Origin of the sequence: Pseudoalteromonas caenipelagi, from assembly GCF_013140855.1 — a bacterium.
Lineage (GTDB): Bacteria > Pseudomonadota > Gammaproteobacteria > Enterobacterales > Alteromonadaceae > Pseudoalteromonas > Pseudoalteromonas caenipelagi.
In genome coordinates this window covers 1-115,343 of sequence record NZ_JABBPG010000002.1, presented here as the reverse complement: position 1 = coordinate 115,343, position 115,343 = coordinate 1, and the positions used below count along the sequence as shown (strand labels likewise).

The following is a 115,343-nucleotide window of genomic DNA, read 5'->3' as shown; positions in this document are numbered from 1 at the left end:
TCAATGGTGATGGTTGTACTTAATACTGCCAGTATGAATCTTTCGCCACGTCTCGTACCTGGGCTGATATCAAAAAAATCACATCAGTTGGTGTTAGGGTTTTATTTGGGGAGTATCATTTATTCCACAATCATACTGATAAACATTGATGATGTATCAAGTAATAATACCATTTTAGACATTCCCGCTTTAGGTATTTTATTTTCACTTTTACAGGGGCTAGCATCCCTTGTATGTTTTGTGTATTTTATTCACTCTATTTCACAAACTATTCAAGTGGACAGTGTATTAAATAGTCTATTTTCTAAAACAAAGTGTGAAATGAATGCGTTAGCTGAACTGCACCAAAATCAAGATGAGGTGAGTTCAAGTACGCTTGAAAAGTGGCATGAACTACAAAGTAACACCAGCGGATACTATAAAGGGGTCAAGGCTAAGCAGCTATGTAGTATATTGGCGCGTGAAGAGTTATCTCTTTATGTTTGTGTAAAGCAGGGATACTTTACGGTTAAAGGTTACCCGTTTCTGCGCTGTAATAAGCCAATAAAAAATGACACACAACTAGTTGAAGAAATTTTATCTTGCTTCATTTTTTATGTAGAAGAATATATTAGTGATCATTATAGCTATGGCATGACGCAAATATCGGAAATTGCTGTTAAAGCAATGAGCCCAGGCATTAACGATCCGGGCTCTGCAGTTAAAGCCATTGACATGTTGAGCCTATTATTAATTAAACGTATGGAATTGAAAGACATTAGCATTTCTAGTATGCAAAAAAATGTAAACTGTAGATTGTTTTTTCATGAAATTTCAATAAATGAACTGCTGCATGATAATTTCACACCAATTAGGCATTATGCAAGAGGGGATGCTTTTGTGATGGAAAACATATTGGAAGCATTTAAAAACATGCTGTTTTTTACTAGTGGAAAAGGGTTAGTTAGCGAGGAAATATATCGCTATTTATACGCAATTATTAGCGATATAAATAGAAATATATATAATCACTACGATAGAGAAGTACTGCGCAATATGCTTGAGGCTATTTCCCGTGTAAATCCTGAGGAAGGAGATAAATTATTAACTTATTATGACAAACAATAATTGGGCCAAGTTATTGCTTGCACGACTGGTTGTGACTGATAAGGGGGTTGTTTCCTAAATCATAGAACTTCTAAGGATTAGTGCGATCTGATCATCAAACTCACATGCCCAACGGTTAAGATGAAAAAGAAAATCAGAAATTGGTCACAATACGATCGAGCTTTAATACAGCGTGGCAACATCAATCTTTGGCTATGTGATAGCACAACTTTAAAGTAGAAAAATACCGAAAAGCTCGGTGGGCGTGGTCGTTCCAACTACTTTTCAGACTTAGCAATCGAAACCTATTTAACCTTCAGAGCTGTTTTTAATTTACCGCTGCGCGCTTGGGAGGGGGTTGTTAACTCCTTACTCAATATCATAAATATGACGCTGCAATCATCAGGCTATTGCTATTTATGTAAGCGAGGTAAAACCTTGGCGGTGCTGTATCGACCGTCTGCAAGTAAGGGTTTACGGACATTGTTGTCGATAGTACCGGGCCTAAAAGTATACGGTAACTGCGAATGGCACACACGGAAACACCATGCAAGTAAGCGTCACACTTGACGAAAACTACACATTTAGCAGTTGATGCCTCAAACCACGATATCGTAACTGATGAGCTGTCATCGTACGGGTATCGGATGGCGAAGCACTTTGAGATTAACTGCGGCCGTAGAGATATAGATAGGGTCACGGGAGATGGCGCTGGTGACACGCGCAGTTGTTATAACGAAGTGGCTGCAAAGAAAGCGATTTTGCGTACTCTTCCAAGAGAAAAAGCACGATACTGGAGTAAAGGTCATCCAAGGGATCATGCTGTGTTTATGACAAAGCAGATAGGTTTAAAGCGATGGAAGGTGAATTCAGGCTACCATCTTCGCTCACTCGCAGAGACTGCTATGTATCGGTTTAAGCAGTTAATGGGCGATATACATCATGAGCAGGCTAGGTCTGCCTGAACATCAATCTCAAGGGTGAAATGCGAGTTTGAGATCCACCTCCCTATTTGATCCATAAGGCCGCTCTTGCCCTGAAAATAATACTTGAACATACTTTAAATTCAGATGATTACCTAGAAATTATTTTAATAAATTACAAAACTCCATCTGGTTTTTATGAAGCCAAAAGAGTGCTATCATAATATTTTCTATGGGAAAAATTATGAATGGATTCTTCGAAATGTCCTCCATAAAATAATCAAAAAGCCTAATGATGTTCATAGATATATCGCGCTATGTTCGACTTATATTGCGAAAATTTTGAGTTTATGGATAACCTTGGGCTAGGTTACGGACTTGGTTCAACTTGCCCTGATGATTTCAATGATAAAGTTGATAACTTTTATCCTCAGATTATTGATGAAGCTAAGAGAGCCATATTGTGGCTAGATACTAGAAAAATAGTAATAATGTGACATAGTGGTGAGTATCAGGGTATCAAATACGATGACAACCGGAGCCCCAAAGAAACAAGCAAACAGGTAATAAAATACAAAGATCAAAAAATGATGGCAGCTTTGGTTGTAAATACAACTAATAAACGCATGGACTAGTAAAGATTAGCTAAGTTTGACACTTATAAATCTAAATTAATGGAAGATCAATAAATGAAAAAATTGCACAAAGAGTATTTAACTGAGTGTAAAAATGCCCTTGATGTAGAACAGACTCACAGTTTATCAGCCACGGATAATTGGGCGCATGTTAATAGAGAGCTTGTCCATCAGGACTGGGATGTTTTATATAAAAAACTAGCTGAACATATTGATAAAACAGCGGTTGATAACGAAAATATTCAAGCATTAATGAAAGAGCACTTTGAAATCGCTTGTCGATTTTATACTCCGTCTAAAGAAGCATATATAGGTATGGGTATATTTTATAAAGAAAATGAAGATATGAAAAAGTTCCATAACTCCTACCACCCCAAAATGGTTGATTATTTAGGTGATGCAATAGTTTATTACGCACAGAGTAATTTATAAAATCACATAAAAAGCCATTTAAACGGAAAAATAACTGTGGCCATCGCTTCGCGATGATAGCGAATCATTATTTTTTGCTTATGAAGCGTTAGTTGTTTCTCTCTAATATCAGGCACTAGGCGGGATATCTACTGATTGATTTACAAGGTTTTTTTTTGCAATGATGCCGATAGTACTTTCTCCTGGTGCCAGCTTCACTCTAGCTATATCAAATACCTAAACGTCGGGGGCTAAAGGAGCTTTTAAAGTCATAGTAGGCACAGGGCTGGGTATACTAGTCCATGGATCGCTTGTGGGGGCTGGTGTCTCTAGTTTCATTGTAAAAAATGCTATGCTGCTAAATGCTATGAAGCTAGCGGGTGTTATATTTTTACTCTATCTTGGCGTGAAGCTATTAATTTTAGGTTTAAAATTTCGAAATGGCAGCTTCACTGAACTTAAAGAGACGAGTATTAAAGAAGCATTCCTATTAAACATTTTTAACGCTAAAGCCCTATTATTTTATTTGACGGTAGTGCCAATTTTCGCAGGTGTTGAGTTTGTTGCCTACCTATACCTTTGTGTATTGCATGTGCTCGTTATGTCGGTATGGACTGCAATATGTAGCTATATGTTTTTGTTAGCAAAAAAAAGGGCCTGTTTCTCTAAGGTGAATATGGTTGTAAACACTACAGGGGGGATGTGCTTGGTGTACTTTGCTTATCTATCCGCTGTGAATTTCAACAACTAAAACTAACGTGTACAGGCACTCGAATTTGGCACTTCAGTTCAGAATTCAGATAGCACACTTCATAGTGCAAAACCCTAACAACCTAGTAAGGGTAAGTGTTTTAGCTTTTTGTAGCGCAAACCCAGCTCAATGCAATGTTTAATCGCATGCTCAGATAACTCGCTACATAAGCTTAATTTAATTGCCCGACTACCTTCAAAATCTAGTTTATCCGCGTACAGTTGGCCAAATGTATCGACCAATTTAGTATTACAACTAAAAAACAAATAATAGCTATCTGGCGTCTTTCTTTTCCAATCTATTCTAATAGGGCTTCCATGTTTAGCTTGATAGCTCAGCTCTCCCCACTTCAACGACTCTTCAACCTGCCCTAAAGCTAACTCTTCGGCTACGTTATAAATTAATGATCTGAGCTCGATTAATCTGGTTTGAACCAATTCAGGGTATTGGCCAATATGCTGTTGTGCTAATAAACTCATCTGCACCTTAAGACCCCTTGTTTGCCAGCCAATACATTACGTTTAGTAAAAAACGCTCATTTTGCTCCGCTCCCGGTGATACTAGCCCCAATTTTTGACCTGTAGGTATATAAACTTGCGAGGTAAACATACTGGCTTCTGCAAAGACAGCAACTCGGCCTCTTTCAATCTCTAGCACTGCACCTTGGGACCAACCTTCGATTGAGATCTGTGGTGTCTTTTCATTTACTGCAAATGGTTTATCAGGCAACACGGCCTTCATCCCTTTGGGTATTTGCAGCAAGTTTATAGCTGCCTCAGGGGCCTTAAAAGCGTCGCCGCCTAAACTCTTCACCTGAGTAATTTGGCCCGTTCGTGCAGTGCTGTTTAATATAACGTGGTGACTAAGCGTCTTGTTTTGGGTGCTAAAGGTCACTTCTTGCACATGCCCATTGGCAAACTCAAATCCAAAGGCACTCGCTATTTGCTCAGCAGCTTTGGGGAATGGAATATGGTCAGCGATTAAAAGCAGTGCGCCGCCTTGACTAACCCACGCTTTAACGGCTTTCACTTCTTCAGGTGTAAATGCACTATAGAACGGTCCATCCCAGTTGCGGCTATTGTCTTTATGGAGGGCGTTAGCAATTACCAAAATATCAGCCTTAGCTAAGCTTTTAGAACTGAACTGCTGTTTATTTGCCTTAACGTTATAGCCATCACTTTGCAGCACTTGTGCAAATGGCCTATAACGCGTATTTATGGTGTGAAAGTTGTAATGTGCTTGGTCAATTAACACCACAGGCGCTTGCGCTATATCAAAGCGTGCATAGCTATTTTGGGGTTTAAAGTCTGGGTCTGGTTGCTGTGGTAAATTATCACCAACACACCCTGCTAGAGCAATTACAAACAAGCTAACCAACACGCACCGAAATAGCATCACCGACTCTTCCTTAAAGCCTTAATATATTGGTTTAACATACCAAAACTAGGTACTCAAAACACGCCCGCCAACAAATTCTTACATAATGTTTTAATTATTTGGCGCAGATTTACGGGAATTATAACGAATAAAGCCACGCCCTTATCAAAATCAGGATTTACGTGACAATAGTATTGGATCTCTTGTTTTGCACTTGCCCTAAGTGCAGCTAAATCTTGCTGACTATAGTTAGTGGTTCTAGAAACACTTACCAAACACCTCAGAGAATTAACTGTACTCACCAAACCACACGCATTGAAGTGCTCAAACAGATTAGTTGGTGCTTCGTTATCCTTGTGCGGCCAAATAATCCCCGTTTTTTTAGCAATGGCTCGATACATAGCGGGGCTCAACATGGTGTCTGCATAATAATGTTTTCGCCATGGTGATTTTAGCCACGACTTGATGCTTTCTAGCAAAGAAAACTTAAACGTATTACCGCCTTGACGATATTGAGGTAAAAACGCCGCTGAGGCTCGAATAACTGTAATATTCTTTTGCGCACTGAATGTCAGTAAACAATACCCAACAAGCTTGTTTTGATGATAGTAAAGCCGTAATTTTTTTTGATATGGGTCAGCATTATCGAAGTATTTAGCCAGATAATCCTGAGGGTTGATATTGGCAAAGCTCGCTTGGATAATCTCGCTTATCTCACGCCTTTGAGCCTCGCTTAACCACTGTTTTGTTTGCGTTAAGTCATGTGTTCTGAGTTGCATACAGCCACGTCCGTTAAAGTAAGCGTCAATTACAACGTTTTCTATTCGCTTTATCTCTTTTTTTCTCGTTCTATTTTGGGTTGGTTTAAAAAAGACCGCCTATTTGGCAGTCTTTTTAGTGATAACGCTCAAGCGTTTATATCATCTCTTATTTGATGTTACGAGCATCAGTTGGGTTTTCACAAGCAAACCAGCTGCCACATCCAAGTTGGCCTCTGCGGCTGTAGTAAATGCCGCCAGCGACTTGTGGTGTTAAGTCTTTTACCATAGTTTTAGAGTCTAGAGATAAGTTTTTTACTTTCTTTTTATTGAGTTTTATTTTCATTCTATAATCCTTTTAATTTTAGCCTGAATCAATTTCAGGTGAACAAATACTAAGCTGAATCAAGTGTTAAGTCACACGTAAAAGCACTGGCAAAACTGTCAGTTTACGAACATTAATATCTAATTGATGTTATGAGATTTGATATGTTAAGTTACTAAAAAATATAGAGTTAGGTATAGCGTAATGCGTGACATTCCATCCCCTGAACATGTTCAAAAAATTCTTATTGTTTGCATGGGCAATATCTGCCGTTCCCCAACTGGCGAAGCGGTATTAAAACATCAACTGGCCAAAGCTGGACTCAAACATATTGAGGTCGACTCGGCTGGCACCATTGCTTACCACCAGGGTAACGCTCCCGATAGACGCAGTATGGCTGCCGGTAGAAAACGAGGTTACAGTTTCGACACAATGCATGCGCGTCAAGTAACCCCCCAAGACTTTGAATATTTTGATTTGATCTTAGCCGCCGACAAAGCTAATTTGGCCGATTTGATGGCGCTGTGTCCACAGCAATACCAACATAAATTAAGACTGTTTTTAGAATTTAGCCATAGCCATTATGTTGAAATTCCTGACCCCTACTACGGAGAAGGCGATGGATTTGAATTGGTATTAGACCTAATTGAAGAAGCATCTACGAATCTAATCAAACAGCTACAAAAAAGATAAAAAATAGCGATAATTTTTCTCGCCAGATGGGGGCGCTTGTGGTAGAAATAGCGACCCATTTTCCAGAGCAACATACTTGAACACTTCCACTAATTTATTTGAGCAAATCGCACTAGATCTACAAGTGCATGGCGTTAGTATACAAAGCTTAGAAGCGAATGAACCGGTATTATTGGCACTGAGTAAGCGACTTGAACATTTATCACAAAAAGACTTTTACAGAGCAGGTATTGGTCGTCAAGAAGATCATATAAAAAATAAAAAAATACGCCGCGATAAGATTCATTGGTTGGATAATAGTGACCCCGACGAAGCGCTTTTTTTATCTTATATGCAAGATTTACAAAGCTACTTAAATCGCAGGTTATTTTTGGGCTTATTTAGCTACGAATGCCATTTTGCACAATACGAACCGGGCGCGTTTTATAAAAAGCATTTAGATGCATTTAAAGGAGAAACTAACCGTATTCTCTCAACCGTATTGTATCTAAACCCCAACTGGCAATGTACCGATGGCGGAGAACTTGCAATTTATGACCCACAAAACCATGAGCAACTTTTACAGGTTGTGACGCCTAATTATGGTACGCTGGTGACTTTTTTAAGTGACGAGTTTCCGCATGAAGTATTGCCAGCTAAAAAAACACGCTATTCAATAGCGGGCTGGTTTAGAGTGAATACGAGTGTAGGTGGTAATATTGACCCGCCACAGTAAAATGTGGCATTGGACTCATTACACTTTTTTACTTTAAGAGTTTGACAGCAAAGCCTACTATTGCACTTTAATAACAAAGCAAGGAGCAATAATGCACAAGGTTTTGCTGGTTAGCTCGTTCATTACACTACTATCTGGCTGCATATTCGTCCCCAAAGATGTTACTTACTTCAACGAACAATGCCAAACGTTCAACAAAAAATCAGTGCTCGATACATCAACATCCGTTGCTTTGCAAAGCTGTGACGATAGCACTTGCGCACTTATGTTAGCCTCTGCTGGCTTAGTCAGTGCAGCCAGTTTAGTGGTGTCGGGCAGCATTGTGGTGGTAAAGAATGTAGTTTATTGGAAGGAAAACAAAAGCGATTGCAAAGCGCAAGAACAAAACACTCAAGACAAGCAACCTGAAAACAATCATCAGCAAGGTAAGCATCCAGAATTAAGCGACATTGAACGCGGCTTGGTAAATAAAAAAGCTTAAAAATCGTCATGACACTAAGCATTTGTACTCTTTATTTATAATTCTCATCTCAAGGAATGAGCCATGAAAAATATTTTCCTATGCTGTTCAATCACCCTTTTTATCAACGGCTGTATGTTTGTAACCAAAGATGTCCGTTATTTTGATAAAGAGTGTCAAGTCTATGCAACTAAAACAGTATTAGATGTCGAAATGATCAAAGCCGCCAACCAACATAGCCGTAAATGTACCGAAACTTGCCCTGCCCTTACGGATAACAACGTATACTTCGGTGCTGCAAGTTTACTCGTTGCAAGTGCCGCCGCTGTCTCTAAAAACAATCAACACTGGCAGCAAAGAAAGCTAGATTGCCGATTACAAGAAGCGAGTAAGCAACAACTAATCGTGCAAGATAAAGCCAAAAGTGATATCAGCGACATTGAGCGGCAATACTGAGCTAACTGGCTATCACTCATAAAAACCCTATAAATACTTAACGAACAACATAATCCCTATGGCACTAATCGCTATAAACAAGCGCAAAACCTTGCTCTCTAAATAGAGTTAACTATCATCTTGTTCTAACTTTGTTAGGTGCAACTGATCTTAAACTCAGTTGCCTCGTAGTAACCTCTATTAATTTTATTTTTGCTCTACAGCAAAAGTGTTTCACAAGCTCTCAAGTTGTTGTTTGAAGAAGAACAATATAGTGTGCATACACTTCGTTATTGACAGCATTTAAACAAAGGTAATCATTATGAAAAAAGTACTTATTCCAGTGACTAATCATGCAACGTTAGGCAGTACAGAACAGGCAAATGGTACCTATGCGCCAGAGCTCACACACGTAGTTCATGAGCTAAACAGCAATGGCATTGCGTTTGATATTGTCTCTATCCAAGGGGGGAAGGCACCTCTTTATGGCACAGACATTGAGGGCGATGAAGTGAATATGCAAGTGTTGAGCGATACGTCATTCCAAACGCAAATCAACAATACCTTGGTAGCTGCACAAGTAAGTGTGGATGATTATGATGCCATTTTCTACCCAGGCGGCTTTGGTTTGCTAACTGACTTAGCCAACAATGAAGAAGTGGCTGCAATGGCGGCAAAACATTACGAAGCCGATGGAATAATTGCAGCGGTATGTCATGGCCCAGCAGCATTATTACCAATCACATTAAGTAATGGTGAGCCTTTACTTGCAAGCAAACGTGTGACCGCGTTTACTCGAGAAGAAGAAATCGATTTTGGTACTATTAATGATATTCCATTTTTGTTAGAAGAATCACTCACTCGCAAGGCTGCACAGTACAGCAAAGTACAACCTTGGGGCGAATTCGTGGTTGAAGACGGCCGCGTTATTACAGGTCAAAACCCAACAAGTGCGCATGCTGTGGGTAAAGCATTAGTTAAATTATTATCATAAGAGTGGAGTAAAATGATAAAAGTACATCACCTAAATCAATCACGTTCAACACGTGTTTTATGGCTATTGGAAGAGCTTGGCATGCCGTATGAAGTTGAGCAACACGAGCGTGATAGTACAACGCGTTTGGCTCCGGCTAGTTTGGCAAAAGTGCATCCGCTTAGCAAAGCGCCAATTATTGAGCATAATGGCGCGGTGCTTTGCGAGTCAGGTGCCATTATGGAGTATATTCTGGACCAAGCCCCACATGCGCATTTACGCCCAGAGAAAGGTACACAGGCTTACTACCAGTATTTAGAATGGCTGCATTTCGCTGAAGGGTCATTAGCATTACCTGTAATTACCAGCTTGTTGATGCAAATGGAGCAAAGAGATGGCACCAAACCGATGGATGGATATATCAGCAAAGAGTTGCAGCTAGATTTTTCGTACATCGATACTGTACTTTCTAAACAACGCTATTTTGCAGGCGAACAGTTTTCTGCCGCAGATATTATGATGACGATTACACTAGAAATCGCACATAGTTTAAGTTTACTTGCTGGGCGCGATAACATCGCTCGCTATCTTAGCGATATGCAAAGTAGAGAAGCGTATAAAAAAGCCCGCGCGTTTGGCTGATAAGCCACGTTTTAAAGGTTTAAGTTACAACGTTTATAATCGCGATGCTGTTGTGTGCAGAGCGCGAGTTTTACTTTTATGCTGGCGTTTTGTGCCACTGTGAACTTGTTTTATGTCATTCTGAACTTGTTTCAGAACCTCGCTACATGCATACAATGGGTATTAGCAAAACAGATCGGTATTTAGGAAGAAAATATGATCACAGCAATAACGCTGCAAGACTTTAAAGCCTTTTGGCCCACCTTCGAAGAGATCATACAAGCACAACAAACCTATGCATTTGACCCTAACATGTCATTTAAAGAGGCTTATCAACTTTGGTGTCAATCACCACTCAAAGCTTTTGTTTATAAAGTTGACGGTGAAGTCTTAGGCACGTATTACCTAAAAGCCAACGCAATGGGCCCAAGTAGCCATATTTGTAATTGTGGCTATATGGTCAGTACAGCCGCAAGAGGCCAAGGCATTGCCCAAAAACTTTGCAAACACTCGCAACAAATTGCCAAAGAAATAGGCTTTGAGGCAATGCAATTTAACAGTGTAGTGAGTACTAATGAAGGCGCAATTCGTTTGTGGCAAAGACTCGGTTACAGCATTATTGGCACTATTCCCAAAGCCTATAAACATCCTGAGCTTGGTTATGTCGATAGCCATATTATGCACAAGTTGCTGGTTTAGTGTTAAATAACTATCTAAACGAGAAGTATTACCTTTAAATGAGTTATTCGTATCGAAGTATGCATTCTTTGAAAAATAACATACGATTTGCAAAGTAACCCTACAATATTCTCACTTGTTCGTCACAATGTTTTGAAGTTCAGGTAGTCGCTCTGATACCAGTAATCCACTAGCGCCTATTTAGCGGCTGTTTTGTAAAATACTATAGTGCTCAATACCTTTTAGCCACCTAGCGAGAATTTAGTTCGCTATTTTAAATCGCCTATCGTGCTTTATATATTATTCATAATTTGGAAATATCTAAGTAATAATTAAAAGTGAAAATTTCAAATCTGAGCCTATTGGTTTCAAAAAAAGACCAATAATATAAAGACATGTTAGGTAGCGAAGCGCTCTTTGCTGGTTTAAGTAACGCGGTTTAAGTGTTTTAACAGCATTGGCAGTGAGCAATCCTTCATTCTAATAACGGCTGATATATTCTATGCTGTTATTGGTACTGAGTATGCTGCACCCCCTCGTGATGAAGCATAAAGCTTAGTTGTAAAACCTCAAGGACATCTAAAACAAGTCATGTAATCGGAATAAAAAGTTAGCCTTCGCATGCAATTATAGCCAAGCCTTTTTATCCGTTTAATACAGTGTCAGGTGGTATGAACTAATATAAAGGAGTAAACAATGGAAACAATCGGTAAAACTCGAATATATGCGTTAAGAGCCATGTATCTGTTTATTGTTGTTGGCTTAGGATTATCAAATACCCCTGAAGCGTTGTCTTCAGCAGGAGTATCGGCAGATTCAGATACAGTAATAAACGCAATACTTATTGGCTTTATGGTTTTATCATTTATAGGGGTTTTCTTTCCATTGAAGATGTTGCCGGTCTTAATGCTCGAGTTATTGTGGAAGGTGGTTTGGTTAGCCATGTTCGCACTACCAATGCATTTAAGCTCAGGCCTAGATGAATATTCTATGGGTGTTGCTTTTGCTTGTTTAATTGGTGTTGTATTAACGCCGATTGTCTTACCCTGGCGCTACATCTACAAAGACTATTTTCAATGAAAATAGTCTTTGTAAACAGTGTTATTTTTCAAAAAGTTCATAGCAAAGGATGAGCATCAAGTTACATCAACTTGCTCATATCTTGCCAAACGGAATAAACACTTTCACCAACAAGCCGGTTTTGTTGCTTTTTCCGTTGCCCGCATTTTGCAAGCTTAAATAGCCATGGTGCGCTTCAATAATTTCTCTACATAACGCAAGCCCCAAACCACTTCCAGTACTTTTAGTTGAATAAAACGGCACTAACGCATTCGCCATAACTTGCTCGCTCATTCCCACCCCCTCATCAGCAACACAAATCATCACACCTTGCCCATGCTGCTCAATACTCAGGCTGACTTTATCCGCATCAGAACCTGACTCATGAGCGTTTTTAAGTAGATTAATAAGGAGCTGTTGCAGCTGCATAATATCAGCAAAACAAGGGGTTGTAGGTAAGGTAAGTTGGCTGTTAAATTGCCACTGCTGCGCCAACTCACTAACTAGCTGAGGCCAATCAATTTCGGCCAGTTTTGGTCGTGGCAACTTAGCAAATTTTCCATAGCCTTGCACAAATTCACTTAGATGTTTAATACGCTCTTCAATGGTTGAAAACACCCGCTGTAACCTAGGCTCATCAAGCTGACTCGTTAAAATTTTGCCACTGTGTAGCATAGACGACATTGGGCCTAACGAGTTATTAAGTTCATGGCTAATAATGCGTATTACTTTTTTCCAAACAGCGACTTCTTGACGATTTAACTCGCGCGTCAGTTGTTTAAATATAAACAGCTTATGCTCTTGGTTATTGAGTAAAAATTGCCCTGTTGCTAGGTGCCAAGTTTGCACTTCATCTTGCTCACTGAGCATATTAAATAAACCATCTTGAGCTGAGTTAACCGCTTGTTTTAACTCCGGTGGCGCTTGTTCCAATGCTTGTGACAAGCTCATGCCTTCTAGATGATTGTTACAAAGCAGCAGGTTTCGTGCACTTAAATTGCTAAAAACCACAATATCGTTGTTATTTACTAACACCAAAGCTTGGGGTGAGCTTTCAAGTACTTTATCAAGCATAAGTTCTCGCTGATAAATCCACTGTTTTTCTTTTCTTAACTGCTCTGCGGTTTGATTATACAGCTGGCATAAACGTCCAAGTTGATCATCACTTTGATAGGCAAGGCTATTTGAAAACTCCCCATCTTTGAAGTTATGTAGGCCTAATTCAAGGGCTTCAAGGCCTTGTCTAATTGGTGCACAAATAAAGCTTGATACCAATAACGTTAGCGTTATAGCCAGTACAACTACAACACTGGCATGAACAAGCGGTAAATCGACAAACATCAGTATCAGTGTCACACATGTAGTTACCACCACCAACATGCTTAGCGTGATTTTATTCACCAAAGACAACTCAGGCTTTTTAAAAAGCATACTAATACTCAATCTCGAACTTTTGTAAGCGCCGATACAAGGCTTGACGAGTCATGCCAAAGTGGCGCGCCACTTTGGCAATAACGCCCTGATGCGCATGCATGGCCTCTTCTAGTTGCTGCTTTGTAGGCTCTTGTTTGGTTGATGTTATCGTGGTTGCTGAGGCCATCACATCAGTTTTTAATATAAAATCATGCTCATCAAGTTCCCCTTCGGGCTTGAGCACGCCCGCCCTTTTACAAGCATTTTCAAGCTCTCGGACATTGCCCGGCCAAGAGTATGCCTTTAGCGCCCTCTGCGCAGCATGACTTAATTCCCTGTTGGGTAAAAAATGGCTGATCAAGGGCACTATATCATCGGCGCGTTCACACAAGGGCGGCAACTGCAGCTCAATCACATTGAGCCGATAGTATAAATCTTCGCGAAATTGCCCATTTTTAATATCTTTCAGTAGGTTAGCATTGGTCGCAGAAATAACCCTCACATTGACTTTACGGGTTTGTACAGAGCCCAAACGTTCAAATTCACCACTTTGCAGCACGCGTAATAACTTCATTTGCCCAGACAAAGGTAAGTTACCTATTTCATCTAAAAATAAAGTGCCACCGTCTGCAGCTTCAAAGCGCCCTATTCGCTGCTTGTTCGCGCCCGTATAAGCGCCTGCTTCGGCACCAAATAACTCTGCTTCAATTAAGTCTTGAGGCAACGCCCCAGCATTTACCTTAATAAAAGGCTTATCTTTTAGGCCTGAGTTAGCTTGGATAATTTCTGCAATGCGCTCTTTCCCACTGCCATTAGGGCCGGTGATAAGCACCGACACATCCGACTTTGCCAATTGCAAAGCCATATCTACTATCCGCTCCATCGCCGTACTGGAATACACCAACCCCACCAGATTGGCGCCTGCTTTTGGTGCTTCTCGCTCTGCTTGTTGGCGCTTATAGTGGGCATTGCTCGCTTGGGCTTTGCCCAGTTCAACTAAATTAGCAATACTGGTCAGTAACTTTTGGTCATCCCAAGGTTTGCCAATGTAATCTGCCGCGCCAGCTTTAACCAGCTCTATTGCTGTTTCAAGCTCAGTCCAAGCGGTAATTAGAATAATAGGTAAATAAGGGTTTAATTCGCGTAGGCGATAAAATAGCGTTTTACCCTCTTCACCCGAGGTAGTGTCACTAGAAAAGTTCATATCCTGTAGCACAAGGGCAATATTTTGATATTGCACAACTTGCTGTGCTTCAAACGCATTTTGCGCGGTTACAACAGCGTAACCGTGTATTTCTAGCAGTAACGATAACGCCTCTAAAATGGAAGGGTTATCGTCAACAATGAGTATTTTTTCCATATTATTTTTGTACTTCAATGTGCTACACCTTGGCCAGTGTAGCACATTCATTATTAACAGGTTATATGGTTCTAGTAGCAATACTTGGCGATATATTGGCAGCACGTTTTGCCGGCCCAACTACAGCAAGTAAACTAATAAGTAAAACCCCCACAGCGGTGAACAACACGTAAAACAGTGGCATTTGCGAGAGTGAATAGTGTTTCATTAACTGTTGTGCCATCATTACGGCGGCCCCAGAGCCAACAATCAATCCAAGCATAGAAATCATTGCGTTTTCAATTACAAAGTAGCGAATAATGTCTGACTTTCTCGCACCTAATGCTCTGCGCGTGCCTATTTGTTTAGTTCGCTTGCTGATATTAAATAGCGTCAAACCAAAAATCCCTAGAGCTGTAATTAGGGTCAGTACCACTATCATCACAAGCAACATACGCATAGTAAGCCTATCAGGCGCAACATAATCAGCTTTTACATCATCAAGTCCTTTTAGGCCTTCAATCACTCTTTTGTTTTCCAAATTCAACATATACTGTTCAATCTGCTGCATAACCTGTGCTCTTTGCTCTGGCTCTGTTCTGACTGAAAATAGCGTCAGTTTTTGGGCAAATACGAAAGGCAATATTGCTGATCTATCCCGTCTTTCTGATTGCAACCAAGGGCCTTTCATCACATCGGTAATACCGATAATCTGCATGGGTAGGTCTCCGTGGTAAAGCGTCTTTCCTAACGCATCGCCATCAGGAAATAGCTCATCCGCCATAGCCTTAGTAATCAAACCAACACTGGGGTACTGACTATATTCCTCAACAACACTGACCTCAGCCTCGGTAAAATTTCTACCTTCAAGGATTTTAATTCCAAATGTATTAATAAAATGACTATCCGCTTCAAAAATACTGGCTTGTACTCCCTTTCCTTTTTGCCCCGCTGGCACCAGTCTAAAAGAGCTTGAGGATCCGCCGCCACTCAGTGGCACAGAATTAACCGTCACAGCATCAATAACACCCGGCATTTGTCTTATCGCCGTCTCGTCCAGTTCAGCTTGTCGCATGTAATCAATATTTTCGCCAAATGACATCACTTCAAACGTAAATATGTCCTGCTCTGGATACCCTGTATCTTGTTCAAGATAAGCAATTTTTTCACTAATTATGAATGCAGAATTACTCACAATTGCGGTGGTAATGGCAATTTGTAGCAACAATAAAATAGCCCCCACCTTAGAGCGGCATAAGGCATTGAAAATTGGTTTTAGTTCTGACATAGCAATAACCCCTTATTGGCTCTTCAAATAGATGGCAGGTGTTGTCCTACACACAACCCACGCAGGATACAACCCAGCAACAATACACGCTGTGATAGCAATAACAGGGGCTGCCATTAGCATAGTCACGTCCATATTTGCCAAAGCATCGTATGCGCCATGACTTACGCGCACGCCCCATAGTCCAATTTGCGCAAATACAATCCCCAAAACGCCACCGAACAGGCCCAATAAAGAAACTTCTACGAGATGTTGGTAGAACACCTGACGTTTCGATGCGCCTAACGCTCGCCTTACACCAATCTCAGGCGCACGGCGCAAGAATTTAGCTAATAACAAACTTAGAATGTTAGCAATACACACCGCTAAAAACATAAAGCTCAGCGTAACCATGATCTTATTGTCATGTTTAACTACGCCTCGGTAGTCCATAAATTCTGTGACATTAAACAGGTTGTAGTCGAGCTCTTCTCGATTAAAACGACCCAAAGATTGTTGTTGCTTCATATAGCTCATTATGTACTGACCAAACTCTTGTTTTTCTTGTTCATTATTAAGTTGCACCCAAAATTGTAGCCATAGATTCTCCGAAACTAATAAGTCTTTAAAGGTATCATCTTGCTCATTTTTCCAGCCATTGGTGTTACCCCAAGTATGAACTTCATTCGTGATACCAAGGCTCAGTGGAATAAATATCTTCTCTGGGTCATCAAATGAGCCATTGTTTGTGTCGTAGTATTTTACCGGCGTTATCCAATCTTCAATCACACCAACAACCTGCACGCGAATATCATCTAGGTAAAAACTTTTACCAATTGAGTTTTCCCCTTTAAATAGCTTGTCGTTAATACTTTTTGAAATCACCGCTACAGGGGCGATATCATCTTGCTGCTGTTGGGTCCATGTACCACCGTATATAAATTTCAAATCAAACATCGCAAAAATATCTCTAGAAGATAGGCGTACTTCTTCAACAAATGGTTTTTGTTCAGGTGAGTTTAGATGTACCGAAAACCCCGATTTGTACATGGCTGAACGCAAATAGGGTAAGTTGGCATTTTGTATGTTCATTGCGTCTTGATAAGTCACCTGAAATGGAAGGTCGTCTTTTGAAAAGTAACTTTGCCCTTCATCCATTGTCTGCAACTGCAAATGATGCAAAACAGCACTTTTTTGTGGAATCGGATCTTTAGACATCATGTGATGAATAGAAAGACTCGTCATGGTTACCCCAATACCGATGGCTATCGCCAACACCATCAGTAAACTAACCAGCGGTGTGCGCTTAAAACTACGCCAACTCAAATCTATATAGTGCAAAAACATGATTATACTCCCACCACTTTGGCTGGGTTGCCTTGATAGAGGGTAAAGTCGGCTAACTGACCATCAACAACCTGAATGTTTCTCGGTGCCCTACGAGCCAACTCTGGATCGTGCGTCACCATGACGATAGTGGCACCTTCTCGGTTAATTTGCTCCAAAAGTTCCATAACCTGACGCGCCATTAAACTGTCTAAGTTACCGGTTGGTTCATCGGCCAATAAAAATCTTGGCTCGCCAGCCAGCGCTCTGGCAATCGCTACCCTTTGCTGTTGACCACCAGATAGCTGCTGAGGCAAATGTTTGGCGCGACTTGCCAGCCCAACTTGCTCCAAACGCTGCTCTACACGGCGTTTGCGCTCTGCGGCTTTAATGCCTCGATAGCGCAAAGGCACTTCAATATTTTCAAACAAATTTAAGTCAGGGATTAAGTTGAACCCTTGAAATATAAAGCCGATTTTTTGATTGCGAAGATCAGCTCGCTGATTGTCATTCAAGCCGCCCACATCCACGCCATCTAAGATATATTGACCTGCTGTAAACGGCTCTAGCATGCCAGCTATATTTAAAAAGGTCGTTTTTCCTGAGCCAGAAGGGCCGGTTACCGCAATAAACTCTCCTTCATCTACTTGTAGATTAAAGTCCCGCAACGCATGCGTTTGCACCATATCAGTTTGATAAATTTTATTAATATTATTCATTGTAAGCATGTTCACTTCCTTAATTATGTGTTTAACCCGTTGTTACACTTCTACTCGCGCAACATAATTTCTTGTGCGTGTTCAAAAGGTGTATAATTTGAGATCACTATTTGATCGCCTGCTTTTAGGCCCGCTATCACTTCAACAGCGTTGATACTGACAGCGCCTATCTGAACGGCGGTTTTTTGCGCATGCCCATCTTTCACACGATAAACAAAATCTCCCCCCGCCTCCAAAAATGAGCCGCGTTTAACCTTTAATACATTTTGTTTGTTTTCCAATAAGATACGCGCTGATAAACGTTGATTTTGGCGGATCCCTGTTAGTCCTTGCTGAGAAAACCGTACTCGCGTGGTGACTTCGCGTTGATTCACCTCTGGTGAAATTGCGCTAAGCTCACCCATCACTTCATGTAGGCCAATTTTTAGTGCCACTTGCATACCCAAACCTAATTCATTTGCATAGCTTTCGGGCACTTGCAACTGCGCTTCAAATGCAGTTAGGTCTACCAATGTCATCAGCGCTTGATTTTGTGACACCAAAGCTTGAGGCTGCACCAATAGGTTACCGACAATGCCTGTCACCGAAGCTTTTATATCTAGGTTATTCACTTTACGCTCTAGCTCTTTAACCACTAACTGCTGGCGCTGTAGCGTGCTTTGCGCTGATTTGAGCTCAAACGCCAGCGTATCTTTGGCAAGTTCGACTTCATGCTGAGCATGTTTGAATGTCAGTTTGGCGCGAGATAAATCATCCACGGCTTTTTCTAAATCAATTTGACTGATAAGGCTTTTTTTAATTGATAATTGCGCTCGACGATTTTCGCGCTCAGCGGCACTGAGTTCAACCTGAGCCAGATCCAATAACTTATTGAGGTTTAAAGTTTCACGGCGGGCTTCTAGCTTTTGGCGCTCCAGTTCGCCCATTAAGCGCTGCACTTCTGAATGTTGTTGCTTAAGGGCATTTTGCAATTCGGGACTCACAACCTTTGCAATATTTTGCCCTTCAGTGACCTTATCACCTGCTTTCACCAACAGGGTGATAATTCCTTGTTCTGGGCTATAAACCTGCGGGGCATTTGCAGCGACTATTTTGCCTGTTGCCGCGATATCTCGCACTAAATCGCCCTGTTCAACCGTTGCTACTTTTACTTCATCTTTTGCTATCGAACGCTGCGCATTAGAGGCGTTCATCAAAGCGTGAGCCGATGCTGCTATAACCACTGCCGCAATCGACGTAATTACAAATCGCTTACCAATCTTACTTTTCGTGACAATCACTTTATCTTGAGCACTGGTGTCTTTAATCATAAACAATCTCGTTAAAACGTTGAGTGCTCAATCACGCCAATTGCACCTGCTGTAAACAGCACAATTAGTGGAGGCAGCAAAAATAGTGAACACAGCAACATATCTCATTCCAAATAAATCCTGATGTGCTATGTATTCCATTTGCATGCCAAAAATAAAACACAATATAAACAGCAAGTTAAAAATTAACGCCGTAGAAATAAGTGTCCGCGGACAGTAAATGTGTCCGCTGCGGACACCACCTCCAGTACTGTAAGCACGAATAACCATGACACATTTTAAAAACCCACAAAGGGAACAAATGTTAAAACTTGATTATTGCACAAAAAGCATCATTTAGCGCAAGTTACACCCCACCATCAATATGAATATATTAATAAAGAAACTTCTAATTAAAGCTTGATACAAAAAGAAAAACCTAAAAAACAGCCAAAAACAGCAAGAAGAAACAAAAAACACCTTTTAAAATACAACCTTACAAACCGTCAACTATTCGCAATAGAGTAAAAAAACTAATTAGCAAGGTTCCATGAAAATTATTTGATAAAAATAAAATATTCACAAAACATCTTTGACATAAATTTATGTTACCTGTAATAATCCACAAAAATTTAACTAGGTTTTCATTTTATTACACATTCTCTTCACATTTATAAAAGACAATGGAGATATGTAAAACGATAAGGATTAGATCACATGGGAAAGTCTACTCACTTGTTCCACAACAGGGACTTAATTCAATGCGAGGCAAACAGCTTAATTGACCTACTTGCTGTCGATGCATACAACAAGCCGGATCAAGAGGTTTTCCATTTCGTTGATGATAAAGGCGAATCGGTAGAAGTTTTTGATTACCAAACACTTAGTAATTCAATTTCACGTATTGCAAAAGCATTACAACAAATACAACAACGCAACGTCGAACACCAAGATCAAGCGCTTATCGTACTTCCTCAGGGAGTTGATTTCGTTACATCATTTTATGGTTGTATGGCTGCGGGTATTATTGCAGTGCCTTCGTTTCCACCAAAGAATCAACTACAAATTGAACGTTTGCAATATGCTATCGAAGACTTAGGTAAGCCAATTGTAATTACAAATAAAACTGTCTTACCTTTGCTGGAAGAGCAACTTGCTCATCTGCCTATCAGATGGCTATTGATTGAAGAGTCTGAGACTATCGCACCTCAACCTCTGTACAATTTTAAAACAAATGAACAAGACATTGCCTTGTTGCAGTACAGCTCAGGAACGACTGGCAAGCCCAAAGGCGTGATCATTACCAATCAGAATATCCTTGATAATTCAGAGTTGATCAGACAAAGCTTTGGCCACCAAGAAGATAAAACTCGTATGATGCTTTGGCTTCCGCCCCATCACGATATGGGTTTAGTTGGTGGCGTTATGCAGGGGGTTTATACCGGCTACCCGACTATGCTGATGCCAACCGATTTGTTCTTGCGCAGTCAATTTCGCTGGCTAAAAGCCGTTACCGACTTCAAAGCGACTACCACTGGTGCACCTAATTTTGCATTCGATCTAGCAGTAAAGAACATTCGCGATTCGCGTTTAGCAGAACTTGACTTGTCTTCATTGCAAAATTTGTTTTGCGGCGCAGAGCCTATCAATGCTCAAACCGTTAATCAGTTTTTTGATAAGTTTGCACAATGTGGCTTAAAGCCTGAGGCTTTTTTACCTTGCTATGGTATGGCCGAAGCTACACTGATGGTCAGCGGCAAGCCTCATTCACAACAATACAAACAATTATGTGTGGATGAACCACTACTCAAACGCGGCATGGTTAAAGCCGTTGATACACCTTCGACCCATAGTCAATGGTTAGTCAGTAGCGGTAAAGTACATGACTCAATTCAAGCAAAAATTGTCGACCCCAACACACACATCGCGCTAGCCGATGGTCAAGTTGGCGAGATTTGGTTACAAGGAAATAGTATCAGCCCTGGCTACTGGCAAGATAAAGAACGTACCGATGCCAACTTTGGTTTAACTTTGGCAGGACACAGCGAAACGTTCCATCGCACTGGTGATTTAGGTTTTTATCACAAAGGTGAGCTATACATCACGGGTAGATTAAAAGAAGTTATCATCATCCGTGGTGCCAACTTTTACCCGCAAGATTTAGAGTTCGAAGCATCACAGGCTTTTCCTGAGCTTAAAAATTGCCGCAGTGCTGCTTTTTCTGTCGCCGAGCGGGGCAAAGAATTATTAGTCATGGCGTTAGAAGTTCCGCGCAATGTTACCCAATTCGACAACTACATAAAAATACTCAATGGCCGCTTGATTGAGCGATTTGGCATTAAAGCCGACAAAATCTTATTTTTACCGCGTAAAACTATCAAAATCACTTCTTCAGGTAAGTTGCAACGTGTTGCTATCAAACAAGCCTATGAACAAGAGTCACTGCAAGCTTACTATCAGTTCAACCTAGATGTTCAAAACGATGACAATCAACAGAGTCGACAAGAAGACACACAAACAGAGCTAGATATCTCAGACGTTGCAAGTGTGGAGCACTGGCTGGTTTGCAAAGTACATGAGTTAACAGGTGTGGCAATGGCACAGATCTCCCCCAAAGATTCATTAGCCAATGTCGGGCTGGACTCCGTTCTAGCCATGGAAATTTTGTTTAAATTAGAGCAGCTAACTGGCATTTATCTAGCCCCTGATGTGCTTTATAGCTGTAACACCCCTCATTTATTAGCCAAACAAATTACAAACGTAGCAAGTAAAACATCTAAAACGGAGTTAGATCCAACATGTTAAATGAATCAGTTCAAAGTGTATCTGCAAAGCTCTGCCAATTTATCACACACAGCTACCTTGATGATGACGAATTGATCGCACCTGATACCCCCATTATTGAGCTCAATATTCTCGATTCTGCGTCCATTTTTGACGTAGTTGAATACATTCATCGCGAGTTCGCCCTGCGCTTACCCGTGATAGACATTCACCCAGACAATTTTGCATCCGTCGAAGTACTTAGCAAATTAGTTGAACATCACAGGAACAAGGAGAACACGTTATGATCCCTAATCAATGGTATGCCATAACTAGATCGCAAGATGTAAAGAAAAAACCTTTAGGCATTAAGCGACTAGATAAACTACTTGTGCTCTATCGCGATACACAAGGAAAACTCATTTGTATGGACGACAAATGTCCACACAAAGGCGTAAAACTCAGTTTAGGTGAGCAGCACGGCGACCTCATAGCGTGTCCATATCATGGCTTTCAATATGATCAGCAAGGTGACTGTGTTCATATGCCTGTATTGGGTAAAAACGGGGATGTCCCCAAAGGGATGTGTGTAAAAACCTATAAGGTAACTGAAGCATATGGCCTTGTCTGGTTCTGGTATGGCGAGGAAATGGCCGATGAAGATTACCCAGAAGTCCCTATGTTCAAACAATTTAAAGAGTACGATGGCTACTACTCTTACTATGGCTGGGATGCACCTATTAACTACACTCGATATGTTGAAAGTGTCTGCGAAATTTACCACATTCCTTTTGTACACAAAGGCTCAGCTATCAACATTTGGGACCCCAAAGGTGGCCGTGTTGACGATTTTGAATGCAAAGTTGATGGCACATTAATCACCAGTGACTTTATCTTACGCCCAGATGATGAGCGCACTGCAGCTGAAACACTGGTTGCCCGTAAGCCTTGGACTAGAGGCTGGCGCTTTGGCATCGATGTACAAATGCCAAACTTAATCCAGATCCGCAGTGAAGTATTTGACGTAATCTTTATCCCTACCCCAATCGATGAAGATACCTGCTGGGTATGTGTATGCTATCAAGAACCAAAACGCGACCTATTACTGCCGTTAATTAAACCCTTGCCGATTCCTTTCTGGCGCCCAGTCCGCCCTTGGTACATGTGTCGCATTGAACGTTTTGTACAACAAGCCAAAGATATGGCAGTGATTGCACACCAAGAGCCAAAAGTTTCTAGCCCTAAAGCTAACCGATTAATTCCTATCGATAAGGTGAATGCACACTACATTCGTTTTCGTGAAAAGCTGATCCGTGAAGCGAAAGAGCAACAAGCACACAACAAAATCAAAGAGCAGCCACACTTTGAAGCGCCAACGCTTGAGCAGATCATCGGTATTGAAGAAGTAAATTAAATGGAATTTGGTATGACAAAAAATAATGATTTAGCGGCTGCTGTTCAGTCGCTAGTTTTAGACATCGTAAAAGAACAAACTTGCTACTCGGAGTCTGATTTACTCCCTGATGTACCAATGGAAGAGGGACTGGGTATTGACTCAATCATCTTGGCATCAATTGTTGATGAACTGCAGCAGGTATTTGTATTTGAACATAAGCTAAACTCCGCAAGTTTTAACACCATAAGTGAGTTGTTTGCACGCTGTGAAGGCGCTCCACTAAGCGAAAAGGGCCAAGCCAAACTGGCTACATTGGGTATCAGCCATGATGTGCCTGTTAACGAGGCGAACATCAATGAGGACCTGTTAGCTCAAGAAGGTTCATCAAACACCACAATGCGTGACTTTGTTTCTGATGGCAACCCTGATTTGTTCAGCAAAGTGCGTAAGTTTAATGACTTTTACGAAACACAAGCGCAATCAGGTAACTTTTGGTATGGCATGCCATTGAGCTCTCGCTGCGAAAACCGCGCGACTATTTTTGACGCCTATCAAAATAAAGAGCGTGAGTTTTTGATGTTCGCATCAAACAATTACTTGGGGTTAGCTAATGAACCGCGCGTTATTGATGCTATCTGCAAAGCGGCTAAAGAATATGGCGCAACCAATACAGGATGTCGTTTGATTGGTGGTACAAACCGCTTGCACCTCGAACTTGAAGAACGCTTAGCACGCTTTAAGGGCCGTGAAGCCTGTATTGTTTTTCCATCTGGCTATTCTGCAAACTTGGGAACAATTTCAGCATTAACAGGACCAAAAGATACTGTTATTACAGATGTTTATAACCATATGAGTATCCAAGATGGCTGTAAATTATCTGGCGCTAAAAAACGTATTTACAAGCACAATGATATGGCTTCTTTAGAAGAAGTATTAAAAGGCTGTGCAGACTCTGAAGGCGGCAAGTTGATCGTTGCTGATGGCGTTTTCAGTATGCACGGCAATATCGTAAAGCTGCCTGAAATGGTGCGTTTAGCTCGCAAATACCAAGCACGCATTTTGATAGATGATGCTCACTCAACTGGGATTTTAGGTGCGACCGGTTCAGGTACTGCTGAGCACTTTAATCTTAAACATGAAGTTGACCTTGAACTTGGCACTATGAGTAAAACACTCGCAGGGATGGGTGGCTTTGTGTGTGGTGATAAAGACGTCATTGATTATCTACGTTTTTATGCAAACAGCTATGTTTTTGCCGCAACAATTCCTGCTCACATTGCCGCAGGCCTAATTCAGTGTATCGACATTATTGAACAAGAGCCTGAGCGTCTCGAGCGCTTGTGGAACAATGTTAATTACCTACATGGTGCCTTAAAAGAGCTTGGTTTTGATACCGGCGACAGTGAAAGCGCTATTATTCCTATTGTTATTGGTGATGAAACCCTAGCAATGAAAATGGGTCATGCGGTTCGACAACAAGGTATGTTCTGTCAAACCGTGGTGTTCCCGGGCGTTGCGGTAGGTGATGCAAGACTGCGCATAAGTGTATTGTCTCAGCATACTAAAGCAGACTTAGATGGCGCTATTGAAATTCTGATTAACGCAGCTAGAGACGTTAATCTACCGAATTTTAAAGGCTAAAGGAGTAGCTATGAAAGAAATGCTGCCAACGGCGCTACATCAAGCCTTGTTTTATTGGGCAAACAAGCAACCTCAGCACCCTTTTTTGCTCGCTGAGCCTGCTTTGTGCTATCGCCAATCCGCCAACTATGTAAGTGCATTGGCAACACAACTTTCAGGTAGCCAACGAGTTGCAATTTGGCTTGAAAAGAACAATCACTATGCGCTGTCAATTTTAGCAGCGCTTAGTGGTGGTGCTTGCTATATACCAATTGACAGCAAGCAGCCTATTAATCGAGTTGACTTAATTTTAACTGACGCCCATGCAGATACCTTAATTGTCGACGATAAACATCTGCAGTTAGTTGAACCGCTATTGACAAAGTACCCGCAACTTAAAGTCGTTTTAATTGGTGAAAAAAACACCCAACAAGCTGCAAATACTAGCTTTTTCGATTGGCGCCTACACCTAGAGACTGAACAACCATATACAAGTGAAGCTTGGTGTACAAACAACCTAGCTGCAGTGCTTTTTACTTCGGGTTCAACAGGTCGCCCCAAAGGGGTGCAGTTAACACATGGCAATATTCAGCATTTTGTTGGCTGGTGCCAAAACAATATGAGCTTAGGTAATTCCGATCGCTTTTTGAATCTAGCCAGCTTTAATTTTGATTTAAGCACCTTCGATTTATTTGTTTGTTTGGCTGTTGGTGGCAGTTTGTACATTGCCAATGATGATGCCCCGAAACAACCTATGACGTTAGCGAATGTGCTGAGTGAGCATCAGATCACTGTGATGTACTGCGTGCCATCGCTATTAAATCTGATGAACCGTATCGGTTTGTGGCAACAAGCTGAACCGCTAGCACTACAGCATCTTATTTTTGCTGGAGAAGTAATGCCAAAGCCTTGTTTAAAAGGCCTTGCTAGCGCGTTACCAAATACTCACTTTTACAATTTTTACGGACCAACAGAAACCAATGTTTGTCTTGCTTACAAGGTAACAGAAGAAGATATTCTCAACAATGAGCCAGTAGCCATTGGTCTGCCTATCGGAGATACCCAAGCTTGGCTTATTGATGAACAAGGAAACCCTGTCAGCAATGAGTCTGGTGCAATGGGTGAGTTAGTGATCCAAGGTAGCTGTGTGACACCCGGATACTGCTTAGAATCACAAAAGCAGGCAAACCATGCACTGCAGATCCATTCCACTGGAGATATCGCCCGTTATCACAACGGTCAGTATTACTACCATGGTCGCTGCGATCGTATGGTTAAAATTTCGGGTTTTCGCGTAGAGTTGGGTGAGATTGAAGCCTGTCTTTTGGCACATCCACAGATAAGTGAAGTTGCAGTAAGATACTGTGCCCACACCAGCAAACTCATAGCAAGTTATGCACTGACAGATGCACAAATCAAGATTGGTACTCTAGCACTTAAAACATATAGTGCTCAACACTTGCCTACCTACATGATCCCACACAAGTTTGAGTGTTTTGGTACGTTACCAAAAAATGCCAATGGCAAAATTGATTACCCAACCCTTGCGCAGGTGAATGATGAGTAAGCAACAACATGCCATTGCCCTGTTGGATTTGCAGTCAAACGTTGCTACACAAGACGGATATCTGGATTGCCTGAGCGACTTAAAGCACTATTCAAAGTTTGCAATACCACCGATTTATCGAAAAGCAATCAATCGCATGCAGCTACCGCTGTTGCAATTAAGTATGGCGCTGTGCGAGCGCCACAGTGAATTTGTTCACACTAAAAGAACCGATGTGATTGTTTGTTCTGAGCCTTGCGCTGATAGACAATTGGCAAATCACTACCGAGTGACAGCACAAGCACTGCTGTCTGATTTGATAGCAACAAGCCAAAGTGACACAGCAAAAAGTCAGTTACACGACCTTAAGCCAGCAGAGGTCGTCAGTAGTCATGATAAAGTGGGTGAAATGGCTACCACAATGGCGACACGTATCGCCCAAAGTGCGAAACTACAAGGCCGCGCGTTTGCAATCAATAGCGCTGATGAGTCTCTTGCTAAAGCTGTGGCTTTGGCGTATGACGCCCTACTAAACCATAAAACGGATGCAGTCATCATCGCATTGGCTAATGATTGGCAAACCCCATCAGATGCCCAACCTTTAGCTGCAAGTACTTTACTACTAGTAAGAACTGACCAAGCCATTGATAATGCAAAAGCCTATTTGCACTACTGCCCTCAACATAGCTTTCAAGCAACGAGTGATGATTTACCTCGCAATGCGGGTATAGTAAATAGTGCGTTGCAATTATCTTCGTGGCTAGCACAAAACACTCAAGATATATTGCCCATCTGTTCACAGTTTGGCTTCGCTGTTTCACCCTCTTGGTATAAATCCCCTGAGAGCGCCCCCATCACTGTTTGCGATAAACAAATATGGCTCGCAGATAGGTTTGGCACAACGGCCTATTGGCAAGGGTTGAATGATGAGTCTGGTGGTATCCGTGCACTTGACCACAACACCATGGTATCTGGCACGCTGTATAAACCTGAAGGCGAGACGCACGATAGTTACTACTGTGGTCAAGCTGCAAAGTTATCGACAGATCACCTCGATATGTTGGCACATGCTAGCTACCCAAATGTACTCGATGCAATGCTCAATCAGTGGCAAAGCATTGACTTGCCAAACGATAAAAATACCTTGGTGGTCACGGCGACAAACCTTGGGCCGTACAGCGAGCGTAGAAAGCTATTGAGTGCAAAGCTCACTGCTTTAGTTGACCAATGTAATGAGATATTAACCGCTTATGGTGAAGGTACCAGTCTTGTACAGCTACAAAAATGGCAAAACCAGTTTACGCAAGACGCACAAAGTAGTCACAACCAAGCACTTGGCCTAAGCCTGCAATTGGCGCAACATTTTCAGTTGAAAAACTACGACGCTTTAGCCCTTGAAGGCGCCTGTGCAGGCTCAATGGCCGCATTAGACTGTGCAATCAATGCGCTACAAAGCAAACGTGTAGACTATGCGATTGTTGCCGCGGCAGAACTGCCGGTAAATCTGCATGACCTATGTGTGTGCTCTAAACAGCAAATGTTATCACATTCAGTGATTGCCACATTTAGCGAAAGCGCCGACGGCTTTACCTCTGGAGAAGGCCTTGGTGTTGTCATTTTAACTCGTGATGACATTGCCCTTTCGAATGCTTATCCAAGGCTTGCGCGTATTGAGGCTATTGGTGCAAGTACCTATAGCAAGTCAATGATAGCACCCAATAGTGATGGTCAAGTTGAAGCGATGCAGCATGCATTTGCGCAAACCACACTAACACCGTCAGATATAGAGTGGGTAGAAACCCATGGCACAGGAACCCCCATTGGCGATTTAGTTGAGATACAAGCGCTAAGCTCAGTATATCAGCAGCGCAGCAGCAACCCACTTAAACTCGGTGCACTTAAAACACAGTTTGGACATACCTTCGCAATGGCGGGCCTAGCAAGTGTCATCAAGGTATTGTTGAGCTTTGAGCACAATCTCATTCCCCACAACTTGTTGCGTGGCCAACTTCGCGACGAGCTAAACCTAGACACGCTCAATTTTGACCCTATGGCTAGTGCAAAACCTTATACACAGCAACAAGGTAAACGTAGTGCGTCAATTAATGGATTTGGCACAGGTGGTGTGAACTACCACGTGATTATCAGCGATTGTACCTCTATGACAACGCAAGGAAAACATGATGAATTTTGATTTTACAGAACAACAACAACAAATTGCTCAGCAAGCGACAAGCCTTGCACAATCACTAGACCTTAACGATATAGCCCGCAGGGACTTGGCCGGTGAATTTTCCAAGCCTTTATTTAGACAATTGATCACCCAAGGTGTTGGTAATTGGTTAATGCCAAAAAACCTAGGCGGCGATGATTTAAACGCCAGTGAGTTATGCGCTGGTATTGAGTCTCTGGCGGAGCACTGTGAAGACACAGGATTAATATTTGCCCTGTCTGCGCATTTATGCGCGTGCATCCACCCTATTCGCGCTTTTGCCAATGAGCAACAACAACTGCACTGGCTTACCAAGCTCCAACAAGAAGCTTGGCTTGGTGCCCACGCTATCACAGAAAAAGGCGCTGGTTCAGATATTTACGCGATGAGCACTTCGGCCACAAAAGAGCAAACAAAGTTTGTCGTTAACGGTCATAAACACTACATCACTAATGCCCCTTTCTGTGATTTTATGGTGGTGCATTTACGTACGGCCAATAAAGGTAACTACTTTGATTTTTCGACATTTATTATGCAAAGCAGTGAACTGGGCATCCGTGTTTCACAAACACCCCACAGTAAATCTGGCCTGCGTACCACGGCAATGGGCGACATTCACTTTGAGCAATGCGAACTACCAGAAGAAGCACTCATAGGCCGTTTAGGTGCGGGCGCACCTATTTTCCAAATTTCAATGGAATGGGAGCGTGTTTGCCTGTTTGCACTTTACCTTGGACAAATGAAACGTCAATTACACAAAACAGCGGCATTCATTCAGTCGCGCAGTCAGTTTGGTGAATCATTAAGCGAGTTTCAAGCTGTCCAGCATCAACTTAGCGATATGTATTTGAATTACGAAAGCGCACGCCTATTGCTTTATAAAGCAGCCTGGTCACTCGATAAGGGTGATATGTCGGGGGTAAGTAGTGCACTGGCAAAAATTGCGGTGTCTCACGCTGCTATTAGCAATGCCCAAATGGCTGTGCAGTTGCACGGCGCACAAGGTGTACTCAGCGGTGATATTGAACGCATGCTCAGAGATGCCATGCCAAGTGCTATTTTTTCAGGCACGAGTAATGTTCTAAAGAACAACTTAAGCACTTCAATTTTAAAGCGTTTTCAAGCTAATTGGCTGTAGCGGAGTAGATAAAATGCAAATCAGAATTGGACAAGAGATCCTAAGTCGTGAAGCCTTGCTAGACAGCGCTGGGCTATTAGCTGAGTTTATTCAAGCCAGTGGTGACACTCTCATCTGGCAACACGATGACCAACGCGTAGAAGTGCTCGACCTAGTTGGTGGATTTGGCAGTACGCTACTTGGACATAACCACCCTGAGCTCGTCGAAACCATGCAGCACAGCTTAAGTGCCAATCGTCCTATGTGGGTGCAAGGTGCTCAGCGCCCGATTGCAAAGCAATTACGAGAAGTACTCGCCGAGAAATTAAAAAGAGAGACGGGAAAACAATATCAGCTGATCATCCTCAATACAGGCACTGAAGCCGTTGAAGCTGCGCTAAAACACGCACAATATGAGTATTTTCAGCGCCTTAATCAAGCGCAAACACTCAGTGCCGATAACTGGCGTGAATTTATGGCGCGCTTATCACGCAATGAATTGAGCATTGATGAAAGCTTTTACCGCAAAGCGGAGCTGCTACTTGGCCAAGAGCCCATTGAAAGTATTGAAGAGTTGCAACGCGCACTGCAATTTCGTAATCAGCAAGCGTTCAACTTGCCAGCTAAAATTGCCGCGTTTAAAGGCGCATTTCATGGTAAAACCCGCGGCAGCCTCGCTACCACATACAACCGTGACGCACGCTTACCCTTTATAGCAAATAACCCTGATGCGGTATTTATTGAAGACTGTGACAGCTTTAAACAAACACTATCGAGTTGGCAAAGTCAGTATTGGCAATTTGAATTTGAACCCCTGCGCTTGGTTGCCAAACCAATCAATCAGCTGGCCGCTGTCATCTATGAGCCAATTCAAGGTGAAGGAGGGGTAGTCCCACTTGCGCAACAGTACATTGATTTACTGAATGAAATAAAACAAAGCCATCCAGATACCGCTATTATTGCCGATGAAATTCAGTGTGGACTTGGCCGTACCGGGCACTTTTTAGAAAGTGTTGCGCGCCACGCACCAAACGATTACATCACCTTGGCTAAGTCTCTTGGAGGGGGGCTGTGTAAGATCTCCGCTGTGGCAATTGACGCCAGTCGTTATCATCAAGAGTTCAGCATGCTACACAGCACCACTTTTGCTGATGATGACTTAAGTTCAGCTGTGGCACTAAAAACACTCGCTTTGCTAGAGCGTGACGATATTATCCATAAAACGCAAAGCTTAGGAGAAGCATTTTTAAGCGCATTGCAAAACCTCGCCAATGACTATCCAGATATGATAGCGGAGGTAAGAGGCAAAGGATGTATGCTAGGTATCGAGCTGGCTTCACAAAGTGATCATCCCAGCGCGACAATCTCAGGCTTAGACAAAGAAAACGTTCTTTCTATGGCGCTGGCAGGCTACCTTTTACATCGCCACCATGTCCGCTTACTGCCCTCTTTAGGTAAACGCCGTGTGCTGAGGTTACAGCCATCTAGCTACTTTGCGCATCAAAATATTGCCAAGGTTATTGACGCCTTAAAAGCGGCATTTGAGCTTATTCGTGCGCATAAAGTTGCACCGTTAATGTCTCATCTCATTCATGCAGATATCAATCAACTTGCTTACCATGAGCGCTTACAGCACCCACTGCGCGAAGACAGCATTCCAAGCGGCATCGAAAAAGTAGCATTTATTAGTCACTTGATAGATCAAGACAGTTTAAATGAAATCGACCCAGGCTGGCGTGTATTTGACGAGTATGAGCAAGAAGAGCTGAATCACCATATTCTCCCTGTGACTGTTCCGGGTGTACTAGCAAGGCGAAAAATCACCTCAATCAGCGGTCGAGAAATTGAGTTGGTGCTTTATGGTATTCAGATGGACGCCGAAAGTATTGAAGCAGATAGGCGTTTTAACCGTTCAAAGGTCATTCGCGCACAAGTTCATGAAGCCTACCGTTTAGCCCGAGAAGAAGGCTGCAAATTAGTTGGCTTTGGTGGCTACACCTCAATTGTAACCAGTAACTGCTGTGATTTTACCTACAATACGCCAGCGGCAACATCTGGCAATGCGCTCACAGTTGCAGCGAGCATCAATACAGTTTTAAGTAGTGCAGCGCAACACGGGATCGACTTAAAAAAAGCAACGGTCGCAATTTGTGGCGCAGCAGGCAACATTGGACAAGTACACAGCGCCATACTAGCCAAGCATTGTCATAAATTAACTTTGATCACCCGCAACGCAAGTGCAACCAATATGAATGACACATTGCAGGTTATTTGTGAGCAACTATACCTTGGCGTAGAGCAGCAAATAAGCGGTGGCAAACTCTTAGAAAGCTGTAAAGAGTGGCTAACACCGCGCATCGGCGACGATAAGCCAGAGGTAATACAGCGCGAACTGAAGAGTATTTTGTTAGCCAGAGGCTTGGTTGTGATCAGTGATAACTTCAGTGATTGTCAACAGGCTGATGTGATTGTCAGTAATACCAGCAGCCCCACGACAGTGTTCAGCGCTGAGCATATCCACCCACACAAGCCGGTGCTAATCAGTGACGTCGCTGTGCCCAGAGATGTTCCCCAAGATATTGTACTAGCACGACCCAACGTTAAGCTTATTCGTGGTGGCGTTGTCAACCTCACGCAAAACCCAGAGTTTACGCTGCCAGGCATGTTGTTACCCAAAGGACAAGTATATGCATGTTGTGGAGAGACAATTTTACTTGGTCTTGCAGGTGCCTTTACGCACTTTAGCATGGGCGCTTTAACTTGTGCACAAGTCGAGCAAGTACAAGCTTTAGCCGCCATACACGGCTTTGAGTTAGATCAGGAGAAACCGCAAAATGACTCATTGCAAGCCGTTAGCTAACATTGTTAGCGAATGTATTGAGCTGGCAAAGCTGGTGCCATCATCACACAACTGCCAACCTTGGCGTGTGCATTTACACCATGCTGATATACCTTTTGATGGCACAGTGACCATTAGCATTGATAGTAAGCATACTATCAATGCGCTCAGCTCATTAAAAAATGAAATGCTAATGAGCTTGGCAGGTTTTAGCTGTGCTTTAATCAACTTGTTAGAAGCCTCAGGCGTGGTATGTGAGGTGCAAAGCAATGCTGCTAACTTAAGCGTTATTGATAATGAAGATACTCAGATACTTAGCATGTATCTGACGTTAAAACCAAATAGCGCAGACGATGCCCGCTTTGTGCGCCTGAGCCAGTTACTGCAAAGCCGCTACACACACCGTGGAAAGTTACATGCCGACAAGCCATTGCAATGGCAACAAGATGTACTGCTAACTAAAGTCTGGTCAAGCGAGCAGCTACATTGGTTGCACATAACAGCGCAAAAGAAAACTCAAATTGCTAAATTAGTGGCGCGCTTTGCTGCGCTTGATTTCAGTCACCGCAAGGCTTGGCAAGAAACCTATCGATTTATTGATTTTGCTAAAACCAAGCATACCAAAAAGGAACGAGGGTTCAATATTCAACAATTAATGGGGCCTTTGAGTCCCTTTAAACGCCGCTTGAATCAACTGCTACTGCACCCAAACGTGATGCTTGTTTTAAACAAATTTGGCATGGCACAAAAAATGGCCGATATGCTAGCCACGTTAAGTGAGCAAAGCTCACAGCTAATTTGCTTGTGTCATAGTGATAAAACTGACGCTACTGCTTGGTTGGGTGCTGGAGAATACATGCTTGAAGCTTGGCTGCAAGCTACCGAGCAAAATCTGGCAATCCATCCTTTGAGTGTACTGTTACAACACTCTGATGCAAAAACAGCCCTACATCATACGCTGGGCGTACAACATTCACCTATGTTTATCGCCCGTGTAGGCAAAAGTGATACCGAACAAAGCTTTATTACTCGGTTTCGCTATCGAACCGCTTTATCTCGAATACTAACGCAACACTAAAAGGACCGTTATGAAAAAACTTTTTTTCTTCTTTATCGTTTTGCTTTGCAATAGCGCAAGCGCAAATAGTAAAGACCAATTGGGATCATGGATTGACAGCGCTGAACGCATTTTGCGCGCGCAAACATCCGCTTCAGTACTCTCTATGGCAATCAACAAAGCCGAATATCAACGCGACTTTACCCTGTTAGTGCTCACTGATGACCGTAGCGAACAACAAAAAGTGATGGTTCGTATGTTAGGTCCCGCGCTTTGGCGAGGCAATGTCACACTGAAAGTAGATGACCGTATTTCATTTTTTGAACCACGCAATAAACGTACAACCGTAATGAGTAGTTCAATGTTGGCATCAAGCTGGATGGGTAGCCATTTTAGTAATGATGATCTCATGCGCGAAACCGATTTAGCAACGCACTATGCCTATCAATTAACTAAATCATGGCAACAAGATAATCGAGACTATCATCTGGTTGAACTAACACCTCTGCCCTCTGCACCCGTGGTATGGGGTAAAGTGATGTATCGCTTATATCTTGAAGACGGTCGCGTATTTCCTGAACAAGTGACTTATTACCGCCGCAATGATGATGCACAACCTGAGCGCACTCTGACCTACAGCGATGTAAAACTTATGGATGGTTTCAAAGTGCCTACGGTGATGGAAATGCGTATTTCTGACAAACCCGACGAATACACGCGGATGCATTATCAAAAAATAAAATTCAATAGTGACTTAGCCGCAAGCAAGTTCACTGAACAAGCGTTTTTGTAGGAGGTCGCATGGGACTATACATTCGCCTCGCTTGGCGTAATTTGCTGCGTAACAAAAAACGCAGTTCAGTAACTGCTTTAGGGATAACTCTAGGGATCGGTTTTTGTATCACCACATTGGCGATTATGGATGGCCTTAGCCATGATTTAATCACTGGCACCACCCAAGGCCAAGTAGGCCACATACAGGTTCACGAGCAAGATTACCTGGCTAAACGTCAACTACAGCAAACAATCGAAAATAACAGCCAAGTAGTCGCTGAACTGAGAGAACTTAGCTCAGTAAAAGCCGCAGCAGCAAGGCTATATAGCTTTGGTTATTTAAGTAAAGGTAATAAATCGATTGGGGTTAGCTTGTTAGGCGTAGAACCCGAGCATGAGCGCCAAGTTACGTCACTGGCTGAACAAATCATAGATGGGTCATTTTTATCACAGCCAACGCCTTGGCCAAAAGGTCAAGCCCTCAGCGAAGAGCAACTGGCGCTTGATGAGCAGCTCACAGAGCAAGCCATCGCTAATGCCTTTGCTGAATTAGATGGCCTAGACACCACCAGCAGTGAGTTGCAATCTCATACCAATGAGCTGATCGACACGTTAGCACCTTTACCCTTTAGCCTGCCTAACGTTATTTTAGGTGTGAAATTAGCCAAAAACTTACAGGCAAATGTAGGGGATGAAATCACTCTACTATTTGAAACCGCACAAGGTGCGCAGCAATCTCTGGACTTGCAAGTAGCGGGGATTAGTCGACAAGGGACCGACCTTATCGACCGCACTCGCATGATTTTTCATATCCAAGATTTACAAAAATTATTACAACTACCTAATCAAAGTCATGAAATCGCTATCTCTACAATAGACCTCAATAAAGTGGATTTAGCACAGCAAGTGATAAGCGATGTACTCGCAGCAAGCTACCCGAAATTGAGTGTACAAACTTGGTCACAGTTACGCCCAGACATTTTAGCGCTTATTCAATCCAACCAAGCACTGATGGGTACTTTAGTATTCATTATCTTTTTGATTGCAGGCGTAGGCGTTATGAATGCCATGCTCGTTAGCGTAATGGAGCGACGTAAAGAACTGAGCTTGCTAAAGGCGTTGGGGCTAAAAGGACCCAATGTTGTTTGGTTAGTAACAATAGAGACGCTGGTACTCACCTTTGTCGCATCCATTGCGGGCCTTGTGATGGGTGTTGTGCTCGGTAGTTACCTACAAAAGTACGGATGGGATATCAGTCAATTTGGCGAGTTTAGCCTAGCAGGCGTGGGGATGACCAGTGCGCTCAAAGCTAAGCTCACCCTTAATAATTTGTTTATCCCAGTGATTGTTATGTTTGTCATCGCACTATTAGCAGCCCTGTACCCTGCATTCTCCGCCGCAAGATTACTACCAGCACAAGGAATGAGAGCCTCATGATCCATAAATTAGCTTTACGAAATTTGTTGAGAAACAAACGTCGCTCCCTACTGACATCGCTGATCATCGTATTTGCATTTAGCATGATGATTTTGTTTATGGGGTTATCTGATGGTGGTCACAAAGCGATGATAGATATCGGCGTTAGAATGGGACTGGGCCATGTTATTGTTCAGCACCCTGAGTATCGAGACGACCCAGCGCTTAGCCATTTGCTCGATAACCCTGAGCAGTTAAAGCAGCAATTAATCGATACGGATAAGCGCTTAACTCCCGTGGCGAGACTACGCTCTGATGCACTCATTCAAGCAGGTCGTCATGGCGTTGCATTAACAATATCGGGCGTTGAGCCAGAGATAGAGGCACAGGTATCTGCCATTGCCGATAAAAAGGCAATCGTACAGGGGCAAACATTAGCGGCGTTTGCCAACAGTACTGATCTTCATCGTCTTTCAGGCATAGTCATTGGCGAGACTCTGGCTAAAAACCTCGAAGTGCGCATTGGTGACACCATCACGCTGACGGTTAAGCCTGCCAGTGGTGGCGACTTAGCGCGCTCTGCATTTGAAGTGGCGGGTATCTTTAAAACGGGTCTGCATGAGCTTGACACATTTTGGGCCGAAGTCCCCATCCAAGACTTGCAAGCTTTACTAGAAGTCCCCAACCAAGTCAGTCAGATTGCTCTTTATACGAGTGCTGGCAGCGACAACGTTGCGCAGCTTGCAACGGCGTTAACCGCGCAATTTCCAACGTTAGATATATTGCCTTGGCAAACAGCTGCACCGGAATTGTATTCAGCGGTCACCCTTGATGCGGCGGGTATGTATCTGTTGATGCTCATTGTTTATGTTGTAGTTGCAGTGGGGATCCTCAACACCGTTCTGATGTCTACATTTAGACGCCAAAAAGAGTTTTCAATGATGATTGCGTTAGGCGCTCGAGCAAGCACAGTATCAAAAGTGGTGTTGCTAGAAGCTATTTACTTAAGCGCGTTTTCACTCACCATCGGTTTGGCACTGGGACTTTGGGGTCACCATCACTTTGCAACTCAAGGACTCGATTTTAAAGAAGTATTTGGCACGGCAATGGAAGCTGGCGGGGTATTACTGCCTGAGAAGTTTTACTCAACTTTAGAGGCCAACAAACTATCACTGAGCGTTTTATTCGTTTTTGTTTTAACTATCCTCGTCACCCTTATTCCAGCTATTCGTGCTGGACACCGCTCACCCGTTGCAGCCAGTCAAGAATCTTAAGGAACTATCATGATCAAATTAAACCAAATTAACAAAATATTTTCTGACAAACACCAGTCGTTCCATTGCCTAAAAGACTTAAATTTAGAGGTAAAACAAGGTGAGTTTACAGTTATTGCAGGCCCTTCTGGTTCAGGCAAATCAACGTTACTCAATATTATTGGCCTACTCGATAAGCCAAGCTCTGGTAGCTACGAATTTGATGGGCAAAATGTCGCAAAGTTAAATAACAACCAATTAGCCGATATTCGTCGCGAAAAAATTGGTTTTGTGTTTCAAGCGTACAATTTAATGCCAGTACTCACTGCGTTGGAAAATACAGAAATGATCATGGAGTTTTGCAACGTTGACAAAAAAGTACGTCGTCAACGCGCCATGGAAACACTTGAAGCTGTTGGCCTTGGAGAGTTTAAAAACCGCTTTCCTGCACAACTTAGTGGCGGTCAACAACAGCGCGTTGCGGTTGCCAGAGCGATTGCCGCACAGCCGTTGTTAGTCGTTGCAGATGAACCGACCGCTAACCTTGATTCTCACTCAACTGAAAGCTTGTTGGACTTAATGCAATCATTGAATCAAGAGCTAGGTGTGACTTTCTTGTTCAGCTCGCACGACCCTCGTGTTATTGACCGAGCACATCGTGTTGTTCATCTGCAAGATGGGCAGATTGTTAAAGATGTCTGCACCAATAACAACGACCAACAGGTAGCAGTGTAGCGTGAAGCCATGGTTACTTTTGATTGCCTGCACCTGTGTGCAGGCAATCGCCTACGAAGCAGAGGATGACTTTGCCGATTTATTTGGTGAAGCCCCGCAATCTAGCACCACACTAAGTGGTGTGTTCGAGGCTAACTTAGTCAGTGTGGATACGCCCGCCCAGAACAGTTGGGGCACTAATCAATTTGCACGCCTTGAGTATCAACACAAAAAAGATGACAACGTATGGGTGCTCCACACGCAGTTAGACTTTGACTATATGGAACAGTCGAGCCTATTGAGTTTATTTGCTAAGCAACCGGTGGCAGACCGAGCACTTGATCTCGACTGGCAAGAGCGCCACGACCATCAACTTTGGTATGGCCAAGTCGATTGGGCATATTGGCAGCGCGCGTTTAACAATGCCAGTATTACCGTAGGCAGGCAACCGGTTACGCTTGGTTTAGGTCGCCTATTTTCGCCACTGGACCCTTTGGGGGCATTTAATGTTTTTGACTTAGATAGGCTCTATAAAAGTGGCGTTGATGCTATCAAACTTGACTACTTTATAACTGACACTTTGCAAACCCAAAGCATTCTAACCGTTAATCAAAACGATAAACTGCAAGGCTTACAAACAATTAAAGGCAACTTAGAGCAAGGTGTGTGGCTTGTTACAGCCGCTATTCGTCAAGAGCAGCACTATCTTTCTGCAAGTTTACAGCACTACCAAGCTTGGCTTGATGCCGATGTCTATGGTGAGCTTTTGTATGGCGACTTAACATCAGACGCTCAAGCGCAGTTTAAAGCGTCAGAGCAAAAGCGCGCCTTACTTGGCATGAGCACTAAGGTGGGTGCTAACGGCAGCCTTACTTTTGAGTGGTTGTATCAATCACTTGGGGCAAGCAAGCGAGCTGACTACGCCCTTTGGCAACAACGTTTCACACACTCACAGATCACCCCCATGGGCTTAGCTAAACGCTACATGGCTTTGTCGTATAGCAACGAATGGCGAGATTTAACACGCTATGAGCTACTTGCCATGCACAACTTGGTCGATAACCACAGCACCGTATCTGCCGTTGTCACCCACTCTGCCAGCGATAATTTACAACTTAGACTAGCGCTCGCTTGGACACCCAAGCAAGGCACACGCAACAGCGAATTTGAACAATTTGCTGACTTACTTCAACTTGGGATCCGCTATTATTTTTAGGTCAAATCATGCAACTAATAACATTAAAAAAACTGATTTTTGAAAAAAATATTTTCGCTTTTTTACGACTGGGCAAGCACGTTGACACCGTATATCGTACCAGTTTTGTAACCGCAGCAAACTCTAGTGGCTTACTCGCAAGCCTACAACAAGGCACTAAAAGCCTTGAACAGCTACAACACCACTTGCAACTAGATGGCACTAAACAAGAAGCACTTAGCGCATGGCTAGAGTGTGGTGTACGCCTAAAAGAGCTAACGTATAAAAACGGCCAATATGCGTTAAAGGGCAAGCTTAGCAAACACCTAGCAAAGCAAGAGAACCAAATTGCGGCGGCCATGTTCGAAGAAGCTATTCGATATCATTATGACGCGTTGCTGAGCGCCCCTACTCGGATGCAAAACAATCACGCTTACCAACTTGCAGATCAAGACGGTAGCCTGATAGCGCGTTCATCACAAATTTTAGAGCCCTTCGTTGAGGAGGCAATTGAATGGTGCCTTAAGCGTGTATCTACTGAACCAAAGCATATTTTGGAAGTGGGTTGTGGCGCGGGTCAGTATTTAGTGTATTTGCATAACCGCTTACCTGCATGTGAGATCACCGCCATCGATTATCAACTAGCCGTAGTAGAGCAAGCGCAAAGAACGCTCAGCGCCAACCAAATTACCAATATTGATTTAAGACATGAGTCGTTCTTTGAATTAGCGGGTGAGTCCAGCTATGACCTGATCACTTTGCACAACAATATTTATTACTTTCCACAGCGCCAACGCATGCAGGTGCTTAATCATGCCTACAAGTTACTCAAGCCGGGTGGTCAGCTACTAATGACCACCAGCTGCCAAGGTGGCAGTAGTGCTATCTCTGCTCTGAACCTGTGGTTTAGTTTAAGTGATGTAGGTGGTGTTTTACCTGATGCACAGCAGTTAACCAGCACGTTAAAGCAGGCACAATTTAGTGAAGTACAGCACAAGCGGCTGATGCCCGGTGAGAGCTACTTCGCCTTTGCCGCAACTAAATAACATGTATTTAGAAAAAGGAATCCTTCTATGAACAACACCGCGGTTGAATCTTCAACTTCCATGACCGAACACGTGGTAGGCTTTGCCAAAGCAGCTAAAGATAATGTATCGCTATTTGGTGGCAAAGGCGCTGTACTATGCGACCTGTATCAAGCAGGCCTACCAGTACCTAACGGATTTTGTATTAGCATTGAAGTGTTCAAAGCATTTATCGCGCATTATGACCTGCTTGCAAAACACCAAATCAATGATGGTATTGAACAATGGCGTAGTTTAGCAAAGGCGATCATTGACAACCCGATGCCCAGCGAGCTGGTAGACTTGATAGCCTCAGAACTGGTTAACCTAAGCGGCCCGGTAGCTGTGCGTTCATCCGCCACCGATGAAGATGGCCAAAGCCATTCTTTTGCCGGACAGCATTTAACAAAGCTGGGTCAACAAGGTGAGCTTGAAATACTTGATGCTGTAAGAGCCTGTTGGGCGTCTGCATTTAGTGATGCAGCATATGAATACCGCAAAGCCACAGGACAACAAACTGAACTTCCCACCATGGCCGTTGTAATCCAACAAATGAAGTTTGGCGATGTCTCTGGGGTTGCGTTTGGTCAACACCCTACCAGCCTTAATAAAAACGAATTTTTAATTGAAGGCTGCTTTGGCTTATGTGAGGGATTAGTATCAGGGCAAGTCAGCAGTGACAGCTATGTGATAGACAAGCACACTGGCGAGCTTATTTCTCAGTCGATTCAAAACAAACAGCAGCAAATTGTGTATCTCGACGGGCAAATCAAAAAAGTAGATATTCCAGAGCAAATGCAAAGTGAACCTACTTTAGATCCGATGGCCGTCAAAAGTCTGGGCAAACTACTTCACCAAGTTGAAGACTTTTATGGTAAAGCGCAAGATGTTGAGTGGACACTTTGCGAGGGCAAATTATGGTTATTGCAAAGTCGACCAATTACCTCTATTGCCCAAGATAATAGCGATGACAATTTCTATTTAGGCAACCGCTCTGAAGAGTTACAAAAAGATATCCTATGGTCTCGGATGGATATTGGCGAAATTTTTACCGGACGCATGACGCCACTGGGTTTATCTTTTGCCCGTTATTACCAAAGCAACGTGCATATTGAGTGCGGTAAAGGACTGGGTTTATTGGATTTAGGCGAAGCCAATGAAACCATGGCCTATTACCGTGGTCACGTATACCTTAACGTATCTTATACGGCTTGGCAGCTAGCGCAAACTCCAGTCGGTAAAGATCAAACGCCATTTTTAGTGCGCTTTAGCAGTGAAGCAATTGACCTCACAGGCTATAAAAACCCCTATGGTGAACAGCATTCACACCCAACACACTCTTCTGGGCAATGTGTTCGACATTGGATAAAGCAAAATATCCGCGAGTTTTTCCAAGCCAAGCGCCGTGCTAAAACCATGATTGAGTCACGCTTTAGAGAATATGACCGTGTGCAGCTACAAAACATCGAGGCGATGGACTTAAACGCACTGCAACGCGAAATGACCCATGCACTCAAATACTTTAAAGCCATGCATGAGGGTTACCTGCCCTACTATATTAATGCATTTGCTTGTTATGGCCTGCTAGAAGAACTCAGTGCTCAGTGGCTTGGCGATAAAAGTAAGCACCTGCAAAATGAAATAAAAGGCGACATGTCTAACTTACGCACCGTTGCCAGTGCACAAGAGCTGTGGCAGTTATGCCAAACATTAGATCAATGGCCAAACGTGCGTGATGCATTTGCCAATCAAACCATCAGCGAAATAGACACCTTCTTAAATAATACCACCGAAGGATTACGTTTCTCACAAGGCCCTTTGGCTAAATTTATGCGAGAAAATGGCGTGCGTGCCCGCGAAGAAATGGAGCTTACTCACCCTCGTTGGTTAGACGACCGCACCTATGTTTTGCAAATGATCAAATTGTACTTAGCGCAAGGATATGAAGTTGACGATGCACTACAGCAGCAACAGCAGCAACAACTGTTAACCAGTGAAGACTTGCTCAAAGAGCTTAGTTGGTCAAAACGTTGGCTCATTAAACGTGTTATCGCGCTGTACTGTGGCTGTGCCAAACTACGAGAAGAAACCCGCATGAGTATGATCACCTCTATTTGGTTAGTACGTCGCGTTGTTTTTGAAATCGCAAAACGCCTTGTAGACGCTAAGCACCTAGATCATATTGATGACGTTGCATACCTCGACTTTGAGCAAATTTTGCAATATCTAAAAGGCATTATAAGCGCAACAGAATTAACATCAGCTCAAACATTGCAAACTCGCCGAGCACAATATCAAAACTGGCAAGCGCGCCCTGAGCCGCCACTAACCTTTATCGGCAAGCCAAGTAGCCAACCAGATTTGATCCTTGATCCAACGGCAACGTCACTACAAGGGTTAGCAACCTCAAAAGGTCTAACTCAAGGAAAAGCCTGTGTGATTACCGACCTTGCCAATCAAGTAGGCGAGTTTAAAAAAGGCGATATTCTCGTTGCACCATTCACAGATGCTTCATGGACCCCTTTATTTGCGCTAGCAAGTGCAGTGGTAACCGACATTGGTTCAATGCTTTCTCACAGCTCTATTGTAGCGCGTGAATTTGGTATTCCCTGCGTTGTAAATACCAATCATGCCAGCACTTTGATTAAAACTGGCGATCACATCATTGTAGATGCCGAAAATGGCTTAGTAACATTAAAAAAGGACGATTAAATGTCTATTATCATTGATAAAATTAAACTTAAATCTGCTGATAACCGTGCCGCTTTTGAACAGTGGGTAACAGATACTGATTACCTTGCTTGTCATGATTTAGCGTCGGTTGAGCGCTTTGTGGTAAGCAAAGTGACCGATACTAACTGTGATTATGACTATGTAGAAGTTGTAAAAGTAACCAGCTTGGCGGCATTTGAGCAAGATATGCAAACCCCACTGTTTCAATCTTTAGTGGCACGCTTCAGTGAATTGGCTGACGTGGTTGAAACTATTCAATCAGATGCGCTAGCACCGGGTTATCAGTGGTAAAATGCCGTTGCTAACTTGCTACTACCCCAGCAGCAACAGCGCCGTATACATCGTGCATCTCGATGTATTACAGCGGCGCTTGGGTGTACCTTCACAACGGCAGTACTTACTTGCACAGCTCAGTGAAGATGAACAAGCTCAATATATGTGCAAGCCTTACAAACGCCAAGCGCTTGCTTGGTTGGGTGCACGGCTAGGGGCTAAGTGGCTGTTAAAAAATACGCTTTTCAGTACACTGCCCAGCGCAGAGATACAAATACAAAAAGCGACCAATGGCGCGCCATTTTGTGCGCGCTCAGGCCGCCCATTAAGCATTAGCCACAGTAACGCCCTTGCAGGCGCTGCAATCGGCAATCACCCTGTGGGTTTAGATCTAGAGTTCAGCGAGCGCTTTTCGGCACTGCCAACACCTTGGATAAGTCCACAAGAAAAACAGGCTCACCCTAATCTAAGCATCAGCCAACTGTGGTGTATTAAAGAAGCGCTCTACAAAGCGGCTGGCTTTGGTCCATTTACTCAGTTTTGCCGTGCTATTGAGCTTGAACACACAACACACAAACAGCTTACGGTTCGCAACGCAATAAATAAAAAACAGCCAATACAGAAAACATGGCGCTATAACCGCTGGCAGCTCAAACAACACGATATTCTATTCCTAGAGCCCAATTATGAATGAACACAACAACGCCGTTATACACCAGGTGCAACACCTAGAAAACAACCTTGGTGATCCGACTCAAGAAACATCCGTTATTAATTTTGCCCGCTCTGTAACAATTGATGAGCAGCAAATGTTCCCAAGGGAATACTTAAATCATTTACATAGCTTGAATTACTTTGACCGATTTGTTCCTCACTCCCTCGGTGGATCATTAAGCGATTTTTCAGAGCTATTAATGGCCTGTCGACTGGTCTCAAGACGCGACCTAAACGCCGCCATTGCCAGTGGTCAAACTATGCTAGGCGCCTTACCCGTCTGGTTGTGTGGCAGTGACGCGCAAAAAAAGCGACTGAGCAGCCATATTTTACAGGGCCACTTAGGGTGTTTAGCGCTGACTGAGAAAAAACACGGTAGCAATTTGTTAGCGAGCGAAGTCACCGCCACAGTTGACCAAGACGGTTATCGACTTAACGGCGAAAAATGGCTGATTAACAACGCCACGCAGGGTCATACCATGACCTTGTTAGTGCGCAAGATTGAACCAAATGGACGAGAGTCTTTAGCTGTGATGCTGCTTGATAAAGCGCAACTGAGTGATTATGAAAGCATCGAAAAAATCTCTACCCATGGCATCCGTTGTGCCGATATCAGTGGTATTCGTTTTCACAATACGTTAGTGGCTAAAGATTGTTTAATTGAAACCACCGAACCGGGCATTTTCGGTGTACTTAAAGCACTGCAGATCTCTAGAATCTTGTGCGCTGGCTTCTCGTTAGGTGCATTTGATACCTGTTTACGCGTGACCTATGAATTCGCGCAAAATCGCGCACTTTATCAAAAAACAGTGCTTTCAATGCCAACCGTGCAACAAGGACTAGGACGTAGCTTTGCCAAACTACTGTTAGCTGAAATGCTTGCAACTGCTAGCATTCGGGCGGTCAGTCATGCCAGTCGCTCACTAAGTATGTACTCAGCTGCTTGTAAATACTGGGTCCCACGCCAAACTGAGCTGGCGCTTGATGAACTCAAGGTTATTTTGGGAGCCAGATATTACCTTCGTGAAGAGCATTTTCATGGAATTTTCCAAAAGATGCTTAGAGACAATGCCGTTGTTTCACTATTTGATGGCAGTAGCCAAGTCAATCTTGGGTTGATCTCGGCGCAAACGAACGCTATCTCAGCACAGTTACTGGCAACACCAAACTGTCATGAACAATTAAATCAATGGTTTAATCTGGATGAAAGTAAGCCATTTGCAGCCCTCGATCAACAGCAATTTGCCATTAATAATGCAGGGCAAGACCCCATTCTTAGTTCATTTTTGGCTTACTTTGGTGACAGTTCACACAACCATTTACCTCCGTCAGTCATGACGCAATGTTTAATATTAAAACAACATATTTTAAGCTGGTGCGATGATGTACAAACGCTACAACAAAGCGAACAAAATGAGCCGACCAGCGTTGTTCGTTTTAATAAAGCAAAGCAATATACAACACTACTAAGTGCAGCATGTTGCGCGCTGTTTATTATTCATAACGAAACACATCCACTACTTGGTAACGCCGACATCGCCACTGATTTGCTCTCATTAGCACTCAATGATGATGACATGTGGCAGCCTTCAAAAGCACTACTTGAGGCATTAGATGATCAAAACCAGCAACATAAGTTGTTTTCATTGTTCCCCATCTCATTGGCAAAGTAAGCTCGCACCTCGCCAATAAAGGGACATTGTCAGGCGACTCAGCATTTGCTAGAGTTGTCTGGCTGTCACTATAAAAGATAACATCATGAAAATTAAAAGCCTTTTTTTACCTTTACTGCTGCTAAGCAATGCCGCCTTGGCATTACCAGAACACATTATTTTATTTCGCCACGCCGAAAAAGCTAAAGGCCCGAACCCCGAATTACTCGAAACAGGTCAACAAAGAGCGCATCACCTAGCAACACTTTTTAGTGAACTGCCAATTAGTCATCTATTTAGTACTGATTACAAACGTACCCAACAAACTATCGCGCCTTTGGCTAACACGCATAACTTGTCAGTACAAAGCTACGACCCCAGTGATTTAAAAGCCTTTGCCGAACAGCTGATGAAGCTTGAAGGTAATATTGTGGTGGCAGGTCACAGTAACACCACTCCTGAGCTGGTTAATTTACTCAGTGCACAACAAGTCAGTATTACCGAAAATGAATTTAACAAAGTGTTTGTAGTGTCTTTTGCTGATAAAAGCCAAGCACACGTATTAACGCTTAGCTCAGATATTAAGGGTAAATAATACGCATCAGTGCCATAAGCCCAGCATGCATCTGTGCTTCACTTTGCCCTGCAAAACCAAGTCGAATATGAGAATGATCACTTTGGCTTGGTTTTAAAGAGCGTACACTGTGTGCAAAATAAAACTCGTCTTCGGTTTGTAAGTAGATACCTTGCTCATGCGCGCGTTGTTTGACCCCTTGCACATTCACTTTGCAATTCACCCACATCGCCATCCCCCCATCGGGCTTTGAAAACTGCAACGGCAACCCTTGGCGCCGGTATTGTGTTAAGGTATCCGCCATCGCTTGATAGCGCGCTTTGTATAGCTTAGTAGTGCGCTTAAGATGACGCTCAAAATCTCCTTTAGACATCCAGTGAGCAACAGCAAGCTGGGTTAATACATCATTTTTATGATTAATAAGCTGTTTATTGGCACGCATCTGCACCAATATTTCATCGCGGGCAGTAATATAGCCAACTCGTGCACCAGCAAACATTAATTTTGAAAACGTAGAAATATAAACCACGATCCCAGCTGGGTCATCTGCGGCCATTGGCTGTAATGGCTGACATTGATAGTGAAATTCATGGTCGTAGTCATCTTCAATAATAACCACACCATGCTCATAGCAAAGACGATAAATTTGTAGCCGTCGTGTAGGTGATAAAGTAACTGTTGTGGGGTATTGATGTAATGGCGTTAAATACAACATCTTGATTTTATATTGCTTTAACTGTTTGGCAAAATCATCTACACACAACCCATGCTCATCCTGTTTAATATCAATCAAACGAGCTCCACATGAGGAAAATGCGCGGCGAGCTGGCGGATAGCCAAGTGTTTCACACGCAATATAATCACCTGGTGATATAAATGATCTCGCTGCCAAAAACAAAGCTTCTTGCGAACCATTACATATCAACAAATCATTACACTTTAAACTTCTTGCACGTGACAGGTAGGCTTGTATTTGCGCTTTGAGTTCGCTTGTACCACCAATTTCACCGTAATGTAACTTACCAATATCGATATATCTACATGCTTTTGTTAAAGCACTTTTAAACTCATTAAAAGGAAAGCGGTGAATATCTGGCAAGCCACCAGCAAAATTGTACTGGTAGTGATTAATGTTAATCGTGGTTGGTTCTGGTAATGGACTGGCAAAAATGAGCTGCTTTTTCTTATAGGCAGGCTGCTTTTGTTGTTCCGAACTAGATTCTATTGGCAAAGTGCTGGTAACAAAATAACCAGACTTTTCACGCGACTCTAACCAACCTTCGGCAACCAATAGCTGCAACGCATTCATGACCGTATGCCGATTTAACTGATAGGCTGCCGACATAGTACGCGCCGAACTCAACTTGGCACCTTTTAGTAACTTTCCCGCTTTGATGGCGTCTCTCAAGCTGTTTGCCAGTTGCAAATAGATGGCCTCTTGGCCCTCGTTCGCTTTAAATTCGATTGGATGCACGTGTTATTACTCATCTAAAGATTAACTTTAAAGTTAACCTAGCAACGCATTCTGGTCTAGTTAAAAAATACAATCTGGTTGTTTAGTTGCGACCAGAATGTTTTTAAAGTGCCCATATTATTACTATCGAAAGAGTCATGACATGTTAGAAAAACGTACTTTAAGCACTGAGAAAGTCAGCCTAAAACCCTTATCAGAACACCACTTAGATGAGCTTTTCAATGCAGGGCAAGACCCAGCACTGTGGCGTTGGATCCTAGATAACTATTGCAAAACACCTCAGACACTCAGTGAGTGGTTTCACAACAGTGCGCAGTTTGACGCACAGCAGCAATTGGTGATGGGTATCTACTGCAATACCCAACAAAGAATTGTTGGCACTACTCGATTGTTTAGACTAGATAAACACAACCTTAGTGCAGAGATTGGCCACACCTTTGTTGGTGTACCATGGCAGCGAAGCTGCATAAACACCCACAGCAAATATCTATTGCTCAAATATGCCTTTGAAACTCTTAAGCTTGTTCGTATTACCTTTGGTACACACGAAAATAATCAACAATCAAGAGATGCTATTGCGCGTTTAGGGGCCCAATTTGAAGGTATTCAGTACAAAAATCGAAAGCTCGTTGATGGTAGCTTTAGAAACAGTGCTTTGTTTAGCATTATTGACGAACAATGGCCTGAACTAAAACAGCAACTGGAGGCAAAACTATGACGTATCCACCAGCTTATTTTCAGGACGATAGTCAAGCGAGTATTTTAGCTCTAGTACAGCAAGCGCCCATGGCCACTATTTTATTTGCCACCAATGATGATGAGCTCAATAACGCCATCTATGCCCCATTAGTGTTTGATGAGTCGCAACAAGTGTTCATCGGTCATGTAGCTGCGAACAACCCTCTTGCACAGCACCAAAGTGTAAAAGTAAAGATACTGTTTCATGGACCTAATGGCTATCTATCTCCTAATCATAGTGATGAATTAGTTGTACCAACTTGGCTTTATGCCAATGCTCAACTAACCGGTGAGCTAACCTTAGTGCGTGACCATAAGCGAAAGCTGAGTATGATGAATTTTATCACTGAGCACTTTGAACAACCATTTGCAAACCCATGGCCAGTATCAGCACTTGACGATGAAAAGCGTGACGCCATGTTTAAACACATTGAGTTTTTTACGGTATCAATTCACTGCTGGCGAGGCCATTTTAAGCTAAGCCAAAATAAACCACTACGGGTGAGAGAACAAATCAAACAAAGTTTATCAGAGCAAGGCAGTACAACGCTTGCGCAGCAAATCTAGCTGTCACCAAATAAATAAGTTTAATTTATTAAAATATACAAAACAGAGGTAAAACTTCGTTTTAACCTCTGCGCCTTTAAGCTGATACCTAGAGAAGTTTATTACGAATAATTTGCGCAGCTTGAGACAAATCAACTAAGCGCCTAGCCGCCTCTTCACTTTTTATTCCCTGAATAGCCTCAAAATCGTCCAAAAAAAATGCTTGGTCGTAGCTTTTTGTATAAGGGTTTCTTACATAGACCAATACGTAACAACGCATCGCAACCTTGTCCAGCGTTCTAAAAAAGTTAATATCATTTGATGTTATTTTTGGTTTGATAATACTACGCATGTGCTCAATAAATACATGCTTCACATACACAGATTGGTTATTGCTGCGATACTTGATTACATTTGGAAGGCCAAGTTTTCCAGAGTACTGCGTATAAATATCCTTATCTAATTGCACAATTTTCTTCTGCCCAAATAAGCGCCGCATAATCCGATCCCACAGAGAGGTGCTTTCAGCTTTTATGCTTGGAGTATTAACATACACAGATCCGTGTTCAGCCACGGCGCGAACCATTGATAAATCCACTTTTAACCTCCTTGTTGTTAACCATTGCTAAAAAATAAGATTGATACGGTAAAGTTAAACAAACTTAAACTTCACATGTAAGATGACTCTATGAGCTAATTTCTCATAGCTGAATATTAATATGTTAATAGGCGGGATAAAAACGTAAAAAAAATACGTTAAAGTTAAAAAAAGGTGTATTTAAAAGTTGCACTCAAAATATATGTGAATAAAAAAACGCCAACTAGTTCAATTGACGTTTTTCGTTTAAAGTGAACATTTATTACGTCGGGCGTTTTACTAATTTAAGTCGTTGTCTACCCAAAACTTAGTGCCTTTTAGAACTGCCTGTAATGCAAGACCAGTTTCCGTCAAAGAGTATACGGTTACATCATCTACCACGACTTCAGCAGCAACAGCACCACCTTGATGCTTATGCTTTGCAGCAGCGTCAGCATTCCCTCCAAACGCCCAACCGTGCTCGATAAATCTAGCCAAGGCTTGTTGTGTATGAAAGACCATGACGATACTAAAATCTTTTGCACCAATACCCAACCCAATACCCGCTTCTGCCATGTTCATATAAGTTCTTGCACCTGTTTGGCGGTTGACAGCGACACCATACCCACCTCCAAAACTGGCAATGATGACGTTAACATTGGCATTGTCAAATACTGCATACCCTGCAGAATTTACTATTTGCTGTTGTACATCTGGCTTGTCTGCATACAACTTTGAAAGTACATCACTACGCATTTTTTCGACTGCTGCGCGTTTTTGTTCAACCGAGGCGCCGCCAGAAGTTGCGCACCCAGCCGTAAGTAAGATGCTCATTAGTACAAAAACCATAAATCTGTTTTTCATTTTATAACTCCATGCGTCAATCTAATTTGATTACCCTTTGCAGTTATAGCTTAGCAACCTTCGTATGGCTATTAACTGAATGCTTTTATCTAATGAAGGCTATAGGCATAAAAAAGGCCGCTTAGTGCGGCCAACATCATGGGTAATCATGAAGGGATAAGTGTGAAAACGAGAACAGTGTATCGCCGACATTAATAAAATAAAACCACATTATTACAGACGCTAGCATCGAAAAAAGCGAACAATAAATATCAATGCTAAAACTTGAAATTAGATTTAAACCTTTTCAAAAATTGATGCGACTAACCGTATAAACCTAATATATTTACTAAAGGAACCAGTCATGTTTAAACGTATTGTAGCAACAGCTTGTGTCGGCTTAACTGTCGCTTATATTTCTACATCTTTTGCTAATAGTGCAGATAAAGACATTGATATACAAAAAGTGAGTAAAGATGAATACCGAATTTTGGTTTTTGACCATTGCCAAAAAATGCTTGAGAAACCTTTGAATAGTGAGCAAGTGAGTAGCTTCTTAGCACTAGAGGAGCAGTCAGAACTCATGCGCAAGCTTGAAAAGCCAATTCATGCCGTCTCACGACAAATGAGTAAGCTGGGACGTGAAGTAGAAGCTATATCACGTAAAGCCTTTATTGAAGATGACAAAACACTCACAATTGATAAAACCCACCTAGCAGAGCAAAAACTATTATCAAAACAACTAGAAGCTTTAGCCGATGCACATAAAGACGATTTTAATACGCTAGAAAGGCAAGGGAAAAATGTAGAATCTGCAGCGAAACGATTCGAATCTACAATCAAACCTCTTATTGCAGATGTAGAAAACGCTCATATACAAATTTTGGAGCCGGGTGAAGTTGAAAAACCGTGTGACCCTCATATCAAACAAATCTGATCGGTAAGATGTTGAGCCGACCGAGCAAACTTTGTCTCAGTCGGCAACACTTAAACATGCACGCCATCTATATCTGTTAATTAGCTTTGCCAAAATCTTTAGCTGGATAAACAAATTGACTGTAACTTTTTGGCAGTGTGATCTGTTCATTAGGAAACACCACATCTTTTTTACGAAGCGATTTAGATACCAGATGTAACTCCTGTTCTCGGTCTTTTGGCTTTTGGCCCGCATGGCTCCAATGCGCTCTGAAAAACTGCATAACAACTGCATGCTTATTATCAGAAATACGAAAAATAAAATGAGCATGTAACGCCAATGCACTGGATAATAACATCCCCACTGATACCAAATAAACGGGTCCCATATTATCCAATATGTACTGTTCAAAATTGGAGGATACCAGAGCCGTAATAAAGATAAGGCCAAATGGAATCATACCGGCGTCGGTTGGGCTTTTATATCTGGGGGCCTGAAGTTCATAATGTACTTCATTAAAATCGCCATCCAAAGAATAAGTTGCCCAACGTAAAGCGTTGGTTGAAGAGCGTTGACTTCTGAATTTACTCCTAAAAAACTCACCTATTTGGCGAACACGATTAATAACGACTTCCTGCTGCAGATATAACAAAATAGATGCGACATCACTTGTATAAACGATCTGCTTAAAGTTTGGCCCTATACATTCAGACAAATAACGCACTGCGTTAGGCTCATTTATTAATCGAGGAAACACCTTTACGTCACTTGAGCACTTATCGAACATAACTGCCACACTATATTTTTCAGGATCTGAGGTTATTGCTATTGCTTTAGCTAATAAAAATTCGAAGAACTGCTTGTGAGGAAAACGCAAGTTATCTCCTCCACCTGTTACATCTTTAACCAGTAAGCCAGCGGTACATATTTCAGACGTTATGGCATCAACTCTATCAACAGGTTTATCTTCAGCATGACGCCTTTCAAACTCTATGATGTCTTCTGTTATTTGTGCACTTACTCCCTCTGATTTGCATAAAGTCACAAGTGTGTCATAGCAATCCTTTACCATTTCTGTAATTTCTGAACGCGCAATGGTATTTTTTAACCCTAAGCCAGACATTCTCCAAGCGACACAAATAGTCAGTAATTCTCTTACTTGCTTGGGCAATACAAGATACCTTGAGCCAACAGGCGCATCTCGTTGAACTCTATCCGCTTCTAGCTCTGCTTCCTTTCGGGAAAATATAGCTTGAATATACCGCTCCATTAACTCAGCCCCAGTTAGCGGTATTCCCCTGCTTTTAAGCTCTTCTATTTGTGGCCATATGGTTGCTACAACAGGCAACATTGATGGGCGACTCACAATATCGTAAAAGTCATCACTTTCATTGATCGAATTAATGATGCCGTTCCTAATTTGCGGATCATAGCTTCGACAAGCACGTTCAATTTGCTCAATGGTCAGTTTTTCCAATTCCCAAACTTGAGTATAGACATCCCCTGCCATAGCTCTTGACTCTTGGCTGCGTAAAGTCCTGTTGACTTCTTCTTCATCTAAGAAAAAGTTTGGTCGCCCCGTAAAAATTAGCTTGGTATTAGGATAGGCAAAACGCCATAAGGCATTAAAGTGCTGGTGACGATAATATGCCCTCCCGGCATTTCTTAATTCATCAAATCCTTCAAAAATAATCAGTGCATCGCCGGATTTTATCAGATTCATAACTTGTTGCGGTTGCAACCGATAGCGTGCACACCACCCAGAAATAAACCCTAAAGGCTCAGCTTCCGATGGACTTTGCCCTCTCAGTTCAATCAACAGTGGGATCCGTTTGCCCATATTACCTGTTTTTAAAAATTGTTCTGCCCAATCAAAGCAATACTTCGTTAATGCTGTACTTTTACCTTGGCCATATTCGCCAGTTATGGCTAGATGAATATTGCTTTTACTGAGCAACCATTTATCTATTGCGGCTCCTAAGGCACTGCTATTTGATTTAGAACCTTTAGCTTTAAAGTTTAAATCCACAAAAGAGTTTTCTAGTGTCGCAGTGGTTCCCCCAACACAAGTCTCACGAAATGTTCTTATTATTTCTCTGGCATAATTATGCAAATCGAGGCCCATTAAAATCATTTTTCGAGAGCTTAGGATCTCGACCTCAATACCATCGACTACTAATGTCTCATCAACCCCTTTATCTTCACCTCGAGATTGATACATTGCATAAACTCTAAAACTACGCAAATTGGCATTACCCGCTTGAATTTTGCTAAGTCGCTGCGCTAAATGTTCTTGCTCGGGTTTTGCATCAAACACAAAAGCAATCACGGGCTGGTTTGCATCTTGAGTTACGCCTAAAATCTCTCCAACCCACATTTGCCCTTCATCTCGCCACCCCCCATCAGGTAAACTCAACTCCCTAATTGCTGAGGTAATCATATCGCGTAAAAGATCTTTCGTTTCTAACGCCTTAGGTACATCAACTTCTTTGTCTTTCCAGTTTGCTACGGCCTCATTAGCAATTGGGTCTGACTTACCTTTATAAATAAGTTTTATTTTCTCTACACTCAAGAAAAATAGGCTATTTTCTAAATGGTAATCACTAAGATTGACCTCTGAAAGGCGAGCTTTAGCATCCCAGTTCAACACTGCTTTACTGGCAAATCGATAAATCAAAAGCATTGTGATGAGCGTTAAAATAAGCACCACGAGTGTCGGCGCGCTGGTGTTGAGTGGCCCAAAACCTAAAGCCTCTGAAGCTTTTGAAGCAAGTGCATTAGGTAAACTCGAAGACATGGCTGTGAGACCAAGCGCAAAGCAAGTTATAATTGATGACAATGCGGTAAGTGCAAAGCGCCCTTTGGATGCGCGCATTTTCAATTTCATCCACAGGATGACAATAATACTAATCAGGAAAATGCCCGCCACTATTGATATGAACACCATGCTATTCATCTAAAAACACCGCTAACTAATTAAGACTTAAAGGAAAAGCACAATAATTTACAATTAAACATCAATTCAATCAATTAAAATTCACACTTAGTTATTAATAGTAAAGACCTCATGTTCCCATGAGGCCTTATTGGCAAATGATCTCTAGAGCGCTAATCCAAAATCGGTGATAGGTGCTCAGGCGCGGTGACTAAATCTCTTACTCCATGCGCTGCAGTTTCATTAAATGGATTTTGCGAACACCATTTTCCCACACTATTTATATCTGCTTTCAAAACTTTAGGGCGGACACTCCAAGTTACTTTAAAAGGTGAAGATTTTTGGTTGTAACTAGGGCCTGTCGTCGAGCCAGTGTACTCAACAGGTGTACCTGTTTTAGTCGGTAAGTTAACCGCTTGATAGTAACCATTTACTTGCGCAAACTCAGTAAGTGTATTGAAGTTTTCACCATAGCCATCATTGGTTAATACCATTACCTGTGCTTCAACACGTAACTGTGGATTTTTAATGTGCTCGCTCAAACAGGCACCTAATGTTGCCCCAGGTTGAACTGGTGCTGTGGTATAAACATAATGCAATTCAATCGTATCTCCCGAGTTCAAGCCTTCATTGTTAGCTTCGCATATTGCTTGCTCTAAAGGTTTGCGCTCGTATTCGCTCAGTTGGCCTGAGAATAAAAACCCTGCTTGGCTCGAACCTGCTTTGGCTGGGGTTGTAAACTCTCCACCACGATGTTCGGCATTTTTATGAAAATGAATATTGCATAAGTTTAATACTGAACGCTGTGGCGCTTTAGAGAAAACAATCGGGTTGTGCCCTAGCTCACTTTCAATATCTCTAGGCGACTGTGGACCATACAGAGTTACAGATGTTTTACCTAAGGCGCTATCTTTTACATGATTATGGGCGTGATTATCCAAGGCAAAAGCCACGTTTGGCAAAACAATACTTAGCACAGTGGCTAAAGCGAGTTTATTCGTCATTTTCTATTTCCTTTTAATGAGTTAGTGTGAAAAAAGAAAGTGTAATGACGATTTTTATATAAAAAAATCATATTATTACGGTCATTGTCATCGAAAATAGCGAGCGAACATAACATATAGCACTAAAGCTAAAATAGGTTCATTGTTGCTCAACCTGTCCCATAACAATATTCAGCTAGCAAATTTTTCATAGCGTTAGTTCGGTCTTCTATTTCACCTAGTTTTATTATTGTTGTTAATGACTCCTGACACTCCTTGACAGTTGCATATGTTTCAATGGCTTCGACTTAAACAACCCCATCAAGTAAGGAAATCATATGTCTCAAAATATATTCGAAATTGTTGAATTTAAATTGACCGATGGCGCAAGCGAGGCAGACTTTTTGCCGCTAAGTGACGCGTTTCAAAACTTTTTAGCCCAACAACCTGGTTTTATGTACCGCTCTTTGGCAACTCAGCAAGATAAACAAGGATATGTGGATATCAGCTACTGGCAATCAGCACAAGATTTAGAACTGTGTGAAAAAGCCTTTAACGAGTCTTCTGTTTGCAAAGCGTTTTTAACCATGATTGAAAAAGACTCGGTGCTAATGACACGCCATGCAATCGTTGCACAAACATCGTGTAATGGATAAGCTGCTGACACTTTAAAAAGGCCAAAGTACGTTCGTATGCATAAATCAGAGCGATTATTTCAGTTAGTTAACATACTTAAAGGAAGGCGGCTTGCAATTACCGCAAAACAACTGGCTGAGCGCTTTGAAGTATCCGAGCGTACGATTTACCGTGACATTGAGTCACTACAAGACTCCGGCGTGCCCATCCAAGGCGAAGCAGGAATTGGCTATATCATAGACGATCATCCGCTGCCACCTATGATGTTTAACGTTGATGAACTCACCGCACTGCTACTTGGCAGCAAAATGGTCAGTGCATGGACAGACCCCACTTTGAGCGGTCATGCCAAAGCGGCAATCGAAAAAATTGAAGCCGTGCTTCCGGCTCACCTAAAACAGCAAAGCGATCACTCCCCCTATCTGGTGTCGAGCTTTAATCACGGTAAAAAACAACAAGATTTTAGTGAGTCATTACGCAATGCCATAGAAACATGTGTCAGTGTCGAGTTGCAATACTGTGATGTGAATGGTACCCCAAGTAACAGAGTTATTGAGCCTTTGGGTTTGGTTTATTGGGGTGGTAAATGGACACTCATTGCCTTTTGTTTACTACGACAAGACTACCGAGAATTTCGTTTAGATCGTATGCAACATTTAACCATAACCAACATTCACTTTGTAAAACATCAAGAGAAAAACTTAGATCATTATCTCGCCTTGATCAGAGCTAAATATGCCAAGCAATGTGACTAACGCAGCATTAGCAAACCTACCATCTTGAGTTTGCCACTGTAAGGTCGCGTAATTGGCGATTTTTAAGATTGTGCATACACTTATGCCTCGAGCCGATTGGCTCAACTTCATCCACATTTGCTTGTTTACCTCATGCGAGAACCGCTTAGGTGATGAACCATGGCAAATTTAAGTCAAGGAATATGCATATGACTCAAACAGTTACAGACAACACTATCGTAAGTGCCGCTATTTACCCTCCTATTGGTGTAATGCGTGTTGGTAATAGTGAACAAGGTTTTTTTATCGGCCCTGAGGTAAACGATCCCCCAACCCAAAAAGAGGATTTTTATCGAGACAGTACAGGTGCCTTAAAGCGTCAAGCAGCAAAATTTAGAGTCTATGGTTTAAACAGCCAAGGGCAAGTCGTGCAAGAGTTGACGGCTAATGATGCCACTATTACTTGGCATGCAAGGCTCGCTAACCAAAAGGCTTCTTGGTATGAATTTCAGCTTGCTTTGGATATCCCTGAAGCAGCAAAAGCTAAGCCCTCATATCTTCGTAATAAAGAAATACCCGACCGCAGTACCTTACTGATTGATGGCGGCGAGCATCAATTAAGCGGCGTAAACCAAGATGGCAGCAAAACCAAATTTGTCGGCAAATTTGAAGGTAAAAGTGTGTATTTAGGTGAAATGCGCACTGATGAACAGGGCCGTTTAATGATGCTTGGCGGACATGGTAAGTCAGAAAACCTAAAAGGTGAGCCTGCGGTAACCTTTGGTAACAATGAAGGCTGGTACGATGATACGTCAGACGGCCCTATCAATGCACAGGTTATATTTAATGACCAAGCGCTCCCTGTGAAACCCGCTTGGGTTGTCTGTGCCCCACCAGATTATGCACCACAGCAAAAATCTGTGCGCACCATGTGGGACTTGATGCGTGATGTTGCTGTTACCGCGGGTATGCTACCAAAACCGGGTAAGCCGTCTTTTACGCATGATATTTTACCAATTTTCCAACGCATGACTAACTTGCAATGGGTCAACGCAGGGTTTGCCGCGGGCTTTGGCTGGGACAGTCCATTTGATTTTACCAGCGAACAATGGCTTGCAAAACTGTCTGATCCTTCCCCTATTTGGCAAGAAAGGCGTCGCACGCTCTATCATAACTTCAGGCGCTTAGACTGCGAGTTTGCAGACAATGGCGATCCGAACGATATTGCAGTTTGGAACCCTCAACCAAGCGCAGTATCTGCGCAGCAATGGCCATGGATATATGGTGATGCCATGAGTGTGAATGCCAATAATTCACCAAGGCAATTTGTATCGCTCACCCGTATACAGCTTAATGCTTTGGCGCAGTGGGTAGACGGTGACTTTATCGCCGATTATGATCCCTCTTATAAAGCTCCTGTAAACATTGATGACGTCCCCGTGAGCGAGCAACCAGATATGCTCACCCGTGCTGCGATGGAGTTTTGTTTAGCCGATGCTTTTCACCCTGGCTGTGAAATGACTTGGCCAATGCGTACAGCAGGCATGTACAGTGAAGCATTTCGCTTACATCACGCTGACAACACCGCCCCCACACACGGTATCAATTATGGTCCTGTGATGACTCCAGAAATTACCCGACAACCAGATGGTCCGTTACTCAGCGGGCAAGTAGCAGGTGGCATTACGCGCTGGATGGCGATCCCTTGGCAAACCGATACAGCGAGTTGTCGAGACGGTTATAACGCAGCATACGACCCATATTTGCCCACATTTTGGCCAGCACGTGTGCCAAACAATATGCTGAATCAAACAAACTACAATATTGTTATTAATGAGAAAGAGCCCATTGAAAAGCGTCAAGCCGCTTTCAATGAACGGGAGTTCTGGTTAGATGATTTACCCATCGGTCCTTCAAATGACTATGAAGCGCAAATTAATTCCATGGTCACGGGCTTTGGTCAACTGGCTATTGTGCTTGAACAAACAGAAGAGGGAGTTGTTGGTTTTCCTGAAACCATGCAAGTGGGTATGACACCACAAAGCAACACCGAAGCAACGTCGTTCAAGCAGCTTAAACGTGCGCAATTTGACAAGCAAGACAATGCGCCACATCGCCCAGATTTGAGTCGTACTGACAAAGCAAATAGATACAAGGATTAAAAGCTATGCGCACCGAGCACACTCAAATAGTGATTATTGGTGCTGGTATTGGGGGCTGCATTGCAGCCCTTGCGCTGGCAAAACACTACCATGTAACGCTGATAGACAACCATGAGCAACCACCGGAAAAGGTTGGCGAATGCTTGCCCCCAGCTGCTCGGCGCATCTTGAAACTACTTGATATCCAATCGCTTCTGGATGATGGCCCGCATCTAGTTAGCCAAGGCATGCTTTCTTACTGGGGTAGCCCACAACCAACCGTGATGGATAATTTACGCAACCCGGATGGTTTGGGGTGGCATTTAGATCGCCCCCATTTTGAGCGCCAATTGCGGACACAAGCACAGTTACGAGGCGTACAATGTTTGTGGCCTGCGACGCTTAAAGAATCCGTATATCATGATCATAAATGGCACCTGCAAATTTCAGCGCAACAATACGCACTGTTAACCGCAGACATAGTAATCGATGCAACTGGAAGGCACTGCGTGTTTGCCCGCAAACAGAATATGAAACGCAAGCAACTAGATAAGTTAATGTCTATTTGGCTCACAGGGCAATTCAAAGTCACCAAGAATATGGCGCTCATTAGCAGTACAGACAATGGCTGGTGGTATAGCGCACCACTGCCCACTGGCGGTAGCTCAGCAAACATATCAATCGGTCAAAGCCGCATAGTCTCGTGGCAACTTGACCCTGAACACCTACAAAAACATCAAGACAGCCAATGGTTTTTGAATCAAGCCAAGCGTGTGAACGGTTTTGGTACTTTGATAAAGCAACTAATTGAGCGTAGCGAACAGTTACACGGCATCGTCGCTGCTAATACGTCTCGATTAGAACACTTTTACGGACAGCAATGGTTTGCTATCGGCGATGCTGCTATGAGCTTCGACCCACTGTCATCACAAGGCATGTTTAATGCCATGGCCAGCGCCATGCAACTAAGCGACTTGTTAATTCAAAATGGCCTTGTAAGTACCCAAACTGCACTCCAGTACCAGCAACAAATGGAAAGTGTTTGGGAACAATACTTACACCATAAAAATGTGTATTACGCACAGGTAAGCTAGCACAGCCAATAAATTCAAAAGTTAAGTAACCTGAGCTTTGGTTAAGTAGCTTTGGTTGCTTGTACTATCAAAAACTCCCCTTCAGGCGTTGCAAGCAAGCGCTTTTCAATGTTGCTAAACGCAAACTGCTTTAGCAGTTGTTTAATGCCTGCAAAGGCTTTTAAATTGTCATTCACTTTAAGTGCACCGCCTGTTGGCGTGTTCATGTCTTCGCACAGCCAAATTTTTCCCTCTGACTTCAAGCTGTTAAATACTAACTGCATTCCCAGCTCAGCGTCGCTCCAGTGATGTAAAGAAAACGCAGCAACAACCAAATCGATAGACTCTGCCTGCACGTTTAACGACTCAGCGCCAGCTTGCAAAAATTTTAGTTGCGCATCGCTTAGACCCGTTTGTTGCTTGCGTTTGTTAGCCAATTCAATCATTTTTGCACTTGGGTCAAGGGCCAGCACCGACGCGCCCTGTGCGTAAGTAGTCAAGCAAACACTTAAAAACCCCCCACCACAACCAATCTCAACAATATTGTCGTTATCTGATACGCCTGCAAGGCTTGGAATTTGGCGGTGAAAAGCCAACTCACCCCATTGTTGATCGTACGCCAGTGCCTGCTCTTTACTCCAATGACTCATACTCTAAATACTCATTAATTAAACACCAGACTATTTTCACCTAACAGGAAAGCTTTATTCAGTGCTAATATTTTCTTTAAATCGGCTTATTTTTAGTATTTAGCATGACTCAATATGTAAACGTCCATGCAGGCTACCTTGAGGTAGATGAACTCGACAATGAAGACCATCATGCGCATGAAGACTATGTCATTACGCTTTTGCTATCAGGCTATGTCACTTTAAAAAGCGACAGTGCAACGCAAATACAGCCGGGAACACTCACATTGGTCCCCTCTGGCTTTCCTCATACATTACTCAAAGGCAAAGCTATGTCTGTTCATTGGCTCAGCTTTGGTCTCACTAATGAGCAACAAGCCCAAAATGATGATTTGTTTTTACCGTTTAGACAAATAAGGCAAGGTGCCTTGCCAATTGCCCAAGTGAGCCAATCAAGGCTGCCCTATATCATTACGTTATTTGAAGAAGTTCAACGTGCCTGCTCTGCTGAAAAGCCATATATTGTGCTACAGAGCTTAATTAATCTCATTATCAGCGAAGCTGCCAGTGCATCTAGTATTAGCGAAGTCTATGTCGGCCATGAAACCAAAGTCAGTAAAGCGATGCAGTTTATTGAGCGCCGTTGCTGCGAGGGCATTAGCCTAAAAGATGTAGCTCAAGCCGTACACCTAAGCCCCGCTCACTTAACAACTAAAATGAAAGCATCCACTGGCTTTACCGTAGGGCAATGGATCTCAAAACACCGTCTAAAAGCAGCCATTAATAGACTAGAAACCACAGATGATACTATAGAGCACATCGCCCATAAACTAGGCTGGAGCGACGTCACCCATTTTATTCGGCAATTTAAAAAAGCCTACCACAGCACGCCTGCTGCATGGCGCAGACGACATATTGCAAACACTGAAAAACCGTAAGTTAGAAAAGCCGAAGATCCTTTGCAAAAACGAAGCATGATGACATTGAGAGTGTATATAATTTAGCCTAACCTTCAATTTAAAAACGTATTAAGCTAAAGGATTAACAATGTTAAATTTTATTACAATGCGTTGTTTTTATTTTGACAATTTCATAGCTAGCGCTTCGCACTATTTAATGATACCAACTTTGCTCACCTTCTTTCTTTGTTTGGCAAATATCCACTCAGCCAATGCTTACGAGAAGGGGCAAATAGAAATAAATGCAGCAACTTTAAACAAACTACAGATTGACCCTGCTAAGTTAAGTAACCTAAACGTCCCACCAAGTGCGCTTGATAAAAACAACGCAATAAACCATCCAGCTTTTGAGAAATATTTTACTCAACCTTATACGACTGAGTTATTTAAAGATAACTTCAAATTATTCAAGCAACCCATCGTTTCAGAGCAGAATCAATCACTCTTAGAGCAAACAACACAAAAAGAGGCGTATTTAAAAACGTTATCCTCCAGCCCTTTTTTAAAGAAGTTTTCAAATCACCAAATATTTAGAGTTGTTGGCGATTCGCCCAATCTGATTAAAGATTTAAGAGGCATGGCTGATATTGAGCAATTTATACCTGAAAGCTATGCAGGTGTTGATAGACTAACGGTCGCATATGCATGGAAACGCCTCAAAGATGTATGCCCCACATGTGCTGTGGTTCAAGGCTTTGACGATAATCCAACTACTTTACCCACTACTCAAGTTAATATTTCAGACAAATACTCATCATCTTTTAGTGCGAGTCGCTTAAATATTGACTCAAGTGATGAAAAGGACGAGTGCGCTCCCCCTCTGTGGATGTCGGTGGAAAGCATACAGCTGGAGCAAATTGCAAAAAAATACGGGCTAGATTTCAACTTAAAAGAATGCTTCAAAGACGATATCAAGCTGTTACTGAAAAAACTAAATGAAAAGGAATTATAATGGCGATCAGGTTTGTTTACTTTATTTTATTATTTATATCACCCTTTTGCATCTCTGCTGAAAACAGCAAAGACTTACCTCCACATGAGTACTTTGCCTCACAAGAGCTGCTAAGAGATAAGCTTTTAATGCAAAAACAAATTGATGAAATTAATCGGCATGAGAAGTTTGAAAAAGAAAAAGTTACTGCATCAATTGAAAAAATGAAACACAGAACCAGTGTGTTTTACTTTCAGTTCATTCAAACAATATTCATTTTTTTCATGGTTATGGTACTTGTCTTAGGTGGTTTTTATCTGGCCTTTTTACAATTTAAGTTGGACCGAGAAATAGCACTTAAATCAATTGAAAGAAAACAAGATGCCGATACTATAGCCGATAATTCGCAACAAGAAGAGGGGACGCAGCAGAGCAATTCTGTCGAAATTTCGATGACAGGCATTAAATTAAATTCTTCTGTGATTGGGCTGATCATTTTAGCCATGTCTTTCGCATTTTTTTATTTATATATAAAAGACGTATACACAATTGAGCTTTTTAAAGAGCCAAAAGCGTCTGCAACCTCAACAACTGATGAAAAGCCCCCCACTTAATGGATGAATACTTTTGTGTAGAAAAAGATGTGGCCTAGCGTGTCGGTGGGGTCACACAATCAAGTAACTGACACTCGACTTCCTTCAACTTATTTTTACTCACTTTAGACCACTCTCTTATTACCTTATGATTTAAAAACAATTGGTATAGACAGGTTTCCACAAACTAGAGGTTGATAGAGTTAATTTGTGCATTGGGAATTTTCACACAAGTACACATGCGTAATTTTAGGGTATGTTAGATGACACCCTGTTAGTTGGAAAAATACTTTTTGTTTAGACGCTTTTGCTGCCAGTAGAGCACTAACCATATAGTTTGCCCCATCAACGGAGGTATCGAGCACATACCAAGCGCTACTACTACACTCCTCAGCGGCATTAATTGTGTTTGTTTTCACCCTTGCTATAAATGTGCCGAAAGTCATATTTGTGATCTCTCCTGGTGAGCTATAAGATTCTGCCGATGAAATTGCAGAAAATACAATTATAAAAATCAGTATTAAATATTTCATTTTTATCCAAAATTAATGTTTGTAGTTATACAATAAAAGCCAACTAAAATTACTCAAAAGATAATGCCTGTCTGCTTTCATGCTTACTTTAATAAATTTTTCTTCGTAATCACATTTTGCAGATCTGATTTACATCATTTGCTACATTAAGCAATTTATCGATTAAAGGTTATATTTGAGCAAAGTAAGTTGAGTGGTTTTATCTACCACCTAACTCCACTTCGCCAATTTTGCACTTGTCATCAGACAAATAAATAGCGATAGTCTTATCAGCCATATACGCTGCAAGCAAAATTGATAAAATTTCAGATTTCCCTTGATGGTCAGGATACAACGAAGCATAGTTAGGTCCGTAACCGCTTTGTGATGTGCAACCTGTTAACTCAGGAGAAATGCGAACGTTAATTCCACCATTCACAACCCCAACAATTTTTGTGATCTTTGCCTGCTTTATCCAACCTTGTTCGGCAAACGCGATCGAATTCCATAACAGGGCAACTTTTAATATAACTAAATATACTAAGCTAACTTTATTCATCTTTTACTCTTTTAATTGCAATATTTACTTGGCGTGGATTCACGTTAATGTTCTACGTATCAATCTGCTTCCACATCAATGTTCGGATATAATTGGAGATAATATTATCATGTTAGCTTTCTTTTGTACCTAAAAAAACAGTAAAGTAAAAACCTGTTCAAGTAACAACGTTTAGTAACATAAAATTCACACCGCATACTTTATACCTTCAATTAGTACTGTGATGCTACTGCCTTTTTTACTTACCAAGGAAACACTATGAAGTATGCGCTATTCGTCGCGGGCGTCACCGCAGCCGCTATATTTGGCTCTCCCCCTTTACAAGCTCACTCTTTTCACGTTACCCCTTATTTGCAAACAGCCTCTGCAAATAGCATGTGGATCAGCTGGGAAACCAGTGGCGGTGATGAATCGATTGTGCTTTGGGGTATCACACCTGAGCTTGACCAACAAACTTCAGGGCAAAGCAAAACCGGTAACTTGTTAAGTCGACTACATGAGGTACAGCTAACGGGGCTCAAAGCCGATACAATTTATTATTATCGCGTTAAAACAGGCGATGCACTTAGCGATGTATTTAGCTTTAGAACACCACCACTGCCAACACAAGAAAAAAGCTCACGTATTTTAGCCATGAGCGATATGCAGCAAGACTTAGCAAATCCTAATAAATTTCGTGATGTGATCAACAACGGCGTTATCCCATATGTAGAAAACGCGCTGGGTATGAGTCTACACGATGGCATTAACATGACCTTGATCCCGGGGGATCTAGTCGACAACGGTAACCATTACGATAGTTGGCGTAACACCTTTTTTGGGCCAATTGCACCTCTTGCGCGCCACGTGCCTACTTACCCAGCACCTGGTAACCACGAAAACGACACTGATTACTTTTTTAACTACTTTAACTTACCTAAAAATGGCAGCCCCAATTACTTAGAGCACTGGTGGTATCAAGACCAGTCAAATATTCGAGTTGTGTCGCTTGATACCAACACCGCGTATCGTATTGATGAGCAACTACAATGGCTCGATACAGTGTTAATGCAAACATGTACTAACAGTGATATCGATTTTGTGTTTGCACAAATGCATCACCCACATAAATCAGAAATGTGGTTAGCGGGTGAAACCGATTATAGTGGCAAAATAGTATCAAGGCTTGAGCAGTTCTCAAGCGCTTGTAACAAACCCAGCATTCACTTTTTTGGTCATACCCATGCCTATTCACGAGGCACCAGCCGCGATCATAAACATGCCATGGTTAACGTTGCTTCCGCTGGCGGTAACTTAGATTACTTTGGTGAATATGCCCAAGCCGACTACACCGAATTTGCAGTTAGCCAAGATGAATATGGCTTTGTGATGGTTGATGTGCAAGCAGGAGATGACCCTTATTTTGAAATTAAACGTATTTCGCTGGGCGATGAAAATACTCCCCTTAATAATGTGCAACGCGATAGCTTAAAAGTAAAACTCAATAACACCTCACCCTATACGCCAGAAGTGCTTTGGCCACATACGGGCGATATTTCATCAAGTTGTAACTTGGCCACTGCTACCCTCTTTGCCGATGCCGATTTAGATTTATTTGGCGCTGCACATTGGCAAGTAAGCACACAATGTAACGACTTTTCTACCCCTGTATTTGATCATTGGTATCAACATCAAAATATTTGGAACGAGCAAGATACCCGCGCCAACAAAGCACCCAATAGAGCCTTATTGAAAAACCTACAAGCAAATCAAAACTATTGTGTAAGAGTAAGAATGCGTGACCGAGCGCTTGCTTGGAGTCAATGGTCTACGCCCGTTGCTTTCGCTACTACAGGTGCTGTGCCACTGAGTGACAACCTGCTAAGCAACGCAGGTGCTGAGCACGGAGTTGAACACTGGCAAGGCAGTGGCCCAATCGAGAGTTTAAGCAGCGGTCAATGTGATGCGGTGTCAGCGCACAATGGCAGTCATTTATTTGCCATCGGTGGTGTATGCGCCAATGAGCAAGGATATGGCAGTGCGTTTCAGCGTGTAGATGTAACCGATTACGCACCACTCATCGAGCAAGGTGGTCTAAAAACACACCTAAGCGGCTACATGCGTAACTTTAATGGCAGCGATATCCCTACCATACATATCGAGTTTAAAGACGCCCAGCTTAATACTTTGGCAAAAAGTGACACGCTCTCTGGCGCAAACTCTACGTGGAAAATGTTTGCCAATAGCGCAGTTATACCGCCCCAAACACGCTATATTGACTTTGTACTTACAGGTACACGTAAAGGTGGCACCGATAACGACAGTTACTTTGATTCATTGAGTTTAAAAGTTGAAACGCAAGCAGCAAGCTGTCCAATTATCAGCGATAAAGGCCCAACAGGCGCACCTGTTGAACACATCACTCAAGACCAAACCACGACCACAAACTTGCTGCAAAACCCCGATGCCGAAGCAGGCATTAGCGGCTGGAGTGGTAATGGCCCAATCGAAGCGCTAACCGATAAGCAATGTGGTTCTGTTCCTCCATTTGAAGGACAAAAGTTCTTCGCCGTAGGCGGTGTATGCCAAGGTGAAACTGCTTTTACGAGTGTATCTCAAAGAGTCAGTGTGCAAAATATCGCTCACATCAGCGATGGGAATGTGACAATTAACTTTGGTGGTATGCTGCGTAATTACAGTGGCAACGACACGCCCGCCATAAAATTGTCTTTGTTTGATGTATCAGGTGCACTAATCAGCAACAGCGACAACCTAACTCACCAAAGTGCACAGTGGCAGGGCGTAAGTGGCCAACTCACTTTGCCAGCAAACACCGCATTTATTGACTTTGTTTTAACTGGCAAGCGTAATCATGGCACTGATAACGACAGCTACTTTGATGCTCTTTACTTAACAATAGCCAAATAATTTCACTGCTAACCAAGTACATGGCAGTAATTGCTGCCATGTTTATTTATAGTGGCACTTAATTTGAATGATCTATATTATCACTGATAGCACGATAAAAAGTTGTCGATTTAGTTGCGTGTTTTACAATAGTATAAAGTAGTACAGAAGTATTAGCTTCTTGAGGAGCACAATGATCAACGCTGAACAAATGTCCGCAGTATTGGCGGCGTTACCTGACCCTGTTTTTTTACTCTCAAGAAGTGGTAAGTACGTGGCTATTTATGGTGGTAAAGACGAACGTTATTATCACGATGGTAGCAACTTAATCGGCAAATCAATTCGCGATTTAATCGAAGCAGACAAAGCCAACTGGTTTATTGATACCATTGCACGTGCATTAGACTCAAAAGCGCTCCTTATTGAAGAATATGAACTGAGCAACAAAGATGTAAAAGGCCTGCCAGATGAAGGCCCGTCAGAACCCATTTGGTTCGAAGCACGTATCACCCCCCTAGATTTTAGGGTAGAAGATGAAGACGTGGTGTTATGGGTTGCCAGTAATATCTCTCAGCGGCATAAATTGGAATCACAACTGCGAAAGCAAAGTGATACTGATTTGCTCACCGGACTATATAACCGTCGACGCTTAGAACGAGAGCTGAACTACCATTTTAGTGCTTTTAAACGCCACGGCAATTGTGTGTCACTTCTAATGTTTGACCTTGACCATCTGAAAACACTCAATGACAGCTTAGGGCACCATGCTGGCGACCAAGCGATTTGTACCGTTGCACAAACCTTGAAAAAAACGTTACGTCAAACCGATATTGCTTGTCGTTTTGGTGGGGATGAGTTTGTAGTGATTTTGCCGCACATCAAAATGCAACAGGCAACACACACCGCGCAACGCATAAGAAGCGCTGTTGAAGAAGCATTTGCAGACGTAAGTAACTCACCACATAACATGATTACTATCAGTGTGGGCGTAACCGAGGTATTGGCTTCAGATGTCTCTTGTTCGCAAGCGCTTAAACGCGCTGATGCTGCCATGTATGAGGCAAAGCACCAAGGTCGTAATGCTGTCATTACTCAATAAGTGACGTATAGCCAAAAGAAAACGTAAAAATATTGAGTAATTTGTAGCATTATCCCAATAAACAAAATTAAATACAGCCTTACTCAGAATTAAATTGTGCCCTCCTTCATTGGCTTATAAGCATTTCACAAAGTGATAACAACGCCCGTTTTTTTGCTGCTCTAAACTTAGAGTAAGCAGCAACAAAAAGTGGGTGAACTTATGAAGAAGTGCTTAGTATGGCTTGGATCATTAAGTGTTTTATTTGCCTCAGTCACAGGGGGAGTGATCCTATGGTCACAGCTCGCTGAAGACCAGTTCACTTACCGACAAGTGCAAAGCATTGCCCCGAGCACAGATAACTTACTACTTGATTTTTATCCACATATAGCCAAAGTACAGCGCCCAGTAGACACCTTTTCATTCCCAATAGAACTTGGCCAAATTGGTCCTACGCAAAGTCTGTACTCTGGTCCAAATCAATATCCATTTTTTTGCATGACACTCGACTCAGGACTTGGGCAACCTCAAGTAGATAACCAATCAGGCTATGGTGTAGCCGTGTATGATCAAGATAATAAGGTGATCGGGTACAGTAAAGACTGCGGAGTAAAAACAAGGCTCGAATACTACACTATCGATAATAACCTTGCCCCTCAACCACTCACACTGACCCAAGCAAAAACTTTCTCAGGGCCTTTATTTAGAGTCGAAAGAGGCTCAATAAATCGCTTTATCTACACCTTGGTAATGCCCATTTCCAACCAAGAAGTTGGCGATAGAAATGCGCAATCACAGTGGAATAAACGACTCATTTATCAATTTAACGGTGGCTCAGGAATTGGCTATAGACAAGGGCGGCAACATGCTTGGAAAGTGATGCAAAGACAAGCAAAGCAATTACTCGATGGTTATGCGGTGATAAGCTCAAGTGGCAATAAAACCAGTTACACCTACAACATGCTATTGGCTGAAGACACCGCACGGAGGGTAAAAAAGCAGTTTACCAGTTTATACGGTGAACCACTTTATACAGTAGGTATTGGTGGATCGGGGGGAGGCTTAGCACAGTATCTTATTGCACAAAACAGCACCGGTATTTTAGATGGACTCATTCCGCTATACAGCTACCCCGATATGATCACGCAAACCACCTACGCCTTAGATTGTGACTTGCTCAATAACTATTTCACATTCCGAGCAGACAACCGAAAAGTATGGCGAGATTGGGAACGGCGCAGACTCATTGAAGGTATGAATGCCATTAACGACTTCCCGCAACGCGCTGGCTTTTTGCAGCCGCTCAATCAGCTAATGGCTGGGTTTGTGCCGTCATTTCCTGATGGAAATAGTGAATGTATCAATGGCTATTTTGGACTCTCTGCTTTTATTAATAACCCTAGGCAAGGATTCTTAAGACAATTTTTTGCAAAACCTGTTGTAGAGCAAACGAATTGGAGTTATTGGCAAGATATGCAACATGTGTTTGGTACAGACAAACATGGCTTTGGACTCAGCACATGGGACAACGTCGGCGTACAATACGGTTTAAATGCACTGATTGATGGCAAAATCTCTTTTGACGAATTCATTGATATCAACACCCATATTGGCGCTTGGAAAGCGCAAAATGACATGCATCAAGAACATATAGTTACTCCCTTTGGCACACAAATTCCGCTTTGGCTATCTTTATGGGGCAGCGATAACATTACTAAGGCAGAACAATCAGCAGCACCAAGGCACCATGGAGATTTGCAAGCAATGGAGGCGGCTTATCGCTCTGGACAAGTATTTATTGGCAGAGTCGACTTACCCATTATCGACGCCCGTCATTACCTAGAAAATGAATTGGATATGCACCATATGTCGGCGTCTTTTTACAGCCGTTTACGCATTAATAAAGCCAATGGTCATAGTCACAACCACGTCATTTGGGTAGCACACAAAGATCATGACCCAACATCACAAGCGTTTGCTATGATGGATCAGTGGCTGTTAAATATCAAAGATCATTCGCCTATGGGCATACTCGCCGCTAAACCTAAACACTTAAAAGATACTTGCTTTAATGAAGATGGCAGTATCTATGCAGCAGGCGATAAGGTGTTTGATGGTCAATGGAATCGCAAACCAGAAGGTGCCTGTCAGTCTCGTTTTCCTATGTACAGCACCAGCCGCATTGAAGCAGGCGCTCCTTGGGCTGGCGATTTATTCAAATGTGCCCTTATGGATATCGACACAGCCGTGCAACAAGGCCTTTATGGAGATAAACTCGCATCCGATGACATTGCAGCGTTAAAACGCATATTTCCACAAGGTGTGTGTGATTACAGCAAGCCCGATGCGGGTCGACCATTTAACATTTAATTGTTTGAAATTGTTTATCATTTACTGTACTTTCGAGTTCAGTTTACTGCTTGGAGTTTTTATGGAAGCATTATTTTCGTACGGAACACTGCAACAAACGCAAGTACAATTAGATACCTTTGGCCGTGAGTTAGACGGTAGTAAAGATACACTGATAGGCTATACCCTAGGTGAGGTAACCATCACAGATCCTAAAGTTGTCGCCAGCAGTGGTAAAAGCGTACACCCTATTTTGATACACACAGGGTCGCCTACAGACCATGTAAATGGCACGGTCTTTTTACTTACTGACGATGAACTGACCCAAGCCGATAACTATGAAGTGGATGAATATGTTCGCGTACAAGCACATCTTGCTTCAGGAAAAAGGTGTTGGATTTACGCTGCTGGTAAATAATGACTAAAACTGAAAAACGCCTAGAAAAACAGCTTATAGAGCTACTTACTCAAGCCTGCGAGCAGCTTAAAGATGAGATTCCGCATTTTTTATATCTCAGCCATACCGCGTCTTTAAAAAAGCTACAGCAAACACTGGTTATTGAGCTTTTTTGTAGCCACAGCTTAACTGCCAGCGAGCTGGCAATAGCCTCCTCCACTGTCAATGTTTATTTGGCACAGCTAAGCTGTGCAACTAAACCCTCCAGTTTAAAAGTCACCCTGCTAACCGGACAAAAGCTTTAACACCTGTAATAAGTTGTTAAAGTTTGTATTTTGACATTCCAAACACTATGTACCTAAAGTATGATCCGTTCATTTTATATACTCCTGTAAGGATGTTGAGACATGCCCCAATTAAAAATGAGCACAATTGTGCTGTGTTGCCTACTTGCCAGTGCGTGCACTTCGGATACCAACTCAGACTTAGTTAAAACCGAAGCAATTTGGTCAGACGTATTAGTTAAATCTGATGGCAGCGGCACTAAAGTTGTTGCTGAGCTTAATGTGAGCAATAGAAATGGCAACAATATTAATCTAGTGGATGGCGATAAATTGTCTGTTACTGCCACAAATACTGCTATATCGGCAAATATGACCAAGGTGATGACAAAGGACGACAAGCTTTTTGACATCGATTACCGAGCGAACTTCCCTTATCATCAGGCCGACACGCAATATGAAATAAGACTATATCGAGCTAAAGACGAGGTAACACTCAGTAGCATGGTAAAACTCCCTGAGACCGTATCTATTCTCGCGCCACAAAAGGGACAAACCTTCACAGAAGACGAAATTTTAGAGCTGCACTGGGCAAAAGCAACCAAGATCAGAGGCGACCAATCGCTTACTATTAACTTAAGCAGTACCTGTAAAAATGGCGATAAAGAAATCAACTCTTCTTATATCTATCACGATGTAGAAGATGACGGCATGTTAGGCATAGACTTCGAAACCACCAGCTTATTTAAACAAGAAGGACTCACTCAAGATTTTAATTGTAAGGTGTCATTTAGCTTTGAACGTAGACGCTATGGCACTGTTGATAGCCGATACGCATCAGGCAGCAGAACGTATGCAATACAAACTAAGGTGCTAGATAGCATTAACGTGATTTTAAAATAGCAGGTGCAAAAAAACACTCGGCGGCAAATAGCTTGCCGCCCATATAAATCAACAAGTAACACTCAGAGTGACTCATACTCAGCACTCACCGTATTAAAAGGATTTGTAATATGACTCGATTTGCTACCATTAGCCTAGGCTGCGCACTATTGTGTGCATGCTCTTCAGAAACAACCGACTCTAATTTGATTAAAACCAAGGCTATTTGGTCGGATATTTACGTAACCTCAAACGGCCAAGACAGCCGCGTAATTGCAGAGCTTAACGTAAGCAGTAAAAATGGTAACAACCTCAACTTGGTGGCGGGTGATAAATTAAGTGTTACCGCAACCCAATTCACAGTTGTTAACGGTACTGATGCGGTAGAAAGTGTTATCACTAAAGATATGCATAAAGACGTCGACATCTTCGACATTGATTACCGCGCAACCTTGCCCTTCAATCAAGAAGATACCGAGTATGAGATACAGTTTTACCGTGCCGATGATAAAGAAACACTCACAAGTATTGTGACGCTGCCACAACCAATGGTGATCACAAGCCCCCAACAAGGGCAAGTATTCCCAGTAGATGAAGTATTAGAACTCAGCTGGGAGCAAGCAGCGGTATTAAAAGGGCATCAGCCACTGCATATTTACCTCGAAAGTAGCTGTAAAAATGGTAGTAAAGAGATCACCAATACATATGTATTTAACGATGTAGAGGACAATGGTCAAAAGAATATTGATTTCAACAGCATCAACATTTTTAAAAATGATGAACTTAATAGTAGCTTTAACTGCAAAGTTAAGTTTGAATTTGAACGCAGGCGCTATGGAACGGTTGACGACAGATATGCATCAGGTAGCAGAGCGTATGCTAAAACCCATGCAACACTAGAAAACATCCAAATTACCCTCAAGTAACCCCACACTTTTTTAAAAATGCCGCTCGTTTAAGAGGATGATTCTGAAACAAGTTCAGAATGACGAAACGAGGTGAATGAGGCTAGAATAACGTAACTAACCAGAAAGGCGGCACAACACGCGCCGTCTTCCTGACGAAGGTCAGAACCTTTTAAGCAAAGAATGCCAACACTTGCCCCCATCGTCTTCCTGACGAAGGTCAGAACCTATTAAGCAAAGAATGCCAACACTTGCCACTCGCCGTCTTCCTGACGATGGTCAGGACCTATTAAGCAAAAAACGCTAACACTTGCACCCCGCCGTCTTCCTGACGAAGGTCAGGACCTTTTTAGCAAAGAACGCTAACACTTGCACCCCGCCGTCTTCCTGACGAAGGTCAGGACCTTTTTAGCAAAGAACGCTAACACTTGTACCCCGCCGTCTTCCTGACGATGGTCAGGATCTATTTTCAAAGTATTTTTTGTTCGCTGTTCCCAAATTTAATAAAAAAATAATTTAAGTTCCCTAAACTGTAACCGATAAGGTAGGCTATAATCCGATGTTAATGACAAGTACACGGAAGAGCGAAATTACTTGTCTTTAAAAACAATAATTAAAACTCAAACGTAACTAGGACGTTAATACAAAGGAACTGGTTACAATAATAATTGGAATACTCTAGATATGTCGCTCACTCAGTTTTCAGATGCATTTATCTCAAGCAGCTTTAACTCTGAACACTACGAACTTCTTCACAAAATAGGTGAAGGTGGTTTTGGTAAAGTTTTTAAAGCAAAACATAAAAACACCAACCAATTGGTGGCAATTAAATTTCTCGCCATTGAACCACACTGCGAAGAACAAAAAAAACAACGCTATATTGAACGTTTTAAACGCGAAACAGAACTTAGCAGTCAGCTACAACACCCGCATATTGTGCGCTTACTCGACAGAGGTCAAGTTAACGACTGCATTCTGTACGGTGTATTTGAGTATGTTGAAGGCGTTACCCTTCGTGAATACCTGACTACCGAGCACGCGTTAGACTCAGTTACCGCAACTGATGTTATGCTACAAATACTAGATGCACTTATTCATGCTCATAGCAAAGGCATCATCCACCGCGATATCAAACCCGCAAACATCATGTTGACCAAAATGGGGGCCAAAACCTATGCAAAAATTTTGGACTTTGGTATTGGTACGCTCGTTCAAGACACGCGTGCCGTTGACTACCATACACTGACGTTAACACAAGAAACTTTGGGCACCCCATCGTACAGTGCGCCAGAACAACTACGCGGTGAACCAGCGTCAGCCAAGTCTGATCTCTATGTATGGGGCTTAGTGTATTTAGAATGTTTAACAGGCCTGCCAGCGGTCTCAGGTAATAGCATTGCGTCGATTTATCATAAACAATTGAGTGATGTTCACATTCCTATTCCTAGTGCATTACTGGGCCACCCAATTGCCGAATTATTACGTCGAGTATTACATAAAAATGCCACAGAACGTGTGATCACAGGCGCTGAAGTGTATGCTGAGCTTTCGACCATTAATGTTTCAAACCTCGTGGGCGTGCTCGCGGATGCCAGTGCCAAGCATGGCTTTGATGATACCACGGTGATGATCCGTGATGACGATCCTAATCATCGTGCTATTGCTGACTACACCGCACTTACTGAGCGAAAACAGCTGACCGTATTAGCTGTCAGGCTTAGCGTTAAAGCATTAAATAACAATGATAAAGACTATGATGTTATTGACGCAGTTTATAAGTCACAGCGCAACCACCTCATTGATATTGCCACCCGTTATGGTGCGTACCACGTGGGTAACTTAGCCGATACCTGTTTATTTTATTTCGGCTACCCTATCGCCAGTGACAACGACACACGCTTGTGCGCGCGTACAGCGCTTGAAATGGTGGGAGAACTAACCAAACGTAATGCGCTGATGCAAGAGGCACACGGTGTTGCTATCAATGCCCATGTGGGTATTCACACAGGTGTGTTTATTACTTATGCCAATGCAGTTCCTGAAGGGCACAACGCCAATATTGCGATTGCACTGTCTCGTGAGGCAGGTGAAAAGCAGATATTATGCACCTTTGAATCGCGTTCGATTTTAGATGCTTATTCAGAGTTCAAAACTTATGGGCAAGTTCAGCTAGGACCGATTTTTGAACCTGTTACCATTTTTAATCTAATGGGTGAGCGCCGTGTTGAAGCATTTGGTTTTATGCGTGGCACACGTAATCACCATGAGCTAATTGGTCGCCACACTGAGCTTGAACAAACGCTGTCTATTTTTAACGCGCACAATGAGCAAACGCGCATGGCCCATATTCATGGTGAAGCGGGCATTGGTAAATCGCGCTTGTTGCAAGAAATAAGAGCCAATGCCCCACAATATCAGCACTTGGTAGCGCAATGTTTACCTGAGCACCAAAACAATGCGCTCTACCCTATTTTAACCTTGATTAGATACCTTTATAACACACCAAATTTAGACGTTGATTCGGCATCTACACTCTTTAGCAAACTACTTGAAACGCAAAATAGTGAGCTCAACATTGTGCAAACCTTGCCAATTTTATTGGTGTGGCTAAACATTGATTTAGGCGATAAGTTACAGCCTTCAGCGCTTGCCCCTGATGCCCAAAAGGAGCTGCTGTTTGAAAGCCTAAGCGCATTGCTACTTTCGAGCCAATATAATCTTAACGATTTTAAATTATATATTGTTGAAGATATACACTGGGCAGACAGCTCTACGTTAGAGTTTTTGCATCATTTTGCGCAAAAACTCACTCAGGGCCATGTGCTACTGAGCACTTCTCGTCAAAATATACCAAGTCAGCTACACGACTTAACGCTGCTTGACATCAACCTGAAAAAGCTCACAGAGCAAGCCACTGAAGACTTTATTGTTAAGCTATTTGATGGTCGCAATGTTGCCCGTAACGTACTTGATGTTTTAGTGAGCCGCACCGACGGTATACCACTGTTTATTGAAGAATTAGTTGGCATGCTAAAACAAAAAGGGCTTGTTGCTGACAGCGCTAACAACATCGATTTTGTAAACCCAGATAAACTCGACCAAGTACCAACCAGCTTGCGAGAATCACTACAACAAAAACTAGACAGCCTACAATACGCCAAAGAAACCGCACAACTTGCCGCCACCATTGGCCGTGAATTTGAATACGACTTACTCGTTGCAGCATCACCTTTAAGTGAAAACCAAATTCAAAACGACCTAAAAGAATTGATGGAAAGCGACTTAATCATTCACCAACGCAGGGTTGATAACGATAGTTATATCTTTAAACACGCACTAATAAAAGACACCGCTTACGAATCGATACTGCCGGACAAAAAACTTGAGCTTCATTCAACCATTGGAGACACATTAAGCTTTGGGAAAGTTAACTTCAGCGAATCAAGCAGTCTAATCAGTAGACATTACTTGCTCGCCAATCGGCATAACGATTCCGTCAAGGCTTCATTATTAATACTAAAGCATAAGTCATTTATTAATGATTTCAAAGGCTTTAATGATCTCCTTGAACAAGTGCAGTACGTAAATTCTAAGGTCATAAACCAAAAAGAACAAATAGCTAACTCTATCTTAGTCTCATCAATTACTCTCAAGTCCAAATCTAGTCAACTAGGCTACGGACACCATTGTATTAGAGAAATAGCGCTCAAATCGTTGTGGGAAAGCAGAAGGCTAGGATCAATTTCAGATAAAGAAATTAACACCAGTATCTTTATCTCCAAGTGGTTTTTAATGCTCTATCACCACATGAATAACAATAAAGTATTAACTACTAAGTATTCTTACGAATTGATTGCTAAAAATGAGGATATAGAAACCATCTATGTTCATATAGTTTTAGCAAAAAGTATGCTATTACAAGGTAAAGTTAAAAATGCTGAGAAACACATCAATAAAGCCTTTTGGATTTTAGATAACTTTAAAGATATAAAAAGCAACGACCTAAGTTTTGGCATTTCTTATAAGCCAATGCTTTATATGATCTCTGCATTATTAAGTGCTTTTAAATCTGACTTTCACAGAGCATTTGAACATATCGATAAAGCGATTTCTATAGGAAGAGAGAAAAGAGACCATAATGCGGTAGCACAGTCGTGTTGCTACGCTTGCTTTATTTGTTTGATGCATCATGAAAATGGCACCTCTCAAAAAACAAAAGCTCGCTTATACATAAATTTAGCGAATGAACACTTCGAAAAATATGGCTCTCTAGAATACGTCCTCCCTTGTTTAGAGTTATTAAATGGCTGGGTTAACAACAATACGAAAATCATAGAGAAATGGATATACAACCCTGTTTACATGTCAGGTATAATGTACTCACTTTGGATTTCATTTTATCTAAGCACAAAAAAAATAAACCCAATATATATTGAAGAAAAAATAAAAAAGGCTGAGGAAATTGGAGAGAAATTTTTCCAACCAATTCTATACAAAATGATTGATTCACGACCAAAATGTGAGATAGATTTTTATATAGAAAATGAAAACACTTGGGCACTAGAGGTAATGAACAGTGAACTTTGAGGAGAACGGATTTTTAATTTTAAGAGAAATAATAAAAAAAGAAGACCTAATCAAAATAAGAAACGAAGTTACTAAATCTTTTTTTTCTCAAAACAAAATTAAAATAATTAAAAATTTAGATTTAAATGAAGCGCATAAACTAGTTGAACAAGGTAATGTAAAATACCTATCTATGGGATATGAAACAAAAGAAATAAATAAAAAAATAAAAGAGTTATCAAATAAAACTTTGACAGCAAAGATTTCAGAAAGAATAAATAAAAAACTAACTTTTGAAGAAGGGGCAAGCATTATAACCCTTTTTCCAGAAGAATTAAGTGGCTATAACGTTCATTATCATCAAGATGAAGATGTGAAAAACAAAAAACCAAATAGAATACACGTTATCACTCCTTTATCGGAACAGAAACTAACCTTAATAAAACTGTTAGATTCAACACATAATATTGGAACATTCAATCACATTTTATTTGGACCTTTAATTAGAATAGAAGACAGTCGTCTTGAGCAATATTTAAAAAAAGAAGTAACAATTGATCTAAACTTTGGAGATGTGTTGATTTTTTATACTTCCCTTATCCACAAAGTTGAAGATAACAAAAACTCTGATTGTTCTCATTGGATGTTAAGATTTATACTAAAACACGACTAAATAAGGATAAACCATGAACTCAAGTAAAAAAGTAAAAGCACCAATTTTGGGCTTGCTATACAATTTAGTTTTTGATGAAAAAGTACGCTCTGAATTCAACAAAAGCCCCCGCAAAGTAGCAGAAGTATTCGGCTTATCAGATGCAGAGTATGATAACCTAATTACTGCCAACAGCAGTGGCGACTTTAGGTCTACGTTAGGTGAAATGTTAGCAAATGAAGTATCTAACCATTTATCCAAGCCGCAACTATTAATTCCCAACTCTGAAGTTTACAGAGAAACTCCAACCCTATCAGCCACTTACAACCTTCTTCATGACGGCAGTGTCTCAGATTACATTCAGTCACAAGATAAGCAAAAGTATCAAAATTTCTTCGACACTTTCGGAGTAACAGATCCAAAAGTTCAAGAAGCGTTTGAAACTTGGGTCCCTGAAGTCGAAGTAATGTCCAAAGCTATTCATGATGAGTTAGCTGAAGTTGTTAAAGAAGACTTTTCAGAGCCTGATACGGATCCTGATTTTAACTAGAACTAAGTCTATATTACAGATTAAAGAGGCATTAGCATCAGCTACTGCTTCTTTTTTATTTCATCCGAGATATTTAGTTGCCATTAACACGTATATTTTTAATCTATTTTTTATGAATTAACAATGTAAGGAGCGCTCATGAAAGAAAATTACAATAACATCTCCATATCTGAAGATTTTAGCTATCAAAATTTAGTTCAAATTGAAAATATAACTAGAACTTGGTTTCAGCTAATGGTCAATTTAAATGAATCTACACTATTGAGAACTTTTTTTGCTACAGAGCAATACTTGGGTAGTAGCCAAGGTGGAAACTTAAAGGTTGAGACATCAACAGACACATTGCAAAACAACCCAGCAGAAGGAATATTCAATAATTGGAAAATTCAAGCTACCGAATACACGCGCCACTTCCTTACTTCGGGATTAATAATTTATGAGGTTTCTTTAGTAGACAAAGAGCTCGTTGACGATGAAATACGTCAAAGCATCCGTGATACTAACATGGATGAGTTCGCAGCAAGGCAGTATAAGGTAATTACTCCTGAGTCATCTCAAAGCGATATGGATGTGATTCGCAAACTCAGTATTCATCAAGGATATAACGTTGTGGATGTGCATCGGTGGGCAGGTTGTGGAATGAAAATTCCTAAAACAACAAAATTGAGATTAGACCCGAATATTGTATGGCCTATTTTAACCTTCTCAACCACTGATAAACTAAATTGCAACCGTAAATACGCAATAGAGAACAGCTCCAATATCATAAAATGGTCTGTTGAAGCTACCGAATCTAGAGAAAGTGGCTGTTTATTGGTTACAAATAAAATCGTACAGGGTCAAGCTCGAGGATCGTTTGAGGTTGTGGGAGAAGTAGACCACGATAGCAGTATATTAACCTTACCATACACTTGTGCTTCATTTGATATCTTAACCAAAATAAAACTTGGTCAAGATGATGACGAGCAGCTTGTAATCTTCACCTCTTAATTTCGGAAAAGCGCTGGCATTTGCTAGCGCATCTCACTTTATGAAGTACAGTTTAAATAAAACACTCACGTTTTACATTGTTAAAAATGCCATACTTGTAATATCTTCATTTTACAAAGATGACGCTCTCGATTGCAATATATCTGTCAAACTCGTCAAACTGCTAGCCAAGAGTTCTTTAACACTTGAGCAAATACTCTCTGAGATAAACGCCCCTCCTGCACTGGTGCTTAGGAAATTCAATATATTAAAAAATGCAGGAGTTATTGAGAGTACTCAGACTGCAGAAAACGCAGTATCAAACTTTGAGACAAAACACGCTATTTCACAAAGCTACTTCCATCAACTGGTGTTAGACTCTCCACTTGGTAAAAACGAAACATTAAAATGTAGCGATGGAAAAGTAGTTCTTTTTTTAGACTTGGCAACAAGTTGTTCAGTGTGCTCTATAAAGCGTATTCTTTCACTTAGACCTTTACTGTCACTTGTTCGGATGAATAAAAACAATGTACAGGCTATTTTACCTGATACGATTGAAGTTAAAATACAAGCCATTTCAATAAAAAAGGACTCAGTATTAGAAGTAGATATAAAAACATCACAATGCGCGAGCTACCCGATTATTCACCATTCAATATGTAAATTTGCAGCAAATAACTACACACCTTCGCACTTAAATCACTCAATTGATAAGGCTCTGTATTCACCACTACGTTTCCGCTCAGCTTCTCAAACACTAGAGTTACTATCACCACTGATAAACAAATATACAGGCATAATAAACTCGCTAACACATTACGGCAAAACTGACTCTAAGCACATTCATAACTATACCGCAGGCATTAATACAGCTTTCTCCCCACAAAGTTTGTCTTGGGTTTCAGCTGGCCTTAGGTCTGCAAATGGCGGAAAAGGCACAACGAAAGAACAAGCTAAATGTAGTGCTATTTGTGAAGCTATCGAACGCTATTCAATGCTTCACCATGAAAGAAAATATGACTCTTTTGCTAAACCTGATGAGCTAGAACTGAGCTATGTTTTACCTAGTCAAATACTACTTTTTAGTGAATCTCAGCTAAATAAACGTTCTGAACAAAATAGAAATAATACTTCTCCGCAGCACTGGATTCCAAAATCATTTGATATGAATCAGCCATATCATTGGTGTAAAACATTATCCTTAACGAGTAACGAGCCAGTCTACGTACCAGCAGAAGTTGTGTATGCTCAATTTCAGCTTGTAGAAGACTCACAAAGAATCTCAATGCCAGACTCTAATGGTTGCGCTTCCGGTAATACTTTAAATGAAGCAATATTACATGGCGCTCTAGAGTTAATCGAACGCGATGCGATAGCCATTTGGTGGTACAACAAAATTCCAAGACACCACATACAAATTGCGTCTATTGATAGTGAATATGTAAAAAACATTCACAATGAATTTGAGGGAAGTGCTAGAACATTAAACATTATTGAAATTACCTCTGATATAAGTGTGCCCGTTTACGTAGCTGTCAGTTATAACAAATCCACAAAAACTGAAGTTCTGTATGGATTTGGTTGTCATGTAGATCCACTTGTTGCAATTGAGCGTGCTGTATCTGAAGTTTGTCAATTAGTTCCAGCAATAGCTAACAGCCAAACACAAAGGTCTGAACCAGAATTCTACGATTGGCTCCACAAGCAAGAAGTAGGTATGCATCCGCACCTTGATGTCGAGAAACTTCCAACACAAGATTTTAGTCCTTCAAATAAAGCATATTCTCTCGAGGAAGCTCTATTAGAGGTAATAAATAAACTCAAACAGTGCAATCAGGAGTTGCTCATTTTTGATTTAACAATGTCTGATACTATGTTCCCTGTCGTAAGAGTCCTGTCTCCTGGACTTCGCCATTTTTGGAGACGACTAGCTCCAGGAAGGCTTTACAATGTCCCTGTAAAAATGGGATGGATAGAACAAGAGTATGAAGAGTCAGAACTTAATAAATACAATATAACCATTTAAATATAAAAGGTATAAAAATGTGGTCTCTAAATAAACTACTTATTTTTGATATAAGAATTAGCCAACAACGTTGAGTTCCAAGTTAACCAGAGCCATATAATTAATTAAATAACCCACTTAATACTAAGTGGGAAATTAACAGCGCACCACCAAATGGTAAGTGAATGCAACCACCAACCAAAAAGTTCTATCCATATGAAAAATATAAAAATATTAATTAACTGGCACAGTAAAATACCTGAATCATAAAATCCAAATTGTATCAACTGGTAGCTAATAAAATTTACTCAGCTACTAGCAAGGAATGATTACCAACATTCCAGCTAAGCTGGTAAGTATTTACATTTATAAATCAAAATAAAGGAAATAGTAATGGACGATAAGTTAAACAAGCTAGGAACACGATACGGCTTTAGTGACAGTGAAGAAACAAAGTCTTCAGGCCCAAACCCCGTTGAAAACATGCTAGCAATTAGTGCATGGCACTCTGCTCTTAGCAGAATGATCGCCTACGCTTGGAAAAACTGGGAGAATGACAAAGAGTTAGAGTATATAGTTAAATTCCCTGAGTATTACCTTGCAAAGTTTGGCTTTTTTCCTCAAATACCAGCCTACCAAACCAAAGTAAGGTTCGTAATCAAAAAAGGTGATTCAGTAACATTTACATATGGTAGTCAAAGTGAAGGTGGAACTATCAAAGCTAAAGTAGAAAGCGGTGACGAGACCAAAGAAATTGTCGAACAATTGAGCCCATCACCAAAGTATATAGTTGAAAACGACTCCCTACCTACAAGTAGTGATATTCAATCAGTTGCGAGTCTAGTTGATGCCCCTGATGGCACACCAACTGATGAGCAAATCAGAGAGAGATTAAGAGCCGAATTAGGTCTCGATTACGCTGATGGTAAGTTTGATGACTCTAAGCTAGCTCTTTATAACGGATGGCATTTCGAGAACATGAGTGAGCTTACTGGTTGCTTCATTGTAACTATCCCCCCGAAACCAGAGCTTGCAAATTTACAAGATGAATCGAAACGTGCCATGATCGAAACTCAAGCAATCAACGATTTTATGGATATTTGCCGAAGCCACCCTTTCACTTCTTGCTAATGACTCAACTTACAGCGTACCCAGTGCGCTGTATTACTAATTATTTCTAGGCTGTATTATGAAAATATTTGATTGCGACCGCCATGTAATGGAGCCGCTCTTTATTTGGGAAAAATACTTAGATAATAAAATTTACCAGCAATATCCAGTTCATTTTAAGCACCATACTCATGACAACGTTGATTTACCCCCGACTTACTACATCGGTTCTGAGCCTATCCTAAAGCACTGGCATAAAGCAATTCAGCTAGAAACAGCGTTACGCCCACAAAACTCGAGTGCTCGTAAACTTGCAATGTCAGGGCTTGGTCAGTTGCAAAGTATGGATCAGGATGGCGTGGATAAAGCTTTTATATTTCCAACGTTTACTGGTTACATTGTTAACCATGAATCTCTACCTGCAGAAGTTTCTTGCGCATACGCCCAAGCCTATAATCGCTGGATTTTGGACTATTGTATGATAGATAAAAGCCGCCTTATCCCCGCAGCAATCGTCAGTAGACATGATCCGAAGTCACTTTCACAGCAAGTGCAATTGATTGCACAGCAAGGCTTTAAACTCATCACCATTCGCCCTGAACCAATACACGGTTATCATTTGGGAGATGCAGCCTATTTTGACTTTTGGCAAACCTGTCAGCAGCACAATATCAATATTGCATTTCACGGTGGGACACATTTGCATGGACAAACAATTGGCAGCGATAGATTTGAAAGTCGATTTAGTTTGCATGCTTGCTCACATGCGCTTGAAGCTCAAGTGGCATTTTTAAGCCTGCTGGAAGGTAATGTTTTTGAACTATACCCAAATATTAAATTTATGTTTCTTGAAGCAGGTGCTGCGTGGGTGCCCTATTGGCTATGGCGGCTAGATAATATTTGTTATCCAGAATTTCCAGCTCTGGTAAAAGACAAACTTCCTAAAAAACCTTCTGATTATTTTAAAAATAACTGTTATGTGAGCTTTGAGTCTGGCGAGCCCTGCCTTGAAGAAGTGGTAAAATGGATTGGTCGTGACAAATTGCTCTTTGGCTCAGACTTTCCACACCCTGATCATCAAGACTTCAGCATAGAAGAACTTACGCTTGGGCAAAGTTTATCAACTCCAGACATCAAGCGTGCATTACAACAAAATCCTCTCGCATGTGTTGGAGGCTCGTTTGCATAACCAATATCTTGATAATGGATTTCATCTTTTTAATGACGATGCGATAGCAAAGGATCTTGTCGATGCAGCATTTAAAGCCATACCTGACTTATTCAATAACAAAAGTGATACTGGATTAGCTCACTGGGGCATTGTGAAAGGGCACGAACAGAGTGCACTTACCCGTGTTGCTCAACCACATATTTGTAGCGATGCTTTTTACAAACTGCTCACCCAAAGCAATATAGGTCAGCATATTGCACGAGTTTTACAGTGTGACACAGTGAGGGTTTGGGGGAGCCAACTCTATTACAAACCAAAAGGCACAGATCCTAATCTTAACGTCGGGTGGCATCGCGATTCTCAGCATATGCCATTTTTTAAAAGTGGTGTAGCGACGCTGTGGATCCCCCTTGTAGATGTAACTCCCCAACATGGCGCTTTGTGTTATATATCAGGCTCTCATCATTTAAACCGCTTCGAAACACCTATCGGTGCACAAGTACTCAACTTAGAAAGTGAAGCGACGCGTGTACAAGCATGTTCTAGTAGTCAATGGATTGAAAAGCCTTTAACACTCAATCGAGGCGCGTTTTCGATGCACCATTGGGATCTTATTCATGGAAGTAAAAGCAATCATGCAAATGTCGCCCGTGCCGCTTTATCTGTTGGCATTTACACCGAACACTTGCAAGTGCAAGCTTCTGAAAACGATTATGGCTATAAACAAATACTGAATAACGATTTTTACTGCCCTGTACTATTTGAGAAATAAATAATTATGAATTCGCATTACCTAAATTGGCATCCCAAATTTACTGTGGCAAAAGCCTCTAGCTCAAAAGTATTTTTATCAAGTAGTTCAACAAACTTTATTTTAGATATAGCACAATTACCGTTTATCCGGTTTATTGATGGCAACATGACAGCTAGTCAAATAGAGCAAAAACTTGAAAACGCCTACGATAAATCCTCATTTCATTACTACTTAGACTACATGCGCAGTGCGGGCCTAATTTATGAAGCGCATAAAAAAGCATTAGAAGCGTGCATACCAAGCATAAAAATAATGCAGCCCCAACAGAGCACAAACTTGTCTCCTATTTTTGATGCGCTCAACATACAAGCAATCGTTTTGACGAAAAATATCGCTGAGATAAACCCCAAAAAATTCAGTAAATTATCACCATTTATTATTATTGAAGACTTTTATGATTCGTTTGTCGTCAGCCCAGTTTTATCTCTCGATAACAAGGCACAAATAAACGCATATTTGGCTGCTCGGCTTCAAAATTTACCTTTAATACAGTTTATTAGTAATCATGCAGCGCGTATTAAGCCGTACTATAGCCAATACAATGAACAGTCACTCACCATATCTGACTCGTTACTTAATCATCTGGCGATCGACCATAAGTGTACCGTTATTACGAATGAGCAGAATATTGAAAGTTATATCGTTCCAGATTATTTAACGTCAAAGCATGATGATCAGGCAATACAATTGCAAGATACCCCCATTACTAGTGATAAAGATGGTGGCTCACGTGTTGTATCAGCTCAAGCAACCGTTGATAAAATACTGCCATATGTAAACCGTTACACAGGGCTAATCAATCAGTTGTCACTGCTAACTGACAGTTCGTCACCAATTAAAATATATAGAACAGCTTTTTATAAACAGGGATGCCATAGCTTTGAAACAGCGGCTATTGATGGTTTTAACCAAACCTGCTTGGGTAAAGGTGTTGCAGCAATACAGTCCCAAGCTAGTGCTTTGTGCGAAGCGCTTGAACGTAATAATGCGCAATTTAAAAAGTCAGATACAGGAATATTTTCAGCACCTCAAGCTCTCAATAAACCGTACTATTTGTTTGACCACCTAGCGCCATACAGCAAAACACAATACCTACAATTTAATGACCCCACTCACACCGAATCAACACGTCATCAAGCAGTCACACCATACAATAACAAAGAAATACATTGGCAACCTTGCTGGTCTCTAACACACCAAAAAGCTACTTACATCCCAAGTGTGTTGTGCTTTGCAAATACCCCATTTATTGAAAGTGAATATGGCCGTTGGAACTCTAATGGGTGCGCTACCGGAAACACCATAGAGGAAGCTATACTGCAGGCAGCCTTTGAGCTCATTGAGCGAGATGCCTGTGCTATATGGTGGTATAATCAAATCAGACGACCGAGTTTCGATCTAACCCGAATAGAATCGCAATACCTTTCACCTCTTCATCAGACGTTGGATAAAACCCATCACTATTGGGTATTAGATATAACAAATGACTTGGGCATACCCGTTATGGCAGCCATAGGTAAAGATAAAAAAACTAACGGTTGGATATTTGGTTTTGGTTGTCACTTCAAGGCTGAATTAGCTGCGCAAAGAGCACTATCCGAATTATGCCAGCTCATTCCTATTCGTAACCAAAACTCAGCGCCTTTCAATTTTGATGCGGTTATCGGTGGTGATTACCTTAACATTCAAAATACAGAAAGAGCACAGCCCTATTTGTTAGAGTCAGCCTGTAATCTTAAATCTGATATATTAAATATTGTTGAACATCTCAAGGGGTTTGAGCTAGATGTGGTTACGCTTGATTATAAACGCTCAGAATCGCCAATGCATACAGCCAAAGTTTTCGTCCCCGGCCTTTGCCATATTTGGCCTCAACTTGGCAACCCTCGCCTTTACAACACACCTGTAAAGCTAGGCTGGTTAGACGAACCACTCACTGAAGCAACCATTAATCAACAAGGTTTATATATCTGATATTTAATGTAGAATTGCTATCAATAAAAGTCATTTGCCGCGGCTTATCGAAGCCATGTTAAAAGGAAGTCTAATGAATAAATTACTCTCAGCGGTTGCACTGAGCGCCGCACTTTTCTCGATGCCTAGCTTTGCAGATATTGGTGTCACAGCCTATGCAGGTCAAACGTATAGCCAAAAGCTACATACCAGTAAAGGACAAGAGCATGAACTTGCAGACGACACACACTTTGCAGTAAGTGTGGATCACCACATCGACGGTGCTAAATATGGTATTTACTATAGCTATTTTGAAAGTGAGTTAGAAAACAGCCCTGCACATAAAGTCGACTCTGAGTTGCTACTATTTCAAAGCGCAGTAAAACGCCCTGTTACCGATAACCTACATAGCTATTTTGGTGCGCAACTTGGTGTTAATCGTATTACCACCAACTTTGTTGACGATGATACCTTCTTTGCCACAGGCTTATTCGCAGGACTTGATTATGAGTTAGGGGCTGGGTTTAGTGTTGGTACAGAAGTCCGTTGGGTGGCGACTATTGTTAAAAATACCTCTGCTGTGAGCTGTGATAACGACCCAGAGACGTTGGACACCTGCAGTTGGCATTTCGACAATGACTCTTTAAGTCAATTTCAAGCAAGTGCCAATATCACCTATCGCTTTTAATTAAGCTGCCTACTTGGGCTTTGTAATGATACAAAGTCCACTCCCCTCTCTACTGACTTACACCTATACATAACTTCATCATTAATAATATTTGACCGTAAAACACTCTCTAAAAAAGGTATAAACTTGCCTTATTCTTTTGAAAATATACTTAGTGGCTTTACTTTGTCTCTGGGAAAAACACATCCTCAATATTCGCATTAAATACATAGGCAATATCAAACGCTAACTGTAATGAGGGGTCATGTTTTTCTCTTTCTATTGCGTTTACAGCTTGTCGCGATACGCCGAGCTTGTCAGCTAAAACCTGTTGCGACCAACCCTGCTCGGCTCTGAATACTTTTATCTTATTTTTCATTGTCTTTTCGCAATAATAGCGTAAGTACTAAACCATGTGCACCGAAAGCAATAGGCAAGATCAACGCAATGTTAAACGTGGGCAATTCAAACTTCATAGCCAGCATTCCATATGTGAAAGTTGCAAAGCATAATACGCCTAGCACCCACAAAAATGCTTCACCTATGAGCGATTTTAAATATTCATCAAGCGCTTTGTACCTTGTTAGAAAGATTTTAAAACTCCAAAGCAAGGGAATAACAGGCAATAGTGTCACCACAACCTGCAACCAAGTTGCCATCCTAAAGAACTCAAATGCAGCAACTTGCACACCAATACACAGTAAAAAAACCAACATACTGGTCATAAAATATTTAACGAATTTATTTTCCCGTTGAGAATGTAACGTCATACCTTAACCCCATTTTTGTTGAACTAAAACGCAAGCAATGACAAAAGATCATTACAATATGTAATGTTTACCTTACCTTTAGAACGCATCTTATGTCAAGCTTACCTGACAAAATAATACAAGCACAAAAGCATTGAAGTTGAGCAATGTACAATTCTTCTGGTTTTATCGCATTAAGTCAGGTGACTAATTTCAGCTTTCCTCTAATACCAATTTGCTTAACTAAGTGGTTTATTTTTGGAGATATAAGTGTTTTTGCAAATTAGATTTAACCTCTTATAATTCCCTGTAATCGCTTAAGCCAAACACGTGAACTACACAGTTAACTCTGAGTTTTAAAGGATAGATATCATGGCAACGCAAACTTCAGTAAATGGGTAAGTCACCGACTTAGTCACGCAAACAAATACCAAAGTACTGGGCAATTCGCATTTTTATACTCGCAGCCAAGTCAGTTTAGCGGTTCATCAAGCTCTAGCAAGTGCGATACCCACGGCTGTAAATGGCCAAATTACTGATTTTACAAAACGTCGACGATCAAAACGCTGACCTCCTAACAACCTTACTTGTACCAAAACGCTTGGGTAATTGTCTTTCCCAAGCCTCCCACTTGAAACAGCTAATAAAAACCGCTCCCGACTTTGAGTTTCTTCTCTTTATCTACAACACAGTCGATTAACCTGCAACAAGCATGACCCACATCACAAAAGTTAAATTAATAAATAAGGAAATAAGTAATGAAAAAATTGTTATTAGGGGCCAGTGTCTTTTGTGCATTCTCAAGTGCGGCAAGTCAACTACCACCTTTAGAAAGCGTTACACAGGATGTTGACTTTATTGAATTTAAAAAAAAGTTAAAACAAGAAGTTGTTAATACGCACGAGAACTATCAGTTATATGTTCAATCGTTAAAAGACGAAGGTCAAATCGTACCTTTGGCACCCGCACCCAAACTCACTTATTTGGAGATTCGCGGTGTTTTATCTGCGAAACACCCACAATGAGATTACACAGTTCCGAACGACTACTCCACAACTGAAAACCATGTTGGCGAATTTTACGCTGTGACAGTTGAATATGGTTACGCAACACCTTCGTTTAGACGGTTTCAGCTCAATACAAATACGCTGTCTTTGTACCAATCTGAGTCAATTAAAGATTCAGGCAATGTGATTACCGGTTGGATTAATTACTGGTACAACACCAAAACAGATTTCGTCAGTGGGACGTCTACGTATCAAGCTACGTCGATCAACTTCCCGTACAATAAAGAAGACGAACGTCTGTTCATTCGCTAGACACACTGCGCCTAAACATATTTGCTGAAAGCCGCTTTGTGCATTTTCAACCTACATAAAATTGCTTATTCTTCATGACCCTCAATTGCTGCTCAGCAAATACAGTATAGATTTGACTAAGAACTTAAAAAACCACACAAAAAAACACTTAGTTAACATTATTTACTTTTGTATTTTTTTTGGGTAAATTCATACGATGGTGTACCAATCACCATATGGGTTCTCTCAGTGAAGAGAGAAATTATAATATCGAAAGGAAATATTCGTGAAAAATCTCGTTCTATATTTGTTTCTTTTAGCCTGCTCTGTAGCCTCTTCATCAGTGCTTGCCACCCCAAACTTAGATGTAATCGTTCCTTGTAACGGGTGCTCTGATTGGCAGATGCAAGTAACTGCACAAGCCTATGCAGTGCAAAAAGGTCAAAAAATCTATGTGAGTGATAATGTAAACGGCCAGTTCTATATCAAAGAGTACGTAGTTAACTATGTTAACCCTAGATCTTTAGATTTCGGTATCAATGCCTCAAACGATGTTTCACTACTCAAAAATCATACACCGCAATCAAGTGCGCTTAGTCAAAACTTAGCACGCTCATATGCGATTATTCGAGATGCGATTCGAAATCTAGATAGCGGCCCAATTCCAGTACCTGGTAATTTGTATAACTCAGCCTTTGAAGCCGTAGATGATCGCAACTTCGAATTGTGGTTAACGGATGAACACTATACCAATCAATTAAATGGTTTCGATATTCTTGATGCTGAGCTTGCAAAAGCAACGGCAGAAGCAAAAGCCAGTCTCAATTTAACAATATTTAATTTTACTTTAGGTGGAGGAACGCCAAAAGTAGTCTTTAAATTTCCAGATAATACCCTTGTGAAAGTAGTGCTCGAAAAAGGGAGTCTAGGCAAGCTATCTGATTTAACCTTTATTAAACCTGTTTTCTATGACAAAAGAGGAAAAATTATTCCTGTAGCAAAACGTATTTTGAAAGCCTATATCAAAAAAATCTCAAGCTTGGAAGAGGTAGGTGATAGAGAAGCAGTTAAAGAGCATTTTGAATATGTTTTTGATGCCCCTGTTTATTACAATGGTGGTGGCAGTAAAGGCGGAGGCCCAAGCGGTGACATCGGAATATGTGATATCACTCAAGAACGAGGTGTGTATTATGTTAGCTGCACCTAACGAGTTATAAACAAATACATATTTTTGTTCTCGCACCGACTTAGAGCGAGCACTTTTATAACCAATCGCATATAAACTTTATTGTTTAAGTGCGCTCTTATGGAAAAGATAAATCCATATCGAAAGGAAATCGTCATGACAAATATCTACATAAGTATGCTTACAGTAATCTGCTGTTTAATTTCATCCAAGCTACACGCAAACACAAGCCCTGTGATGCAAGATGCCATAGACAATATTGAGCGTGTAACGCCAATTCCAGAACAACGATATCACTCTGCATTTCAAGCCATAAGAGCTGGTGATTTTGAACAGTGGCTAACCCAGCAGCACAGTAACAATAAACTCGCAGGTTTTGAGCTTATCGATGAGCGCTTCGCAACGTTAATCGCTACACAAAAAATTACCGCCGAACATGACGGTGTTACTATTACATTGGATGATCACCCAATTACAACAGCAACAGGCTTTCCTGTTAGTGTGTCACAGACCTTTAAATTTGCTGACAACACGTCTGCAACAGCCGTACTTAAAATAAATGTTAAAGGCACCGACAACAAAGCCAGTTTAGGGTTCGATAATATTGTTTTTTACGATAAGCTCGGTCGTTTCATTCCTGCAAGTAAGCATATTTTAACGCGTTACATAAAAAGAGCATCAAGTCTTGAGTCGTTGGGCAATACAGACGCTGTACTTGAACATATCAGCGCTGTTTTTAATGGGCGAGTTGAGTACATTTCCTACCTCAACAAAAACAGCACAACGCCAACGCAATGTGATTTTAATCAAGAACATAAATTGTATTCTGTTACTTGTAAATAGCCTCACCGATAAGCTGACTCGTACTGTAGCAGCCACTTGAGATGCCTAACTAAACCTCTCAAATGCTTTAATCTAAGGAGCTTACGAGTAACTTTACGTTGCAAAAAAAGACCGGCGTAATCACATGTAAGTGATACGCCATAAACACCCAACTATACGCTTGTTCCGTATTTTTAAAGGAGGTGCATTATGGCTACTCAAACCGCCGTTAACGGTCAAACTGCTGATTTTGTATCTGAAACAAGCACAAAAAAAGCCCAGAACGAGCTGGACTTTGGACGAGATAAAATACTCAAGGGATTTTCCCAAGAGAGTTCTCTAGGGATTACTTGTTAAATTCTTCTTTTGACAGCTCGCCATCTTTGTTTGCATCAAGCTCATCAAACAATTTCATTAAGCTTTCAGATGCTGCAGCTTCACTTTTACTAATAACACCATCTTTATTAGTATCATAATCAGTAAAAGTGCCTGCCATTGCAGATGTGCTCGCTAACAATACAAGTGTTGTAAGTGCTACGTTTAGTGTTTTCATGGGTCATTCTCCTATTGCTTAAAATGTGCAAATTCTACTGGGGTAAGTTCATTGTCTTTATTGCTGTCAAGCTTGCGAAACTGGCTTGCAAGCTCACTTGATACTTGCGCTTCAGTTGGGCTAATTACACCATCGCTGTTGCTATCTAACGATTCAAATGAGTATTCTGCTGCAAATGCAACTGCACTCACTAAAAATGCCGATGTTAAGGTAAAAACGGTTGTTAATTTCATGTTGTACTCCAAACCTTTACTTAATTGATGCTGTTTAATGTCATACCTGTTTTCAAAGTGACTGAGTTGGGGCTGCTCTTAAGGGTGTTATCAAAAGAGACACCCTGTGGCTCACTCCTGAGTGAGCCACTTATAAGAACCGCTGCTTAACCCCTATTCACTCTTAAAATTTGCGAACTCTTCAGCGCTTAATACGCCGTTGCCATCGGTATCTAAGTCTTTAAATTGCGCCATTAGTTTTGGTAACGCTTTAGATTCACTTAGGCTGATCACACCGTCACCATCCGAGTCGATTACAGAAAAAGAGGTACCGGCTTGTGCTGTTAGTGCAGTTGCAGACAGTGCTATAAAAGAAAGTTTAATAAGACAATTTTTCATCATTTGACTCCTTGTGTTGTGCTTTAACCAAACTAGCGCCTACTCGCTAGTGGTCGTTTTCGCTGCTACCGATTTGCCCGTCGGTAGCGTTTTCGAGTGTCGACGTCACTATTCCAACTTTAATGCCAAAATAAATAAATAATTTAAAAACAATTGGTTATAAATTTACGAGCTGATTAATTCAGGTTTGATTAAGAGTGTTTGTTGCTTAATTGCAACAAGCAATATCGGTAAAACAAAATATTTAATATAAATCAATGTGTTAGCTTGTTGCTTTTTAACAACACAGTGGATACAAAGGAGCGGGTGATGAATATAGAATGGTTAAAATGGCCGCAATCTTTGTACTTTACAAAGATAAAAAATTCGCCAGCTAAATTTTTTTCGCAATCTTTAGGGCAACAGGCCCGATTGGCTATGCTTCTCGCGCTTGTGCCTATTATCGCGTTAACTTTATGGTATGCCCAACAGGTTGCCAAACATCAGCAAACTACTAACCATATTTACCAATTTAATCAGTCTCTTATATTAGCTTTTACGTCATTAAAATCAGATGTTTCAGCGCTAGAAAAAGCACAACTTAACAATCAGCTATTAAATAATGCACAACTGCAAAAAAGCATTGAAAATAAATGGCAAACCACTAAAAAGAATATTGAATTTTTAAAAAGCTCTCTCGCCTCAGAACAACTTGTTGCTAAATGGCTACAAATACAAAAGCTGACCCCCAAAATAGGGGTTGTTGATGTTAATTACCCACAACTCCATCAACACATCGACGCTCTAGAACCTAACTTTAATCAAGCCATACAAAACCGACTCGCTGATAGAACTTCAGCGTTTGCCAAAATCAATCGCTATTTTCTATTTGGACTGCTGTTACTTATTCCATTACTTATTGTTATTTCTTTACTGGTGATCCGAAAAGTCACTCGCCAACTCAATGCATTTGAAAGAGTCATATTGCAATTAGGCGACGGTGATTACACGCACCCCATTGAGTTACATGGCAGCGAGGAGTTTGTTGCTTTAGGTAAAGAACTAGATTGGTTACGTGAAGAGTTACTGCGTAGCCATAAGCAAAAGGACGTATTTTTAAGACATGTTAGCCACGAATTAAAAACGCCGCTGGCTTCTTTAAAAGAAGGCAACAGCCTACTGCAAAGCGATAGCTTTGGTCATATTACTGCGCCTCAACAACGTATAATACTGATCATGGATAAGGCGTTGTCTCGATTGGCAACATTAATTGATGATTTACTCAATTACAGTGCGGCAAATCACGCAATGTCACACCAACTATGCACTTTTGAACAGCTTAAATCAGAACTTGTCGATCACTTTGAGCAACAACTGTCATCATCACACCTTGATATTGAATGGCAGAACCAAAATGACCGCGCAACAGTACCTTACTTACCGACCAAGCTGATTTTAACGCAACTGATTGGTAATGCGCTGCAATACGCCAAATCGACAATCAAAATTCATTTTAATGTTCACCACGAATTAGTGTGTATCAATGTGCTTGATGATGGCCCAGGAATAGAACTCAGTGAACAACACAAGCTCATGCAACCTTTTTATCGTGGTAAGCACAGCGACAATCATCAAGGCAGTGGTTTAGGTCTTGCCATTGTTGCTGAATGTGTCAAGCAACTTAAGGGCACAGCAAGATGGCAACATACCCATAGCGGTGCTCATATCTGCATTAAATTCCCTACTCAAGGAGCGATTAGTCATGCGTAACCTAGTACTGATATCGATAACATGTATGTTGGTGGCGTGCCAAGTCACCTCTGATAAAGCAGATGTATTTGTTGGGCCTAGTAACTCAAAGCAGCAACAATTTGCACCACTTGATGTTTTGGTGCAAGCCCATTTAAATGTCTGTGACAACCAGTCACGCAGTGCCCTGACTGGTTACCGAGGACACCAAAAATTAAATGCGTTTTTCCAAGTATTTTGCAAAGAGCGCTCAACCACCACCCAACTGCGACTCATTGCACAGTTACACCAGCAAGAAGATTGGCCGCAAGATTATCTAAACTACTTTGCCCTGTTACATCAACACACCGCAAAGCTAAGGCAGTACAAATTAAATAACCTGGCGCTTAAAAAGCAAACGTCTGCGCAACAACAAGCATTGCAAGACGCCGAGCTTGCGCTTGAGCATTTGAAACAAAAGCTCGCTCAAATTGAGCAGCAACGCTTAGCCTCCCCTGCAACCCTAAATAATGAAAATAGCATGTTAGGAGTTAAACCATGAGCAACAACACGATACTACTGGTAGATGATGATACTTCTCTCATTGAGTTATTGGCGATGCGCCTTGAAGCAAACAATTACCATGTGCTCGCCGCCCATCGCGGTACACAAGCGCTGCAACTGCTACAGCAAAATAGTATTGACTTGGTGGTAACCGATTTACGCATGGCAAACATGGATGGGTTTGAGCTATTTGAAAATATTAAAAAAAATCACATTGGGTTGCCAGTGATCATGATGAGCGCACATGGCTCTATCCCCGATGCAGTCGATGCGATGCAACAAGGATTTGTGAGCTTTTTAAGTAAACCCATAGAGAGCCAAGCATTGCTTGAAGCCATCGAAAACACCCTCAAGAACCATAAAAAACGCGATAATGCGCTAAGCAAGCATCACTTTCATGGCTTAATCTACCAAAGCACTGCCATGCATCAAGTTGTACAACAAATTCAAGCACTTGCTCCAAGCCAAGCCAATATTTTAATCCAAGGGGCAAGCGGTACAGGCAAAGAGGTCACTGCCAATGCGATTCATAAAGCCAGCAATTACGCTGAGGGGCCTTTTATCGCAATTAACTGTGGCGCGGTGCCTGCACATTTATTAGAGTCAGAATTGTTTGGTCACAAAAAAGGCGCTTTTACAGGCGCTACACAGGATAAAGTTGGCTTAGTACAAAGTGCTGATGGTGGCACGCTATTTTTAGATGAAATAGGTGATATGCCATTAGACTTGCAAGTAAAGTTACTGCGAGTGCTGCAAGAGCGTAGTGTGCGCCCCGTAGGCGGACATACTGAACAACCTGTTGATGTGCGTATTGTTTCAGCAAGTCATAAAGACCTATATCAAGCTGTTGCCAATAAAGAGTTTAGAGAAGACCTTTATTATCGACTCAATGTTGTATCAATCCGCTTGCCAAGCTTACAAGCACGCCCAGAAGATATCCCACTACTGGCGAATCGATTCATAAAACGTATTGCTGATGGCCAAAAAGTGATTAGTCCACAAGCAATGACTTGTTTATTGAGCTATCACTGGCCAGGTAATGTGCGACAGCTCCAAAACGTGATTGAACATGTGGCGGCGCTTAGTTCTTCTAAGCTGATTACGGCCGATGCAGTTGAAAATGCAATTCCTGAATTAGGTGAAACAAGCTTTAAAGGCCTTAATGATGCCAAGAAACAATTTGAGCACGACTATATAAAAAAGGTCCTGTCTTTGTGCCAAGGCAATGTTGCCGAGGCCGCAAAACTAGCTCAAAGAAACCGCTCAGACTTTTACAAGCTGCTAAAAAAGCATCAAATAAGTTGCTAGAAAATATAGCGAAACTGGGCGTTAATGGTTATTGTATCTATACTGTAGTAAACGTTAAATATATCTTTTTGGCGTGAAAGCATAGTTAGTTATCGTGCAAAAGTTATTTCCTATGCCTGAGTGTAAAATACCGCCCTCAGAGAGCAACAGTACACAATACTCAATGACAACCCTTTGTCAGGTGACTATTTTAAACAATAACAATCGTCGGACACCTGCAAACCGCCTAATTACAGGAGCACCTTATGAGAATGCGCCAAAAACTAATCGTCAGTTTTTTGCTCACTGTTATCGTGCCAATTTTAGCAATATCCACAGTCAGTATCTCAAAAACCAAAGAAGAGTCTTTAAACAGCTTTTTGGACTTTTCACGCAGTGAAATACGGCAAATTGAAAATACTTTTGTACTGTTCTTTGAGCAAATGAAAAACAATGCTCGGTTTTTAGCAAAGCATAAATCGGTAAGCGGTATGCCAGATAACATTGCCCAATATTTTGGCGCAGAAAAACCCATGACACCGCTTAAAAACTCACCTCAAGAAGGCGAAATATTCGAGTTTTATACTGCGTTTGGGCAAACCCACCCCGAACTACTATTTGTATACTTAGGGTCTGAATATGGTGGGTTTATTCAATACCCTGCTGAGCCACTGGGTAATTATGACCCTCGTAAACGGCCATGGTACAAAAATGCCAAATCATCGCCAAAAGAAGTCGTCATTACCGAACCCTATCAAGGGGTAACAGGGCAAGCGATGGTGTCGGTCGCAACAGGTATTTTTAACGATGGTAATTTTGTTGGAGTACAATCGCTAGATGTAACCCTATCAACTTTGACCGATATTGTGAGCAATATAAAGCTCGGAGAGACTGGCTATCTGATCTTGTTAGATGGTAAGGGAACCATTTTGGCCGACCCCAAACGGCCCGATAATAATTTTAAAAATATCAAAGACCTTGATGTTCCGCTTTATCAAGAAATAGCAGCGTCTGGCGATAAACCTTATATTAGCATCGAGATGAAAAACAAAACGGTAGATGCCACGGTATATCATTCAAAAAAACTTAACTGGCGGTTTGTTGCAGTGATAGATGAAGACGAAATACTCTCATCTGCATACAGCATGTCTTGGAGCATCACCGTAATAGCGTTGGTTATGTTAGTCATATTCGGCATCATTGCGGTTACTTTGGCGAATAAAATTGTTTTTCCAATTGAACGTGTATCAGAAGGGCTTCGTGATATTGCTCAGGGTGAGGGTAACTTATCCAAACGATTACAGGTGATTGGCAATGATGAGATCAGTGAATTGGCCACCTGGTTTAATCAGTTCTTAAACTCAATTAACGCACTCGTTAAAGATATTCAGCAAAATGCCCATACCTTAAATAGTTCTGCCCAGCACTTTGAGACACAAATCAAAGATATACGCAGCCAATGTCGCAGCCAACAAGGTACAGCTAATCAAGCGGCTCATAACACAGAGTCAGTTCACCATATGGCGCAAAATGTCAGTCATAACTGCCAAGGGTCATTAGACGAAATTGCTCAAACGGATAAATTTGCACACTCTGGTAATACCTTGATCAGCAATACGGTTAGCCAAGTTGCGCAACTTAATAGTTCTTTGGACGCTTCGGCAGCTGAAATTTCTCAACTTGAAAGCGAAAGCAACAACATCACAAATATTCTAGGCGTGATCAGAGGAATAGCAGAGCAGACTAACTTGCTCGCATTAAATGCTGCAATTGAAGCTGCAAGAGCTGGAGAGCAAGGTCGGGGCTTTGCCGTTGTTGCCGATGAGGTAAGAACTTTGGCACAACGCTCACACGATGCAACGCAAGAAATAGAGCAAGTGCTTACCAAGTTAATCGACCAAACTCGTTCCGTATCAACCAAAATGACTGAAAGTGTAGTGGCATCTAATGAGGCCATTGAGCAGTCTGAACAAGCACATCAGGCATTTGAAAATATCGCCAGTAGCGTGACAAAGGTCAAAGAGCTCATCACAACTATTGCACACGATGCACAGCAGCAAGGCTCTTCTGCCAGTCAAACGCATGATCAAATAGCTGGGCTCACTGAATCAGTCGCCCAGGTGAGCCAAGCTTCCGATAGCCTTTCTGAGGGGGCAAAATCTCTGGTTGACCTTGCAAAAAATCTTGATCAGCTGGTTGGCCGATTCCATATCGACTAATTCATTTACAGTGACTAAGCTTCCCGCGCTGAGCTTAGTCACTTTACGTTAATTATTAAAGGATTAACATTCGGGATAAAACTTTAGGATGGAACCATTGCAAACTACCACGTCTGATCAAGAGAAAACGATGTCAGAGAATAGTCATCAAGAAATTCAACAAAATAGTCAAACGCAACGAAGTTGGCTGTTGTTATGTGCTTTGTTACAAGCATTGGGGCTGTTACTTCTACATCAAGCATTGAGCTTTGATTGGCCAATCAGCCAGTCACCGTCATTAATACTCGCAAGCTATGCAATATTGTTAACTGGCCCGACACTTTTGATTTATGGTGTTACGCTAACAACGAAAAGGCTCTTTTATACTATCGTCATCGCCTTTACTATTGTTGCAGCTTTACTTGGCGCATATACAGGCACGCAAACGCTACACCCAGAATACCCAGACTTGCTCTCTCATGGCTTTAGTTTTGCGGCAGTCATGTCTTTGTTAACCTTCAAAACGTTTATTTTTGCCTCTTCCACCGAGCAAAAAAGTGATCAATGGACAGTGAGCTATCCCCAATTAATTGGTAATACATGCAGATTAATCATCACACTCCTCCTAGCAAGTATCTTTACCTTAATCGTTTGGTTAATCGTAGTGTTATGGGCTGAGTTATTTGCTGCAATTGATATTCATGTTTTCAAAACGCTATTTTACGAGCCTTGGTTTGTTTATCCGACCTTGTCGCTTGCACATACCATTGGTGTTCTCAAAGTACGCAGTAGCAACAAAATAGTGAGTACTGCTAATCACCTTATTCAAACTTTGTCGTTTGCATTGTTGCCACTGTTATTGTTACTGAGTTCAGTTTTTTTAGTCGCTATTGCATTTCAAGGTTTAGACGCACTTTGGGACAATGGTGGTAGCAACTTAGTATTTGTACTTACCCTAATGATTTTATTAACACTTAATCTAGCATTTCAAGATTCTCAAACATCCCCCAAAATAGCACACCTTGCCAATATGGCCCTGCTCACTGGCATCGCTATTTTGCCTGTATACCTATCAATTAGTGGCTATGGCTTGTGGCTGAGAGTTGAGCAATATGGTCTTAGTGTGAGTCGGTTATGGGCCATTTTTATTTGGGCGTTTCTGACTTTTTACCTAGTATGTTATAGCCTATGTATCTTCAAAGATAAACTCAACTGGATCCGTTCTTTAGGTACCATTAACACCCGCTTAGGCCTGTTATTAACTGTAGGGTTATTACTGACACAATCACCTATATTGAACTTTAAATACCTAAGTGCGCAAAACCAATTAGCGCGGATCCATGCAGGACTGACCGCAGTTGAAGACATTGATGTTTACTACTTTGCACATGAGCTTGGTGTTGCTGGCACCGAAGCGCTGATTGAAATTGAGGCCCATTATGCTCAGCAGTATCCACAACTTGGATTAAGAATAAAAGCAGCGCTAGATAACACCGAGCTTGAAAATATAGACAATGAGCAATTTGATATTGCCAGCGCGCTTAAAATAATTGGCACTCCCACTGAGACGGAACTGCCCAAAGAGTTATTACAAAAAGTGCAAGAATACCTATCTAACTACAAAGCAATTGCTGCCAACAGTACCGAACTGTTGATACTCCCTGTAGAGCTCAACGACGATATGCTGTCAGAATATGTGTTTATTTCAAAACAAAGCAACTACTCTGACTTATCACTGTTTTATCTTGAACAAGGACAGTGGCGTCGCACCGCACTGCACTTCAATCATAGTGATGAGTTATCCGATCAAGAGTTAGTCGATATGCTTATAGATGGTACATTTGAGGTAGCGCCTTCGAAATTTAAAAGTATTAAGGTTAACGGGGTTCGCCTTCAGGCGTTTGACTACTAACCTTGATTGAACAACATTAAATGGGGCGCGTTTAAAACCGCCCCAACCACGCTTCAGTTATTGCTTGGCGTTTTAAGCTATTTCTTCTATTATTAAACACTTACAGCGTTAAAATATAGCCAATTATTTAGTTGCCTTTATGAAATCATTTCCCTCTCTTTATTTTACAAATTTTTTTCTGGTAGGCGGCACAGGCTTATTAACCACCTATTTAGCACTCTACCTTGGTCAGCATGACGTCTCAACGTTTTGGATTGGTCTGCTTACCTCGTGCTACTACCTTGGTCTGCTATTAGGTTCTAAATTAGGTTATCACCTCATTAAATCGGTGGGACATATTAGAGCGTTTGCTGCCTGTACAGCAATAGTAACCGCCTGTGTTGCCAGCCATGGTGTTAGTGATAACATCTATTTTTGGCTCATGCTTCGTTTTGTTGTTGGTTTAGGCATGATGTGTAATTACATGGTGCTAGAAAGCTGGCTAAATGAGCAAGCCGCCCCCGAACAACGAGGGCGAGTATTTTCGTTTTACATGCTAACCTCTTATTTAGGGATGGTAGGGGGGCAGTTTGCACTGTCGCACTTCCCAGAGCTTGGCTATGCACCACTGTTTTTGATTTGTATTGCACTGTCGTTTGGTATAGTACCAATTTCGATCACTCGCCGGATCCACCCAAAGCCTTTAAAGCCAATACAAGTCAGTCTTTTAGGCTTTTTCAAAACTATCCCGCAATCATTAACAGCGGTATGCTTTGCCGGTGTGATTAATGGCAGCTTTTATGGCCTAGCCCCCACTTTTGCTAGCCAAGCAGGGCTAAGCGCTGAAGAAATCGCCATGTATATGGCGGTAACTATATTTGCAGGATTGTTAGCTCAGTGGCCTATGGGGATCATCTCCGACAAAATTAGGCGCAGTATTCTCCTGCGCACCAATGCATTGATGATCGGGCTTATCTCGCTTGGACTGTTTTTCTTGCCAACACAAACCCCCTTGAGCTATTGGCTAACATTTGGCTTTGGTTTGTTTGCTTTTACCTTATATCCATTGTCGTCTGCATTAGCTAACTCTCGTGTTGATGATGAGCATAGAGTTGGCGTGTCGTCGGCTTTGTTAGTTGCTTTTGGTGCCGGAGCTTGTATCGGCTCTGCAAGCCTAGCTCAGGTAATGACCCATTTTGGCCCCCACTCGCTCTACGCTACATTCGCTGTACTTACGGTGTTGATGTACGCAACTTTAACCTACATTAATGCGCGCCAAAAAGATGAGCAACCAGAGCCTACAGACTATGTGGCTGCAACGTCAGATATTACCAGCTCCCCTCTTGCTGCAACGCTTGACCCTCGTATTGAAGACAAGACGGCGCAAGAGCAAATGCTGATTGTTGATGGCCATATTATCAATACCGATATCTTTTCTGATGAACAAATGGCAGAACCCAACAAGCAAGAAGAAACAGAGCAAGATGCTTGCAAATAACCTTACATGCCCTGTTCATAGAGCTACAACTCGTTTTTAAGGCTTAGCGTAGGTCTGACCGTACAGGGTAATCAGGATGTTCAACCTTATCTATTGCCCACACTGCGGGGATCGGCGGCTCGCGTCTTTGTTTTATTTGCTCAACAAGAGCGTGTAAATCTGCTGTTGGCTCTTGATAATACTCAGCCCATCCTGTTGGCACATCTATAGGGTTTGCAGCCTTTATCACATGTGCCATCCACTGCTTTCTTAATTCAGCCCATTCCTTACTTTGGGCATTACTTTCGATGATGCCTGCAATAGGTCTTAATTCAATGTAAATGGTTCTGCGCACACCCGCTGTTCGTTTAGGTTCAGAGCTATGTAAAATCATCATATCTTGTACCAATATATCACCCGCGCTGGCATTTTGTTGCACGACACCTGGAAGCTCCCAGCCATGCGTACTAGAAAGTCCGTAGATATCTTGAACACTGTGTTGAGTATTGGGTACATAACGTAAGCAGCCATCATCTATGTCAGCATCATCTAAATACACGCCGACATTTAAATAAGGATACATGCGAGAATGCGGTGCGCCTTGATGCCACGCCACATGAGGGTGTGGATGGGGATATTTGTACAACATATCTACCTGCATAGGCACACACCCTAAGCCACATAAAGAGTTGCAAATAGCCATCATTGTTGGCGTGCTAAGTAGCTCTATGACCAGCTCTGGTGCATCAAAAAGTAAATCATTATAGCGAAATAGCTTAGGCTCCCCAGATTCTGTTGATATGTAAAACTGATCTCGCACAACATTATTAGCAAACTCATGCTGAGCTGATTTCTCTAGCTCTAAAGATAGTGTTCGCAGTCGTGCTAATAGGCTTTGATTCACTCCATTTTCAAATCTTACAAAGCCATTTTGTTTGTAAAAGTCCAACTTGTTTTGGCAGATTTCAGGCATGTATAACGTCCTTATATTATTCAAAATTAATTAAGTGTAATAATAGTAGAGCAAGCACCATATAAGGCAATGATCTTAGTTACCATCATGAACACAAACACATTTTTAAAACATAACCGCTAAACAGCTACGGCGTCTAATATCTAAAGTGGCCGCCATAAACATCGGGTGGTTATACTCGCCACAGAACTTACACCTTTGCTAAGCAATCGAATTGTTCAGGCTGATGAATACTTAAAATTACATTTATATGTACTTGAAATAACATTCAATGCACTGTCTTCAAAAAACTCATACAATACTGCGCATGTAAAAGTTAAAAAAATCGACACTATGGTCAAACGTTTTAACCTTGTAAGTAACTTTCTTCGAAAGTCTCTTTGTTCTCTTGACACTTTATTCCAATCTCTAATTGAACTTTTCAAGCCCTACAGTTGAAGGAACCAGTTTATCCCACTTTTCATCCCAAGGAATAACGACCAACAAATTACTTCCCATAAATGTTAATTCAGCACTGAACTGGCGGATACTTTTAGTTTCAATCATCCCAACAGATATAAGAGACAAGAGGCTCCAATCAATAACAGAAGCAGGCTTTTCTGGATACCTCATAAAGTGAACATATATACCTTCGTTATCAACAGTACAAAAAACACGGGTTAGTATGCTTTCTACTCTGGCAATACCTTTTAAAATATCCACTTCAGCATTGCTTGATACTACCTCATGACCATTTAATAATTTATACCAATCCGAGTAGCCACATATACTTAGAAGCTTCTTAATAATTCGTCGCTCATTTGTAAGCTTAAAAATAACTCGTACAAACCAGATACAAAATAAGCACGATGCTATTATTAAAAATATTTTTATGTTCTCCAAATTCAAGTGACTGTCCTTTTTAATTACTACTGTGAGAGTTAAAAATATATATCGCTTGGCGCCAAGAACATCCAAAATGATTGACTTTTATTAAAAATATACATTGCGGTCATAAACAATGTAATGATTACCAATAATGCAATCAGCATGCTTTTTTTGGTACAGCTCTCAGAAGTGATAAATTCACTCGTCTTTAATGTCAGTGTTACCACTGGAAGTATACCAATCAAAAGCACGACTCCAGTAAAACTGTAAAACCTTTCTGGAATATACAATAGATCGGAAATAAAAACATAAACCACTGTTTTAATTACCATTAAATTAAGACAAACTTGATAATTTACCGATTCTTCACTATCAATCATTTTGGGCTGCTCATTCTTGCTTAACGAAAAAAGAAAGCAGAGCACTAGATTAAAATAAAAAAACATAGAGAGCATTCCTACACTGTTAGAGTCCCAAAAAATAAATTCTAAAAGTGTGGTTAACATAACTAAAAGCGCTGATATAGTAACCGTTTTCTTATTATAATAAGAAATAAATCCCATTAACTTTCCTCGCAAATAATACTAAAAACAGATTACTGCCCCCTCTAATCTCTACTTTGTGCTTAGATTTTTTCGGGTCATACTTTAAATTCAGTGACTATCCTTTTTAATTAGTGGTCAAGCCGACAAAGGCCAAACGCTCTCAATATTATCGAAAATATGTACTTTGCATGGTGCCTGCTCAAGTTGAGATGTTGCGTTACCTGAATCAGCAAGTTTATGGAAGAGACGACACAAGCCAATAGAGATGAAACCTGTGTACTTGATTACAATTGACACACCCATTTGAGCAGCACCAGATTGAATCGCTTTATGCGAAATTTAATATCCCAAGCTTTAGAGGCCAGCACGTTCGTTCACGCTACAATCCTGCCATTTGCTCAGTAACTGTTATACCCACTTTTGTTAGTCTATCCTTACGCCATTCTAACCACCACTCAGTAGCATGATTGGTGATAAATTCTCTGTATTGCACTAGGCTCTGATTTGTACCTTGATTGTGCTGTAACTCTAGTAGCAATAATGCGCTATTAAGACTAAGCCAATTGATATGCTGTCCACGGCCAAGATTAAAGGCTGTTTTGCCATACTCAATTGCTTTGTCGGTGTCTGCAAGCTCTCTATAGTATTTGGCGTGTAGCCACGCAGAACGTGCAGGTTCGGTTATTTTTTTGATGACTGTAAGTGCCTTATCTGAGCGCCCTTCTTTTAAATAGATTTGTGAAAGCGCATCTGCTGATGAGAAAAACACCCAATAATTATCAGGTGTGACCGGTGCATCTAGTACAAGGTGGTAAAACTTAATTCGCTCACTAAGTGTGTCAGCAAACAGTGCAAAGTGATACATCGGTAGCATATAATGAGAGTCGTCTAATTGATATTCCGCCAACAAGGTTTTTGCCTGCATCAAGTAGTCCATGCGCTCTTTTTTAAAGCCAAATTTACTCGCCTTAATAGACAGTAAAGTATACGCCCGGATCTCTGCAACAGGCTTTTTACCTAACCTCGCTAAACTAGCCGCTTTGTACAGATGATGACGAATAAATTCATAGTCTTCTTTGGTGTGCGCCACAGTGTGTGCAAGCTCTGCAATAGATTTATTCACCTCAGCCTGCAAATCATAAATATTCGCATCCAAAAACAATAAATCAGCCTGCTCAAAATAACTTTGCGCACTAACTGGCTCACGCTTAGCTTGCAGTAAACGCCCCTTTAACCATTTGCCATAGCCATAATATAGTGGATGCGTAAGTTCACTTTGCGACAACAGCAAGTCAATGTTACCGCTGGCTGCATCAAAGCGTTTTTCGTCAATAAGGTGTTCAATTAGGGTGGGTAAAGCATGTAACGAGCCACCTAAGTGCTCATTAATTAAGGTTAATTCAGCGGACAGCAGTGAGTCTCTTTTTTGATTAAAATAGTTGCTGTGCGACAGTGTAGCTACCAGCGCTTGGGTTTGACTCACTAAATCTGGCATAGACACTCCGTAGAGGTAACTTGTCCAGCTTCTTTGCGGACCTTGCACAACTAACTCAAGTAAATACGGGAGCTGCTTAGCTGTCGCGCCATCACCATTGCTTTTCAAAACGCCCGTAAAAGCGAGCTCTCTTGTTAACCCTAACTGCTGATATTGCATGTATGGCGAGTTTATAAAGCTGCGAGTGTCAATGTTAAAATGAACATTTACAAAATCAAACTGATTGTTTAACTGCTCAAGTTCAGTGGCGAAATGACGAGGGCTGTCGGCAGTAAAAGGGATATAAGCTAACGTAATATTGCTATCCGATATCGACCGTGACGCGATTGAATTCGAACTCTGCTCATAGCCCTTGACCCAGTATAAACCGAACGCAACAGTCATCAGCAAAAAAACACCTACGATAGCCGGTATGTAGTTCGTTTTTTTAGCGCGCTCTGCTATATCGCTTTGAGGTATTTGAACAGCCTTTGAAGAGGGGGTTAAAGACGCTTTAAATGCGCTCGTAGCATCAGTGTTAGTACTTTTTTTGCGCTCAATGTCATTAGGTGATGTTGAATGAGTCAATGCCAGTTGCCATTGGTAACCTTTTTTAGGAAACGTTTTGATTGATGATTCCCCTAAAATCGCACGTAGTTGGCTGATGTTTTGAAAGACAACCTGCTCCGACACTACTTTACCTTGCCATACCTGCTCCAAAATATCGTCTTTGCTTAGCACTTTATTTGGATGAAAAATGAATAATGCAAGCAGTTTGGATTGAGTACTATTGAGCGGTACGATTTGTCCAGCCTTAAACAAGATAGTTTGTAATTCATCAAACTCATATTCTAAAAACTGGATCATGCTATCGAAAACCTGTGTGCATCATTGTAATTAACATGGCAGTACTACTCTTAAACAGCCCAAGACCACCCAAGATTACAGTAATCAGGGCTGAATTCAATCACGAGTTAGGCTAACGTAGCAATTGACGTCAGCGCTATAGCTTCTTCAAATCAATCCAATTTAGTGATAGCTGCGTTCTTTCACCGATTGGCTGTATTGACAGCGTATTCTGACCTTTTGGCAGTGTCACAACAACCTTGTTAGGGGTCTGCCAACCACTTTCGCCACTTGTTGAGATCTCTTTGAGTAATTGATCATTCAAGTACAAACCAAAGGATAACGTACTCCCATCGTGAAAAACCCTTGGTTGCAGGGTATATTTACCTGCTTTACTCACCGAAATACGATAGTCAGCTTTGGTATTGTGCACGTTCACATAAATAGAGTCTTGTTTAGGTTCAAAAACTGAACTGTGTACAGTCACTTTCTCCCCATAACTAAACACCTCGCCTTGAATACGAGTCGGCAAAACGTGAACATATTGCACATTAGAATCAACCGTGTTTGATGCTAAACTATCACGCTCCCCATAGTGAGCAACCACCTGATATCTAGCCTTATTTTTAATTGGATTCTGATCAACGAATTGGTTTGTGCTTATCCATTTGGCAATGACTTGCTCACTATTTGTTACAAGATCACGGCGAACCACTGAGTACGTTACACCTAGATTAGCGGTATTTTCTTGCCAATTTAAAACAACTTCCGTACCGTTATCTTTAATGGTGAGCGCCTTCACTTGATGCGGATAATCAGCTATTTGCGCATGCACAATTTTTACTTGCTGTTGGGCTTTGCTTAGCCCTTTAACAAACTCCGCACTACCTAATTGTGCAGGTTTTTCTTTCCCCTGTGTATCAATCACCAAGCGAAAGCCCTCGATTGCAGCAAGGAAATCAACTGGCATTTCTACACGCTTATCCAGATCAGGTACCTCCCAATGCCAGCTGCTGCCCTTAGCGATGCGAGATGTGCAGTTTTCTGTGCTTACAGCCGCACCTCCTTGTACAAACCTTTGCTTGCCATCAACGTAACAATCAGCAACCACTTCTTGAATATTACCAAGCAAATCATGCACACCATATTTGTCTGCCTTATACAAACCAACTGTGGCAGACAAAATCTCTCTATCGGTACAGTCTTCAATTTGGTACACCGGTGTATAAGGAGCCTGATAAATTTTTTCCGTCATTGCTTTTGCATGCCTGTCCGCTAAATTTGCGATTTCACATACCTGATGGCGTTTTTTACCTTGCTCTGACACGTATTCGTCATACCCACCTGTGCGCATCACATAAAGCCACTGCGCTTCTGACATTAACTGGTATCTCTTACCGGTTTTTTTAGATAACCAAGCTGCGTAATCCTCAGCCCCTTTAATACCAATACAGACTACTGGATGGTATTCTGAAAGATTAAAAAAATTGTTATTCCAAGCACCATCTTTTTCGCCTGTGCCAAACCAACGAGGCCCAATTTTATGATTGCACGTTGTTGGCGCCTGATAGCCGGTATCTTTAACAAATTTGCGAAACTCGGCTACCGTCAGCTCATATTTTGCCATTTGAAACGGCATCATACTTACCTTGTACCGTTCGTTATTTGTGTGATCCTTTGCCATAAAACTCCCTGCGGGAATGCTTGCAGTTGGAGGTTCAAAGAATACAGCTGATTTGCTACCGGCAAAGACTTGGCTACACCATATAGCCATGATTATTGGAAGAGTTTTATTATTCATTTTGTGCTCCATAACACTGTGTTGTTGTTAGATACACAGTAGATAACGCACCGTTTTGAATCTTATTAATTTTCTAAAAAATTTATCTTTGCTAATTTAAGCAATAAAATCAAAGACTTTAGATTTTTATAAACTTAAAGTTGTGTTAAATAGTATCAGTTTAAAAATACAGAGAATAAATCAGCACTTTAAACACTGAGCGTTTGCCTAAAGTGCCTTAAACAGGGGATTAACTAGATGTTTGTAATAAAGCCATCGCATTGCCAGGTCGATGAAAAAACTATAGCTACAGGGCGTTTGCCTACTGCAGCCAACTTATTACTTATTTTTGCGCTTTACAGAATGCTCGGTAGTGCTTTCCAAGCTTAGAAAGGGCGTACAAGTAGCTCCTGACTGTTTTTGTTTCTTTTAACATCTCATCATTGAGTGTTTTAAATTGCTTATATGCTTTTTTAATCGCATCTTTATTCTCAAGGTAGCCATCTGTAACTCCCGCCCCATACACTCGCTCGTAATCCTCTAAAGTGAGCTGATCATATAAATCATCCTCTTTTGCCAAGTTTTGCAACTGCTTGCTCTGCTTATCTAGCGTCTCGATTTCCTGCTGACATTGACAAAGCTTAGGAGTCCATTTTGCTGAAATTTGTAACTCTTCTAAGTAAATTTTATCTTGCGAAAACCTTCTAGAAAGGACCTGTGAAATAGTTAAAATTTGCTCTTGAACGATACCAATGTAACGAATACACAGAGCCGCCCTGTCTGGGTGTGATTGACCTGCCGCGCCTCTCAGTTTTGCGATCCACTCAACCAACTTATCGTACATAGGCAGCAGATCATCAATGGCTCGCTGCACCGTGTTTGAGTTGTTGACATATTTCGTAGAAGAGATGAGTTCATTGAGCGATAAAGAAGTATCCAGAATTGTTGTCTTAACAGATTGAATTATCTTGTTGTTTTGCGCTTCATTCGTTGACACAAAACCAGCCTCAATATTGTCTTTACTGTGAAATGAAAAGTTTGCAGAGCCAACATATACTGCCTCAGAGGTCCCTATGATCTTAGCGTGTAAGAAACGATTAAAATATACCTCGACCCCATCCAAGTTCATCAATTTGAAAAAGTTGTTTTGCGCATACTTTGCTGGAAACTCACTGAGTCGGTCCAATTGCTCAGCAAAAGGCACTGGATTCAAAACAATAACAACACGTTGAAAATGGCGGATAAAACCCATTAGAGCGTCATCAAGGTCAAGGTTAAATGTTGATATATAAAGCGTTTTATCATAGCTGCCGATATGATTTTGCAAATGGCTAAAGTTAAACCCACGATGATCCATGACAAACTGAGGATTGTTCATTATTTCGTCCTTTAGGTTAAAAGTACCTACGTAACAATTGATAATTTAAGTAACTAGTTCAAAAGATTATGAAAACAACAACGGCGAATCAACTGTTAAAGTTGCAACTTGACGAGATATTGATGTTGGGTTCCATTTTAACAAGGCTGTCCTACAGTTATGTATCACCTTTATCATAAATTCTCACATCCAGTTATTGTGGAAGCTGCTCTGTAACTTTCTCAAATTCGAGTGACTGTCCTTTTAAATTCCTGCAACTACTTGAACTTGTTTACCCTAAAGGACACCCGTTAGTAAACAATGTATTGGGAAGTGACGACAGTTTAACAAAAATAACTATTGAAGATTTAAAGGCTTACCATAAACAAAACATAGCCCCGCAACTTGCTAAACTCTACGTTGCCGGCGCTGTTAAGCATAACCAAATTAAACAGTCTTTGGCTCAATTAACACGCGATTGGCAATCTACATCTAGCACTCTGCCCGCACTGCCTGAACCGACAAAACCAAGCTCTGCACAGGTCTATTTTTACGATATTCCCGGCGCAAAACAGTCAACATTACTGATAGGGCAACCATCTTTAAAGGCAAATGATCCTAATTACTTTAAAGCTGGTGTGATGAACTATATGCTAGGTGGCGGTGGCTTTGCTTCACGTCTAACTCAAGAAGTGAGAGCAAACAAAGGTTATACTTATGGTATTCGTTCTAAATTCAACGCATCCTCTCGCTCTTCATTATTTGAAATTAAGACCAACGTACGCAGCAATGTCACTGTTGAATCTCTGATGCTCACGAAAGATATCGTTGAACAATACGCAAATACATTCAGCCAAGCTGATTTAGCAACAACCAAAAGCTATTACAAAAAAAGTAACGCAAGACGCTTTGAAACACTGGGCGCTAAAATGAATTTATTGGAACAAATTGGTGCTTTAAATTTACCGCACAACTTTATTCAGCAACAGAGTGAACAACTTGAATCTCTCACAGTCAAAGAGATACAAACACTTGCACAACAACACATTATCCCTAATAGACTGATTTATATTGTTGTAGGTGATGCAAAAACGCAGGCCAAACGACTCGATAAATTGGGACTTGGAGAGGTGGTTATGCTGAACTAAACTGCAAGCGGCTTTGCAAACAAATAAAGATGGGTGTCTTGTTTATTTCAGACTTGCCTGTCTTTTTCATGTTGTTGCCATCAAGCTGCCTATCTTTAAATCAGATAATTACAAGATAGGCGGTGACCAAAAAAACAAGCAAATAAGGGTGGGGTCTTGATTGTTTTCTCAAGGGATATGAATTTAAATCAATTACTCTGACCCTGTGCGATCCCCAGAAAATCATTATACGTTTCAATAATCATTTTCAGCTCCCACATTTTGAAGCTGCTTAATTGCATTTAAGCAGCTTCGCATATACAGCCTTACGCCTTTATCTACAGCGACACGTTGACCAATAAATTGTAATGACAGTATGTTCCCTGTTTTTAAAGAGTTAGCTTGGTACTGTCTATGCCTTAGCGAGGTGTAGGAGATTAGGTTGACTTATTGAGGTTAAGTTAACAGCGTTTTACTGCTTTTTATACTGCTTCGTCGTTTATGTTGTGCGCGTTCACAGTACATATCTAACGAATGTGCTTTGCCTACGGCACCATGAAAAACACGTTCAAATTGGGTGGTCAGTTTTAGCCAGTTTTCGGCCTGAATATTGAGACGCTGTAGAATCGGAGCTTGGTGTGATTCTATGTGCCCTCGTTTATCTGCTCTAATGCTCTTGCCTGTGAGTTCAACCAGCTCAAGGTAAGATTTCAGCTCAAAAGGTAATCCTTTTGGCATATGTTTTCTGGGACTACCTACAAAGCGGGCGAGTGGTTTAGGTTGTTTGCCTGATGTGGCAGCTTCACAGCGTTTTTTGATGCTGGTATGTTCTGATTGTTCTGGGGTCCGTGCCATTTTCGCGCGTATTGGATTTAAATCTACGTATGCCATGCAGGCCATCAGTGCTGCGTCGTCTAACAGCGCTTGGCTTTTAAAGCGCCCCTCCCAAAAGTGGCCTGTACATTTGTCTTCTTTGTTGGCACGACGGGCTATGTGCTCGTTTAGCACACGCATAAACCAACTAATATCCGCCAGTCGTTCTCGATAATCTGCAATGGTACGATTTAAAAAGAATTGTTGAGCCTTATCTAGCTTGTCGCCTTGTAGGTATTTCTGTGTCAGCAATGTGCCTTTAAACAATTTACGCCAACGTAGTAAAATAGCTCTATCACTCAATCTTTGTGCTTTTTTATCATCTACATACAGCACAATATGAGTGTGATTACTCATCACCGCATAAGCACAGACATCAATACAAAACACCTGCGCTAAAAACAGCAAGCGTTCCTCTACCCAGCCTCGTCGATGCTCATACGATTTGCCAGTGAGTTTATCTTCGCCACACAAAAACGCACGGCGAACACAACGCGAAACACAATGATAATACTTAGTATCGGATAGGCTGATTTGACACTTCCTTGCTAATCCCATCGTTCACTCCTTGAACTGAGAATTGAAATGATTTTGAAGAACTCAAAGTATAGAAAAGTCACTCAAACTTTCAAATTCGAGTGACTGTCCTTTTTAATTATTATCGTTCACTCCTTGAACTGAGAATTGAAATGATTTTGAAGAACTCAAAGTATAGAAAAGGCACTCAAACTTTCAAATTCGAGTGACTGTCCTTTTTGATTATTGTGGGGATCGCACAGACTCTGACCCCATTGATTCGAGTGACTGTCCTTTTTAATTTTAATTATTTAGGCAAAGCACTCAAGGTTTCAAACTTGAGTGCCTGTCCATTTAGTTCCAGTCCATTTAGTTCTCGTTTGAGTGTTTACCCACGTTAGCTAACTTCAGTGTTTTAGATAGTTTTTCACACTTCTTAACAGCGTTAAGCTCCTCTATATATTTTTCACTAACACTTTTTTTACAACCCGAAAAGTTTCTATATTCTACATATAGCTCTATATTGTGTTCAATTCCCTTGTCATACCAAAGCTCTGATTCAACAAAGCCTTCTACAGAGACAACATTATTGATTACTGACATTCTAGAACCTGTTTTGTTCAATATAGTAGTTAACCTGTAAAACTCATAGTCCTCGTATATCTTAGGCAGCTTTATGTAGGCCGCTCCAGAACCTTGTGTTTCTATTAATGATATATCTATATACTCATCAATTCCGTCTAAACCTTTAGCCATAAGAGGAGCTGTAAAAAATATAGTTATGAGCCAAAGTATAATCACTTTTACCATCTTTACTTCGCCTTGAACTCTTTGTAATAGGCCGAACGATCTCCAACGAAGTAGTTACCGCCACCTAGCGATAAATTCGTTATTCCTGAACTTGGCGCTATTACCATTTGGTCAGGATATAAATCTGCAATTGTTTGAGCAACTCCATTCTCACCAGAATAGCATGAGTTTAGAAATATCGGCTTATCTCCTTTATAACCCTTAGAAATTAGCCACCCTTTTATCTGTTTAGGATCACTGACTGGTATACCATACATTTCGAGTGCTATTCCATCTTGGTTCCCATGTGCTACAACAACAAAAGTACCGTCAGGAAAATACGAGTTTCTAATAGCCGAACCTTCACCAGCTAATAATGCTCCTGTCGCATCAGCTCCAACTTTCAATTTCCCCATTTTCAGTCTTTGCTCATAAGACCACTTAGCCCTATCCCAAGCTGACACTTTATTGCTAACTTCACCGTTAAACGCCTGAGTAAATGCACCTGATATTGCTCCATTTGCAAACTTACCACCAGATAATACTGACGCAGTACCACCTATTACTGCAGCGCCAACTATACGATGAAGCTTATACATTTCCAGAGCTGAAACATCTCCCCTTTCAATAGCGGCATTGGCACTGTTCTCTCCACCAATGTCGTTCAACATTGACTTAAATGCAGAGGTGACACCTGCAGCGACAAAACCGTGTCCAAATTTACCACCTTGAAGCTCTGATACAACACCACCAACCATTGCATTTGCAAAGATATTAGATGCGGTACCCGCTTTACCCCACGCTGCACTTTTGCCTATTTTACCAAGCGCCCAAGACTGTGCCATAGATATCGCCCCAGCTCGCAACCCTGCGCCAAAACTACCTGTCATCGCATAGGTTTGAGCACCTGTATAGGCGGCCATGGCCATTGCTGAGCACCACCCCTGACACCCAGGAATAAAGTTAAGTGCAACAACGGCGATAGTGTTCAGTACAGGAATCTTTCCTACCGCTCTTAACAGGTTCCAAGTCCCCGTTTTCTTCATCATCCATTTAACAAAGTAGCCACTGGGGTCCGTATAAGAAAGAGGATTATTCCACACATAACTATAACGGTTATAGCTCTGTGAGTTACTCGGCGCCTGAATAAACGGGTCTGCTTGTAAGAATCGACCTAATGTCGGGTCATAAATACGCCCGTTCATATGGATGATATTCAAGCCATTAAGCATCTCATGGCCTGTAAAGCCTTGGCGTTGGTAGCCTGTAAATACATCAAACTTATTCGCTGTGATTACAAACTGCTGACCAAACGGGTCATAGCGGAATGCTTGACTAATAGTGCCGCCAGTTTGCGTGTCATTCACTTCACTGATGGCAAGCACTGAACCTTGGTGGTCTTTAACCATTAGCTTATGAGTCAGTTCACCCGTGGTGAGGTTTTCAGTCACTAGCATGTTGCCTATTGTGTACTGATAGACCGTACCTGAGTTTTTGCTGATACGCTCAAATGCACCATAGTAGAAGGTTTCGCTGTCAACTTTACCCGTGGCTTCATCTTGGCCATTTAAGTAAGTATCTTTACGATAGTAACGGCTGTGTCCTGCGCCATAACGGAAGTTCACTTCCATATTCCCCGCTTGGCGAATATGCGTCACTTTATCAAACCCAGAGTAGGTTAAATGACGTGACCCGTCATTGGTCATATTACCGTTGTTATCGTAATTAAAGGTTTTACCTGTCAGGCTATCTTTATACAGCGCATGTACACCCGCATTGCCTTTAGAGCGCGATGCATCTCCATAGCTAAAGTGCCCTGTATTAGAACTACACTGACTGGTACTGCCTTTGGTAGTCATATTACCCAGTGCATCATAGCAGTAATAGGTGTTAACGCTCGCACCGCCATAGTTAAAGGTCGCTTGCTTTAAGCGATTTAAGCCATCATATTCAAACGACTCGGTACGGTCTTGGTCATATAAACCACTAATCGTACGACTATCAAGCTGACCAAAGGCGTTGTATACATAGTTTGTGCTCAGTGCTGAAGCGCTCGCGTTCAGTGTATTACTGATCCCCGAAGCACTCATGCCCGATGACAAACCGGTATAGTCATCATAACTAAAGGTTTGGCTTTGACCCCCTAGGTAGCTTACTTGCGTCGGCTGACCACGGAAGTTCATAGCGCTCACACGCGACAGTTCGGTTTTTTCTACCTGCTTGGTTTCTTCGTTATAACGCAAGCCAAATTCAGCCACCCTAAAGCCTTGCGCGTTATATTCATAACCCACTGCATAGTTGTTGCTCAGCTGCTTTAAGTAAGGACGACTTAAACCGTCATAGAAGGTGCGTTGCTGTTGAGTGATAACGTCATCGCCAACACGTGTCTCAATCACCGCCGACTCAGGACGCAACAGCGCATCATACACATAGCTTTGCTGATATACCGTTGTACCACCTGTACAGGCATGACCTGGCATCACCCATTCAGCTGACTTTGTGCCTGCAGCCATTTCATCATAACTAAAGCACCTTGATTCGGCTGCACTTGATTGCGCGTTGCTAATACGTTGCGTCACACGGCCTAGATTATCGTAGTTAATCCAAGTCACTTGACCATTGGCATCTTTTTGCCACTTTAGCTGCCCCAATGCATTGTAACGATATTCCCACG

The 115,343-nt window shown here is 41.5% G+C and carries 100 protein-coding genes and 3 pseudogenes (1 of these 103 running past the window's edge); 72 read left to right on the top strand and 31 right to left on the bottom strand.

Annotated elements, in window-relative coordinates:
• From HG263_RS05180 to HG263_RS05160, 5 genes and pseudogenes are all read left to right on the top strand, one after another.
• Positions 1–1,107: the 3' portion of a DUF2254 domain-containing protein gene (locus HG263_RS05180; protein WP_171625013.1), read on the top strand. Its footprint begins 246 nt before the window's first position; only the last 1,107 of its 1,353 coding nucleotides appear in the window; its start codon lies off the left edge, out of view; it ends in the stop codon at positions 1,105–1,107.
• 240 nt (positions 1,108–1,347) lie between these two features.
• Positions 1,348–1,656 (top strand): annotated as a pseudogene (locus HG263_RS22745) (transposase); the annotation flags it as partial.
• Complete coding sequence (locus HG263_RS05170) at positions 1,653–2,051, top strand: hypothetical protein (RefSeq protein WP_171625012.1); 399 nt, start codon at positions 1,653–1,655, stop codon at positions 2,049–2,051. The pseudogene HG263_RS22745 and the gene HG263_RS05170, both read left to right, overlap by 4 nt.
• A 647-nt stretch (positions 2,052–2,698) precedes the next feature.
• Positions 2,699–3,076: a TipAS antibiotic-recognition domain-containing protein gene (locus HG263_RS05165; RefSeq protein WP_171625011.1), complete on the top strand. Its 378-nt coding sequence runs from the start codon at positions 2,699–2,701 to the stop codon at positions 3,074–3,076.
• 235 nt (positions 3,077–3,311) lie between these two features.
• Positions 3,312–3,806: pseudogene (locus HG263_RS05160) on the top strand (LysE family translocator); the annotation flags it as partial.
• Between the two features lie 74 nt (positions 3,807–3,880).
• Here HG263_RS05160 and HG263_RS05155 read toward each other — a convergent pair.
• The 4 genes from HG263_RS05155 to HG263_RS05140 all read right to left on the bottom strand — a co-directional run bounded on the left by HG263_RS05155 (position 3,881) and on the right by HG263_RS05140 (position 6,287).
• Complete coding sequence (locus tag HG263_RS05155; RefSeq protein ID WP_171625010.1) at positions 3,881–4,285, bottom strand: DUF1801 domain-containing protein; 405 nt, start codon at positions 4,283–4,285, stop codon at positions 3,881–3,883.
• A gap of 7 nt (positions 4,286–4,292) precedes the next feature.
• Positions 4,293–5,201, bottom strand: a complete 909-nt coding sequence (locus HG263_RS05150; RefSeq protein ID WP_171625622.1) for a DUF4350 domain-containing protein — start codon at positions 5,199–5,201, stop codon at positions 4,293–4,295.
• Positions 5,202–5,257: 56 nt separating this feature from the next.
• Positions 5,258–5,962 carry a hypothetical protein gene (locus HG263_RS05145; protein ID WP_171625009.1) on the bottom strand — a complete coding sequence of 235 codons (705 nt, stop codon included), beginning with the start codon at positions 5,960–5,962 and terminating at the stop codon, positions 5,258–5,260.
• 148 nt (positions 5,963–6,110) lie between these two features.
• A complete protein-coding gene (locus HG263_RS05140) occupies positions 6,111–6,287 on the bottom strand; it encodes a hypothetical protein (RefSeq protein WP_171625008.1) in 177 nt (58 codons plus the stop codon).
• Positions 6,288–6,470: 183 nt separating this feature from the next.
• Between HG263_RS05140 and HG263_RS05135 the strand changes: the two genes are divergently transcribed.
• The 8 genes from HG263_RS05135 (at position 6,471) to HG263_RS05100 (ending at position 11,921) form a co-directional block, all read left to right on the top strand.
• Positions 6,471–6,959 carry a low molecular weight protein-tyrosine-phosphatase gene (locus tag HG263_RS05135; protein WP_171625007.1) on the top strand — a complete coding sequence of 163 codons (489 nt, stop codon included), beginning with the start codon at positions 6,471–6,473 and terminating at the stop codon, positions 6,957–6,959.
• Positions 6,960–7,035: 76 nt separating this feature from the next.
• Positions 7,036–7,674: a 2OG-Fe(II) oxygenase gene (locus HG263_RS05130; protein WP_171625006.1), complete on the top strand. Its 639-nt coding sequence runs from the start codon at positions 7,036–7,038 to the stop codon at positions 7,672–7,674.
• 91 nt (positions 7,675–7,765) lie between these two features.
• Positions 7,766–8,155, top strand: a complete 390-nt coding sequence (locus tag HG263_RS05125; protein WP_171625005.1) for a hypothetical protein — start codon at positions 7,766–7,768, stop codon at positions 8,153–8,155.
• Between the two features lie 63 nt (positions 8,156–8,218).
• Positions 8,219–8,590 carry a hypothetical protein gene (locus HG263_RS05120; RefSeq protein WP_171625004.1) on the top strand — a complete coding sequence of 124 codons (372 nt, stop codon included), beginning with the start codon at positions 8,219–8,221 and terminating at the stop codon, positions 8,588–8,590.
• Between the two features lie 301 nt (positions 8,591–8,891).
• Positions 8,892–9,563 carry a type 1 glutamine amidotransferase domain-containing protein gene (locus tag HG263_RS05115; protein WP_171625003.1) on the top strand — a complete coding sequence of 224 codons (672 nt, stop codon included), beginning with the start codon at positions 8,892–8,894 and terminating at the stop codon, positions 9,561–9,563.
• 12 nt (positions 9,564–9,575) lie between these two features.
• Positions 9,576–10,184: a glutathione S-transferase family protein gene (locus HG263_RS05110; protein WP_171625002.1), complete on the top strand. Its 609-nt coding sequence runs from the start codon at positions 9,576–9,578 to the stop codon at positions 10,182–10,184.
• A gap of 195 nt (positions 10,185–10,379) precedes the next feature.
• On the top strand, positions 10,380–10,862 hold the full coding sequence (locus HG263_RS05105; RefSeq protein WP_171625001.1) for a GNAT family N-acetyltransferase: 483 nt from the start codon (positions 10,380–10,382) through the stop codon (positions 10,860–10,862).
• Between the two features lie 675 nt (positions 10,863–11,537).
• On the top strand, positions 11,538–11,921 hold the full coding sequence (locus HG263_RS05100) for a hypothetical protein (RefSeq protein WP_171625000.1): 384 nt from the start codon (positions 11,538–11,540) through the stop codon (positions 11,919–11,921).
• A 75-nt stretch (positions 11,922–11,996) separates the two neighbouring features.
• On the opposite strand, the gene HG263_RS05095 is transcribed toward HG263_RS05100, so the two are convergent.
• The 6 genes from HG263_RS05095 to HG263_RS05070 form a co-directional block, all read right to left on the bottom strand.
• Positions 11,997–13,331 (bottom strand): sensor histidine kinase, encoded by a 1,335-nt coding sequence (locus HG263_RS05095; RefSeq protein WP_171624999.1) that lies wholly within the window; start codon positions 13,329–13,331, stop codon positions 11,997–11,999.
• A 1-nt stretch (position 13,332) separates the two neighbouring features.
• On the bottom strand, positions 13,333–14,673 hold the full coding sequence (locus HG263_RS05090) for a sigma-54-dependent transcriptional regulator (protein ID WP_171625621.1): 1,341 nt from the start codon (positions 14,671–14,673) through the stop codon (positions 13,333–13,335).
• 61 nt (positions 14,674–14,734) lie between these two features.
• On the bottom strand, positions 14,735–15,940 hold the full coding sequence (locus tag HG263_RS05085; RefSeq protein WP_171624998.1) for an ABC transporter permease: 1,206 nt from the start codon (positions 15,938–15,940) through the stop codon (positions 14,735–14,737).
• Between the two features lie 12 nt (positions 15,941–15,952).
• Entirely contained in the window at positions 15,953–17,266 is a 1,314-nt protein-coding gene (locus tag HG263_RS05080) for an ABC transporter permease (RefSeq protein ID WP_171624997.1), read from the bottom strand.
• A 2-nt stretch (positions 17,267–17,268) separates the two neighbouring features.
• Positions 17,269–17,973, bottom strand: a complete 705-nt coding sequence (locus HG263_RS05075; RefSeq protein ID WP_171624996.1) for an ABC transporter ATP-binding protein — start codon at positions 17,971–17,973, stop codon at positions 17,269–17,271.
• 41 nt (positions 17,974–18,014) lie between these two features.
• The gene (locus HG263_RS05070; RefSeq protein WP_171624995.1) at positions 18,015–19,274 is read right to left on the bottom strand and encodes an efflux RND transporter periplasmic adaptor subunit; all 1,260 of its coding nucleotides are present in this window, start codon (positions 19,272–19,274) and stop codon (positions 18,015–18,017) included.
• Between the two features lie 696 nt (positions 19,275–19,970).
• Here HG263_RS05070 and HG263_RS05065 point away from each other — a divergent pair.
• The 20 genes from HG263_RS05065 (at position 19,971) to HG263_RS04970 (ending at position 46,186) form a co-directional block, all read left to right on the top strand.
• On the top strand, positions 19,971–22,058 hold the full coding sequence (locus tag HG263_RS05065) for an AMP-binding protein (protein WP_171624994.1): 2,088 nt from the start codon (positions 19,971–19,973) through the stop codon (positions 22,056–22,058).
• Positions 22,052–22,324, top strand: a complete 273-nt coding sequence (locus HG263_RS05060) for an acyl carrier protein (RefSeq protein WP_152087904.1) — start codon at positions 22,052–22,054, stop codon at positions 22,322–22,324. The genes HG263_RS05065 and HG263_RS05060 overlap by 7 nt, the downstream gene beginning before the upstream one ends.
• Positions 22,321–23,430, top strand: coding sequence for a Rieske 2Fe-2S domain-containing protein (locus HG263_RS05055; protein ID WP_171624993.1), 1,110 nt, complete (start codon positions 22,321–22,323; stop codon positions 23,428–23,430). The genes HG263_RS05060 and HG263_RS05055 overlap by 4 nt, the downstream gene beginning before the upstream one ends.
• Before the next feature lie 12 nt (positions 23,431–23,442).
• Complete coding sequence (locus tag HG263_RS05050; protein WP_171624992.1) at positions 23,443–25,053, top strand: aminotransferase class I/II-fold pyridoxal phosphate-dependent enzyme; 1,611 nt, start codon at positions 23,443–23,445, stop codon at positions 25,051–25,053.
• Positions 25,054–25,063: 10 nt separating this feature from the next.
• Positions 25,064–26,599 (top strand): AMP-binding protein, encoded by a 1,536-nt coding sequence (locus HG263_RS05045; RefSeq protein WP_171624991.1) that lies wholly within the window; start codon positions 25,064–25,066, stop codon positions 26,597–26,599.
• Positions 26,592–28,772, top strand: coding sequence for a polyketide synthase (locus tag HG263_RS05040; protein WP_171624990.1), 2,181 nt, complete (start codon positions 26,592–26,594; stop codon positions 28,770–28,772). The genes HG263_RS05045 and HG263_RS05040 overlap by 8 nt, the downstream gene beginning before the upstream one ends.
• Positions 28,759–29,928: an acyl-CoA dehydrogenase family protein gene (locus HG263_RS05035; RefSeq protein ID WP_246239891.1), complete on the top strand. Its 1,170-nt coding sequence runs from the start codon at positions 28,759–28,761 to the stop codon at positions 29,926–29,928. The genes HG263_RS05040 and HG263_RS05035 overlap by 14 nt, the downstream gene beginning before the upstream one ends.
• A 13-nt stretch (positions 29,929–29,941) precedes the next feature.
• Positions 29,942–32,767, top strand: coding sequence for an aminotransferase class III-fold pyridoxal phosphate-dependent enzyme (locus HG263_RS05030; protein WP_171624989.1), 2,826 nt, complete (start codon positions 29,942–29,944; stop codon positions 32,765–32,767).
• Positions 32,742–33,824: a nitroreductase gene (locus HG263_RS05025; RefSeq protein ID WP_171624988.1), complete on the top strand. Its 1,083-nt coding sequence runs from the start codon at positions 32,742–32,744 to the stop codon at positions 33,822–33,824. Before HG263_RS05030 ends, HG263_RS05025 begins: the two co-directional genes overlap by 26 nt.
• A gap of 10 nt (positions 33,825–33,834) precedes the next feature.
• Positions 33,835–34,596 (top strand): outer membrane lipoprotein-sorting protein, encoded by a 762-nt coding sequence (locus HG263_RS05020; protein ID WP_171624987.1) that lies wholly within the window; start codon positions 33,835–33,837, stop codon positions 34,594–34,596.
• Positions 34,597–34,604: 8 nt separating this feature from the next.
• Positions 34,605–36,014, top strand: coding sequence for an ABC transporter permease (locus tag HG263_RS05015; RefSeq protein WP_171624986.1), 1,410 nt, complete (start codon positions 34,605–34,607; stop codon positions 36,012–36,014).
• Positions 36,011–37,267, top strand: a complete 1,257-nt coding sequence (locus HG263_RS05010) for an ABC transporter permease (protein WP_171624985.1) — start codon at positions 36,011–36,013, stop codon at positions 37,265–37,267. Before HG263_RS05015 ends, HG263_RS05010 begins: the two co-directional genes overlap by 4 nt.
• Positions 37,268–37,276: 9 nt before the next feature.
• The gene (locus HG263_RS05005) at positions 37,277–37,981 is read left to right on the top strand and encodes an ABC transporter ATP-binding protein (protein ID WP_216628371.1); all 705 of its coding nucleotides are present in this window, start codon (positions 37,277–37,279) and stop codon (positions 37,979–37,981) included.
• Position 37,982: 1 nt separating this feature from the next.
• Positions 37,983–39,176 carry a hypothetical protein gene (locus HG263_RS05000; RefSeq protein ID WP_171624984.1) on the top strand — a complete coding sequence of 398 codons (1,194 nt, stop codon included), beginning with the start codon at positions 37,983–37,985 and terminating at the stop codon, positions 39,174–39,176.
• A gap of 8 nt (positions 39,177–39,184) precedes the next feature.
• Positions 39,185–40,201 (top strand): class I SAM-dependent methyltransferase, encoded by a 1,017-nt coding sequence (locus HG263_RS04995; protein ID WP_171624983.1) that lies wholly within the window; start codon positions 39,185–39,187, stop codon positions 40,199–40,201.
• A 27-nt stretch (positions 40,202–40,228) separates the two neighbouring features.
• Positions 40,229–42,931, top strand: a complete 2,703-nt coding sequence (locus HG263_RS04990) for a PEP/pyruvate-binding domain-containing protein (RefSeq protein WP_171624982.1) — start codon at positions 40,229–40,231, stop codon at positions 42,929–42,931.
• Positions 42,932–43,243 (top strand): RedY/HapK family protein, encoded by a 312-nt coding sequence (locus tag HG263_RS04985; protein ID WP_171624981.1) that lies wholly within the window; start codon positions 42,932–42,934, stop codon positions 43,241–43,243. It abuts the gene before it with no gap.
• A 1-nt stretch (position 43,244) separates the two neighbouring features.
• Complete coding sequence (locus tag HG263_RS04980) at positions 43,245–43,919, top strand: 4'-phosphopantetheinyl transferase family protein (protein ID WP_171624980.1); 675 nt, start codon at positions 43,245–43,247, stop codon at positions 43,917–43,919.
• Complete coding sequence (locus HG263_RS04975) at positions 43,912–45,612, top strand: acyl-CoA dehydrogenase family protein (protein ID WP_171624979.1); 1,701 nt, start codon at positions 43,912–43,914, stop codon at positions 45,610–45,612. The genes HG263_RS04980 and HG263_RS04975 overlap by 8 nt, the downstream gene beginning before the upstream one ends.
• Positions 45,613–45,697: 85 nt before the next feature.
• Positions 45,698–46,186, top strand: a complete 489-nt coding sequence (locus HG263_RS04970; RefSeq protein WP_171624978.1) for a SixA phosphatase family protein — start codon at positions 45,698–45,700, stop codon at positions 46,184–46,186.
• On the opposite strand, the gene pdxR is transcribed toward HG263_RS04970, so the two are convergent.
• Complete coding sequence (gene pdxR, locus HG263_RS04965; protein WP_171624977.1) at positions 46,173–47,639, bottom strand: MocR-like pyridoxine biosynthesis transcription factor PdxR; 1,467 nt, start codon at positions 47,637–47,639, stop codon at positions 46,173–46,175. The genes HG263_RS04970 and pdxR overlap by 14 nt on opposite strands.
• 142 nt (positions 47,640–47,781) lie before the next feature.
• On the opposite strand from pdxR, the gene HG263_RS04960 reads away from it, so the two are divergent.
• Positions 47,782–48,357: a GNAT family N-acetyltransferase gene (locus HG263_RS04960; RefSeq protein ID WP_171624976.1), complete on the top strand. Its 576-nt coding sequence runs from the start codon at positions 47,782–47,784 to the stop codon at positions 48,355–48,357.
• On the top strand, positions 48,354–48,944 hold the full coding sequence (locus HG263_RS04955; RefSeq protein ID WP_171624975.1) for an FMN-binding negative transcriptional regulator: 591 nt from the start codon (positions 48,354–48,356) through the stop codon (positions 48,942–48,944). The genes HG263_RS04960 and HG263_RS04955 overlap by 4 nt, the downstream gene beginning before the upstream one ends.
• A gap of 88 nt (positions 48,945–49,032) precedes the next feature.
• On the opposite strand, the gene HG263_RS04950 is transcribed toward HG263_RS04955, so the two are convergent.
• Both HG263_RS04950 and HG263_RS04945 read right to left on the bottom strand, forming a co-directional pair.
• Complete coding sequence (locus HG263_RS04950) at positions 49,033–49,521, bottom strand: hypothetical protein (RefSeq protein ID WP_171624974.1); 489 nt, start codon at positions 49,519–49,521, stop codon at positions 49,033–49,035.
• 279 nt (positions 49,522–49,800) lie between these two features.
• Entirely contained in the window at positions 49,801–50,364 is a 564-nt protein-coding gene (locus HG263_RS04945) for a lipid-binding SYLF domain-containing protein (RefSeq protein ID WP_171624973.1), read from the bottom strand.
• Positions 50,365–50,707: 343 nt separating this feature from the next.
• Between HG263_RS04945 and HG263_RS04940 the strand changes: the two genes are divergently transcribed.
• Positions 50,708–51,280 carry a hypothetical protein gene (locus tag HG263_RS04940; RefSeq protein WP_171624972.1) on the top strand — a complete coding sequence of 191 codons (573 nt, stop codon included), beginning with the start codon at positions 50,708–50,710 and terminating at the stop codon, positions 51,278–51,280.
• 76 nt (positions 51,281–51,356) lie between these two features.
• Here HG263_RS04940 and HG263_RS04935 read toward each other — a convergent pair whose 3' ends face one another.
• Together HG263_RS04935 and HG263_RS04930 are read right to left on the bottom strand one after the other, a co-directional pair.
• A complete protein-coding gene (locus HG263_RS04935; RefSeq protein ID WP_171624971.1) occupies positions 51,357–54,134 on the bottom strand; it encodes an NACHT domain-containing protein in 2,778 nt (925 codons plus the stop codon).
• Positions 54,135–54,367: 233 nt separating this feature from the next.
• Complete coding sequence (locus HG263_RS04930) at positions 54,368–55,198, bottom strand: delta-class carbonic anhydrase (protein ID WP_171624970.1); 831 nt, start codon at positions 55,196–55,198, stop codon at positions 54,368–54,370.
• Between the two features lie 317 nt (positions 55,199–55,515).
• Between HG263_RS04930 and HG263_RS04925 the strand changes: the two genes are divergently transcribed.
• The 4 genes from HG263_RS04925 (at position 55,516) to HG263_RS04910 (ending at position 59,782) form a co-directional block, all read left to right on the top strand.
• Positions 55,516–55,833: an antibiotic biosynthesis monooxygenase family protein gene (locus tag HG263_RS04925; protein WP_171624969.1), complete on the top strand. Its 318-nt coding sequence runs from the start codon at positions 55,516–55,518 to the stop codon at positions 55,831–55,833.
• Between the two features lie 36 nt (positions 55,834–55,869).
• A complete protein-coding gene (locus HG263_RS04920; protein ID WP_171624968.1) occupies positions 55,870–56,568 on the top strand; it encodes a helix-turn-helix transcriptional regulator in 699 nt (232 codons plus the stop codon).
• 188 nt (positions 56,569–56,756) lie between these two features.
• Positions 56,757–58,709 carry a LodA/GoxA family CTQ-dependent oxidase gene (locus HG263_RS04915; RefSeq protein WP_171624967.1) on the top strand — a complete coding sequence of 651 codons (1,953 nt, stop codon included), beginning with the start codon at positions 56,757–56,759 and terminating at the stop codon, positions 58,707–58,709.
• A 5-nt stretch (positions 58,710–58,714) separates the two neighbouring features.
• Positions 58,715–59,782, top strand: coding sequence for an NAD(P)/FAD-dependent oxidoreductase (locus HG263_RS04910; RefSeq protein ID WP_171624966.1), 1,068 nt, complete (start codon positions 58,715–58,717; stop codon positions 59,780–59,782).
• Positions 59,783–59,823: 41 nt separating this feature from the next.
• Here the strand turns inward: HG263_RS04910 and HG263_RS04905 are convergent, their stop codons facing one another.
• Positions 59,824–60,411: a class I SAM-dependent methyltransferase gene (locus HG263_RS04905; RefSeq protein ID WP_171624965.1), complete on the bottom strand. Its 588-nt coding sequence runs from the start codon at positions 60,409–60,411 to the stop codon at positions 59,824–59,826.
• A 104-nt stretch (positions 60,412–60,515) separates the two neighbouring features.
• Here HG263_RS04905 and HG263_RS04900 point away from each other — a divergent pair, with 104 nt between their 5' ends.
• From HG263_RS04900 to HG263_RS04890, 3 genes are all read left to right on the top strand, one after another.
• Entirely contained in the window at positions 60,516–61,328 is an 813-nt protein-coding gene (locus HG263_RS04900) for a helix-turn-helix domain-containing protein (RefSeq protein ID WP_171624964.1), read from the top strand.
• Between the two features lie 109 nt (positions 61,329–61,437).
• A complete protein-coding gene (locus HG263_RS04895; protein ID WP_171624963.1) occupies positions 61,438–62,301 on the top strand; it encodes a hypothetical protein in 864 nt (287 codons plus the stop codon).
• A 128-nt stretch (positions 62,302–62,429) separates the two neighbouring features.
• Positions 62,430–62,894, top strand: coding sequence for a hypothetical protein (locus HG263_RS04890; RefSeq protein WP_171624962.1), 465 nt, complete (start codon positions 62,430–62,432; stop codon positions 62,892–62,894).
• Positions 62,895–63,605: 711 nt separating this feature from the next.
• Here the strand turns inward: HG263_RS04890 and HG263_RS04885 are convergent.
• A complete protein-coding gene (locus HG263_RS04885) occupies positions 63,606–63,944 on the bottom strand; it encodes a hypothetical protein (RefSeq protein WP_171624961.1) in 339 nt (112 codons plus the stop codon).
• A 258-nt stretch (positions 63,945–64,202) separates the two neighbouring features.
• On the opposite strand from HG263_RS04885, the gene HG263_RS04880 reads away from it, so the two are divergent.
• The 17 genes from HG263_RS04880 (at position 64,203) to HG263_RS04800 (ending at position 87,200) form a co-directional block, all read left to right on the top strand.
• Complete coding sequence (locus HG263_RS04880; RefSeq protein WP_171624960.1) at positions 64,203–66,851, top strand: purple acid phosphatase family protein; 2,649 nt, start codon at positions 64,203–64,205, stop codon at positions 66,849–66,851.
• A gap of 172 nt (positions 66,852–67,023) precedes the next feature.
• Positions 67,024–67,929 carry a GGDEF domain-containing protein gene (locus HG263_RS04875; RefSeq protein ID WP_171624959.1) on the top strand — a complete coding sequence of 302 codons (906 nt, stop codon included), beginning with the start codon at positions 67,024–67,026 and terminating at the stop codon, positions 67,927–67,929.
• A gap of 201 nt (positions 67,930–68,130) precedes the next feature.
• Positions 68,131–70,278: a DUF6351 family protein gene (locus HG263_RS04870; RefSeq protein WP_171624958.1), complete on the top strand. Its 2,148-nt coding sequence runs from the start codon at positions 68,131–68,133 to the stop codon at positions 70,276–70,278.
• A gap of 61 nt (positions 70,279–70,339) precedes the next feature.
• Positions 70,340–70,675 carry a gamma-glutamylcyclotransferase family protein gene (locus HG263_RS04865; protein ID WP_171624957.1) on the top strand — a complete coding sequence of 112 codons (336 nt, stop codon included), beginning with the start codon at positions 70,340–70,342 and terminating at the stop codon, positions 70,673–70,675.
• Entirely contained in the window at positions 70,675–70,959 is a 285-nt protein-coding gene (locus tag HG263_RS04860; RefSeq protein WP_171624956.1) for a hypothetical protein, read from the top strand. Before HG263_RS04865 ends, HG263_RS04860 begins: the two co-directional genes overlap by 1 nt.
• A 102-nt stretch (positions 70,960–71,061) precedes the next feature.
• A complete protein-coding gene (locus HG263_RS04855; protein ID WP_171624955.1) occupies positions 71,062–71,838 on the top strand; it encodes a hypothetical protein in 777 nt (258 codons plus the stop codon).
• Between the two features lie 110 nt (positions 71,839–71,948).
• Entirely contained in the window at positions 71,949–72,743 is a 795-nt protein-coding gene (locus HG263_RS04850) for a hypothetical protein (RefSeq protein WP_171624954.1), read from the top strand.
• A gap of 663 nt (positions 72,744–73,406) precedes the next feature.
• Complete coding sequence (locus HG263_RS04845; protein WP_171624953.1) at positions 73,407–77,309, top strand: TOMM system kinase/cyclase fusion protein; 3,903 nt, start codon at positions 73,407–73,409, stop codon at positions 77,307–77,309.
• The gene (locus tag HG263_RS04840; protein WP_171624952.1) at positions 77,299–77,961 is read left to right on the top strand and encodes a hypothetical protein; all 663 of its coding nucleotides are present in this window, start codon (positions 77,299–77,301) and stop codon (positions 77,959–77,961) included. Before HG263_RS04845 ends, HG263_RS04840 begins: the two co-directional genes overlap by 11 nt.
• A gap of 13 nt (positions 77,962–77,974) precedes the next feature.
• Positions 77,975–78,490 (top strand): hypothetical protein, encoded by a 516-nt coding sequence (locus HG263_RS04835; protein WP_171624951.1) that lies wholly within the window; start codon positions 77,975–77,977, stop codon positions 78,488–78,490.
• Between the two features lie 138 nt (positions 78,491–78,628).
• Positions 78,629–79,480 (top strand): hypothetical protein, encoded by an 852-nt coding sequence (locus tag HG263_RS04830; RefSeq protein ID WP_171624950.1) that lies wholly within the window; start codon positions 78,629–78,631, stop codon positions 79,478–79,480.
• A 40-nt stretch (positions 79,481–79,520) separates the two neighbouring features.
• On the top strand, positions 79,521–81,485 hold the full coding sequence (locus HG263_RS04825; protein WP_171624949.1) for a YcaO-like family protein: 1,965 nt from the start codon (positions 79,521–79,523) through the stop codon (positions 81,483–81,485).
• Positions 81,486–81,857: 372 nt separating this feature from the next.
• On the top strand, positions 81,858–82,595 hold the full coding sequence (locus HG263_RS04820; RefSeq protein WP_171624948.1) for a hypothetical protein: 738 nt from the start codon (positions 81,858–81,860) through the stop codon (positions 82,593–82,595).
• A 58-nt stretch (positions 82,596–82,653) separates the two neighbouring features.
• Positions 82,654–83,763, top strand: a complete 1,110-nt coding sequence (locus HG263_RS04815; protein ID WP_171624947.1) for an amidohydrolase family protein — start codon at positions 82,654–82,656, stop codon at positions 83,761–83,763.
• On the top strand, positions 83,756–84,517 hold the full coding sequence (locus tag HG263_RS04810) for a phytanoyl-CoA dioxygenase family protein (RefSeq protein ID WP_171624946.1): 762 nt from the start codon (positions 83,756–83,758) through the stop codon (positions 84,515–84,517). Before HG263_RS04815 ends, HG263_RS04810 begins: the two co-directional genes overlap by 8 nt.
• Before the next feature lie 6 nt (positions 84,518–84,523).
• Complete coding sequence (locus HG263_RS04805; protein WP_171624945.1) at positions 84,524–86,533, top strand: YcaO-like family protein; 2,010 nt, start codon at positions 84,524–84,526, stop codon at positions 86,531–86,533.
• Positions 86,534–86,606: 73 nt separating this feature from the next.
• Entirely contained in the window at positions 86,607–87,200 is a 594-nt protein-coding gene (locus tag HG263_RS04800) for an outer membrane beta-barrel protein (RefSeq protein ID WP_171624944.1), read from the top strand.
• 160 nt (positions 87,201–87,360) lie between these two features.
• Here HG263_RS04800 and HG263_RS04795 read toward each other — a convergent pair whose 3' ends face one another.
• Positions 87,361–87,558: a helix-turn-helix transcriptional regulator gene (locus tag HG263_RS04795; RefSeq protein WP_171624943.1), complete on the bottom strand. Its 198-nt coding sequence runs from the start codon at positions 87,556–87,558 to the stop codon at positions 87,361–87,363.
• Complete coding sequence (locus tag HG263_RS04790; protein WP_171624942.1) at positions 87,548–87,949, bottom strand: hypothetical protein; 402 nt, start codon at positions 87,947–87,949, stop codon at positions 87,548–87,550. The genes HG263_RS04795 and HG263_RS04790 overlap by 11 nt, the downstream gene beginning before the upstream one ends.
• 737 nt (positions 87,950–88,686) lie before the next feature.
• On the opposite strand from HG263_RS04790, the gene HG263_RS04785 reads away from it, so the two are divergent.
• From HG263_RS04785 to HG263_RS04765, 5 genes and pseudogenes are all read left to right on the top strand, one after another.
• Positions 88,687–88,953: a hypothetical protein gene (locus HG263_RS04785; protein ID WP_171624941.1), complete on the top strand. Its 267-nt coding sequence runs from the start codon at positions 88,687–88,689 to the stop codon at positions 88,951–88,953.
• Positions 88,954–88,968: 15 nt separating this feature from the next.
• A pseudogene (locus tag HG263_RS04780) lies at positions 88,969–89,247 on the top strand (DUF4879 domain-containing protein); the annotation flags it as partial.
• Between the two features lie 265 nt (positions 89,248–89,512).
• The gene (locus HG263_RS04775; protein WP_171624939.1) at positions 89,513–90,433 is read left to right on the top strand and encodes a hypothetical protein; all 921 of its coding nucleotides are present in this window, start codon (positions 89,513–89,515) and stop codon (positions 90,431–90,433) included.
• Between the two features lie 135 nt (positions 90,434–90,568).
• Complete coding sequence (locus tag HG263_RS04770; RefSeq protein ID WP_171624938.1) at positions 90,569–91,255, top strand: hypothetical protein; 687 nt, start codon at positions 90,569–90,571, stop codon at positions 91,253–91,255.
• A gap of 189 nt (positions 91,256–91,444) precedes the next feature.
• Positions 91,445–91,591, top strand: a complete 147-nt coding sequence (locus tag HG263_RS04765) for a hypothetical protein (protein WP_171624937.1) — start codon at positions 91,445–91,447, stop codon at positions 91,589–91,591.
• On the opposite strand, the gene HG263_RS04760 is transcribed toward HG263_RS04765, so the two are convergent.
• From HG263_RS04760 to HG263_RS04750, 3 genes are all read right to left on the bottom strand, one after another.
• Complete coding sequence (locus HG263_RS04760) at positions 91,581–91,787, bottom strand: EF-hand domain-containing protein (RefSeq protein WP_171624936.1); 207 nt, start codon at positions 91,785–91,787, stop codon at positions 91,581–91,583. The two genes, HG263_RS04765 and HG263_RS04760, sit on opposite strands and share 11 nt — an antisense overlap.
• A gap of 11 nt (positions 91,788–91,798) precedes the next feature.
• Positions 91,799–92,020 carry an EF-hand domain-containing protein gene (locus tag HG263_RS04755; RefSeq protein ID WP_171624935.1) on the bottom strand — a complete coding sequence of 74 codons (222 nt, stop codon included), beginning with the start codon at positions 92,018–92,020 and terminating at the stop codon, positions 91,799–91,801.
• A 153-nt stretch (positions 92,021–92,173) separates the two neighbouring features.
• Positions 92,174–92,401 carry an EF-hand domain-containing protein gene (locus tag HG263_RS04750; RefSeq protein WP_246239890.1) on the bottom strand — a complete coding sequence of 76 codons (228 nt, stop codon included), beginning with the start codon at positions 92,399–92,401 and terminating at the stop codon, positions 92,174–92,176.
• Between the two features lie 306 nt (positions 92,402–92,707).
• On the opposite strand from HG263_RS04750, the gene HG263_RS04745 reads away from it, so the two are divergent.
• From HG263_RS04745 to HG263_RS04720, 6 genes are all read left to right on the top strand, one after another.
• Positions 92,708–94,147, top strand: coding sequence for a sensor histidine kinase (locus tag HG263_RS04745; protein ID WP_171624934.1), 1,440 nt, complete (start codon positions 92,708–92,710; stop codon positions 94,145–94,147).
• The gene (locus HG263_RS04740; protein ID WP_171624933.1) at positions 94,140–94,667 is read left to right on the top strand and encodes a hypothetical protein; all 528 of its coding nucleotides are present in this window, start codon (positions 94,140–94,142) and stop codon (positions 94,665–94,667) included. Before HG263_RS04745 ends, HG263_RS04740 begins: the two co-directional genes overlap by 8 nt.
• Complete coding sequence (locus HG263_RS04735; protein ID WP_171624932.1) at positions 94,664–95,977, top strand: sigma-54-dependent transcriptional regulator; 1,314 nt, start codon at positions 94,664–94,666, stop codon at positions 95,975–95,977. Before HG263_RS04740 ends, HG263_RS04735 begins: the two co-directional genes overlap by 4 nt.
• Positions 95,978–96,222: 245 nt before the next feature.
• Positions 96,223–98,175 (top strand): methyl-accepting chemotaxis protein, encoded by a 1,953-nt coding sequence (locus HG263_RS04730; protein WP_171624931.1) that lies wholly within the window; start codon positions 96,223–96,225, stop codon positions 98,173–98,175.
• 97 nt (positions 98,176–98,272) lie between these two features.
• Positions 98,273–100,066, top strand: a complete 1,794-nt coding sequence (locus HG263_RS04725; RefSeq protein WP_171624930.1) for a DUF4153 domain-containing protein — start codon at positions 98,273–98,275, stop codon at positions 100,064–100,066.
• 139 nt (positions 100,067–100,205) lie between these two features.
• Positions 100,206–101,543, top strand: a complete 1,338-nt coding sequence (locus tag HG263_RS04720) for an MFS transporter (protein ID WP_171624929.1) — start codon at positions 100,206–100,208, stop codon at positions 101,541–101,543.
• Positions 101,544–101,586: 43 nt separating this feature from the next.
• Here the strand turns inward: HG263_RS04720 and HG263_RS04715 are convergent, their stop codons facing one another.
• The 6 genes from HG263_RS04715 to HG263_RS04690 form a co-directional block, all read right to left on the bottom strand.
• The gene (locus HG263_RS04715; RefSeq protein ID WP_171624928.1) at positions 101,587–102,495 is read right to left on the bottom strand and encodes a phytanoyl-CoA dioxygenase family protein; all 909 of its coding nucleotides are present in this window, start codon (positions 102,493–102,495) and stop codon (positions 101,587–101,589) included.
• Between the two features lie 408 nt (positions 102,496–102,903).
• Positions 102,904–103,383, bottom strand: coding sequence for a hypothetical protein (locus HG263_RS04710; RefSeq protein WP_171624927.1), 480 nt, complete (start codon positions 103,381–103,383; stop codon positions 102,904–102,906).
• A gap of 32 nt (positions 103,384–103,415) precedes the next feature.
• The gene (locus HG263_RS04705; RefSeq protein ID WP_171624926.1) at positions 103,416–103,925 is read right to left on the bottom strand and encodes a hypothetical protein; all 510 of its coding nucleotides are present in this window, start codon (positions 103,923–103,925) and stop codon (positions 103,416–103,418) included.
• Positions 103,926–104,286: 361 nt separating this feature from the next.
• Entirely contained in the window at positions 104,287–106,248 is a 1,962-nt protein-coding gene (locus HG263_RS04700; protein ID WP_171624925.1) for a winged helix-turn-helix domain-containing protein, read from the bottom strand.
• Between the two features lie 136 nt (positions 106,249–106,384).
• On the bottom strand, positions 106,385–108,028 hold the full coding sequence (locus HG263_RS04695; protein ID WP_171624924.1) for an SUMF1/EgtB/PvdO family nonheme iron enzyme: 1,644 nt from the start codon (positions 108,026–108,028) through the stop codon (positions 106,385–106,387).
• Positions 108,029–108,350: 322 nt separating this feature from the next.
• Positions 108,351–109,385 (bottom strand): phospholipase D-like domain-containing protein, encoded by a 1,035-nt coding sequence (locus HG263_RS04690; protein WP_171624923.1) that lies wholly within the window; start codon positions 109,383–109,385, stop codon positions 108,351–108,353.
• A 305-nt stretch (positions 109,386–109,690) separates the two neighbouring features.
• Between HG263_RS04690 and HG263_RS04685 the strand changes: the two genes are divergently transcribed.
• The gene (locus HG263_RS04685; protein ID WP_246239889.1) at positions 109,691–110,512 is read left to right on the top strand and encodes a M16 family metallopeptidase; all 822 of its coding nucleotides are present in this window, start codon (positions 109,691–109,693) and stop codon (positions 110,510–110,512) included.
• A gap of 435 nt (positions 110,513–110,947) precedes the next feature.
• Here the strand turns inward: HG263_RS04685 and HG263_RS04680 are convergent, their stop codons facing one another.
• From HG263_RS04680 to HG263_RS22270, 3 genes are all read right to left on the bottom strand, one after another.
• The gene (locus HG263_RS04680) at positions 110,948–111,922 is read right to left on the bottom strand and encodes a transposase (RefSeq protein WP_171624922.1); all 975 of its coding nucleotides are present in this window, start codon (positions 111,920–111,922) and stop codon (positions 110,948–110,950) included.
• Positions 111,923–112,249: 327 nt separating this feature from the next.
• Positions 112,250–112,690, bottom strand: a complete 441-nt coding sequence (locus HG263_RS04675) for a hypothetical protein (protein WP_171624921.1) — start codon at positions 112,688–112,690, stop codon at positions 112,250–112,252.
• 2 nt (positions 112,691–112,692) lie between these two features.
• On the bottom strand, positions 112,693–115,343 hold a 2,651-nt coding region (locus HG263_RS22270), incomplete at its 5' end, for an RHS repeat domain-containing protein (protein WP_171624920.1).

Excerpts from the sequence above, each read along its gene's own strand:
- HG263_RS05165 (WP_171625011.1), top strand. The coding sequence starts at position 2,699 with ATGAAAAAATTGCACAAAGAGTATTTAACTGAGTGTAAAAATGCCCTT.
- HG263_RS05155 (WP_171625010.1), bottom strand. The coding sequence starts at position 4,285 with ATGAGTTTATTAGCACAACAGCATATTGGCCAATACCCTGAATTGGTT.
- HG263_RS05150 (WP_171625622.1), bottom strand. The coding sequence starts at position 5,201 with ATGCTATTTCGGTGCGTGTTGGTTAGCTTGTTTGTAATTGCTCTAGCA.
- HG263_RS05145 (WP_171625009.1), bottom strand. The coding sequence starts at position 5,962 with ATGCAACTCAGAACACATGACTTAACGCAAACAAAACAGTGGTTAAGC.
- HG263_RS05140 (WP_171625008.1), bottom strand. The coding sequence starts at position 6,287 with ATGAAAATAAAACTCAATAAAAAGAAAGTAAAAAACTTATCTCTAGAC.
- HG263_RS05135 (WP_171625007.1), top strand. The coding sequence starts at position 6,471 with ATGCGTGACATTCCATCCCCTGAACATGTTCAAAAAATTCTTATTGTT.
- HG263_RS05125 (WP_171625005.1), top strand. The coding sequence starts at position 7,766 with ATGCACAAGGTTTTGCTGGTTAGCTCGTTCATTACACTACTATCTGGC.
- HG263_RS05120 (WP_171625004.1), top strand. The coding sequence starts at position 8,219 with ATGAAAAATATTTTCCTATGCTGTTCAATCACCCTTTTTATCAACGGC.
- HG263_RS05115 (WP_171625003.1), top strand. The coding sequence starts at position 8,892 with ATGAAAAAAGTACTTATTCCAGTGACTAATCATGCAACGTTAGGCAGT.
- HG263_RS05110 (WP_171625002.1), top strand. The coding sequence starts at position 9,576 with ATGATAAAAGTACATCACCTAAATCAATCACGTTCAACACGTGTTTTA.
- HG263_RS05105 (WP_171625001.1), top strand. The coding sequence starts at position 10,380 with ATGATCACAGCAATAACGCTGCAAGACTTTAAAGCCTTTTGGCCCACC.
- HG263_RS05100 (WP_171625000.1), top strand. The coding sequence starts at position 11,538 with ATGGAAACAATCGGTAAAACTCGAATATATGCGTTAAGAGCCATGTAT.
- HG263_RS05095 (WP_171624999.1), bottom strand. The coding sequence starts at position 13,331 with ATGCTTTTTAAAAAGCCTGAGTTGTCTTTGGTGAATAAAATCACGCTA.
- HG263_RS05090 (WP_171625621.1), bottom strand. The coding sequence starts at position 14,673 with ATGGAAAAAATACTCATTGTTGACGATAACCCTTCCATTTTAGAGGCG.
- HG263_RS05085 (WP_171624998.1), bottom strand. The coding sequence starts at position 15,940 with ATGTCAGAACTAAAACCAATTTTCAATGCCTTATGCCGCTCTAAGGTG.
- HG263_RS05080 (WP_171624997.1), bottom strand. The coding sequence starts at position 17,266 with ATGTTTTTGCACTATATAGATTTGAGTTGGCGTAGTTTTAAGCGCACA.
- HG263_RS05075 (WP_171624996.1), bottom strand. The coding sequence starts at position 17,973 with ATGCTTACAATGAATAATATTAATAAAATTTATCAAACTGATATGGTG.
- HG263_RS05070 (WP_171624995.1), bottom strand. The coding sequence starts at position 19,274 with ATGATTAAAGACACCAGTGCTCAAGATAAAGTGATTGTCACGAAAAGT.
- HG263_RS05065 (WP_171624994.1), top strand. The coding sequence starts at position 19,971 with ATGGGAAAGTCTACTCACTTGTTCCACAACAGGGACTTAATTCAATGC.
- HG263_RS05060 (WP_152087904.1), top strand. The coding sequence starts at position 22,052 with ATGTTAAATGAATCAGTTCAAAGTGTATCTGCAAAGCTCTGCCAATTT.
- HG263_RS05055 (WP_171624993.1), top strand. The coding sequence starts at position 22,321 with ATGATCCCTAATCAATGGTATGCCATAACTAGATCGCAAGATGTAAAG.
- HG263_RS05050 (WP_171624992.1), top strand. The coding sequence starts at position 23,443 with ATGACAAAAAATAATGATTTAGCGGCTGCTGTTCAGTCGCTAGTTTTA.
- HG263_RS05045 (WP_171624991.1), top strand. The coding sequence starts at position 25,064 with ATGAAAGAAATGCTGCCAACGGCGCTACATCAAGCCTTGTTTTATTGG.
- HG263_RS05040 (WP_171624990.1), top strand. The coding sequence starts at position 26,592 with ATGAGTAAGCAACAACATGCCATTGCCCTGTTGGATTTGCAGTCAAAC.
- HG263_RS05035 (WP_246239891.1), top strand. The coding sequence starts at position 28,759 with ATGATGAATTTTGATTTTACAGAACAACAACAACAAATTGCTCAGCAA.
- HG263_RS05030 (WP_171624989.1), top strand. The coding sequence starts at position 29,942 with ATGCAAATCAGAATTGGACAAGAGATCCTAAGTCGTGAAGCCTTGCTA.
- HG263_RS05025 (WP_171624988.1), top strand. The coding sequence starts at position 32,742 with ATGACTCATTGCAAGCCGTTAGCTAACATTGTTAGCGAATGTATTGAG.
- HG263_RS05020 (WP_171624987.1), top strand. The coding sequence starts at position 33,835 with ATGAAAAAACTTTTTTTCTTCTTTATCGTTTTGCTTTGCAATAGCGCA.
- HG263_RS05015 (WP_171624986.1), top strand. The coding sequence starts at position 34,605 with ATGGGACTATACATTCGCCTCGCTTGGCGTAATTTGCTGCGTAACAAA.
- HG263_RS05010 (WP_171624985.1), top strand. The coding sequence starts at position 36,011 with ATGATCCATAAATTAGCTTTACGAAATTTGTTGAGAAACAAACGTCGC.
- HG263_RS05005 (WP_216628371.1), top strand. The coding sequence starts at position 37,277 with ATGATCAAATTAAACCAAATTAACAAAATATTTTCTGACAAACACCAG.
- HG263_RS04995 (WP_171624983.1), top strand. The coding sequence starts at position 39,185 with ATGCAACTAATAACATTAAAAAAACTGATTTTTGAAAAAAATATTTTC.
- HG263_RS04990 (WP_171624982.1), top strand. The coding sequence starts at position 40,229 with ATGAACAACACCGCGGTTGAATCTTCAACTTCCATGACCGAACACGTG.
- HG263_RS04985 (WP_171624981.1), top strand. The coding sequence starts at position 42,932 with ATGTCTATTATCATTGATAAAATTAAACTTAAATCTGCTGATAACCGT.
- HG263_RS04980 (WP_171624980.1), top strand. The coding sequence starts at position 43,245 with ATGCCGTTGCTAACTTGCTACTACCCCAGCAGCAACAGCGCCGTATAC.
- HG263_RS04975 (WP_171624979.1), top strand. The coding sequence starts at position 43,912 with ATGAATGAACACAACAACGCCGTTATACACCAGGTGCAACACCTAGAA.
- HG263_RS04970 (WP_171624978.1), top strand. The coding sequence starts at position 45,698 with ATGAAAATTAAAAGCCTTTTTTTACCTTTACTGCTGCTAAGCAATGCC.
- HG263_RS04960 (WP_171624976.1), top strand. The coding sequence starts at position 47,782 with ATGTTAGAAAAACGTACTTTAAGCACTGAGAAAGTCAGCCTAAAACCC.
- HG263_RS04955 (WP_171624975.1), top strand. The coding sequence starts at position 48,354 with ATGACGTATCCACCAGCTTATTTTCAGGACGATAGTCAAGCGAGTATT.
- HG263_RS04945 (WP_171624973.1), bottom strand. The coding sequence starts at position 50,364 with ATGAAAAACAGATTTATGGTTTTTGTACTAATGAGCATCTTACTTACG.
- HG263_RS04940 (WP_171624972.1), top strand. The coding sequence starts at position 50,708 with ATGTTTAAACGTATTGTAGCAACAGCTTGTGTCGGCTTAACTGTCGCT.
- HG263_RS04935 (WP_171624971.1), bottom strand. The coding sequence starts at position 54,134 with ATGCGCGCATCCAAAGGGCGCTTTGCACTTACCGCATTGTCATCAATT.
- HG263_RS04930 (WP_171624970.1), bottom strand. The coding sequence starts at position 55,198 with ATGACGAATAAACTCGCTTTAGCCACTGTGCTAAGTATTGTTTTGCCA.
- HG263_RS04925 (WP_171624969.1), top strand. The coding sequence starts at position 55,516 with ATGTCTCAAAATATATTCGAAATTGTTGAATTTAAATTGACCGATGGC.
- HG263_RS04920 (WP_171624968.1), top strand. The coding sequence starts at position 55,870 with ATGCATAAATCAGAGCGATTATTTCAGTTAGTTAACATACTTAAAGGA.
- HG263_RS04915 (WP_171624967.1), top strand. The coding sequence starts at position 56,757 with ATGACTCAAACAGTTACAGACAACACTATCGTAAGTGCCGCTATTTAC.
- HG263_RS04910 (WP_171624966.1), top strand. The coding sequence starts at position 58,715 with ATGCGCACCGAGCACACTCAAATAGTGATTATTGGTGCTGGTATTGGG.
- HG263_RS04905 (WP_171624965.1), bottom strand. The coding sequence starts at position 60,411 with ATGAGTCATTGGAGTAAAGAGCAGGCACTGGCGTACGATCAACAATGG.
- HG263_RS04900 (WP_171624964.1), top strand. The coding sequence starts at position 60,516 with ATGACTCAATATGTAAACGTCCATGCAGGCTACCTTGAGGTAGATGAA.
- HG263_RS04895 (WP_171624963.1), top strand. The coding sequence starts at position 61,438 with ATGTTAAATTTTATTACAATGCGTTGTTTTTATTTTGACAATTTCATA.
- HG263_RS04890 (WP_171624962.1), top strand. The coding sequence starts at position 62,430 with ATGCAAAAACAAATTGATGAAATTAATCGGCATGAGAAGTTTGAAAAA.
- HG263_RS04885 (WP_171624961.1), bottom strand. The coding sequence starts at position 63,944 with ATGAATAAAGTTAGCTTAGTATATTTAGTTATATTAAAAGTTGCCCTG.
- HG263_RS04880 (WP_171624960.1), top strand. The coding sequence starts at position 64,203 with ATGAAGTATGCGCTATTCGTCGCGGGCGTCACCGCAGCCGCTATATTT.
- HG263_RS04875 (WP_171624959.1), top strand. The coding sequence starts at position 67,024 with ATGATCAACGCTGAACAAATGTCCGCAGTATTGGCGGCGTTACCTGAC.
- HG263_RS04870 (WP_171624958.1), top strand. The coding sequence starts at position 68,131 with ATGAAGAAGTGCTTAGTATGGCTTGGATCATTAAGTGTTTTATTTGCC.
- HG263_RS04865 (WP_171624957.1), top strand. The coding sequence starts at position 70,340 with ATGGAAGCATTATTTTCGTACGGAACACTGCAACAAACGCAAGTACAA.
- HG263_RS04860 (WP_171624956.1), top strand. The coding sequence starts at position 70,675 with ATGACTAAAACTGAAAAACGCCTAGAAAAACAGCTTATAGAGCTACTT.
- HG263_RS04855 (WP_171624955.1), top strand. The coding sequence starts at position 71,062 with ATGCCCCAATTAAAAATGAGCACAATTGTGCTGTGTTGCCTACTTGCC.
- HG263_RS04850 (WP_171624954.1), top strand. The coding sequence starts at position 71,949 with ATGACTCGATTTGCTACCATTAGCCTAGGCTGCGCACTATTGTGTGCA.
- HG263_RS04845 (WP_171624953.1), top strand. The coding sequence starts at position 73,407 with ATGTCGCTCACTCAGTTTTCAGATGCATTTATCTCAAGCAGCTTTAAC.
- HG263_RS04835 (WP_171624951.1), top strand. The coding sequence starts at position 77,975 with ATGAACTCAAGTAAAAAAGTAAAAGCACCAATTTTGGGCTTGCTATAC.
- HG263_RS04830 (WP_171624950.1), top strand. The coding sequence starts at position 78,629 with ATGAAAGAAAATTACAATAACATCTCCATATCTGAAGATTTTAGCTAT.
- HG263_RS04825 (WP_171624949.1), top strand. The coding sequence starts at position 79,521 with ATGAAGTACAGTTTAAATAAAACACTCACGTTTTACATTGTTAAAAAT.
- HG263_RS04820 (WP_171624948.1), top strand. The coding sequence starts at position 81,858 with ATGGACGATAAGTTAAACAAGCTAGGAACACGATACGGCTTTAGTGAC.
- HG263_RS04815 (WP_171624947.1), top strand. The coding sequence starts at position 82,654 with ATGAAAATATTTGATTGCGACCGCCATGTAATGGAGCCGCTCTTTATT.
- HG263_RS04805 (WP_171624945.1), top strand. The coding sequence starts at position 84,524 with ATGAATTCGCATTACCTAAATTGGCATCCCAAATTTACTGTGGCAAAA.
- HG263_RS04800 (WP_171624944.1), top strand. The coding sequence starts at position 86,607 with ATGAATAAATTACTCTCAGCGGTTGCACTGAGCGCCGCACTTTTCTCG.
- HG263_RS04795 (WP_171624943.1), bottom strand. The coding sequence starts at position 87,558 with ATGAAAAATAAGATAAAAGTATTCAGAGCCGAGCAGGGTTGGTCGCAA.
- HG263_RS04790 (WP_171624942.1), bottom strand. The coding sequence starts at position 87,949 with ATGACGTTACATTCTCAACGGGAAAATAAATTCGTTAAATATTTTATG.
- HG263_RS04785 (WP_171624941.1), top strand. The coding sequence starts at position 88,687 with ATGAAAAAATTGTTATTAGGGGCCAGTGTCTTTTGTGCATTCTCAAGT.
- HG263_RS04770 (WP_171624938.1), top strand. The coding sequence starts at position 90,569 with ATGACAAATATCTACATAAGTATGCTTACAGTAATCTGCTGTTTAATT.
- HG263_RS04765 (WP_171624937.1), top strand. The coding sequence starts at position 91,445 with ATGGCTACTCAAACCGCCGTTAACGGTCAAACTGCTGATTTTGTATCT.
- HG263_RS04760 (WP_171624936.1), bottom strand. The coding sequence starts at position 91,787 with ATGAAAACACTAAACGTAGCACTTACAACACTTGTATTGTTAGCGAGC.
- HG263_RS04755 (WP_171624935.1), bottom strand. The coding sequence starts at position 92,020 with ATGAAATTAACAACCGTTTTTACCTTAACATCGGCATTTTTAGTGAGT.
- HG263_RS04750 (WP_246239890.1), bottom strand. The coding sequence starts at position 92,401 with ATGATGAAAAATTGTCTTATTAAACTTTCTTTTATAGCACTGTCTGCA.
- HG263_RS04745 (WP_171624934.1), top strand. The coding sequence starts at position 92,708 with ATGAATATAGAATGGTTAAAATGGCCGCAATCTTTGTACTTTACAAAG.
- HG263_RS04740 (WP_171624933.1), top strand. The coding sequence starts at position 94,140 with ATGCGTAACCTAGTACTGATATCGATAACATGTATGTTGGTGGCGTGC.
- HG263_RS04735 (WP_171624932.1), top strand. The coding sequence starts at position 94,664 with ATGAGCAACAACACGATACTACTGGTAGATGATGATACTTCTCTCATT.
- HG263_RS04730 (WP_171624931.1), top strand. The coding sequence starts at position 96,223 with ATGAGAATGCGCCAAAAACTAATCGTCAGTTTTTTGCTCACTGTTATC.
- HG263_RS04720 (WP_171624929.1), top strand. The coding sequence starts at position 100,206 with ATGAAATCATTTCCCTCTCTTTATTTTACAAATTTTTTTCTGGTAGGC.
- HG263_RS04715 (WP_171624928.1), bottom strand. The coding sequence starts at position 102,495 with ATGCCTGAAATCTGCCAAAACAAGTTGGACTTTTACAAACAAAATGGC.
- HG263_RS04705 (WP_171624926.1), bottom strand. The coding sequence starts at position 103,925 with ATGGGATTTATTTCTTATTATAATAAGAAAACGGTTACTATATCAGCG.
- HG263_RS04700 (WP_171624925.1), bottom strand. The coding sequence starts at position 106,248 with ATGATCCAGTTTTTAGAATATGAGTTTGATGAATTACAAACTATCTTG.
- HG263_RS04695 (WP_171624924.1), bottom strand. The coding sequence starts at position 108,028 with ATGAATAATAAAACTCTTCCAATAATCATGGCTATATGGTGTAGCCAA.
- HG263_RS04690 (WP_171624923.1), bottom strand. The coding sequence starts at position 109,385 with ATGAACAATCCTCAGTTTGTCATGGATCATCGTGGGTTTAACTTTAGC.
- HG263_RS04680 (WP_171624922.1), bottom strand. The coding sequence starts at position 111,922 with ATGGGATTAGCAAGGAAGTGTCAAATCAGCCTATCCGATACTAAGTAT.
- HG263_RS04675 (WP_171624921.1), bottom strand. The coding sequence starts at position 112,690 with ATGGTAAAAGTGATTATACTTTGGCTCATAACTATATTTTTTACAGCT.